Annotated in this window: 100 protein-coding genes and 1 pseudogene (2 of these 101 only partly in view); 46 read left to right on the forward strand and 55 right to left on the reverse strand. The window is 73.3% G+C overall.

What is annotated here, in order from left to right; all coding sequences use genetic code 11:
* From AC5WAM_RS02815 to AC5WAM_RS02840, 6 genes are all read right to left on the reverse strand, one after another.
* On the reverse strand, positions 1-7,126 hold the 5' portion of the coding sequence (locus AC5WAM_RS02815) for an amino acid adenylation domain-containing protein (RefSeq protein ID WP_495521420.1). It extends 3,839 nt beyond the left edge of the window; the window shows 7,126 of its 10,965 coding nt (coding positions 1-7,126); it begins with the start codon at positions 7,124-7,126; its stop codon lies beyond the left edge, outside the window.
* A 59-nt stretch (positions 7,127-7,185) separates the two neighbouring features.
* The gene (locus AC5WAM_RS02820) at positions 7,186-8,973 is read right to left on the reverse strand and encodes an ABC transporter ATP-binding protein (RefSeq protein ID WP_366789984.1); all 1,788 of its coding nucleotides are present in this window, start codon (positions 8,971-8,973) and stop codon (positions 7,186-7,188) included.
* 2 nt (positions 8,974-8,975) lie between these two features.
* On the reverse strand, positions 8,976-10,025 hold the full coding sequence (locus AC5WAM_RS02825; RefSeq protein ID WP_366789983.1) for an iron-siderophore ABC transporter substrate-binding protein: 1,050 nt from the start codon (positions 10,023-10,025) through the stop codon (positions 8,976-8,978).
* A 334-nt stretch (positions 10,026-10,359) separates the two neighbouring features.
* A complete protein-coding gene (locus tag AC5WAM_RS02830; RefSeq protein WP_366789982.1) occupies positions 10,360-11,199 on the reverse strand; it encodes an ABC transporter ATP-binding protein in 840 nt (279 codons plus the stop codon).
* Between the two features lie 45 nt (positions 11,200-11,244).
* Positions 11,245-12,306 (reverse strand): FecCD family ABC transporter permease, encoded by a 1,062-nt coding sequence (locus AC5WAM_RS02835; RefSeq protein WP_366789981.1) that lies wholly within the window; start codon positions 12,304-12,306, stop codon positions 11,245-11,247.
* Between the two features lie 14 nt (positions 12,307-12,320).
* Positions 12,321-13,379 (reverse strand): FecCD family ABC transporter permease, encoded by a 1,059-nt coding sequence (locus tag AC5WAM_RS02840; protein ID WP_495521421.1) that lies wholly within the window; start codon positions 13,377-13,379, stop codon positions 12,321-12,323.
* A 347-nt stretch (positions 13,380-13,726) separates the two neighbouring features.
* On the opposite strand from AC5WAM_RS02840, the gene AC5WAM_RS02845 reads away from it, so the two are divergent.
* Entirely contained in the window at positions 13,727-14,674 is a 948-nt protein-coding gene (locus tag AC5WAM_RS02845) for a methionyl-tRNA formyltransferase (protein WP_366789979.1), read from the forward strand.
* A 175-nt stretch (positions 14,675-14,849) separates the two neighbouring features.
* Here the strand turns inward: AC5WAM_RS02845 and AC5WAM_RS02850 are convergent, their stop codons facing one another.
* Positions 14,850-15,527 carry a hypothetical protein gene (locus AC5WAM_RS02850; RefSeq protein ID WP_495521422.1) on the reverse strand — a complete coding sequence of 226 codons (678 nt, stop codon included), beginning with the start codon at positions 15,525-15,527 and terminating at the stop codon, positions 14,850-14,852.
* A gap of 88 nt (positions 15,528-15,615) precedes the next feature.
* Here AC5WAM_RS02850 and AC5WAM_RS02855 point away from each other — a divergent pair, with 88 nt between their 5' ends.
* Positions 15,616-17,190 carry an amidohydrolase gene (locus tag AC5WAM_RS02855; protein WP_495521423.1) on the forward strand — a complete coding sequence of 525 codons (1,575 nt, stop codon included), beginning with the start codon at positions 15,616-15,618 and terminating at the stop codon, positions 17,188-17,190.
* 157 nt (positions 17,191-17,347) lie between these two features.
* The gene (locus tag AC5WAM_RS02860; RefSeq protein WP_495521424.1) at positions 17,348-18,460 is read left to right on the forward strand and encodes a M4 family metallopeptidase; all 1,113 of its coding nucleotides are present in this window, start codon (positions 17,348-17,350) and stop codon (positions 18,458-18,460) included.
* On the opposite strand, the gene AC5WAM_RS02865 is transcribed toward AC5WAM_RS02860, so the two are convergent.
* The gene (locus tag AC5WAM_RS02865) at positions 18,453-19,202 is read right to left on the reverse strand and encodes a TetR/AcrR family transcriptional regulator (RefSeq protein WP_495521425.1); all 750 of its coding nucleotides are present in this window, start codon (positions 19,200-19,202) and stop codon (positions 18,453-18,455) included. The genes AC5WAM_RS02860 and AC5WAM_RS02865 overlap by 8 nt on opposite strands.
* A 161-nt stretch (positions 19,203-19,363) precedes the next feature.
* On the opposite strand from AC5WAM_RS02865, the gene AC5WAM_RS02870 reads away from it, so the two are divergent.
* Complete coding sequence (locus AC5WAM_RS02870) at positions 19,364-21,622, forward strand: MMPL family transporter (protein ID WP_495521426.1); 2,259 nt, start codon at positions 19,364-19,366, stop codon at positions 21,620-21,622.
* On the opposite strand, the gene AC5WAM_RS02875 is transcribed toward AC5WAM_RS02870, so the two are convergent.
* The 4 genes from AC5WAM_RS02875 to AC5WAM_RS02890 are packed head-to-tail and all read right to left on the reverse strand — an operon-like array spanning position 21,571 to position 28,642.
* Positions 21,571-25,038, reverse strand: coding sequence for an SAV_2336 N-terminal domain-related protein (locus tag AC5WAM_RS02875; protein WP_495521427.1), 3,468 nt, complete (start codon positions 25,036-25,038; stop codon positions 21,571-21,573). The genes AC5WAM_RS02870 and AC5WAM_RS02875 overlap by 52 nt on opposite strands.
* Positions 25,039-25,989, reverse strand: a complete 951-nt coding sequence (locus AC5WAM_RS02880; protein ID WP_366789972.1) for an AAA family ATPase — start codon at positions 25,987-25,989, stop codon at positions 25,039-25,041.
* On the reverse strand, positions 25,986-28,253 hold the full coding sequence (locus tag AC5WAM_RS02885) for a VMAP-C domain-containing protein (RefSeq protein WP_495521428.1): 2,268 nt from the start codon (positions 28,251-28,253) through the stop codon (positions 25,986-25,988). The genes AC5WAM_RS02880 and AC5WAM_RS02885 overlap by 4 nt, the downstream gene beginning before the upstream one ends.
* Positions 28,250-28,642: a CU044_2847 family protein gene (locus AC5WAM_RS02890; protein ID WP_366789970.1), complete on the reverse strand. Its 393-nt coding sequence runs from the start codon at positions 28,640-28,642 to the stop codon at positions 28,250-28,252. Before AC5WAM_RS02890 ends, AC5WAM_RS02885 begins: the two co-directional genes overlap by 4 nt.
* Positions 28,643-28,878: 236 nt before the next feature.
* Here AC5WAM_RS02890 and AC5WAM_RS02895 point away from each other — a divergent pair, with 236 nt between their 5' ends.
* Positions 28,879-30,177 (forward strand): aminotransferase class V-fold PLP-dependent enzyme, encoded by a 1,299-nt coding sequence (locus AC5WAM_RS02895; protein ID WP_495521429.1) that lies wholly within the window; start codon positions 28,879-28,881, stop codon positions 30,175-30,177.
* A 113-nt stretch (positions 30,178-30,290) separates the two neighbouring features.
* Here the strand turns inward: AC5WAM_RS02895 and AC5WAM_RS02900 are convergent, their stop codons facing one another.
* The 5 genes from AC5WAM_RS02900 to AC5WAM_RS02920 all read right to left on the reverse strand — a co-directional run bounded on the left by AC5WAM_RS02900 (position 30,291) and on the right by AC5WAM_RS02920 (position 34,664).
* Complete coding sequence (locus tag AC5WAM_RS02900; RefSeq protein WP_138965071.1) at positions 30,291-30,539, reverse strand: DUF397 domain-containing protein; 249 nt, start codon at positions 30,537-30,539, stop codon at positions 30,291-30,293.
* A gap of 103 nt (positions 30,540-30,642) precedes the next feature.
* The gene (locus AC5WAM_RS02905) at positions 30,643-31,824 is read right to left on the reverse strand and encodes a thiolase family protein (RefSeq protein ID WP_366789968.1); all 1,182 of its coding nucleotides are present in this window, start codon (positions 31,822-31,824) and stop codon (positions 30,643-30,645) included.
* A complete protein-coding gene (locus AC5WAM_RS02910) occupies positions 31,817-32,890 on the reverse strand; it encodes a thiolase family protein (RefSeq protein ID WP_495521430.1) in 1,074 nt (357 codons plus the stop codon). The genes AC5WAM_RS02905 and AC5WAM_RS02910 overlap by 8 nt, the downstream gene beginning before the upstream one ends.
* Positions 32,887-33,837, reverse strand: a complete 951-nt coding sequence (locus tag AC5WAM_RS02915; protein ID WP_495521431.1) for a Zn-ribbon domain-containing OB-fold protein — start codon at positions 33,835-33,837, stop codon at positions 32,887-32,889. The genes AC5WAM_RS02910 and AC5WAM_RS02915 overlap by 4 nt, the downstream gene beginning before the upstream one ends.
* A gap of 17 nt (positions 33,838-33,854) precedes the next feature.
* On the reverse strand, positions 33,855-34,664 hold the full coding sequence (locus tag AC5WAM_RS02920; protein WP_495521432.1) for a crotonase/enoyl-CoA hydratase family protein: 810 nt from the start codon (positions 34,662-34,664) through the stop codon (positions 33,855-33,857).
* Positions 34,665-34,836: 172 nt separating this feature from the next.
* Between AC5WAM_RS02920 and AC5WAM_RS02925 the strand changes: the two genes are divergently transcribed.
* The 3 genes from AC5WAM_RS02925 to AC5WAM_RS02935 all read left to right on the forward strand — a co-directional run bounded on the left by AC5WAM_RS02925 (position 34,837) and on the right by AC5WAM_RS02935 (position 37,965).
* The gene (locus AC5WAM_RS02925; RefSeq protein WP_495521433.1) at positions 34,837-36,444 is read left to right on the forward strand and encodes an acyl-CoA synthetase; all 1,608 of its coding nucleotides are present in this window, start codon (positions 34,837-34,839) and stop codon (positions 36,442-36,444) included.
* Positions 36,445-36,523: 79 nt separating this feature from the next.
* A complete protein-coding gene (locus AC5WAM_RS02930) occupies positions 36,524-37,102 on the forward strand; it encodes a carboxymuconolactone decarboxylase family protein (protein ID WP_495521434.1) in 579 nt (192 codons plus the stop codon).
* The gene (locus AC5WAM_RS02935) at positions 37,099-37,965 is read left to right on the forward strand and encodes an RNA polymerase sigma-70 factor (protein ID WP_495521435.1); all 867 of its coding nucleotides are present in this window, start codon (positions 37,099-37,101) and stop codon (positions 37,963-37,965) included. Before AC5WAM_RS02930 ends, AC5WAM_RS02935 begins: the two co-directional genes overlap by 4 nt.
* A 37-nt stretch (positions 37,966-38,002) precedes the next feature.
* Here AC5WAM_RS02935 and AC5WAM_RS02940 read toward each other — a convergent pair whose 3' ends face one another.
* Positions 38,003-39,004: a MerR family transcriptional regulator gene (locus AC5WAM_RS02940; RefSeq protein ID WP_495521436.1), complete on the reverse strand. Its 1,002-nt coding sequence runs from the start codon at positions 39,002-39,004 to the stop codon at positions 38,003-38,005.
* A gap of 3 nt (positions 39,005-39,007) precedes the next feature.
* Entirely contained in the window at positions 39,008-39,679 is a 672-nt protein-coding gene (locus AC5WAM_RS02945) for a HEAT repeat domain-containing protein (RefSeq protein WP_366790034.1), read from the reverse strand.
* Positions 39,680-39,972: 293 nt separating this feature from the next.
* On the opposite strand from AC5WAM_RS02945, the gene AC5WAM_RS02950 reads away from it, so the two are divergent.
* Entirely contained in the window at positions 39,973-41,019 is a 1,047-nt protein-coding gene (locus tag AC5WAM_RS02950) for an LLM class flavin-dependent oxidoreductase (RefSeq protein ID WP_495521437.1), read from the forward strand.
* A gap of 124 nt (positions 41,020-41,143) precedes the next feature.
* Here the strand turns inward: AC5WAM_RS02950 and AC5WAM_RS02955 are convergent, their stop codons facing one another.
* Positions 41,144-41,596 (reverse strand): MarR family winged helix-turn-helix transcriptional regulator, encoded by a 453-nt coding sequence (locus tag AC5WAM_RS02955; RefSeq protein WP_366789959.1) that lies wholly within the window; start codon positions 41,594-41,596, stop codon positions 41,144-41,146.
* A gap of 63 nt (positions 41,597-41,659) precedes the next feature.
* On the opposite strand from AC5WAM_RS02955, the gene AC5WAM_RS02960 reads away from it, so the two are divergent.
* On the forward strand, positions 41,660-42,028 hold the full coding sequence (locus AC5WAM_RS02960) for a VOC family protein (RefSeq protein ID WP_495521438.1): 369 nt from the start codon (positions 41,660-41,662) through the stop codon (positions 42,026-42,028).
* A gap of 41 nt (positions 42,029-42,069) precedes the next feature.
* Here AC5WAM_RS02960 and AC5WAM_RS02965 read toward each other — a convergent pair whose 3' ends face one another.
* The 6 genes from AC5WAM_RS02965 to AC5WAM_RS02990 all read right to left on the reverse strand — a co-directional run bounded on the left by AC5WAM_RS02965 (position 42,070) and on the right by AC5WAM_RS02990 (position 48,472).
* Entirely contained in the window at positions 42,070-43,281 is a 1,212-nt protein-coding gene (locus AC5WAM_RS02965; protein WP_495521439.1) for an epoxide hydrolase family protein, read from the reverse strand.
* A 58-nt stretch (positions 43,282-43,339) separates the two neighbouring features.
* Positions 43,340-43,861, reverse strand: a complete 522-nt coding sequence (locus tag AC5WAM_RS02970; protein ID WP_495521440.1) for an HAD domain-containing protein — start codon at positions 43,859-43,861, stop codon at positions 43,340-43,342.
* 31 nt (positions 43,862-43,892) lie between these two features.
* A complete protein-coding gene (locus AC5WAM_RS02975) occupies positions 43,893-44,498 on the reverse strand; it encodes a cysteine hydrolase family protein (protein WP_495521441.1) in 606 nt (201 codons plus the stop codon).
* Between the two features lie 183 nt (positions 44,499-44,681).
* Positions 44,682-47,342, reverse strand: a complete 2,661-nt coding sequence (locus AC5WAM_RS02980; protein ID WP_495521442.1) for a caspase, EACC1-associated type — start codon at positions 47,340-47,342, stop codon at positions 44,682-44,684.
* A complete protein-coding gene (locus AC5WAM_RS02985; RefSeq protein WP_366789954.1) occupies positions 47,339-47,701 on the reverse strand; it encodes an effector-associated constant component EACC1 in 363 nt (120 codons plus the stop codon). The genes AC5WAM_RS02980 and AC5WAM_RS02985 overlap by 4 nt, the downstream gene beginning before the upstream one ends.
* A gap of 132 nt (positions 47,702-47,833) precedes the next feature.
* The gene (locus AC5WAM_RS02990) at positions 47,834-48,472 is read right to left on the reverse strand and encodes a chorismate mutase (protein ID WP_495521443.1); all 639 of its coding nucleotides are present in this window, start codon (positions 48,470-48,472) and stop codon (positions 47,834-47,836) included.
* 284 nt (positions 48,473-48,756) lie between these two features.
* Between AC5WAM_RS02990 and AC5WAM_RS02995 the strand changes: the two genes are divergently transcribed.
* Positions 48,757-50,562: a B12-binding domain-containing radical SAM protein gene (locus AC5WAM_RS02995; RefSeq protein ID WP_495521444.1), complete on the forward strand. Its 1,806-nt coding sequence runs from the start codon at positions 48,757-48,759 to the stop codon at positions 50,560-50,562.
* 15 nt (positions 50,563-50,577) lie between these two features.
* Here the strand turns inward: AC5WAM_RS02995 and yddG are convergent, their stop codons facing one another.
* The gene (gene yddG, locus AC5WAM_RS03000; protein WP_366789951.1) at positions 50,578-51,552 is read right to left on the reverse strand and encodes an aromatic amino acid exporter YddG; all 975 of its coding nucleotides are present in this window, start codon (positions 51,550-51,552) and stop codon (positions 50,578-50,580) included.
* A 323-nt stretch (positions 51,553-51,875) separates the two neighbouring features.
* Between yddG and AC5WAM_RS03005 the strand changes: the two genes are divergently transcribed.
* The 8 genes from AC5WAM_RS03005 to AC5WAM_RS03040 all read left to right on the forward strand — a co-directional run bounded on the left by AC5WAM_RS03005 (position 51,876) and on the right by AC5WAM_RS03040 (position 58,596).
* Positions 51,876-52,238 carry a DUF6086 family protein gene (locus AC5WAM_RS03005; protein ID WP_366789950.1) on the forward strand — a complete coding sequence of 121 codons (363 nt, stop codon included), beginning with the start codon at positions 51,876-51,878 and terminating at the stop codon, positions 52,236-52,238.
* A gap of 142 nt (positions 52,239-52,380) precedes the next feature.
* Positions 52,381-52,854 carry a carboxymuconolactone decarboxylase family protein gene (locus AC5WAM_RS03010; RefSeq protein WP_495521445.1) on the forward strand — a complete coding sequence of 158 codons (474 nt, stop codon included), beginning with the start codon at positions 52,381-52,383 and terminating at the stop codon, positions 52,852-52,854.
* Positions 52,855-53,058: 204 nt separating this feature from the next.
* A complete protein-coding gene (locus tag AC5WAM_RS03015) occupies positions 53,059-53,493 on the forward strand; it encodes a cupin domain-containing protein (RefSeq protein WP_495521446.1) in 435 nt (144 codons plus the stop codon).
* A 395-nt stretch (positions 53,494-53,888) separates the two neighbouring features.
* Positions 53,889-53,999, forward strand: a complete 111-nt coding sequence (locus AC5WAM_RS03020; protein ID WP_138965032.1) for a keywimysin-related RiPP — start codon at positions 53,889-53,891, stop codon at positions 53,997-53,999.
* A gap of 140 nt (positions 54,000-54,139) precedes the next feature.
* Positions 54,140-56,038 carry a lasso peptide isopeptide bond-forming cyclase gene (locus AC5WAM_RS03025; protein WP_495521447.1) on the forward strand — a complete coding sequence of 633 codons (1,899 nt, stop codon included), beginning with the start codon at positions 54,140-54,142 and terminating at the stop codon, positions 56,036-56,038.
* A gap of 67 nt (positions 56,039-56,105) precedes the next feature.
* Positions 56,106-56,378: a lasso peptide biosynthesis PqqD family chaperone gene (locus AC5WAM_RS03030; protein ID WP_366789947.1), complete on the forward strand. Its 273-nt coding sequence runs from the start codon at positions 56,106-56,108 to the stop codon at positions 56,376-56,378.
* Positions 56,375-56,791, forward strand: a complete 417-nt coding sequence (locus tag AC5WAM_RS03035; protein ID WP_495521448.1) for a lasso peptide biosynthesis B2 protein — start codon at positions 56,375-56,377, stop codon at positions 56,789-56,791. Before AC5WAM_RS03030 ends, AC5WAM_RS03035 begins: the two co-directional genes overlap by 4 nt.
* Positions 56,792-56,796: 5 nt before the next feature.
* Positions 56,797-58,596: an ABC transporter ATP-binding protein gene (locus AC5WAM_RS03040; protein ID WP_495521449.1), complete on the forward strand. Its 1,800-nt coding sequence runs from the start codon at positions 56,797-56,799 to the stop codon at positions 58,594-58,596.
* On the opposite strand, the gene gap is transcribed toward AC5WAM_RS03040, so the two are convergent.
* Positions 58,553-59,563, reverse strand: coding sequence for a type I glyceraldehyde-3-phosphate dehydrogenase (gap, locus tag AC5WAM_RS03045; protein WP_366789944.1), 1,011 nt, complete (start codon positions 59,561-59,563; stop codon positions 58,553-58,555). The genes AC5WAM_RS03040 and gap overlap by 44 nt on opposite strands.
* A 195-nt stretch (positions 59,564-59,758) precedes the next feature.
* Between gap and AC5WAM_RS03050 the strand changes: the two genes are divergently transcribed.
* Positions 59,759-60,256 carry a MarR family winged helix-turn-helix transcriptional regulator gene (locus tag AC5WAM_RS03050; RefSeq protein WP_366789943.1) on the forward strand — a complete coding sequence of 166 codons (498 nt, stop codon included), beginning with the start codon at positions 59,759-59,761 and terminating at the stop codon, positions 60,254-60,256.
* A gap of 54 nt (positions 60,257-60,310) precedes the next feature.
* Here the strand turns inward: AC5WAM_RS03050 and AC5WAM_RS03055 are convergent, their stop codons facing one another.
* Positions 60,311-61,447 carry a PQQ-dependent sugar dehydrogenase gene (locus tag AC5WAM_RS03055; protein WP_495521450.1) on the reverse strand — a complete coding sequence of 379 codons (1,137 nt, stop codon included), beginning with the start codon at positions 61,445-61,447 and terminating at the stop codon, positions 60,311-60,313.
* Positions 61,448-61,753: 306 nt separating this feature from the next.
* Positions 61,754-62,515, reverse strand: coding sequence for a maleylpyruvate isomerase family mycothiol-dependent enzyme (locus AC5WAM_RS03060; protein ID WP_495521451.1), 762 nt, complete (start codon positions 62,513-62,515; stop codon positions 61,754-61,756).
* A gap of 64 nt (positions 62,516-62,579) precedes the next feature.
* On the opposite strand from AC5WAM_RS03060, the gene AC5WAM_RS03065 reads away from it, so the two are divergent.
* Positions 62,580-63,500 (forward strand): MerR family transcriptional regulator, encoded by a 921-nt coding sequence (locus tag AC5WAM_RS03065; protein WP_366789939.1) that lies wholly within the window; start codon positions 62,580-62,582, stop codon positions 63,498-63,500.
* A 203-nt stretch (positions 63,501-63,703) separates the two neighbouring features.
* A complete protein-coding gene (locus AC5WAM_RS03070; RefSeq protein ID WP_495521452.1) occupies positions 63,704-66,331 on the forward strand; it encodes an AfsR/SARP family transcriptional regulator in 2,628 nt (875 codons plus the stop codon).
* Here the strand turns inward: AC5WAM_RS03070 and AC5WAM_RS03075 are convergent.
* Positions 66,328-66,531 (reverse strand): hypothetical protein, encoded by a 204-nt coding sequence (locus AC5WAM_RS03075; RefSeq protein WP_495521453.1) that lies wholly within the window; start codon positions 66,529-66,531, stop codon positions 66,328-66,330. The genes AC5WAM_RS03070 and AC5WAM_RS03075 overlap by 4 nt on opposite strands.
* 113 nt (positions 66,532-66,644) lie before the next feature.
* Positions 66,645-68,099 carry a DUF4334 domain-containing protein gene (locus AC5WAM_RS03080; protein WP_495521454.1) on the reverse strand — a complete coding sequence of 485 codons (1,455 nt, stop codon included), beginning with the start codon at positions 68,097-68,099 and terminating at the stop codon, positions 66,645-66,647.
* 340 nt (positions 68,100-68,439) lie between these two features.
* Between AC5WAM_RS03080 and AC5WAM_RS03085 the strand changes: the two genes are divergently transcribed.
* From AC5WAM_RS03085 to AC5WAM_RS03105, 5 genes are all read left to right on the forward strand, one after another.
* Positions 68,440-69,957 (forward strand): prenyltransferase/squalene oxidase repeat-containing protein, encoded by a 1,518-nt coding sequence (locus AC5WAM_RS03085; protein WP_495521455.1) that lies wholly within the window; start codon positions 68,440-68,442, stop codon positions 69,955-69,957.
* A gap of 1 nt (position 69,958) precedes the next feature.
* Positions 69,959-71,317 carry a cytochrome P450 gene (locus AC5WAM_RS03090; RefSeq protein ID WP_495521456.1) on the forward strand — a complete coding sequence of 453 codons (1,359 nt, stop codon included), beginning with the start codon at positions 69,959-69,961 and terminating at the stop codon, positions 71,315-71,317.
* 34 nt (positions 71,318-71,351) lie between these two features.
* Positions 71,352-72,137, forward strand: coding sequence for an SDR family NAD(P)-dependent oxidoreductase (locus AC5WAM_RS03095; protein WP_495521457.1), 786 nt, complete (start codon positions 71,352-71,354; stop codon positions 72,135-72,137).
* Positions 72,138-72,350: 213 nt separating this feature from the next.
* Complete coding sequence (locus AC5WAM_RS03100) at positions 72,351-72,644, forward strand: hypothetical protein (RefSeq protein WP_495521458.1); 294 nt, start codon at positions 72,351-72,353, stop codon at positions 72,642-72,644.
* A 42-nt stretch (positions 72,645-72,686) separates the two neighbouring features.
* Positions 72,687-73,331, forward strand: a complete 645-nt coding sequence (locus AC5WAM_RS03105) for a hypothetical protein (RefSeq protein ID WP_495521459.1) — start codon at positions 72,687-72,689, stop codon at positions 73,329-73,331.
* Between the two features lie 106 nt (positions 73,332-73,437).
* Here the strand turns inward: AC5WAM_RS03105 and AC5WAM_RS03110 are convergent, their stop codons facing one another.
* From AC5WAM_RS03110 to AC5WAM_RS03130, 5 genes and pseudogenes are all read right to left on the reverse strand, one after another.
* Positions 73,438-74,289, reverse strand: a complete 852-nt coding sequence (locus AC5WAM_RS03110; RefSeq protein WP_495521460.1) for an aminoglycoside phosphotransferase — start codon at positions 74,287-74,289, stop codon at positions 73,438-73,440.
* Between the two features lie 197 nt (positions 74,290-74,486).
* Positions 74,487-75,404, reverse strand: a complete 918-nt coding sequence (locus tag AC5WAM_RS03115; RefSeq protein ID WP_495521461.1) for a hypothetical protein — start codon at positions 75,402-75,404, stop codon at positions 74,487-74,489.
* Positions 75,405-75,498: 94 nt separating this feature from the next.
* Positions 75,499-75,984, reverse strand: coding sequence for a hypothetical protein (locus AC5WAM_RS03120; protein WP_495521462.1), 486 nt, complete (start codon positions 75,982-75,984; stop codon positions 75,499-75,501).
* 194 nt (positions 75,985-76,178) lie between these two features.
* Positions 76,179-76,709 (reverse strand): GtrA domain-containing protein, encoded by a 531-nt coding sequence (locus AC5WAM_RS03125; RefSeq protein ID WP_366789928.1) that lies wholly within the window; start codon positions 76,707-76,709, stop codon positions 76,179-76,181.
* Between the two features lie 298 nt (positions 76,710-77,007).
* Positions 77,008-77,140: pseudogene (locus AC5WAM_RS03130) on the reverse strand (MFS transporter); the annotation flags it as partial.
* Positions 77,141-77,404: 264 nt separating this feature from the next.
* Between AC5WAM_RS03130 and AC5WAM_RS03135 the strand changes: the two are divergent.
* From AC5WAM_RS03135 to AC5WAM_RS03160, 6 genes are all read left to right on the forward strand, one after another.
* Complete coding sequence (locus AC5WAM_RS03135) at positions 77,405-77,599, forward strand: hypothetical protein (RefSeq protein ID WP_366789927.1); 195 nt, start codon at positions 77,405-77,407, stop codon at positions 77,597-77,599.
* A 14-nt stretch (positions 77,600-77,613) separates the two neighbouring features.
* The gene (locus tag AC5WAM_RS03140) at positions 77,614-78,408 is read left to right on the forward strand and encodes a UdgX family uracil-DNA binding protein (protein ID WP_495521463.1); all 795 of its coding nucleotides are present in this window, start codon (positions 77,614-77,616) and stop codon (positions 78,406-78,408) included.
* Positions 78,409-78,640: 232 nt separating this feature from the next.
* Complete coding sequence (locus tag AC5WAM_RS03145; RefSeq protein WP_366789925.1) at positions 78,641-79,000, forward strand: DUF6479 family protein; 360 nt, start codon at positions 78,641-78,643, stop codon at positions 78,998-79,000.
* A 427-nt stretch (positions 79,001-79,427) separates the two neighbouring features.
* On the forward strand, positions 79,428-79,754 hold the full coding sequence (locus AC5WAM_RS03150; RefSeq protein ID WP_242728139.1) for a plasmid stabilization protein: 327 nt from the start codon (positions 79,428-79,430) through the stop codon (positions 79,752-79,754).
* Positions 79,755-79,833: 79 nt separating this feature from the next.
* On the forward strand, positions 79,834-80,247 hold the full coding sequence (locus AC5WAM_RS03155) for an SRPBCC family protein (protein WP_495521464.1): 414 nt from the start codon (positions 79,834-79,836) through the stop codon (positions 80,245-80,247).
* Between the two features lie 42 nt (positions 80,248-80,289).
* Complete coding sequence (locus AC5WAM_RS03160) at positions 80,290-81,324, forward strand: DNA topoisomerase IB (RefSeq protein WP_495521465.1); 1,035 nt, start codon at positions 80,290-80,292, stop codon at positions 81,322-81,324.
* A 4-nt stretch (positions 81,325-81,328) separates the two neighbouring features.
* Here the strand turns inward: AC5WAM_RS03160 and AC5WAM_RS03165 are convergent, their stop codons facing one another.
* The 5 genes from AC5WAM_RS03165 to AC5WAM_RS03185 form a co-directional block, all read right to left on the reverse strand.
* On the reverse strand, positions 81,329-81,748 hold the full coding sequence (locus AC5WAM_RS03165; protein WP_495521466.1) for a 2'-5' RNA ligase family protein: 420 nt from the start codon (positions 81,746-81,748) through the stop codon (positions 81,329-81,331).
* 193 nt (positions 81,749-81,941) lie between these two features.
* Complete coding sequence (locus tag AC5WAM_RS03170; RefSeq protein WP_495521467.1) at positions 81,942-84,227, reverse strand: FGLLP motif-containing membrane protein; 2,286 nt, start codon at positions 84,225-84,227, stop codon at positions 81,942-81,944.
* A 264-nt stretch (positions 84,228-84,491) separates the two neighbouring features.
* Complete coding sequence (locus AC5WAM_RS03175) at positions 84,492-85,334, reverse strand: endonuclease/exonuclease/phosphatase family protein (protein ID WP_366789920.1); 843 nt, start codon at positions 85,332-85,334, stop codon at positions 84,492-84,494.
* Positions 85,335-85,525: 191 nt separating this feature from the next.
* Positions 85,526-87,574: a restriction endonuclease gene (locus AC5WAM_RS03180; protein ID WP_495521468.1), complete on the reverse strand. Its 2,049-nt coding sequence runs from the start codon at positions 87,572-87,574 to the stop codon at positions 85,526-85,528.
* Between the two features lie 216 nt (positions 87,575-87,790).
* Positions 87,791-88,324: a hypothetical protein gene (locus AC5WAM_RS03185; protein WP_495521469.1), complete on the reverse strand. Its 534-nt coding sequence runs from the start codon at positions 88,322-88,324 to the stop codon at positions 87,791-87,793.
* Between the two features lie 356 nt (positions 88,325-88,680).
* Between AC5WAM_RS03185 and AC5WAM_RS03190 the strand changes: the two genes are divergently transcribed.
* Together AC5WAM_RS03190 and AC5WAM_RS03195 are read left to right on the forward strand one after the other, a co-directional pair.
* A complete protein-coding gene (locus AC5WAM_RS03190; protein ID WP_366789917.1) occupies positions 88,681-89,202 on the forward strand; it encodes a hypothetical protein in 522 nt (173 codons plus the stop codon).
* Between the two features lie 206 nt (positions 89,203-89,408).
* Positions 89,409-90,275, forward strand: a complete 867-nt coding sequence (locus AC5WAM_RS03195; RefSeq protein WP_495521470.1) for a universal stress protein — start codon at positions 89,409-89,411, stop codon at positions 90,273-90,275.
* A gap of 13 nt (positions 90,276-90,288) precedes the next feature.
* Here AC5WAM_RS03195 and AC5WAM_RS03200 read toward each other — a convergent pair whose 3' ends face one another.
* Positions 90,289-91,182 carry an ion transporter gene (locus AC5WAM_RS03200; protein ID WP_495523492.1) on the reverse strand — a complete coding sequence of 298 codons (894 nt, stop codon included), beginning with the start codon at positions 91,180-91,182 and terminating at the stop codon, positions 90,289-90,291.
* A gap of 235 nt (positions 91,183-91,417) precedes the next feature.
* Between AC5WAM_RS03200 and AC5WAM_RS03205 the strand changes: the two genes are divergently transcribed.
* On the forward strand, positions 91,418-92,452 hold the full coding sequence (locus AC5WAM_RS03205; protein ID WP_495521471.1) for a PucR family transcriptional regulator: 1,035 nt from the start codon (positions 91,418-91,420) through the stop codon (positions 92,450-92,452).
* Between the two features lie 47 nt (positions 92,453-92,499).
* Complete coding sequence (locus AC5WAM_RS03210) at positions 92,500-92,970, forward strand: GNAT family N-acetyltransferase (protein ID WP_495521472.1); 471 nt, start codon at positions 92,500-92,502, stop codon at positions 92,968-92,970.
* Positions 92,971-92,975: 5 nt separating this feature from the next.
* On the opposite strand, the gene AC5WAM_RS03215 is transcribed toward AC5WAM_RS03210, so the two are convergent.
* Positions 92,976-93,719 carry a hypothetical protein gene (locus AC5WAM_RS03215; RefSeq protein WP_495521473.1) on the reverse strand — a complete coding sequence of 248 codons (744 nt, stop codon included), beginning with the start codon at positions 93,717-93,719 and terminating at the stop codon, positions 92,976-92,978.
* A gap of 81 nt (positions 93,720-93,800) precedes the next feature.
* The gene (locus AC5WAM_RS03220; RefSeq protein ID WP_495521474.1) at positions 93,801-94,274 is read right to left on the reverse strand and encodes an ATP-binding protein; all 474 of its coding nucleotides are present in this window, start codon (positions 94,272-94,274) and stop codon (positions 93,801-93,803) included.
* A gap of 396 nt (positions 94,275-94,670) precedes the next feature.
* Here AC5WAM_RS03220 and AC5WAM_RS03225 point away from each other — a divergent pair, with 396 nt between their 5' ends.
* The 4 genes from AC5WAM_RS03225 (at position 94,671) to paaK (ending at position 98,216) form a co-directional block, all read left to right on the forward strand.
* Entirely contained in the window at positions 94,671-95,546 is an 876-nt protein-coding gene (locus AC5WAM_RS03225; protein WP_366789910.1) for a Sco1979 family transcriptional regulator, read from the forward strand.
* Positions 95,547-95,567: 21 nt separating this feature from the next.
* The gene (locus AC5WAM_RS03230; protein ID WP_138967539.1) at positions 95,568-95,780 is read left to right on the forward strand and encodes a DUF397 domain-containing protein; all 213 of its coding nucleotides are present in this window, start codon (positions 95,568-95,570) and stop codon (positions 95,778-95,780) included.
* A gap of 168 nt (positions 95,781-95,948) precedes the next feature.
* A complete protein-coding gene (locus AC5WAM_RS03235; protein WP_366789909.1) occupies positions 95,949-96,767 on the forward strand; it encodes an SAM-dependent methyltransferase in 819 nt (272 codons plus the stop codon).
* A 147-nt stretch (positions 96,768-96,914) separates the two neighbouring features.
* The gene (paaK, locus tag AC5WAM_RS03240; protein ID WP_366789908.1) at positions 96,915-98,216 is read left to right on the forward strand and encodes a phenylacetate--CoA ligase PaaK; all 1,302 of its coding nucleotides are present in this window, start codon (positions 96,915-96,917) and stop codon (positions 98,214-98,216) included.
* A gap of 33 nt (positions 98,217-98,249) precedes the next feature.
* On the opposite strand, the gene AC5WAM_RS03245 is transcribed toward paaK, so the two are convergent.
* Positions 98,250-99,056, reverse strand: a complete 807-nt coding sequence (locus tag AC5WAM_RS03245; protein ID WP_495521475.1) for an alpha/beta fold hydrolase — start codon at positions 99,054-99,056, stop codon at positions 98,250-98,252.
* Positions 99,037-99,972, reverse strand: a complete 936-nt coding sequence (locus AC5WAM_RS03250) for a GlxA family transcriptional regulator (RefSeq protein ID WP_495521476.1) — start codon at positions 99,970-99,972, stop codon at positions 99,037-99,039. The genes AC5WAM_RS03245 and AC5WAM_RS03250 overlap by 20 nt, the downstream gene beginning before the upstream one ends.
* 71 nt (positions 99,973-100,043) lie before the next feature.
* Between AC5WAM_RS03250 and AC5WAM_RS03255 the strand changes: the two genes are divergently transcribed.
* Entirely contained in the window at positions 100,044-100,379 is a 336-nt protein-coding gene (locus AC5WAM_RS03255; protein WP_495521477.1) for a cupin domain-containing protein, read from the forward strand.
* Between the two features lie 28 nt (positions 100,380-100,407).
* On the opposite strand, the gene AC5WAM_RS03260 is transcribed toward AC5WAM_RS03255, so the two are convergent.
* From AC5WAM_RS03260 to AC5WAM_RS03280, 5 genes are all read right to left on the reverse strand, one after another.
* On the reverse strand, positions 100,408-100,746 hold the full coding sequence (locus tag AC5WAM_RS03260) for an SCO0607 family lipoprotein (protein WP_495521478.1): 339 nt from the start codon (positions 100,744-100,746) through the stop codon (positions 100,408-100,410).
* A gap of 179 nt (positions 100,747-100,925) precedes the next feature.
* Positions 100,926-102,434, reverse strand: a complete 1,509-nt coding sequence (locus AC5WAM_RS03265; protein WP_495521479.1) for an acyl-CoA synthetase — start codon at positions 102,432-102,434, stop codon at positions 100,926-100,928.
* Positions 102,435-102,609: 175 nt separating this feature from the next.
* The gene (locus AC5WAM_RS03270; RefSeq protein WP_495521480.1) at positions 102,610-103,275 is read right to left on the reverse strand and encodes a response regulator transcription factor; all 666 of its coding nucleotides are present in this window, start codon (positions 103,273-103,275) and stop codon (positions 102,610-102,612) included.
* Positions 103,272-104,483 carry a sensor histidine kinase gene (locus tag AC5WAM_RS03275; protein WP_495521481.1) on the reverse strand — a complete coding sequence of 404 codons (1,212 nt, stop codon included), beginning with the start codon at positions 104,481-104,483 and terminating at the stop codon, positions 103,272-103,274. The genes AC5WAM_RS03270 and AC5WAM_RS03275 overlap by 4 nt, the downstream gene beginning before the upstream one ends.
* A 2-nt stretch (positions 104,484-104,485) precedes the next feature.
* Positions 104,486-105,022 (reverse strand): hypothetical protein, encoded by a 537-nt coding sequence (locus tag AC5WAM_RS03280; protein ID WP_495521482.1) that lies wholly within the window; start codon positions 105,020-105,022, stop codon positions 104,486-104,488.
* On the opposite strand from AC5WAM_RS03280, the gene AC5WAM_RS03285 reads away from it, so the two are divergent.
* Together AC5WAM_RS03285 and AC5WAM_RS03290 are read left to right on the forward strand one after the other, a co-directional pair.
* The gene (locus tag AC5WAM_RS03285) at positions 105,021-105,323 is read left to right on the forward strand and encodes a hypothetical protein (RefSeq protein ID WP_495521483.1); all 303 of its coding nucleotides are present in this window, start codon (positions 105,021-105,023) and stop codon (positions 105,321-105,323) included. The two genes, AC5WAM_RS03280 and AC5WAM_RS03285, sit on opposite strands and share 2 nt — an antisense overlap.
* Positions 105,324-105,467: 144 nt before the next feature.
* Positions 105,468-107,165, forward strand: coding sequence for a chitinase (locus AC5WAM_RS03290; protein ID WP_495523493.1), 1,698 nt, complete (start codon positions 105,468-105,470; stop codon positions 107,163-107,165).
* Positions 107,166-107,255: 90 nt separating this feature from the next.
* Here AC5WAM_RS03290 and AC5WAM_RS03295 read toward each other — a convergent pair whose 3' ends face one another.
* Both AC5WAM_RS03295 and AC5WAM_RS03300 read right to left on the reverse strand, forming a co-directional pair.
* On the reverse strand, positions 107,256-107,990 hold the full coding sequence (locus AC5WAM_RS03295; RefSeq protein ID WP_495521484.1) for a VOC family protein: 735 nt from the start codon (positions 107,988-107,990) through the stop codon (positions 107,256-107,258).
* Positions 107,991-108,084: 94 nt separating this feature from the next.
* Positions 108,085-110,328, reverse strand: a complete 2,244-nt coding sequence (locus AC5WAM_RS03300) for a helix-turn-helix domain-containing protein (protein ID WP_495521485.1) — start codon at positions 110,326-110,328, stop codon at positions 108,085-108,087.
* A 144-nt stretch (positions 110,329-110,472) separates the two neighbouring features.
* Between AC5WAM_RS03300 and AC5WAM_RS03305 the strand changes: the two genes are divergently transcribed.
* Positions 110,473-110,880: a hypothetical protein gene (locus AC5WAM_RS03305; protein ID WP_138964940.1), complete on the forward strand. Its 408-nt coding sequence runs from the start codon at positions 110,473-110,475 to the stop codon at positions 110,878-110,880.
* Between the two features lie 224 nt (positions 110,881-111,104).
* Here the strand turns inward: AC5WAM_RS03305 and AC5WAM_RS03310 are convergent, their stop codons facing one another.
* On the reverse strand, positions 111,105-111,683 hold the full coding sequence (locus AC5WAM_RS03310) for a hypothetical protein (protein ID WP_495521486.1): 579 nt from the start codon (positions 111,681-111,683) through the stop codon (positions 111,105-111,107).
* 226 nt (positions 111,684-111,909) lie between these two features.
* Between AC5WAM_RS03310 and AC5WAM_RS03315 the strand changes: the two genes are divergently transcribed.
* Positions 111,910-113,163: the 5' portion of a hypothetical protein gene (locus AC5WAM_RS03315; protein WP_495521487.1), read on the forward strand. It continues 414 nt past the right edge of the window; only the first 1,254 of its 1,668 coding nucleotides appear in the window; it begins with the start codon at positions 111,910-111,912; its stop codon lies beyond the right edge, outside the window.

The following is a 113,163-nucleotide window of genomic DNA, read 5'->3' on the forward strand; positions in this document are numbered from 1 at the left end:
GGACGAGCCAGGACACCGAGTCGACGGCGATGTGGTGCACCGTGACGACCAGGGTCCTGCTGGCCTCCAGCCAGGCGAACGCGATGACGTCCCCGGTCTCGGGGTCGAGGCGTCCGGCGGCGTCGTTCGCCACGGCCGTCGCGTCGGTGTCATCGGGGCGTACGACGGTGACGTCGCGGGCCGGTTCGGTGCGCAGGGCCCAGGCGCCGTGCTCGGCGCGCAGCCGCAGGCGCAGGGCGGGGTGCGCGGCGACCACGGCGTTCGCGGCGCGCCGGGCGTCGGCGAAGCCGGTGCCCTCGGGCGCCACGAGGGTCCTGGCCTGGGCGAACCGGGCGAGGGAGCCGCCCAGTTCGCGCTGGCGCAGGATGATCGGCGTCGGGGTCAGCGGGCCGTCCTCGCGGCGGGTGGGCGTGGCCGTGGCGGCCGGGGCAGGCTGTGCGCGCGCGTCCAGGTGCTCGGCGAGCGCGCGCGGCGTCCGGAACAGGAACACGTCGCGGGGCGCGAAGTGCAGGCCGAGGGCCCGGCCCCGGTTGATCAAGGTGATGGCGACGATGCTGTCGCCCCCGGCCTTGAAGAAGTCGGTGTCGGCGTCCACGGCGGAGCCGGGCAGCGTCTGCGCGAAGAGGTCGACGAGGGTGGCGAGCACGGATGCGGTGTCGCGCCCCGCCAGGGGCGCGGCGAACTGCGCGCCCGGAGCCGACGGCGCGACGGAGACGGCGCCGTCCTGGGCCTGTTCGGCCCGCTCGGCCAGAGCCCGGCGGTCCAGCTTGCCGTTGACGGTCAGCGGCAGCGCGTCCGCCGTCAGGACCCGGCCCGGCACCATGTGCACGGGCAGCTTCGTGGCGAGGAGCGCGGCGAGGTCGCCGGGCACGCTGCCCACGACGTGGGCGACCAGGTGGTCGCCGGTGGCGGCCACGGTGACGGCCACGTCGACCACGCCGTCGAGTTCCCTGACGGCGGCCTCCACCTCGCCGAGTTCGATGCGGAAGCCCTTGAGCTGCACCTGGTCGTCGGCGCGGCCCGCGAACTCCAGCTCGCCGCCGAGCGTGCGGCGGGCGAGGTCGCCCGTGTGGTACATGCGGGAGCCGTCGGCGGCGAAGGGGTCCGCCACGAACCGGCCCGAGGTGAGCCCCGCCCGGCCCAGGTAGCCGAGCGACACCTGGTCACCGGCGACGTAGATGGCGCCCACGCGACCCGGGGGCACCGGCCGGAGCCGGTCGTCGAGCAGATAGGTCGCGAGGCCGGGGATCGGACCGCCGATGGGGCTGACGTCGTTGCCGGGGCCGAAGTCCTCGTCGGTGAGCACCCGGTGGGTGACGTGCACGGTGGTCTCGGTGATCCCGTACATGTTGACCAGCTCGGGCGCGGCGGTGCCGTGCCGCTCGACCCAGCCGCGCAGGCGTCCGAGGTCGAGGGCCTCGCCGCCGAAGATGATCCGGCGCAGCGCCGTGACCGGCCGCTCGGCGATCCGGTCGGCCTCGATGAACTGGTAGAAGGCCGACGGGGTCTGGTTGAGCACGGTCACCGCGCGCTCGCGGACGAGGCGGTGGAAGTCGACCGGGGAGCGGGTCAGGGCGTACTCGGGCACGAGGAGTTCGCCGCCGTGGACGAGGGCGCCCCACAGCTCCCAGACCGCGAAGTCGAAGGAGTAGGAGTGGAACTGCACCCATACGTCGTCGGGGCCGAAGTCCATGTCGGCGCGGGTGTTGGCGAGCAGCGTCACCACGCTGGAGTGCGGGACGACGACGCCCTTGGGCCGTCCTGTCGAACCGGACGTGTAGATCACGTACGCGGGGTCGTGCCAGTGGGCCGCGGGCGCGGGTCCGGCCGGGGCCTGCGGCGGCTCGTCGCCCTGGACGAGCACGCGGGCCGCCACTCCGGCGCGGGCGAGGAGGTCCGTGAAGCGGTCCCGCTGGTCGGCGTCCACGAGGACGACCTGCGGGGCGGCGTCGGCGAGGACGTACTCCAGGCGGTCGTCCGGGTAGGCCAGGTCCAGGGGGACGTAGGCGCCGCCCGCGCTGACGATCGCGACCAGGGCGACGACCTGTTCGACGGAGCGCGGCACGGCGACGGCGACCCGCTTGCCCGGTCCGACCCCGGCCGCGCGCAGGGTCGCGGCCAGGTCGTCCTTCGCGGCCGCGAGTTCGCCGTAGGTCAGCGACCTGGTGTCGCCGTCGAGGCCGCACTGGGTGACGGCGGTGGCGGCGGGGTCGCGGAGCGCGGCGGCGTCGAACAGGGCGCCCAGGGTGGTCTCGGCGACCGGGTCCTGGCGCCGGTCGCTCTCGGCGGCCAGGTCGTCGACCAGGGCGTCCGGGCGGGTGAGCAGGCCGGTGAGGGTCCGGGTGAAGGTGTGCAGGACGGCCTGCGCGGCCGTCTCGCCCAGGAGTTCGCCGTCGTAGATGAGGTTGAAGCGCGGTCGGCCGTCGAGGGCACGCTCCACCACCAGGGTCAGCGGGTAGTGCGGGGCGCCTTCGTTCACGATGTCGGCGATGACGAGCGTGTCGTCGGGGCGCCGCAGGGCCTCCACGTCGGTCGCGACGTCGAAGACGACCAGGGTGTCGAACAGGGAGCCGGAGCCGGTCCGGCGGCCGATCCGGGCGAGGGAGACGTGCTGGTGCGGAAGGACCGCGCTCTGGTGCTCGCGCACGGCGGTGAGCAGGTCGCGGGCCGTGGTGGCTCCGGACCAGCGGGCGCGCACGGGAATGGTGTTGATGAACAGGCCCACCATGTCCTCGATGCCGGGCACGTCCGCGTCGCGCCCGGAGACCGTGGAGCCGAACACCACGTCCTTGCCGTGCAGGATGCCGCCGAGGGTGATCGCCCAGGCGCTGTGCACGGCCACGCTCAGGGGCACGCCGGCCGAGCGGACGGCCGCGTCGATGTCCTCCGACGGCTCCACGACGGTGTCGGCGAACCGCTCGGAGGGGGTGTGTCCCTCGGCGACCAGGGAGGCGGCGGGCAGGTCGGCGAGTTCCTCGCGCCAGACCCGGTCGCTCTCGTCGTCGTCGCGTGCGCCGAGCCAGCGCACGTAGTCGGCGAAGCCGCCGAGCGGGTACACGGTGCCGGGCGCGTGGTACTCGGCGAGGAGCGCGCGCAGCATCGGGGGCACCGACCAGCCGTCGGCGATGATGTGGTGCACGGTCTGCACGAGGACGGTGCGGCCGGAGCCCGCGCGGACCAGCGTGTAGCGCATCAGGGGGCCGGTGGCCAGGTCGAAGCCCGCGCGGCGGTCCCGCTCCGCGTACTCCCGCAGCTCGGCGTCGGTGATGCCGGGGCGGTCCAGGATGGTGAAGGGCGCCTGGACGCCGCCGTCGAGGACGGAGACGACGCGGCCGTCGGCGAGGGCGACGAAGCGCGCGGCGAGGTTCGGGTACAGCGTGAGCAGCCGGGTGGCCGCGGCCGCGAGCCGGTCGGCGTCCACCTCGCCGTCCAGGGTGAGGAGCTGCTGCTCGACGTAGGCGCCCGCGGACTCGTCGTCGAAGACGGAGTGGAAGTAGAGGCCTTCCTGGAGAGGGGTCAGCGGCAGGACGTCCCGCAGCGCCGGTCCTTCCAGGGCGTCGACGTCGGCCTGGGTGAGGGGCACGAGGGGGAAGTCGCTGGGCGTGTGGCCGCCCTCGTCGAGCGCGGCGAGCCCGGCCAGGGCCTCCTGGAAGTAGCCGACGATGGTGGTGATGTCCTGGTCCGTGAACATCCCCTCGGGCCAGGAGATGGTGGTGACCAGCTCGTACTCGCCGCTCGCGGCGGGTTCGGCGATCGCGTTGAACTCCAGGGCCCGCGGCAGGCGCATCGCGGGGTCGCGCTTCTCGCCCAGCTGTCCGGTGGTGTGCGCGAGCTGCCAGTCCCCGGCGGCGCCCGCGTCGAAGCGGCCCAGGTAGTTGAAGAGGACCTGCGGTGCGGGCGCGTCGAAGGCGGTGTCGGCGAGGTAGCGCAGGGCGCCGTAGGAGACGCCGTTGCTCGGTACCCGGGCGAGGTCCTCCTTGACCGCCTTGAGCGCGGCGGCGAGGTAGCCGGGCGCGGTCGGGTCGGTCGTGGCGCCGGGGTCCACGGTCACCGGGAACAGGGTGGTGAACCAGCCCACGGTGCGCGACAGGTCCGGCTCGAAGCCGACGGCGTCGGCGACGAACTGGCCCTCGCGGCCGTGGCCCTCCAGCTCGATGTGGGCGAACGTCTGGTCCTGCCCGAGGTCGCGGCGCCACCGGGCGAGGGTGACGGCGAGCGCGGTGAGCAGGACGTCGTTGACGCCCGCGTGGAACTTCGCGGGTATCTCGCCGAGCAGTGCGGCCGTGGCCTCGGCGCCGACGGAGACGGTGCGTATCCGCTCCCGTGCCACGGTGTCGGTGGCGGACAGGGCGCGCCTGCCCACCGGCTCGTCGGCGCCCGGCAGGGGCCGCTGGAAGTAGGCGCGGTCCGCGTCGAACCCGGTACGGCCGAGGAGCTGCGTCCAGCGCCTGAACGAGGTGCCCACCGGGGGCAGTTCGATCGGCGCGCCCTCGGCGCACTGCCGCCAGGCGGTGGCCAGGTCCTCCATGAGGACCCGCCAGGACACGCCGTCGATCACGACGTGGTGGGCGACCAGGACCAGCTGGCGTTCCGCGCGGCGCCAGACGGCGCGCAGCATCACGCCGTCCGCCGGGTCCAGGGCCTCGGTGGCGAGGGCGACGCACTCCTCCAGGGGCCGGTCGCTCTCCTGCCAGCCGACGGCGGCCCGGTCCGCCTCGGGGATGTCGAAGCTCCAGCGCTCCGCGCGCACCAGCTTGGCGCGCAGCATGTCGTGGTGGCCCGCCACGGCGGCGAGGACCGCGTCGAGGGTGTCGGCGGTCAGGTCCGCCGGGGTGTTGAGGACGACCGACTGCACGAAGCCGTCGACGGCGCCGGTGGTCTCGCCGAGCCACTGCACGATGGGCGAGCCCACGACGGTGCCGGTGGCGGTGTCACCGTGGTCCACGGTGGCGACGTCCTCGCGGCTCGCCACCGCGGCGAGGGCGCCGAGGACGCTGTTGTTGAAGATCTGCCGTGCCGTGACGAACAGGCCCGCGTCGCGCAGCGCGCTCAGCAGCGAGATCGCCAGGATGCTGTCGCCGCCGAGCTGGAAGAAGTCCTGGTCGGCACCGACCTCGTCGAGCTGGAGCAGGGCCGCGACCGCCGTGCACACCACGCGTTCGTTCTCGGTGGCGGGCGCGACGAGGGAGCCGGTGGTGAGCACGGGCTCCGGCAGCGCCTTGCGGTCGAGCTTGCCGTTCGCGGTGAGGGGGAACTCCGTCATCACGACGGCGTGGGCGGGCACCATGTACTCGACCATGTGCTCGGCGGCCCACGCCTTGACGTCGTCGGCACTCAGGTCCTCGCTCCCGGCGGCCGGGATCACGTAGCCCACGAGGTAGGTGCCGCCCGCCGCGTTCTTCTTCGCGACGACGCAGGCGTGCCGCACGCGGGGGTGCTCGGCGAGGCCCGCCTCGACGTCCTCGATCTCCAGGCGCATGCCGCGGATCTTGATCTGGTTGTCGGCCCGGCCGAGGAAGTCCAGGGAGCCGTCGGGGGCGAACCGGGCGAGGTCACCGGTCCGGTAGAGCCGGGAGCCGTCGGCGGCGAAGGGGTTCGCCACGAACCGGGACGCCGTCAGGCCCGGCGCGTTGACGTAGCCGCGGCCGAGGAGGAACCCGCCCACGTAGAGCTCGCCGCCGACGCCGACCGGCACCGGGCGCAGCTCGTCGTCGAGGACGTACAGCTGGGTGTTGGGGTTGGCCTTGCCGATGGACGTCGACAGGCGCTCGGCCGCGCCCCGGTAGATGACGTGGGAGACGCCGATCGTCGTCTCGGCCGGGCCGTAGCCGTGGTACATGGGGATGTCGAGCCGGGTGCGGAACCGTTCGTACAGCTCCGGGGTGAGGACCTCGCCGCCGCACCACACGTGGCGCAGGCTGTCCAGGCGCCCGGAGTCGCCCGCCATTTCGAGCAGGACGTCCAGCATGGACGACACCAGGTACGTGAAGGTGACGCGCTGTTCGGCGATCACGCTCAGCAGGTGGTGCGGGTCGCGTTCGCCGCCGGGCCGCAGGACCACGAGGCGGCCGCCGCACACCAGCGGCAGGAAGATCTCGTTGATGGAGATGTCGAAGGACAGCGGCGCCTTGAAGAGGGAGGCGTCGTCGTGGCCGAAGCCGAGGATCTCGCCGACCTGCCACAGCAGGCGCTCGCTGATCGCCTCGTGGCGGATCATGGCGCCCTTGGGGCGTCCTGTCGAACCGGACGTGAAGATGACGTACGCCAGGGCGTCGCCGCGGACGGTGACGCCGGTGCCCCCGGTCGGGTAGGAGCCGTAACTCCAGTCGCCGAGGTCGACGGCGACGGCTTCCGGTTCGCTCGCCCCGTGGGCGCCGGAGTCGTTGAGCTGGAGCACGACCCGGGCGTCGGCGATGACGACGGACCGGCGCGCGGCGGGCCACTGCGGGTCGAGCGGCACGAAGGCGCAGCCGGCCTGGAGCACGCCGAGCAGCCCGATGACCATCTCGGCGGAGCGGCCCAGCGAGATGCCGACGACCTGTTCGTGGTCGAGGCCGCGCTCGATGAGGTGGTGGGCGAGCTGGCTGGACAGCGCGGCCGCCTCGCCGTAGGTCAGCGAGCGGTGCTCGTCGACGATGGCGACGGCGTCCGGCCGGGTCCGCGCCTGTTCGAGGAACATCTCCACGATGGTGGGGCGGACCCGGTCGGCGTGGGTGTCGTTCCACTCGGCCAGGGCGGCGAGGCGGGCCGTGGCACCGGACGGGCTGATGGTGCCCAGCGGCCGGTCCGGGAAGTCGGCCAGGTCGTCGAGCGCGAACTGTGCCTCGGCGAGCGCGACGCCCTCGGGGACGGCGATGCCGCGGCCGTCCGCGTCGGCCTCCCAGCCGGTGGGCGCGACCCCGCCGTTGTCGACCCAGGCGAGGACGTCGGTGAAGAGCGTGCCCTCGGTCAGGTCGATGCCGTCGGGGCCCTGGCCCGTCGCCCAGTACGCGAGACCGATGGCGCACGCTGCGGCGATGGTCCGGTCGGAGTGGTCACCCGTTCGACGGCGTACGTCGGCCAGGGCCGCGGGAGAAAGCCGTACGCGACGAGCGCCCGGTTCCATCGTCGAAGACTCAGCGTTCATCGAAGACTCAGCGTTTCCTTCCAAGGAACGAACGTTGACCTGACCGTGGGTCAGATGTGCTAACTACCTTCTCGCCACGCCTGCCACAGCCGTGCGTAGCGGCCGCCCAGGGCCACGAGTTCGTCGTGGGTGCCCAGTTCCACGACGCGGCCCGCGTCCAGGACGGCGATGCGGTCCGCCGCCATGGCCTGGGTGAGCCGGTGCGCCACGAACAGCGTGGTGCGGCCCGCGCACGCGGCGCGCACCGCCCGCTCCAGCTCGGCGGCGCCCTCGCTGCCCGCCTCGGCGGTGGACTCGTCGAGCACGACCACCGGGGAGCGGCTCAGGACGAGGCGGGCCAGGGCGATGTGGGTGACCTTGGTGACGTCCAGGCGCTCGCCGCCCTCGCCGACCAGGGTGTCGAGCCCTTCGGGCAGCGCCTCGACCCAGCCGTCGGCGCCGACCGTGCGCAGCGCGTCGGTCAGTTCGGCGTCGGTGGCCTCCGGCGCGGCCAGGCGCAGGTCGTCGGCGAGCGAGCCGGAGAACACATGGGTCTCCTGCGTCAGGATGCTCACCAGGGCGCGCGCCCCGGCCTCGTCCAGACCGGCGAGGTCGGTGGTGCCGATGCGCACCGATCCGGCCTGCGGGGTCCCGATGCCCGCGATGAGCGCGGCCAGGGTCGACTTGCCCGCTCCCGTCGCGCCCACGAGGGCGAGCGAACCACCGGCCGGGATCGTCAGGTCGACGTCCTTCAGGACCGGCTGCTCGGTGTCGGGATAGCGATACGTCAGCCCCTGCACCGTCACCGGGTAGGGCGTGGCGTCCGCCGGGGTGGCGTCCGCGTCGCCGACGAGGCGCTCCTCGGCGGGCTCCCCGAGCACCCCGACGAGCCGGGTCAGGCTGGCGCCCGACTTCTGTGCCTCGTCGAAGGTGAACATGATGGCGCCCAGCGGGGTGAAGAGCCGGTGGAACATCAGCGGGGCCGCCGACACCTCACCCAGGGTCGCGGCGTCGGCCTCCAGGAGCGCGTACCCCACGACGAGGATGAGGACGAGGCCGATGAACTCGGCGCGGTTCTCCCTGCCGACGAATCGGCCGAAGAACCGGAACACCTCGATGCCGTAGTTGCGCACGCGCCACGACTCGTTGGTGACCTGCTCGCGCACGGAGTCCTCCAGGCGGTACGCCCGGACCGTGTCGATGCCGTCCAAGCCGCTGATCAGCGCCTGCGCGCGGTCGGCCTGGGCCATCCGCTGCTTCTTGTAGAGCGGGGCGGACCGGGGCAGGTACCAGCGCAGGGCGAGGGCGTAGGCGGGCAGCGCGCCCGCGCCCGCCAGGCCGAGCCGCCAGTCGAGGCCGAACATGCCGACCGTGGCGATGAAGACGAGGACGCCCGCGGAGAACACCGTGGGGATGGCCATCCGGATGCCCTTGGACAGGACGGCCACGTCGTCACCGACCCGGGACAGGACGTCTCCGCGGCCGACCTGCTCGATCCGCGCGCTCGGCATTCCGAGCACCGAGCGGACGGCGCCTTCGCGCAGCCGCGCGAGCAGGTCGGCGCCGAGCCGTCCGATCAGATACGTCGACGCCGCGGTGGCCACCGCGCCGAGCAGCGCGGCGGCCCCCATCAGGACGCCGACCGTGAGCAGGACCGAGCGCGACTCGCCCTCGACGACTCCGTCGACGACGCGGCCGAGCAGCAGCACCGGGAGCACCTGGAGCGCCGCGCCGACCACCGTGGTGAGCACGGTGGCCGTCGTCAGCCAGGGGACCTCGCGGCAGTGCGTGGTGACCCATCGGGTGGCCTCGCGGCCGGTCGCCGTGCGCAGGGTCGCCGGGGCGACCTTCGTAGCGGTAGTGCTCACACCTAGCCGACCGACTTGACGAGTTCGTCGATCGCGTAGGGCATGGAGAGCAGGGTGCCCTGGGAGATGGCCGCGCCGACCGCGGGGCCCTCGCTGTCCAGCAGGTAGGAGACGTTGCCCTTCTTCACGGCGTCCAGGTTGCTGAAGAGCTCGGACTTCTTGAGCGCCTTCTGGTCCGCCTTGTCGTTGATGACGAAGATGCGGTCGGTGTTGACCAGGTCGATGCGCTCGGGCGACAGGACGGTGAAGAACTTGCCGCCCGCGACCTTGTCGATCTTGGTCTGGTACTGGAAGCCGATGCCCGTCACCAGGCGGCCGCGCACGTCGGTGGAGGTGAACGGCGCGACGGAGTCCTTGTACCAGGACAGCGCGACGGCGTTCTTCTTGGCGAACTCGGGGTGTGCCTTCTTGGCGGCGTCGAGCTTGCCCTGGATGTCCTTGACGAGCTTCTCGCCCTTCTCGGCCTGGCCGAGCGCCTTGGCGATGTGCAGGGCGTTGTCCTGCCAGGGAGCGCTGAACGGCTCCTTCTCGCCCTTGGTGCGGCCCACCGTGGGGGCGATCTTGGAGAGCTTGTCGTAGGCGGCCTTGTCGATCTCGGAGTACACCGCGATGATCAGGTCCGGCCGCAGGGCGGCGATCTTCTCGTAGTTGGGGCCGGAGTCACCGTTCTTCATGATGACGTCGGGCTTGGCGTCGCCCCACTTGTCCTTCACCCAGGGCCACTGGGTGTTGATGTCGGGGGACTTGCCCGCCGGGTTCGGGTACTGGTCGGTCATGCCGACCGGCTTGGTGCCGAACGCGAGGACGGTCTGGTCGTCGGTGTAGCCGACGGTGACGACCCGCTTGGGGGCCTTCTCGACCTTCGTGGATCCGAACGCGTGCTCCACGGTCACGGGGAACTTGCCGCCGGCGGCAGCCGGAGCGGCGTCGTCGCCCTTGTCCGACTTCTCCGAGCCGCATCCCGCGAGGAGTCCGACGCCGAGGGCCGCGGCGGACACCACGGCCGCCATCCGCCGCCAGGGCCTCATGGTCGTCGTTCGATGGAGATGCATCCGAGATCCCTTGCTTTCACGCTGTCCGGTGCGCCCCTGTCTCAGGGCAGCCAAACCTTACCTTGCGGTTGTGAGGTAAGCCTAGCCTAACTTTCAACTTGTCTGTGCGCGGGGTCAGTCGGTTCGCCCGGGCGCGGACACGGTCGCGCCGCAGGTGGGGGCCGGTCGGACGGCACCGAGGCGCGCCAGCGGGCGCGGGAGCGCGGAGGCGTGCCGCGCGGGAGCGGGCTCAACCACACCGCGCGCGAGGGGCAGTCGCACGCCGGGGCACGCCCGCGCGGAGCAGCCCCGGCGTTCGCGTGGAGACGGACCGGCGGGCCCGCACGGGCGGGGCTCAGCCCAGCTGCACGTGCGTGCGGCCGATGGGGACGATGAGCGGCCGGTCGCCCACCGGGTCGTCAATCACCATGGCGCGCAGCCCGAACGCCTCGTCAAGCAGCTCGGAGGTGATGACGTCGCGCGGGTGCCCCTGCGCCAGGATCGTCCCCTCCTTCATCACGATGAGGTTGTCGCTGTAGCGCGTGGCCAGGTTGAGGTCGTGCAGGACCATGACCACGGCGCACCCCGACTCGTGCAGGTCGTCCACGAGGTCGAGCACGTCGACCGCGTGGGCCAGGTCGAGATAGGTGGTCGGCTCGTCGAGGAGGAGCAGATCGGTGCCCTGGGCCAGGGTCATGGAGATCCAGACGCGCTGGCGCTGCCCGCCGGAGAGCGAGTCGACCGGCCGGTCGGCCAGGTCGGACACGCCGGTCATGGCCAGGGCGCGCGCCACGACGTCGGCGTCGTCCGACGACCACTGCCGCAGCCAACTCTGGTGCGGATGGCGGCCCCTGGCGACCAGGTCGGACACCGTCAGGCCCTCGGGCGCGACGGGCGCCTGCGGCAGCAGGCCCATCTTCTTCGCCACGTCCTTGGTCTTGAGCCGGACGATGTCCTCGCCGTCGAGGACGACGGACCCCTTGGTCGGCTTGAGCAGCCGCGACAGGGTCCGCAACAGCGTCGACTTGCCGCAGCCGTTGGGGCCGATGATCGTGGTGATCACCCCGGGCGGTATCGCCACGTCGAGATCGTCGATGACGGTCCGCGCGCCGTAGCCGACGCTGACGCCCCTGGCCGTGAGCCGTGCGGCGTCGTCGACGTCGGACTCGATCTCGGTGATGTACTGAGTGACCACAAGCCCCCCTCTGCGCATTTAGGTATGCCTCACCTTTGTATCAGGCTATTTGAGGTTCGCCCGCACCAGGAGGTAGATCAGGAAGGGGCCGCCCACCGCGGCGGTGACCACGCCGACCGGGAGCGTGACCGGCAGGGCCGTGCGCGCGAGGAGGTCCGCGCCGATCAGGAGCAGCGCCCCCACCATGCCGGAGGCCACCATCGGCGGCGTGGGGCAGCGCGCGAGGCGCATCGCCACCTGGGGCGCGACCAGGGCGACGAAGGGGACGGGGCCGGCCGCGCTCACCGCGACGGCGGCCAGCAGGACCGCACACAGGAGCAGGATCGCCCGCACCGCCTGGAAGCGGACGCCGAGGCCCGCGGCGACCTCGTCGCCGAAGTGCAGGGGCTTGAACTGGAAGGCGACGCACGCGACGACGGCGAGCAGCGCCAGCGAGCACCAGAGCGCCACCCAGACCTCGTCCCACGACCGGTTGTCCAGGGAGCCGACGAGCCAGGACTGCGCCCGGGCCACGTCCTTGATGTCGGCCGTGGTCAGGAGCCAGGTCGTGAGCGCCTCCATCACGGCGCTCACGGAGATGCCGATGAGGATGAGCCGGAAGCCGTCGATCCCCCGCCGCCACGCCAGGAAGTACACGAGCAGGCCGGTGAGGAGGCCGCCGCCGAGCGCGGCCACGGACAGACCCACGGAGCCGACGACCGCCGCCGACGCCCCGCCGGAGACCGTGAGCAGGAACACCGAGACCGCGCTCGCGCCCTGGGTGACGCCGAGGACGTCCGGACTGGCCAGCGGATTGCGGGCGATGGACTGGGTGATCGCGCCGGAGACTCCGAGCGCGACGCCCACGACGAGCCCGGCGAGGGCGCGCGGCATCCGCAGGTCCATGATCACGAACTCGTCGACCTGCTCGCCCCGGCCGAAGAGGGTGGCGATCACCCGCGACAGCTCCAGGGGGAAGTCCCCGATGCTGATGGACAGGCAGAACACCACGAAGGTCGCCGCCGTGAGCACGAGCGTGACGAACGCGACCCACGGCCGCCACACGAACGACACCTGGCCGATCCGGATGCCCGGTGTCACCGACGACTTCACATCTGTCCCGTTCACGACGTCCGCCCCGTTCACGCGCTCTTGAACTTTCCACGCCACACCAGCACCGCGAAGAACGGGGCGCCGAGCAGGGAGACGACGACTCCCGCGTCCAGCTCGCCCGGCCGCACCACCAGGCGCCCCACGATGTCGCAGACCAGCAGGACGACCGCGCCGAGCAGACCCGCGTACGGCACCAGCCAGCGGTAGTCGGGGCCGGCCACGAAGCGGGCGATGTGGGCCACCATGAGCCCGAGGAAGGCGATGGGCCCGCACGCCGCGGTCGCCGCGCCCGCGAGCAGGGTGATGGCGCCGATGCCGAGGGTCCGGCTCAGGGCGATGTTCACACCGAGGCCGCGCGCCACGTCCTCGCCCAGGTTGAGCAGGTTGAGCGAGGGCAGGGTGATCGCCGCGAGGACGAGGCCGACGGCGACGAACCCGGCGATCGGCCAGATGACGCCGAACTTCACACCGGCGACGGAGCCCGAGTTCCAGAACCGCAGCGCGTTCAGCGACTTCTGGTCCGACAGCGCGATCGCGGTGGTCATCGCCGTGAGGAACACCGTGATGCCCTGCCCGGCGAGGGCGAGGGTCAGCGGGTTGCCCGCCCCTCTGCCGATGCTCGCGAGCGAGAACACGACGACACCGGCGACGGCCGCGCCCAGGAAGGCGAACCACACGTACTGGAAGGGGTTGGTGAACCCGAACACGGCGATCACCGACACCACGGAGAAGGAGGCGCCCGCGTTCACGCCGAGGAGGCCCGTGTCCGCGATCGGGTTGCGCGTGTACCCCTGGATCAACGCCCCGCCGACACCGAGGGCGATGCCCGCGACGATCGCGAGGACCGTCCGGGGCACCCGCACGGTCTGCACGATGAGCCTGATCTCATTGAGCCGCTGGTCGGCCTCCCGCGAGGCGAAGAGGCCGTGCCACACCTCGGCGGGGCTCAACGCGCGCGCACCGACGGCCAAGGACGCGATCGCCGCGACGACGAGGACCGCCACCAACACGCCCAGACCGACAACCCGCCGTCGGCGGAGCCCTGATGAACCGGTGGGCGCAAGGCGCTCAACTGCAGTTATGCCCATGCGACGTACGTTATCCCTTTGCTCGGGCGGGGACGCGCGGCCAGCGGGGCACCTCACGCCCGGCAAGGAACGCGCCCACGGCTCCACCCCCGCCCTGGTCCCCTGGCAGAGCGCTGCGGAGCGCCCGCCACCCTAGCTGGCGGCGGCCCGGGGCCGGTCGGCACCCGTGCCCCCCTCCCCATTTCACTTAGGCCAGCCTAAGCTAAACTCGCACCGGGGTCGAGAGGCCCGTCACGGTGCGCGCATGCCGGCGGCCATCAACTTCGGCACCCCGTGCGACCATTGCACACCAAGGTAAGCCTTGCTTTACTTACCGCCGGTCAATCCCTGCTCTGAGGAGGAACCCCATGCGGGTCGTCATGTTCGGTTACCAGACCTGGGGGCACCGCACCCTGCAAGCCCTCCTGGACTCCGAGCACGACGTGGTCCTCGTCGTGACGCACCCCAAGAGCGAGCACGCGTACGAGAAGATCTGGAGCGACTCCGTCGCCGACCTCGCCGAGGCGCACGACGTGCCGGTCCTCATCCGCAACCGTCCCGACGACGACGAGCTGTTCGAGCGCCTGAAGGAGGCCGACCCGGACATCATCGTCGCCAACAACTGGCGGACCTGGATCCCCCCGCGCATCTTCGGCCTGCCGCGCCACGGCACGCTGAACGTCCACGACTCGCTGCTGCCGAAGTACGCGGGCTTCTCGCCGCTGATCTGGGCCCTGATCAACGGCGAGACCGAGGTGGGCGTCACCGCGCACATGATGAACGACGAGCTCGACGCCGGTGACATCGTCCGGCAGGAGGCCGTGCCGGTCGGCCCGAAGGACACCGCGACCGACCTCTTCCACAAGACGGTCGACCTCATCGCCCCGGTCACCACCGGCGCGCTCGACCTGATCGCCTCCGGCGAGACGGAGTTCACCCCGCAGGACCGGTCCCAGGCGACCTTCTTCCACAAGCGCTCCACCGAGGACATCCGCATCGACTGGACCTGGCCCGCCGAGGACCTGGAGCGGCTCGTGCGCGCCCAGTCGGAGCCGTACCCCAGCGCCTTCACCTACCACAAGGGCAAGCGCCTGGAGGTCGTGGCCGCGGTCGTCTCCGAGGGGCGCTACGGCGGCACGCCCGGCCGCATCTTCTACCGCGAGGGCGAGGGCGTGGTGATCGTCGCCGGGGCCGACGCCCGCACCGGCCGCAACCACGGCCTGGCCATCACGCGCGTGCGGACCGAGGACGGCCGCGAGCTGTCCGCGGCCGAGTACTTCACCTCCATGGGCGGCTACCTGACCCAGCGCGCCTGACACGCCCTCCCGCCTCCCCGGTCCCTGGGACCGGCCGTCGGCGCCCGCCGCACGGACTCCGGTCCGCGCGGCGGGCGCCGACGCATATCCCCAAAATCTCTCCCAACGGGTCGAGACCTCTTATGCAGGGGCAAAATTCACATAGGGGGAAAACGGGCGAGCCGCCCCCGAAGGGCTACGCCCCGGAGACGGCGGCCGCACTGCCACTGTCGGCGCCGCCACCGTCCGCGCGGTCGGCGCCCACCTCGCCGCCCATGTCGCCGTCATCCACGCGAACCAGCCGATATCGCCGCTCGAAGCGCGGACGGCCGCGCCGGTCCGCCTTCTTGGCGCGCGCCCGGCGCGCGGCGGCGAGCAGGGCGGCGACCTCCGGGCTCCTGCGGCGCAGCCGGAGGAAGGACTGCTCGGACCAGCCGCCGATGACGGCTGCCGAGGACTGGACGGAGCCCTCCCTGATGGCCTTGAGGACCACGCGCAGCGCGGCGGGGCCGAGCCCGGGGGCGTCGGCCGCGACCGGGGCGGCGCGTTCGCGCTCCTGCTCCGCGAGCTCCGCCGCGGCCGTCATGGCGGCCGCGAACGCGGGGTCCTGCTCCTGCCAGTTGCGGAGCATCCGCACGGAGACGCCCGCCGCCACGGCGCACCCGGCCGGGCCGAGTCCGAGCGCCGCGGCGCGCAGCGCGTCGGCGCGGCGCACGGCGGTCTCCTCGCGCAGGCTCGGGTCGCCCCGCAGGGCCTGGAGTAAGGACCGTTCGACGTCTTCTTGCGCGTCGAGGCCCGCGACCACACCATCGGCCCAGGCGTCGAGCCGGTGCGCACAGGCCGCGCGCCGACGTTCCACCCGTCTCTCGTCCACCCCACCCACCACCATCACAACTTAGGCCAGCCTCACCTAACAATAGCTCGCGCGGGACGAAGATTCACTCCTCTGAAGGGATCTGTTCGTGCTTTGCTCCAGGATCACCAACGCCACCATCCTCACGATGGATCCGGCCCGCCCCACCGCCCGGGAACTCGGCATCTGGCGCGGCCGGATCGTGGGACTCGACTCCGACGTGGCGGGGCTCCCGGCGCGGCGCGTCCTCGACCTCGGCGGCGCGACGGTCCTCCCCGGATTCATCGACAGCCACGTCCACCTCATCTGGGCCGGCCTCAAGGCCGGGGCTCCGAGCGTCGCGCCCAGCAGGCGGGTCGACGACATCCTCACGGCCGTGGCCGAGGCAGTGGCCGCCGCGCCCGCGGACGGCTGGGTGAGCCTCGGGGGCTACGACCAGCGCACGCTCGACCGGCCGCTGACCGCCGTCGAACTCGACGCGGTGAGCGCGGGCCGCAAGGTGTGCCTGGGCCACATCTCCGGGCACGCGTGCCTGGTGAATACCGCCGTCCTCAAGCAGCTGCCGCCCCACGTCGCGAGCCCGGACGGCTTCCTCGCGGAGGACGCCATGGGCGCCGCCCTCGCCCTGCGCCCGCCGCACACGCTGGCCGAACTGGCCGACGCCGTCGCCCGGTCCGGCCGCACGTGCCGGTCCCAGGGCGTCACGGCCTGCGCCGAGGCGGGCATCGGTAGCGAGCTGTTCGCGCACAGCCCCATCGAGGGCGCGGCCTTCCAGCTCGCCCACGAGACGGGACGGCTGCCGCTGCGGGTCCAGCTCATGGTGGCGGCGGACGCCCTGCGCCCGGTCGAGGCAGCGCGCGAGGACACCACGACGCGGTCCTTCGGCCTCGGCCTGCGCACGGGCTTCGGCGACGGGCGCCTCTCGCTCGGCGCCCTGAAGGTGTTCACCGACGGCGGCATGATGGCGCGCACGGCCGCGCTCACCGAGCCCTATGCGGGCGGCGCGTCCAGCGGGCAGCTCCAGGCCGACCCCGAGGTGCTCACCGAGACCATCATCGAGGGCCACCGGGCGGGCTGGCAGCTCGCGGTGCACGCCATCGGTGACCGCGCCGTCGACCTGGCCCTGGACGCCCTGGCCGCGGCACACCGCGCGAAGCCGCGCACGGACACCCGTCACCGCGTCGAGCACGCGGGCCTCGTCCGCCCGGACCAGCTCGGCCGCTTCGCCGAGCTCGGGGCGATCGCCGTCGTACAGCCCAGCTTCCTGCGGTACTTCGGGGACGACTACGCCACGGTCATGGGGCCCGAACGCGCGCCGTGGCTGTACCGGGGGCGGGGCTTCCTCGACCACGGGGTGCGCCTCGTCGGCAGCTCGGACCGGCCCGTCGCCGACGGCGCGCCGCTGCGGGCCGTCCAGTTCATGGTCGAGCGGGCCTCCGCCTCCGGCCGGCTCATCGGCCCCAAGGAGGCCGTGAGCGTCGAGGAGGCCCTGCGCGCGTACACCGTCGACGCGGCGTACGCCTGCCGCTGGGAGGACAGCGCGGGCAGCCTCTCCCCCGGCAAGCGCGCCGACCTCGTGGTCCTGGGCGACGACCCACGGCGGGTGGACCCCGGGCGCATCGGCGACATCGAGGTGGTGCGGACGTTCGTCGAGGGCGAGGAACTCGACGGCGCCGCTGCCTGACCGGGCGGTGGCGCGGCGGTGGGTGGCGGCCCGCCGCGACGGGTGTCAGCACACCGCGATGGCTTGTCGCGGTCCTGACAATCCACCGTCGCCCTGGCAGGCTCGTCCCGGCGCACTCCCCCACCCGCCCCGCGCACAGCCGCCGGAAGGAGCCGACATGGCCCGGCCCCGTACGCCCCGCCGTCGCACCCGCCGCCCCGGAGCCCGACTCCTGCTCACCGCCGCCGTCGTCGTGACCTCGGCCCTCCAGGGCGGCCTCGCCCACGCGGGCCCCGCCGGGCCGCGCCCGGTGGCCGGGGTCGGCTGCGGCACGAACGTGGGCCGCGTCCCGCTCGACACCACGTACAACCCGGCCACCGGCCGCTACGAGCTCAACGACCCCCGGCGCGGCAACCACAAGACGTACGACATGCAGAACGGCACCGGCGGGTCCGGCACCGTGGTGACCGACGACGACAACACCTGGTGCGAGGGCGGCCGCCAGTCCGACGCCGTGGCGGCGCACTACATCCACGCGGTGTTCTGGGACTACCTGCTGGAGGTCCACGGCCGCAAGGGCGTGCGCGGCGACGGCAAGGGCGGATGCAGCCGCGTCCACTACGGCCGCAACTACGTCAACGCCTTCTACGAGTCCACCTCCAACTGCGTGACCTACGGCGACGGCACGTCGAACCCCGCCAGGCCCCTGATCCGCATCGAGGTCGGCGCGCACGAGCTGACCCACGGCGTCACGGCGGCCACGGCGGGGCTCGGCTCCTCCGGGGAGCCGGGCGGCCTCAACGAGGCGACGAGCGACCTCGTCGCGGCCGCCGTGGAGTTCCGCGCGGCCAACCCGGCCGACCCCGGCGACTACCTCTTCGGGGAGCGCATCGACGCGGGCGGCCAGACCGCCCTGCGCTCCATGGACCGTCCCTCCCGGGACGGCCAGTCCAAGGACTACTGGTACGCGGGCATCGGCCAGCTCCCGCCCGCCCACTCCGCCGGGCCCGCCGACCACTTCTTCTATCTGCTCGCCGAGGGCAGCGGCCCCAAGGTCGTGGGCGGCGTCAGCTACGACAGCCCGACGTACGACGGCAAGCCCGTCACCGGCGTCGGCAGGGCCGCGGCGGAGCGGATCTGGTTCCGCGCGCTCACCCAGTACCTGACGTCCTCCAGCACCTACCGCTCCGTGCGCACCGCGACGCTCGCGGCGGCCGCGGCCCTGTACGGCACGGACAGCGACGAACACCGCGCGGTGGGCGCCGCCTGGGCGGCCGTCAACGTCACGTGACGTCCGCGCCCGCGGGCGGGATCCGGCGGTGCAGGTCCTCGACCAGGGTCCGCACCGCCAGGCGGAAGACCTCGGCCTGGTGGTCCCCGATGAAGGAGGTGTGCCCGAACACCTCCAGGACGACCAGGCCGTGCAGATGCCCCCACGCGCTCATGAGCAGGGCGATCGCGGGCGGCGGCAGCGACCCCATGCCGTCCGCGGGCAGCTCTTCCAAGTGCTCCCGGAGCGCGGGCGAGAGCTCCGGCACGTCGGCCGCGGCGAGTTGCTCCGTGGTGAACCCGCCGAACAGCTCGCTCTCGAACATCGCGCCCATGCGGCGCACGGCCCGGGTGGTGGGGCCCTCGGGCGGCGCCGCGTAGTACCGCAGGGGCGTGCCGTACAGGAGCTGGAACCGCTCGGGGTGGTCGATGGCCCACTGGCGGTAGGCCTCGGACACGGCCACCACACCCTGGGTTCCGGGCTCGACGGCCGCCGCGTCGAGGCCCGTTCGCATGACTGCGGCCAGATCGTCGTACGTCTTGGCGATGAGCGCGGTGACCAGGTCGTCGCGGCTCGGGAAGTAGTGGTAGAGCGCCTGCACCGTCATGCCGAGGCTCCGGGCGACGGCACGCAGGGACAGGGCCGCGGGTCCGTGCTCGGTGATCTGTGACTCGGCGGCCTCCAGGATCTCCCGGGTGGCCGCGGCGCGGCGCCGCTCGCGCAAGGAGGGCCGGGCCGTGGCGAGTTCGTCCGTTGCGGTCATGCGAGGACCGTACGCCGAAGAGCCTGGCGGCGTACCGGGGTTCTGTGAACTGCTAGGAAAATCTAACACTGCCAAATCTTCTTGCGTCTCCCTACCGTCGTCCTGCGGCACCCGAAGAGTGCGAGACCGCACCCCCTGCCCAGGAACGTTAAGGAGAGAGTGTGTTCGAACGCATAGCCGAGCTGGCGATCCGTCGGTCCCGGCTGGTCCTCATCGTCGCCACCGTGGTGGTGGCCCTCATGGGCGCGCTGGGCGCCGGTGCGTTCGGAAAGCTGCTGGGCGGCGGCTTCGACGACCCGGCCTCCCAGTCGTCCCGGGCCAGGGACGTCATCGACGAGAAGTTCGGCGGAGAGACCAACCTCGTGCTGTTGGTCCGTGCCCCCCGGGGCCGCGTCGACGCCCCGGCCGCCAGGCGCGGCGGCCAGGCCCTGGTGGCCGACCTCAAGAAGGAGCGGGACCTCACCAACGTGGTCTCGTACTGGGACACCAACAGCCCCGACCTGCGGTCCGAGGACGGCGGCGAGGCCCTCGTGCTCGCCCGCGTGAAGGGCCACGACGCCGAGCAGCAGGAGAACGCCAAGGCCGTCATCGACACCTACGCGGGCACCTACAAGGGCGGCCTCACGGTCAAGGCCGGAGGCAGCGCCGGAGTGAGCTACGAGATGGGGCCGCAGACCGAGGAGGACCTCGTCCTCGCGGAGACCATCGCGGTGCCGCTGATCCTGCTGCTGCTCCTGGTCGTCTTCGGCACGGTGGTCTCCGCGCTGCTTCCGCTGGCCATCGCGCTCATCGCCATCGTGGGGGTGTTCGCCGAACTCTCCGTCGTCGGCGGCGTCACCGACGTCTCCGTCTTCGCGATCAATCTGACCACCGCCCTCGGGCTCGGACTGGGCGTGGACTACGCCCTGTTGATGATCAGCCGGTTCCGCGAGCAGCTCGCGGCGGGGGCGAGCGTGGAGGACGCCGTCCGGTGGACCATGAGCACCGCGGGCCGCACGGTCGCCTTCTCCGCCGCTACCGTGGCGGCCGCTCTCGCGGCGCTGATGGTGTTCCCGCAGTACTTCCTCCGCTCGTTCGGCTACTCCGGGGTCGGGGTCGTCGTCATCGCGGCCCTCGCCACCCTGTTCGTGATGCCCGCGCTCCTCAACGTCCTGGGGCACCGGGTCAACAGCGGGCGCATGCCGTGGGCGAAGCCGGGGCGGTCCGGATCCGGGGCCTCGGTGTGGGGGCGCCTGGCCCGCACCGTGATGCGCCGGCCCGCCCGCACCGCCCTGCCCGTGCTCGTGGTGCTGCTCGCGGCGGCGAGCCCGCTGCTCGGCATCACCTTCGGCACGGCGGACGAGCGCGTGCTGCCCGAGGACGCCCGCAGCCGCGAGGTCGCCACCGCGCTGCGGGAGAACTTCCACGGCAACGACGCGGCCGCCCTGCACGTCGTCATCGACGCGTCGGTGGACAGGGGCCCGTTGGAGTCGTACGCAGTCGGTCTGTCCGCCCTGGAGGGCGTGGCCCGCGTCGAGGCCAGCACCGGGGTCTACGCCGACGGGAAGTCCACGGCGACCGGCCCCGGCAACCCGGCGCTCGGCCGCCCCGGCGCACAGCAGCTCACCGTGGTGAGCTCCCTGACGCCCAAGTCCGACGCGGCCAAGGACCTGGTCGAAGGGGTCAGGACGGCCGCCGCGCCCCCCGGGACGCGTCCGCTGGTGGGCGGGGTCGACGCCGAGCTGGTCGACTCCAACGACTCCATCGGCGGCAGGCTCCCGCTCGCCATCGGCCTCATCGCCGCCACCACGTTCCTGCTGCTCTTCCTGTTCACCGGCAGTGTCGTGCAGCCGCTGCGCGCGCTGGTCCTCAACATGGTCAGCCTGGGAGCGACCATCGGCGTCATGACCTGGATCTTCCAGGACGGCCACCTCTCCGGCCTGCTCGGCTTCACCCCGCAGCCGATGGAGACGTCGATGACCGTGCTGATGTTCTGCGTCGCCTTCGGCCTCTCCATGGACTACGAGGTGTTCGTCACCAGCCGCATCAAGGAGCTCCACGACCTCGGCGCGGACAACGAGTCCGCCGTGGCCGACGGCCTCGGGCACACGGGCCGCATCGTCAGCGCGGCGGCCGTCCTGCTCGCGGTGAGCTTCTTCGCCTTCGGCACCGCCGAGATCAGCTTCATGCAGCTGTTCGGCCTGGGCAGCGGTCTGGCCATCCTCATCGACGCCCTCGCCGTCCGCGGCGTCCTCGTCCCCGCCGCGATGCGCCTGCTCGGCCGCTCGGCCTGGTACGCCCCCCGCTTCCTGCGCGCGTTCCACGCCCGCTTCGGCCTCAGCGAGGGCGGACCGGCCCCGGCGCCCGCGCTCCCGGCCCCGGCGGCGCGTCAGGGGAACATCGCCCGCCGCCCGAGCAGCAGCGCCGCCAGACGCAGGTAGGCCTTGTACGCGGCCGGGGTCAGCCAGGACAGTTCGATGGTGCTGGCCATGGCGAGGTGGCCGTCGCGCGGGACGGTGACGAGGCCCCGGCAGCGTGAGCGCAGGGCGCGCACGCTGCCCGGGTCGAGGGTCCAACCGGCCGCAGGGCGGCTGTGGTTGAGGACGACGACGGCCTCCTCCACGAGGTCGGGGCGGTTCAGGGTGACGAGGCGGTCCATGGTCTGCTGGGCCTGGGTGAGTCCGGCGGGGTCGGCGCGGGAGACGATGACGACGCGGTCGGCGTGCTCCAGGACCAGGGACACGGGCTTGTCGGAGTCGATCAGGGTGAGGCGGAAGTACTGCCGCGTCGCCCACACCACCTCGCGGAAGTCCTGGTCGGTGTACTGACCGCCCGCCGAGGGCCGCGACACCGAGTCGTTGGCGAGGACCATCAGGCCCGAGCGGTGCGGTGACAGGAACAGGCTGAGGTCCTCGAAGCGGCGCACCTCGGGCAGGGAGGCCGCCAGATCCGTCAGGCCCGCGAACGTGCCGCGGAAGACGCGGCCGCCGATGCGCACGTGCCGCCCCGCGTGCTTGTCGGCGTCGATCGCGAGGACCCGCTCCTGGCGCTGGTCGGCGAGGACGGCGCCCAGCATCATCGCCGTCGTGGTGCAGCCCGCGCCGTCCTTGACGCCGACGAGCGCGATCCGCAGCGGCTGCGCCAGCGGCGCGCGGACGGTGCGGGTCCAGGTCTCGCTGTCGTCGTCCTCGGACTCCTCGGCGCGCTGCCGCTCCCGCGGCGTCTCGGGGGCGAGCGCGTCGTCGTCGGTCTCCTCCCACGGCTGCGCGCCGGGCAGCCGGGCGCTGAGGGCGTCCGCCACCTCACGGACCGTGGGCCTGCTCTCCGGCTCGGCCGTGACGCAGCGCAGGAGCAGGTCGGCGAGTTCCCCGTCGAGTTCCCCGAACCAGGGGTCGCGCCGCAGGGCGTCGTGCTCGTAGCCCTGCCAGGCACGGCCGGTCGCGGCGCGCAGCAGCACGGCTCCCAGGGAGTACACGTCCCCGGCCGTGATCCGCGACTCGCCCCAGTACGTCACCTCCGGCGCCCGGTAGGGCGAGGCGGGGGGCATCGCCGAGACCGAGGCGCTCCAGGCCCCGTCGATGCGCGCGGACGTCCAGCTGATGATGTGCAGGGTCGACTCGGTCACCAGGACCGCGCCCGGGGTCAGGGAGCCGTGCACGATGCCCCGGCGGTGGCAGCGGCTCACGGCCCGCGTCAGATGCCAGCCGAGCCACAGGAACAGCGGAGTTCCCGCCAGCGGCCCGGCCGCGTCGAGGACCGCGCGCAGCGTCGGCGCGGGCCTGCCGTCGCCGAGGGTGTCCAGGCGCAGCGCGAGCCAGGGCACGGGCACGTCGCGCAGGTCGCTGGCCACGACGGCCGGGGCGTACACGCCGTCCATGCGGCGCAGCGCGCCGCGCTCGTTGTCCAGCAGTTCCCGCGCCACGGGTGAGGCGGACGAGGAGGACACGCGCAGCAGGACCTGGAGGCCGTCCTCGTCCTCGGCGATGTACGCGGTGGGCGTGCCGCCGGCGCCGTCCCTGCGCAGCAGCGTGTACGGGCCGAGCGCGTGCAGGTCCTGAAGGCGCAGCGGCAGCCAGGACGGGGCGGCCTCCAGGCCGGAGGGCAGCAGGACCTCCTCCTCGGCCGCGGCCCTCTCGGGGGCGGGTGCCGCCATGGGGCGGGCGCCCAGGTGGGTCAGGAGGCGGTCCTCCAGCCAGGCGAACGGCCGGGTGCCGGGCAGGAGTTCGCTGGTGCCGGAGGGGTGGGCGAGCCAGGCGGGGAAGTCCGGCGAGCGGCCCACGAGCGCGCGCAGGCGTTCGGTGACGGTCCTGGTGGTGCGGAGCAGGTCGATCGGGGACGCCGTGTCGAGCAGGATGTCCTGGGCGTCGCGGGCGAACCCGAACCTGCGGTGCTGCGCGGGCAGCCGCGCGTCGGCCGGTTCGACCTGCTGCATGAGGCCGCCGAGGAACACCTCGGCGAGGTGCGCGGTGTCCGCCCGCCAGTCCACCGCGGCCTGCACGAGGCGCATCACGGGCACGGTCAGCGGCGACACGGCGGCGAGGTGCGCGGCCAGCCGGAAGGCCTCCGGTGACGCGGCGTCCCGGAACCGGAGCACGGCGGTGGCCGCGTCGGCGCCCCGGGTGTCGGCCCGGCCGCGCGGGGTCGGGGCGTGCGGCGGGACGAGCAGGGGCAGTTCGGTGCTCGCGCCGGGCGAGGCCACGAGCCGGGCCCAGGCCGCGACGGCCGGGGGGTACGGTTCGAGCACCGGCACGGGGACGTCCGCGAAGTCCTCGCCGAGCCCGGAGGGCAGCAGCGGGTCGGACACGTACCAGGTGTCGTTGGCGGCGCCCCGGCGCCGCGTGGTCACCAGCCAGGGCTCGGAGCGGATGCCCGAGCCGCCCCACAGATGGGCGGGCAGGGCGTGCAGGATGGCGGTCGGCCCTTGGCGCGCCCAGCGGCCGAGGGCCTTGCGCATGCGCCCGTCGCGCCAGCAGGCGCCGACGCCGTCGCTGATGACCAGGACCAGGGTGCCCCCGGAGGGGTCCACGGCCGACGCCGGGGACAGCAGCGGGGAGCGGGCGTCGAAGGGGCGGGCGCGCAGCAGCGGTGCCCGCCGGGTGCGGGTGTCCAGGCCGAGGACGCGGATGCCGCGGAACGCGCCGAGGCGCTCCAGGAGGGCGCGCAGCTCGGTCGCCAGGCGCCGCCACAGGAGCATCGAGACGCCGTCGTCGATGAGCAGCACCAGGTCGAGCCAGCGCTGCCGGGCGGGCCGGGTCACCACGTCGGGAAGGCCGGTCTCGGCGAGGGCCGCCGCCGTGGCCACCTCGTCGAACTCGCGCCGGTGCGGATGCGGCTGGGGCTGTTTCAGGAGCCGCAGCGCCCGCCCGAAGCGCAGCTCCTCGTCGCCGAGGGCCTTCTCCTCGGGCACCCGTACCGGCAGCGCTCCGTCGTCCGAGGGGGGCCGGTCGGCCGTGCCGAGGCGGGCGAACTCGGGGGCGCTGCGGGCCGCCGCGGCCGCGTGCAGGGCGCCGAGCAGCTGGGCCGGGGGCGGGGGCGGCGCCGGGGTGCCGGGCGCCGGGGTGCCGTCGGCGGACCCGTCGTCGGTGGCGCGGGAATCGGCGTCGGGCACGGGTTCCTGCGCCGGGCCGGGCGGCGGGGCGGGCAGGGCGGTGCCGGCGAGCGCCCGGGCGAGGGGCGCGTCCCCGTCGGGGGGCAGGCGCGCCGCGAGCCAGACGGCGTCGAGCAGTTCGTGGATGGACAGTTCGTGCCCGGTCAGGCGGCCGAGTACGCCGAGGACCACGGGGGACGGCGCACCGGCGCGGGGCGGCGGGTCGCCGTGGGTCCCCCCGGCCGCGGGGTCCCCGCCTCCGGGGGGCATCTACAGCGCTCCGCCGAGCCGGTGCAGCACCGCGTCCAGGAGCCCTTCGGCGTCCAGGTCGATGCCGCCCTTGCGCAGGAACACGGCGTTGAGCAGCTGGTCGGTGGCCAGTTCGCCGGGGGCGCGGCGGTTGAGGAAGGCGTGCAGGAGGTCGTCCACTCCGGCCAGCGCCTCCTCGCCGAGGTGGGCCGACACGATCTCCCGCAGCCGGGCCTCGTCGGGGTCCGGCAGGGCCAGGCGCACGCAGCGGCGCATGAAGGCGGGCGGGAAGTCGCGCTCGCCGTTGCTGGTGATCACGACGACGGGGAACTCGTGGCAGCGCACCCGGCCGCGCGTGACCGTGACCCAGTCGCCGTCCGCTCCGTGGGTGAGGACCGACACCTCGGACTGGTCGTCCGGAAGCCGGGACAGCTCGGGGATCTCGAACTCGCCCTCCTCGAACACGGTCAGGAGGTCGTTGGGCAGGTCCACGTCGCCCTTGTCGAGCTCGTCGACGAGCAGGACGCGGGGCCGGTCGCGGGGCACCAGGGCCGTGCCCAGCGGGCCGAGCCGGACGAAGGTGCCGATGCCCGGCTCCCCCGCGTCGCGCTCCCGGCGCAGATGCGTCTCGCGCAGGCGGCCGATGGCGTCGTACCCGTACAGGGCGTCCTTGAGGGCCGAGCGGCTGTTGACGGCCCACTGGAGCACCGGGCCGAGGGTGAGTTCGTGGGCGACGGCGTGCGCGAGCGACGACTTGCCGGTGCCGGGGTGGCCGGTGACGAGCAGGGGGCGGCGCAGGTGCAGCGCCGCGCTCACCACGTCGGCCTCGGCGCGGCCGATGAGGTACGGACGGGGCCTCGGGCGGGCGCCGGAGCCGTCGGGGAACCGGCGCCAGGGCGGGGCCTCGGGCAGCTCCACCCGCCGGGCGACGCGGTCGCCGCGGAACAGCCGCCAGTCGTCGTGCCCGCTCATGTCGCCCGCTCCGTTCCCTCACCGCCGTCCGCGGGGCCCGCGAGGCCCTCGACGGGGTCGGCTAGCTGCAGTTCGTCGGGCAGCGGCATCTCGATGTCCTCCCACACCAGCGCGGGGCGGGTGCTGGTCCGCGGATCGGCGTACGCACGCACCCGGAAGTGCCGGACGCGCTCGGGCAGCTGGTCGACGGGCCCGTCGGGGGGCAGCCCGTCGAGGTCCGGGTCCGCCCCGGGGGCCTGGGGGCCGCGGTCCCACAGCACGATGGGCACGCCCATCACCAGGCAGACGGGGAGCAGTTCGACGCGCTGGGCGGCCGTGCCCTGGACCAGGACGCGGGCGGTGTCCCGGTGGACCGTCTTGAGCAGGCCGATGAGGCCCGCCCGGCCGCCGACGGTGCGGTCGGCGCGCAGCGGGTCGCCGCGGTGGCGCGCGTTCCAGCGCCGGGTGAGGTCGGCGGCTCCGGTGCGGGAGCGCCGCCGCAGCCGCGGGCAGCGCAGGATGAGGTGGAAGTCCTCGCCCAGCGGCGCGGGGATGTACTCGTCGACGCCCGCCCCGTCCCACTCGTCCACCGGCAGCTCCAGCGCGTCCGGGGGGACGGAGACGGCAACCAGGGCCACGCCGCGCTCGGCGCCCTCGGTGCCGCCCGCGACCTCGCGGATGAGCCGGGCGATCTCGCGTCCCGCGCGGGGGTGTTCGGTGCCGGTGACCGCGCGGGCCGCGGTGCCGTCGGCGCGCAGCCGCCACACCGCGCAGCGGTAGTGGTCGGCGGGGTCCTTGGCGTGCCGGTCGAGCTCCACCAGGATCCGGGCCCCGGCGGGGGCGGACCGCTGCGACCAGCGTTCGGCGTCGGCACGGCGCTCGCGCAGGGCGGAGGCGTGGATGCCGAGGCGGGCGGCGACTTGGCCGCTCCACTCCTGCAGGGCCCGGCAGGCCAGGCCGCCGGTCTCGGCCGCCACGTACTCGACGACGCGCAGCAGCGCGGGCAGCCGGGGCGTCTCGTCGGGCACCGGGGAGCTGTCGCCGGGCCAGGTCTCCAGCTCGCGCAGCACTCCGTCGACGGCCGTCGGCGCGAGCCGGGCCGCGTGCAGGGAGTGCGGCAGGTCCAGATAGGGCAGGGCGGCGGTCGCGGCGCGGTGGAGCAGGCCCGGGTCGTGTCGGCACAGGTGCTCGAACTTGGCGCGCAGGAGCCGGTGTTCGGCGACCGAGAGCAGTCGCGCGGCGCCCGTCAGACGCCCCAGGGCGAGCAGCCGGTCGAGCTCGCCGCGGCCGCGCGGGTCGTCGGCCACGGTGGGGGCGAGGGACTCGGCGAGGGTGGGCAGTGCCCGCTCGGTGTGGGTGAGGAGCTGGGCCAGTTCGGCCACGGAGGGCGCGGTGCCGTCGGCGGGGGCGCGCAGGCCGAGTTCACCGGCGAGTACGGTGGCGTGGGCGGCGCGGGCCGTGGGGTCGCCGAGCAGCAGGTGCAGGGGGCCGACCATCATGTCCCGCACGGTCTCGTAGGAGTCGGACGCGCCCTCCTGCCCCGCGAGCGGTTCCGGGGGCCGCGCGAGACCGGCCAGATGCGGCTCGGGCAGGGCTCCGGCGCGGCGCAGTTCGAGCAGCACGGACTGCCAGCCGAGGCCCCAGCTGCGCCGGACCGTGTGCTGGGCGGACAGCGCGGTGTCGGGGGCGGTGATGCGGCCCATGACGAGGCCCACGGCGGCGCCGTCGGCGACGCACCACAGGGGGCCGCCGCTGTAGCCCTCGTCGACGGCGGCGCCCGACATCTGTCCGTCCAGGTAGCCGATGCCGTCGTCGTAGGAGGCCACGCGCGCGTCGGCGTAGGAGAAGGGCTGGCCGCCGCCGTACCAGGCCCTGACCTCCTGCCCCCGTGTCATCTCCAGCCAGCGGACGGGGCCGACCGGGGGCGGGGGCTCCTCCCTCAGCTCCAGGACGGCCAGGTCGCCCTCCCACTTCAGGGAGCCGTCGGGGACGGGGCCGAGGTGCTGCGCGCGGGGCGGTATCCACGCCACCAGGCGGGCGGGGCGCGTGGCGGCGGCGGAGAGCACGGGGAAGGACACGTCCAGCGTGACGCCGCCGGGGTCCCGCGCGCTGAGCATCCGCTGCCCCAGGGCCGCGTTGACCACGTGGGCGCAGGTCAGAAGGGTGCGGCCACAGAGGTAGACGCCCGCGCCCGCGGTGCGCGTCCGGTCCGCGCTCAGGACGCGCACCAGGGCCCCGCGCGCGTCCCCGTGCCGCTCGTCGCCGGTCGGCGTGAACCAGCTCATCTCTCGGTCCGCGGGGACAGCTCCCAGGTCGCCGAGACGGTCATGCTCGCCTGGCCGCCCGCGCCGACGATGCCGAGCCTCAGGTCCTGGCCGATCTGGATGCCGAAGTCCACGGAGAGCTCACGGGGCGGGTCGGGGATGCCGCGCACGGCGTCGTGCACCTGTTGCAGAACGGGGCCCAGCGGGCTCAGTACGGAGCGCAGCGCGTCCGTGGCGAGGGTGCCCACGCGCACGCCGCTCCCCACGGGGGTCACTCCGGAGATGCCGCTCGGCAGGTCGGCCTCCACTTCGTCGGGCGCGGCGGCGGGGGCTTCCCCCGCGGCCGCCAGTTCGAGACGGACGTGGGCTCCGTCGTCGAGGGTGAACTCCAGGTAGTCGTATGGCGGCACAGGAAGCATTGTGCAGTTCAAGTCTCCCGTCAGATAGGGGAGTTGACGATTCCGCAGGGAGCCCTGATGACTGGTTCGTCGGCTTGACGCCCTCCCGGCGTTCCGTTCGAGTGCTTACCGTCGGTCGGGTGGCCGGGGGTGCCCAGGCGGGTGTTCGACGCCGCACGGGACATCACGGCCGCCCGCTCTACGAGATCCTCGTCCATGGCCGGGTTCCGATGCCGGGAGGTACCAGGGTGGACAGGCGCAGTGTGCTGGCGGGTGCGGTCGGATCCGCGGCGGTGGCGGCGTGGGGCGGCGGGGTCGCGGAGGCGGTCGACACCGCCGGAGCGAGCGGCCGGCGGCTGCTCGGGCCCGACGGGCGGCCGGACTGGGGGGCGGTGCGGGCGCAGTTCCGCCTCGACCCGGCCTGGGTCCATCTGGCGACGTTCTATCTGGCCTCGCAGCCGCGGGCGGTGCGGGCGGCCGTGGACCATCTGGCCCGGCAGCTCGACGCCGACCCGATGCTGGTGCCGACGAAGCTGTCCCTGCCCGACGGGCCGACGGACTGGGACCGCGTGCGGAAGGCCCTCGCCGGATACCTGGGCGGCGAGGCCGAGCACATCGCCCTCGCCGCGAGCACCACCATCGGCCTCGGCCTCGTGTACAACGGCGTGCGCGTCCGCCCCGGCCAGGAGTTCCTGCTCAGCGAGGACGACCACTCGGTACACCAGGGCGCCGCGCGCCTCGCCGCGGAGAAGCACGGGGCCCGGGTGCGCCTCGTCCCGTGGTTCGCCGACTCCGGCGAGGCCACCGCCGAGGAGGTGGTGAGCGCGGTCCGTGCGCAGCTGCGCCCCACGACCCGTGTCCTCGGCGTCACCTGGGTGCAGTCAAGGACCGGGGTGCGGATGCCGGTCGAGGCCATCGCCGAGGTGGTCCGGGAGGCCAACCGGGGCCGCGAGGAGGCCGATCGCTGCCTCCTGGTGGTCGACGGGGTGCACGGGCTCGCCGCGGTGGACGCCGACGCCGCTCGCCTGGGTGCCGACGTGGTGGTCGCGGGCACGCACAAGTGGCTGCTCGGACCGCGCGGCACCGCCCTGGTGTGGCTGGCTCCGCACGCGCTGGCGCAGGTGCGCCCGACGTTCGCGAGCTTCATGGGGGACGCGGGCGCCGCCGCGCTGTCACCGGGGGGTTTCCTCGCCTACGAGCACGCCTTCGCGCTGCCGGTGTCCGTCGCGTTCCACCAGGCTCTGGGCCGCTCCCGGGTCGCCGGGCGGATCGCGGACCTGTCGACACGGGCCAAGGAGGGTCTCGCCCGCATCCCGGGCGTACGGCTGCACACGCCCGTGGCGCCGGGGATGTCCGCGGGCATCACCTGCTTCAGCGTGCGGGACCTCCCCGGGTCCGCCGTGGTCGAGCGGGCGGCCGAACGCAAGGTGCGGCTGTCCTCGCTGTACCACGACAGTCTGGGGTACGCACGGATCGGCACCGGCGTCATGAACTCACCGCGGGACGTGGACGTCGCGCTGCGGGTGGTACGCGACATCGCGGGCTGACCCGGCGACGGACGCCCGCCCCGGGCCGGGGTGCCGGGCCGGTCCCCTCCGGTCCGCGCCCGCCCGGGAGCGGCGCGGGCGACACGTGCCGCCGGTGGCCGACGCCCCGGAAGTCACGTCAGATCGAAGCGCCCCTCCCGGGCCCCGTGCACGAACGCCCCCCACTCCGCGGGCGTGAAGATCAGCGAAGGGCTCTCAGGACGCCCGCTGTTGCGCATCGCGATGAAGCCCTCGACGAAGGCGATCTGCACGTCTCCGCGGCCCTCGCTGCTCGACCGCCATTCGGCGGCGCTGAGGTCCAGATCCGGCTTCTCCCAGCCCGCTAGCGGATGCTGCTGAGTGGTGGTGGTGCTGTCGGCCACGTCCGTGCTCCTCCCAGTGCGTCGTCCGCCGCCAGCCTAGCTTTCCGCCCCGGTGCCGCACAGGCCGCGACGTGAGGACGGCGGCGGGGCGGAAGCACCCGCGTCAGGTCGTGGGAGGTGCGGAGCCGACGAGCCACATCGAGAAGAACTGCGAGCCGCCGCCGTAGGCGTGCCCAAGTGCCCTGCGAGCGCCGTCGACTTGGTGCTCCCCGGCCTGGCCGCGCACCTGGAGCGCGGCCTCCGCGAAGCGGATCATGCCGGACGCGCCGATGGGGTTGGTCGACAGGACACCGCCCGACATATTCACCGGAAGGTCACCGTCCAGTTCTGTCACGCCGGACTCGGTGAGCTTCCAGCCCTCGCCCTCGGCGGCGAAGCCGAGGTTCTCCAGCCACATCGGTTCGTACCAGGAGAAGGGCACGTACATCTCGACGGCGTCGATCTGGCGGCGCGGGTCGCCGATGCCCGCCTGCCGGTAGACGTCGGCGGCGCAGTCCCGCCCGGCGCGCGGCGACACGTAGTCCTTGCCCGCGAACATCGTGGGTTCGCTGCGCATCGCGCCGCCGTGGACCCAGGCGGGCGGGCGGGGCGCGCGGGCGGCCCCGGCGCGGTCGGTGAGCACCATGGCGCAGGCGCCGTCGGACGACGGGCAGGTCTCGGAGTAGCGGATGGGGTCCCACAGCATGGGCGAGGACCGGACCTTCTCCAGGGTGATGTCGTGTTCGTGCAGATGCGCGTAGGGGTTCTTCAGCGCGTTGCGGCGGTCCTTGTACGCGACCAGGGAGCCGACGGCGTCGGGGGCGCCGCTGCGCCGCATGTACGCGCGTACGTGCGGGGCGAAGAAGCCGCCCGCGCCCGCGAGCAGCGGCTGCTGGAAGGGGATGGGCAGGGAGAGCCCCCACATGGCGTTGGACTCCGACTGCTTCTCGAAGGCCAGGGTGAGCACGGTGCGCTGGACGCGGCTCGCGACGAGGTTGGCGGCGACGAGCGCGGTGGAGCCGCCGACGGAGCCCGCGGTGTGCACGCGCAGCAGGGGCTTGCCGACCGCGCCGAGCGCATCGGCGAGGTACAGCTCGGGCATCATGACGCCCTCGAAGAAGTCGGGTGCCTTGCCGATGACGACGGCGTCGACGTCGGCCCAGTCCAGCTCGGCGTCGTCGAGGGCGCGGCGGGCGGCCTCGCGGACGAGCCCGGCCAGGGACACGTCGCGCCGGGCGGCGACGTGCTTGGTCTGGCCGATCCCGACGACCGCGACGTACTCCTTCGCTGTGGCGGCTTCAGGCACGGGCCTCCCCTTCCAGGACGGCGACCAGGTTCTGCTGGAGGCAGGGGCCGGAGGTGGCGTGGGCGAGCGCGCGGTCGGACGCGCCGCGGTGGATCCGCCCGGCGGCCTCGGCGACGCGGACGAGCCCGGCGGCCATGACGGGGTTGGCGGCGAGCGCGCCGCCCGAGGGGTTGACGAGGACGCCGTCGTCGAGCCGGAGCGCCCTGCGCAGCACGACCTCCTGGGAGGTGAAGGGCGCGTGCAGCTCGGCGGTGTCGACGGGCCGCGCGAAGGCTCCGGCGCGCTCGGCGGCCAGGCGCGTGGAGGGCGAGTCGGTGAGGTCGCGGACGCCGAGGGAGTGGGCCTCGACGCGGTGGTCCATGCCGCGGATCCAGGCGGGGCGCGCGCACAGCGCCCGGGCCCGGTCCCCGGCGGCCAGGACCACGGCGACGGCTCCGTCGCCGATCGGCGGGCAGTCGCCGGTGCGCAGCGGGCGGACGACGTACTCCCCCTGCGGGCGCGCGCCGGGCAGCTGCGCGTGGGCGTTGCCGTCGGCCGCGTCCCTGCTGCGGGCGGCGACGGCGGCGAGCGCGGGCTCGTCGGTGTGGCCCGCGTCGATGAGGGCCTGGGCCTGGAGGGCGGCGAGGGCGACGGAGTCGGGCCACAGCGGGGCCACGTAGTAGGGGTCGAGCTGGCGGGTGAGGACGTCCCGTACGGATCCGGGCGAGGACTTGCCGTAGGCGTAGACGAGCGCGGTGTCCGCCTCGCCGGTCAGGAGCTTCACCCAGGCCTCGTACAGCGCCCAGGCGCCGTCCATCTCCACGTGCGACTCGGAGATCGGCGGCCAGGCGCCGACCCCGTCGAGCGCCATGGTGAAGGAGAAGGCCCGGCCCGCGAGGTAGTCGCTGGATCCGGAGCAGGTGAAGCCGACGTCGGCGGTGGTCAGGCCGGTCTGCTCCAGGACCTCGTGCAGGACCGGCATGAGCATCTCCACCTCGGAGAGCTCGTCGGTACGGCGCCGGTGGTCGCTCTGGGCGCACGCGACGACCGCCACGTTTCTGGGCGCTCCGGTGAACTCCCCTGTCACAGCAGCTCCTTGTACGTGTCGTAGTCGGCGTCGGGCTCGCCGGTCGGCCGGTAGTGGTCGGGGTGACGCCCGTCCTCGGACCACACCGGTTCGACGCGCAGCCCCATGCGGACCTGGTCGTACGGGATGCCGCCGATGCGCCCGTGCAGGGCGAGGTCGGCGCCGTCCAGGGCGATGTGCGCGTACACGTAGGGCACTTCGATCTCGAGGTTCTTGGCCTTGATGTTGACCACGCAGAAGGTGGTGACGGTGCCGCGCGGCCCGACCTCCACCTGCTCGGTGGTGGCGACCCCGCAGGTGGGGCAGGCGCCGCGCGGCGGCACGTACACCTTGCGGCAGCGCGGGCAGCGTTCGCCGACGGCACGGCGCTCGGCCAGGGCGGCCAGATAGCCGGTCTGGGCGCGGCCCGGGGTGTAGGTGTAGTCGAGGCGGGCGGGGGCGACGATCCCGGTCACGGCGTCGCCGGTGAACGCGCCGCTGTGCGGGGTGGCCTGATGAGCCGTCGGATCGCTGTCGCAGGGTTCGAAGCAGGCGATGTCCGTGATGGCGCCGGTGCGTTCGGCGGCCCAGCGGACGCGGACGCGCAGACCGGTGCGGACGGCGTCGGGCCCTGGCGCGTCCAGGGCGTGCAGGAGCGCGGTGTCGGCCCCGTCGAGGCGGACGAGGACCCAGGCGAAGGGGGTGTCAAGGGGCTGGCCGCGCCGGGGCGCGGGGTTCCAGGCCCAGGTGGTGACGGTGCCGGTGGCGGCGACCTCGACCAGGTCCCTGACCTCCGCGGCGGTCTCGGGGTCGTACTCGACGGGCGGGACGAGTACCCGGCCCGCGGCGGTGCGCACGCCGAGCACGACGCGTTCGCGCAGGCCGGTGAGGAAGGCGGACTGGACGGGGCCGAGGGAGCGGGTGAAGGGGAACTCCACGACCATGGGGGCGCTGAGCGCGTCGGGCATGTCGCCGACTCCTCGGGTCAGGCCCGCCGGTAGACGGGCGGGCGCTTCTCGGCGAAGGCGCGGGCGCCTTCCTTGGCGTCGGCGGTGTCGAAGACGGGCCAGCCGCGCTTGAGTTCGGCGGCCAGCCCGTCGGCCTCGCTCAGGTCGGCGGTCTCGTACACGGAGGCCTTGACCGCCTCGACGGCGAGGGGACCGCAGGCGTTGATCCGCTCGGCGATGGCGAGGGCCCGCTCCAGGGCGGTGCCGTCCGGCACGACGTGGCCGATGAGGCCCACGTCGGCGGCCTCCCGGGCGGTGTACGGGCGGCCGGTGAGCAGCATCTCCAGGGCGTGGGTGCGCGGGATCTGCCGCTGGAGGCGCACCGTGGAGCCGCCGATGGGGAAGAGCCCGCGCCTGACCTCGAAGAGCCCGAAGGTCGCGGACTCGCCCGCCACGCGGATGTCGGTGCCCTGGAGGATCTCGGTGCCGCCCGCCACGCAGGGCCCTTCGACGGCGGCCAGGACGGGTTTGCGCGGCCGGTGGTGGCGCAGCATCGCCTTCCAGTGCAGATCGGGGTCCGCCGCGAGCCGCGCGCGGCACTCGCGGTCCTCGGCGCCCTCCATTCCCTTGCCCGCCAGGGCCTTCAGGTCCATGCCCGCGCAGAACGCGCCGCCCGCGCCGGTGAGGACGACGGACCGCACGCCGTCCTCCGCGTCGGCGGCCAGCCAGCCGTCGTACAGGCCCACGAGCATCGGCAGTGAGAGCGCGTTCCTGGCTTCGGGCCGGTTCAGCGTGAGCACCAGTGTGGCGCCTTCGCGCCGCACGGAGAGATGTTCCGTGCCACCCATGGCCGTCCTCCCGTCATTCAGACCTGGAACAGGTTGCAGGAGGCGAGGTGGCAGTTCAATAGCATTCTGACACTCAGTCAGATTTCTTCCGCACGGCCCCTTCCGCCTTCCGGGCCCCTCTGCTGTGATGACCGCCACACGGCACGTCACGGCGTCGGGGTCAGGAGGAGCGGTGGAGTACAACCTTGCCGACCTGTTCGAGTCAGTCGTCGACGCGGTGCCGGACCGCGAGGCGCTCGTGTATCTGGACCACCCCGGCACCGGGGCCGAGCGCCGCCTGACGTACGCGGAGCTCGACGCGGCCGCCAACCGCGTCGCCCACCACCTGATCGACAGCGGCCTCACCCCCGGCGAGCACCTCGGCCTGCATCTGTACAACGGCGTGGAGTACCTCCAGACGGTCCTCGGCTGCCTCAAGGCCCGCCTCGTCCCGGTGAACGTCAACTACCGCTACGTCGAGGAGGAGTTGGCCTACCTCTACCGGGACGCGGACCTGGCGGCGCTCGTCTTCGACGCCGAGTTCGCCGGGCGGGTGGCGGCGGCGCTCCCCCGCGCGCCCGGGCTGCGGCATCTGATCCGGGTCGGCGAGGCCGCCGAGGCCGGGCCGCGGGCGGTGCCCTTCGCCGCCGCGGAGGCGTCCGGCTCGCCCGCGCGCGGCTTCGCGCCGCGCTCCGCGGACGACCTGTTCATCATCTACACCGGCGGCACGACCGGCATGCCCAAGGGCGTGATGTGGCGCCAGGAGGACCTGTTCTTCTCCGGGCTCGGCGGCGGAGCGCCGACGGGCGAGCCGGTCACCCGGCCCGAGGAGCTGGCCGAGCGGGTGGCGGCCGGCGGCGACGGCATCACGTTCTTCCCGACGCCCCCGCTCATGCACGGCACCTCGACGCTGACCGCCTTCATCTGCTTCCACTTCGGCCAACGCCTGGTCATCCACCGCAGGTTCGCCCCCGAGGAGGTGCTGCGCACCATCGAGCGCGAGCGGGTCACCAGCGTCTCCCTGGTGGGCGACGCGATGCTGCGCCCCCTGATCGACGCGCTGACCGGGCCCTGCGCGGGCACGGACCTCTCCTCCCTCTTCAGCGTCTCCTCCTCCGGCGCGATCATGTCGGAGACGGTCCGCGCCCAGTTCGCGCGGCTCGCCCCGAACGTCATGCTCCTCAACAACTTCGGCTCGTCCGAGTCCGGCTTCAACGGCACCGCCACGGACGACTCGGGGCCCGAGCGCGGCTTCCGCATCCAGGTCAACTCCCGTACGCAGGTGGTGGACCTGGTGACCCACGAGCCGGTCGCCGTCGGCGAGCCCGGCCGCATCGCCCAGCGCGGCCACGTCCCGCTCGGCTACTACAACGACCCCGTGAAGACCGCCGAGACCTTCTTCCAGCGCGGCGACGAGCGCTGGGTCCTGCTCGGCGACATGGCCACGGTCGACACCGAGGGCATCGTCACGGTCCTCGGCCGCGGCTCGCAGTGCATCAACACCGGCGGCGAGAAGGTGTACCCCGAAGAGGTCGAGCAGGCCCTGAAGTCCCACCCCGACGTGTACGACGCGCTGGTCGCCGGGGTGCCGGACGAGCGCTGGGGCACCCGCGTCGCGGCCGTCGTCCAGCTCCGCCCCGAGGCCGCGCCGCTGGACCTGGCGGCCCTTCAGACCCACTGCCGCGCCCGTCTCGCCGGCTACAAGATCCCGCGCTCCGCGGTGTTCACCGACCACATCCAGCGCTCGCCCAGCGGCAAGGCGGACTACCGGTGGGCCCGGAAGGTGGCGGCGCGGTCCTGAGCCCGGGTGTCACATCCGCGGGCCCGGCGGTGTCTTCATGGCGAACAGCCGATCAGGCACTCGTCCAAGGAGAACCGCCATGGCCCTGCGCATCCCGAAGGCCGAGCTCCCCGCCGAGCTCACCCGCACCATGATCGACCAACTCGGGGGCGTGCCCGAGAACGTCGAAGTCGTCTGGCACAGCCCGCAGGTCGCCCAGGACAACCTGGAGTTCGGCAGCAAGGTGGCCGCCTGGGACGCGGTCGACGCGAGCCTCAAGTCGTTCGCGCACATGGCCGTCGCGGCCCTCGTCGGGTGCGGCTGGTGCCTGGACGTCGGCTACTTCCAGGCGCACGACGCCCGGCTTGACCTGGCCAAGGCGAGCCAGGTGCCGCGCTGGCGCGACGCGGAGGTCTTCACCCCGCTGGAGCGGGACGTCATGGCGTACGCCGAGGCCATGAGCAGCACGCCGCTGACCGTCACCGACGAGCTGTACGCGGGACTGCTCGGGCGGCTCGGCCCGGCTGCGATGGTCGAACTCACGGCGTTCATCGCCTTCGTCAACCTGGCGACCCGGGCCAACGTGGCGAACGGCGTCGAGTCGCAGGGCTTCTCGTCCGCCTGCGAGATCCCCCTGGCGGCCCGTCCGCAGCGGTCCGGCGCAGCCTCCGCGTCATGACCGACGACCCCTTCGTCACCCACCGCAGCCTGCTGTTCACCGTCGTCTACGAGATGCTCGGCTCGGCGGCCGACGCCGAGGACGTGCTCCAGGAGTCCTGGCTGCGGTGGGCCCGCGTCGACCGCCCGGGGGTGCGCGACCCCCGCGCCTATCTCGTCCGGCTCGTCACGCGCCAGGCCCTCAACCGGCTGCGCACGCTGGCGCGCAACCGCGAGGACTACGTCGGCCAGTGGCTGCCGGAGCCGCTGCTCACCAGCCCCGACGTCGCCGAGGACGTCGAACTCGCCGACAGCGTCTCCGTCGCGATGCTGACCGTCCTGGAGACGCTCGCGCCCACGGAGCGGGCGGTGTTCGTCCTGCGCGAGGTCTTCGAGATGCCGTACGGCGAGATCGCCGGGGCCGTCGGGAAGTCCCCCGCCGCGGTACGGCAGATCGCGAGGCGGGCCCGCGAGCACGTGGCGGCCCGGCGCCCCCGGGTGCGGGTGAGCCCGTCGGAGCAGCAGGCCGTGGTGGACCGGTTCCTGGCCGCGCTGCGCACCGGGCACCTCCAGGAGCTGATGGAGGTCATGGCCCCGGACGTGGTCATGATCGCCGACGGCGGAGGCCTCGTCGCCGCCGCGCTGACCCCGATCCACGGAGCGGACGCGGTGGCGCCCCTGCTGGCCCGCGCCCACCGGGTGGTCACCGTGCTCGACGCGCGGCCGGTCTGGCTCAACGGCGCCCCCGCGGGCCGCGTCGCCTTCGACGGCGAACCCGCCGCGGTGAGCCTCACGGTGGAACACGGCCGGGTCACGCGGATCTACGTGGTCCGCAACCCGCGGAAGCTGACGCGCCTGGACGCGCCGGCCGCGCTGGCGCGGTAGGCGGGTGCCTTCCGCGCCGGTGCCGCGGCCCGCGCCCTCACCGGGCGTCGCGCAGCTGGAGCAGATACGCCGCCGTCACGGCCACGGCACGGTCCGCGTCGTGCGCCAGCTCCCCGAGGGCGTGGGCGGCCGTCTCGCCCGGGATGCCCGCCAGTGCCTGGGTCAGCCGTCCGCGTGCGGGCGCTCGGCTCGCGTCGTGCGCGAGGCGGTCGACGAGCGCGCTCGCGATCCGGTCCGCCGTCGCGGTATCGCTCGCCAGCACGCTCAGCGCGTCGGCCGCGTCCGTGTCGCGCCGTCCCTCCACGATCATGTCGATGAGCGTGGGGGCGGCGTCGGCCACACCGGACGCCCCGAGTGCCAGTGCCGCGTATCCGCGCACCACGGCGTCGGAACTCCCGAGGGCGTCCCGCAGCCGCGCCGCTGCCTCCTCGCCGGGCATCTCGGCGAGGCACTGGACGGCGCGTTCGCGCACCGCGGCCTCCGGTGCGGCGAGGGCCTCGGCCAGCAGGGCCGTGCCCTCGCCCGCCGAGCGCGCCAGGGCCCACTGAAGGGCCCCGGCGACGTTCGGGTCGGCCTCGCTCAGAGCCGCCTCGACCAGGGCCTCCACCGGCACCGGAACCTCGTCGCAGGAGAGGGCCGCCCGCTGGCGCACGTCGGCCCGCTTCGACCCCAGCGCCTGGAGCAGCGCGACGGCCTGGAGGACGCCCTCCCAGTCGGCGGGGTCGGCCGCGTCGATCCGGCGCAGCCGCGTGAGCAGCTCGGTCTGGGCGGCGATGCGCTCACGCGTCTGACGGATGAGGTCGTCGACGAGCGCTGCGGGCGTGAAGCTGGGGTCGTCGAGCGCGCGTCCGATCTCGCGCAGCGAAAGCCCCAGCGACCGCAGGCTCTCGACGTGGAAGATCCGCTGGACGTCCGCCCCGGAGTACTCCCGGTAGCCGGAGCCCGTACGGACCGAAGGGCGCACCAGGCCGAGCGACTCGTAGTGCCGGAGCATGCGGGCACTGACCCCGGAGCGGCGCGCCACCTCACCGATCAACACGTCCTACCGTCCCTCCTGGCCGGGCCCGCTGAGGGCCACGACGCGCTTCGCCTCCTCGACCGCGAGCTCGAATCCGGCGTCGGGGTCGCGCAGCAGGCGTTCCGTGGCGAGCGCGTGCGTGCGCACGCGCGGGTCGGGGGCCATCGTCGCAGCCCGCAGCACCGGAACGATTCCCTCCCCCAGCGCGGCGAGGGCCTGGCTGAGGCTCAGCTGCGTCTCGCGTCCACCCCGCCCGAGCTGCGTCGCCAGCACCGTGGCCAGCGCGGACTCCGCACCTTCCGGAACGAGCACGACCGCGGCCCGCCAGGCGCTCCGCGCCACCTCGTCGTCGCTGTCGCACAACAGCGTCCGCGTGAGCGCGGGCCACCCCCGCCGGTCCCCGATCTTGGACAGCGTGTGCAGCGCCTGGCTGCGCGCCTGCGCGCGCTCGGAGCGGGTCTCGCGCAGCAGCGCGGGCAGCGTCACCTCCACCGGGTGACGGGTGAGCGCCCAGGTCAGCATGTCCCGGACGAAGAACTCGGGCTCGACCGCGCACCGCTCGACGACCTGGTCCACGTAGCGCGGGTCGGGCGCCGTCCCCACCTCCAGCGCGGCCCGCAGCCGCACGGACGCCCGACCGTCCTCCAGCCCCTGAACCGCCCGCGTGCCGTCCGCGTCCTGCCTCGTGACCGTCATCGAGACCACCTCCTGGACGAGCAGTGAAGACCTTGCCACGGTGTCAAGGTCAAACAGCACCGCGCGGAGGTGTCTCTCAGGCCGACGGGTGCGGGATCCCGCGGGCGCCCGATGTGTGGGAGCGGGCCGGGGTGGGAAGGCCACGTTCGTCGTCCACCCCCGGACTCGGTCGGCAGCCCGTCGCACGGCGTGCCGGTGATGGATCGGACGATTCGACGCCTCCTCACCGGTGGCCGAGCGAACCGCAACCAAGAGTGGTTCAGCCACCTCACTCGACGGCGAGGAGAGTCGCCATGCGCACCGGCATCGTCACGACAGCAGGGCCGGGTGTGGAACACCTGGCCGCCCGCGCGGAGGAACTCGGCTTCGACAGTTTCTGGGTGTACGACTCACCGATGGTCCACGGCGACCCGTTCGTGAGCCTCGCCCTCTGCGCCAAGGCCACCCGCCGGATCAGGCTCGGCATCGGTGTCACCTCACCGGCGCTGCGTTCCGCACCCGCCGCGGCGGCGGCCGTCAGCAGCCTCAACGCCCTCGCCCCCGGCCGCGTCGTCTGCGGGGTCGGCACCGGCAACACGGCTCGCCGTACGCTCGGCATGCGGCCTGTGAAGACGGCGGAGCTGGAGTCGTTCACCGCCGCCCTGAAGGATCTCACCGCGGGCCGTGAGACGGACTACCGCGAGGGGCCCCGGGCCAGCAAGGTGCGGTTCCTGCACGTCGGTCCCTACGTCGACACCCGGGCGCCCGTCGAGTTCGTCGTCGCCGCCTTCGGCCCGAAGGCCGCCGCGGTCGCCGGACGGCTCGGCGCGGGACTGATCTCCTTCGGACTCCACGACCCCGCGGCCTGGACCGCCCTCGGCCAGGCCCGGCAGGCGGCGGCCCAGGAAGCGGACAGCGCCGCCGAGACCCGTTCGTATCTCATGTCCTCCCTGTACGTCCTCGCCGACGGCGAGGACCGCTACGGTGATGCGGTCAAGGACGCGGTGGGGCACATCGCGCTGAGCGCACTGATCCTCGGCGCGGAGAACCCCGCCTTCCAGGCGGCCCTCCCTCCGCAGGAGGCCGCGGCTGTCGACCGCCTGCTCCAGCTGCGCGGCACCACACCCACCGATCCCGGGCGTCACCAGGCCCTCTACCGCAACTACCTGGGCCGGCTCGCCCCCGAGGACCGCGAGCTCATCGTGCCCTCCCTGGTGGACAGGTTCGGCCTGGTCGGCACCAGGGACGAGGTCACCGAGCGGATCGACGCGCTGGAGAAGGCGGGGGTCGACGAGCTCGTGATCCAGCCCGTCGTGGACCCGGAGACCGAAATGGCCGCGCTCGCACGGCTGCTGGCCTGACCCTCGACGACGACACGGCCGCCGGATCGCCCGGCGGACCGCTGGGGACGTGCGGCAGACCGCTGGGAATGTCCGGCGCCCGCACCCCTGTCCGGGCGCGACGAGACCGGCGCCGGGGAAGGGGCTAGCGACCGCCGTCGCCCTCGCGCAGGGAGTGGATCATGCCCTTCAAGGCCCGGAACGCGTCCGACTGCTCGGTCTCGGTCATGCCGGACAGCATTCTGACCTCGACGGACCGGACCGCCGCGGTCGCCTTCTCCAGGCTCTGCCGACCGCGCGGCGTGAGCCGCGCGGGAAGCGCCTTCCCGACGGGCGCCTGGGCGGGCCTGGTCACGTAGCCCTCTCGTTCCAGGTTCTGGAGCAGCACGTTCATCGACTGCCGCGTCACGAACGCGCCCCGCGCCAGCTCGGAGTTCGACAAGCCCGGCCGCTGGGCGAGCAGTTCGAGGCAGGAGTAGTGCGTCACGCTCATCCCGAGCGGCCGCAGCACCTCCTCCATGGCCGAGCGGAGAACGCTCGACGCCTCTTTCAGCAGGTAGCCCAGTGACGTCTCCAGGTCGACACCGTCTTGATGCATGTCAGCATTCTGACATAGGTTGACCCGTGTCAGGATCCTGACACGGAGAGAAGGAGCATCACCATGCCCGTCACCGGCCCCGACTTCATCTCGCTCCAAGCCCGCGACCTCGACGCCTCGCAGGCGTTCTACGAGCAGTACCTCGGCCTGGTCCGCTCCCCGACCGGGCCGCCGCACGCCGTCGTCTTCGAGACGAAGCCGATCGCGTTCGCACTCCGCGACGTCCTTCCCGGCACCGACCTCGCCTCCGTCGCCCGGCCCGGCATCGGTGCCGCGATCTGGCTCCACGCCACCGACGTCCAGGCCGTCCACGACGCTCTCGTCGCCGACTGCCACACCATCGTCTCCGCGCCGATCGACGGCCCCTTCGGCCGGACCTTCACCTTCGCCGACCCCGACGGCTACCACATCACCCTCCACGACCGCACCTGAGGGTCGGCCGACTGCCGGCATCCGGTCCGGGGCGGCAGCCCTTAGGCCTTGAGGCTCCGGAAGAACCTCCGGATGTCGTCGACGAGGAGCGCGGGCTGTTCCAGTGCGGGGAAGTGGCCGCCCCGGTCGTACTCCGTCCACTGCACGACGTTGTTGGTGCGGTCCGCGATGTGCCGCAGGGGGATGAAGTTGTCGTGCGGGAAGACCGCGAGCGCGGTCGGGGTTTCCGACGGCTCGGGCGGGGTGCCCCAGTAGTCCGCGTGGGCACGCTCGTAATAGATGCGGGCGGACGAACCGGCCGTGCCCGTGAGCCAGTACACCATCACGTTGGTGAGCATCCGGTCGCGGTCCACCGCGTCCTCGGGCCGGTGCTCGGATTCGGTCCACTCCTTGAACTTCTCCACGATCCAGGCCAGTTGTCCCACCGGGGAGTCGGTCAGGCCGTACGCGAGCGTCTGCGGCCGGGTGGCCTGGATGTCGGCGTACCCCTGGCGGTCGCGGCTCCACGCCTGGAAGCGGGCCCAGGAGGCCGAAGCGCGCTCCCGCTGCCCCGGGTCGAGCGGGGCGAGCTCCTCCGGGGTGGGTTCCGCGGCCTGGAACGCGTTCGGCAGCAGATTCAGATGGACGCCCCTCACCCGCTCCGGCCGGGTGCGGCCGAGCTCCCTGGAGATGCCCGCTCCCCAGTCGCCGCCCTGGACGCCGTAGCGCGCGTACCCGAGCCGCTCCATGAGCACGGCGAACGCGGCCGCGACACGCTTGAGCTCCCAGCCGGTCTGCACCGTGGGCCCGGAGAAGCCGAAGCCCGGGATGCTGGGCAGCACCAGGTGAAAGGCCTCAGCGTCCGGCGCGCCGTGGGCGCGGGGCCGGGTCAGCGGGCCGACCACGTCGGCGAACTCGACGATCGAGCCGGGCCAGCCGTGCGTCATGAGCAGCGGGGTCGCGTCCGGCTCGGGCGACCGGATGTGCGCGAAGTGGACGTTCGCGCCGTCGATCGTGGTGGTGAACTGCGGCCACTCGTTCAGCTCCGCCTCGGCCGCCCGCCAGTCGTACGCGTGCCGCCAGTAGTGCGCCAGCTCCTGGAGGTAGCCGCGCGGAGCGCCGTAGGCCCAGCCCACCCCCGGCAGCTCGTCCGGCCACCGGGTGCGATCGAGCCGCCCGTACAGATCGTCGAGGTCGCTCTGGGGTACGTCGATGCGGAACGGCCGCAACGCCTCACCGCCCGAGCCCGAAGCCGATGCCGGAGTCGTCGTCATTCGGGGCATGCTACGTCGGCCCACGCCGTTCCCACGGAGCCGCGTGCACCGGGGCCCGCTAACCGCCGGACCGCAGCCACCCGTCGAGCGTTCTGAAGTCGGCGTCGGTCAGGCCGATCCGGGAGTCGACGCGGTGGAGCAGGGACGGTCCTGGGTGGCAGGCCGCCACCCAGGACCGGTCCATGGCGGAGACCTCGTCGTCGACCCAGACGAAGGCGCGCCCCTCCGCCCACTCCACGAGAGCCCGGGTCTTCCAGTGGAGACCGTTCGGCCCGCCCTCGTCGGAAGGCTCCGGCCACTCCACCACGGGCAGCCGTGGCAGCCCCAGCCAGGGCGCGACGCAGTCGTTCGCGTCGGACATCCACGTCGTCGCCCACACCAGTTCGCAGGGCAGGGCAAGCAGTCGTGGCCCTTGTGCCGGGTCGATCCGGGTGATCAGGGGGTTCTCCGCGGCTCCGCACGGTTCGCGCCCCGTCTCGAAGATCGGGTACCCGTTCGGCAGTTGTGCGCGCGTCGCACCGAAGGGGAGAAGGGGACCGTCGACGTCGAGAAAGAGCAGGGGCAGCGGGGAACCTGTCATGGGAGCACGGTAGACAACCGCCTCACGGGCCTCACGGTGCGATCTTCGTGACCCATTCCTCTGCCGTGAGGACGTCGAACCACTGCGGGAACAGTTTCTCCGTGAGGAATCGGTGTACTTCGGGGTCGAGGTCGAGGCAGGCGTCGGCGAGGACCGTGAGGTCGAGGTCCAGGTCGTTGGCTCCGCAGACGGTGTGGAGGACGACGCCGCTGGTGGCGATGCCGGTGAGGACGAGGCTGTCGATGTCGCGGGCCCGCAGGACCAGGTCGAGGTCGCTGCCCGAGAAGGCGCTGCCGCGCCGCTTCGTGACGACGACGTCGCCCTCCTGGGGGGCGACGTCCGGGTGGATCTCGTTGCCGGGGTTGCCTTCCGCGAAGAGGCCGGCCTGCGCGACCGTGGTGACTATCTTGTTGCGCGGGCTCACCTCCGCCTTGTCCGCGCGCAGGCCCATCACGACGTAGATGACGGGGATGCCCGCGGCTCGGGCGCCGTCGATCGCCTTGCCCAGGCGGGAGAGGTACTCCGAGCTGTCGCCCGCCCCTCCGTCGTACGCGCCTACGGCGAACGCGCCTCTGCCATGCGCGATGTCCACCACGTCTCGCTGAACGTCCATCACCAGAAGGGCTCTGTTGGCCATGCGGGCCGTCCTTAGGTCACTGAGGAAAGGGAAGCCTCGGCTTTCCCTACGGGCGTTGCGTGCACACAAGTGCCGTGTGCGGCACAGGTGTCAGGTGTCAGGTGTGAGATGCCAGGTGCCAGGTGTATTACATGCGGTACTGCGCCGCATGCGCCACCCGCGTTACGGGGCTCTCGCCGTGGGTCACCCCGTCCGGCAACGGTCGCTCCGACCGGGCTCCGGGTCCGGGGCAGAGCGGCAGGGGGAGGCCGCTCCGCCCTCCCCCTGCCGCTCTGCCCGCGCGGCCCGCGAGGGGTGGGCGATGGCCTGGGTGGACGGGCCCTCCTCGGCGGCGCCGGGGTAGCGGGGCAGCTCGCGGGCCTTGTCCAGGAGGTCCCGGGCCAGCGCGTGGTTCTGCCGCGCCCATTCGATCTTCGCGGCCAGGCGGTAGGCGTAGTTGAGGCTGGCGGGGTCACCGGCCGTCTCGAACCGGGTGAGCGCGCGCTGGGCGTGCTGGGCGGCCGCCGGGAGGTCGCCCGCCTTGCGCAGGGCCTCCGCCGCCGAGGCGTGGGCGTGGGCGGCGCCCTCCGTGTCGCTGTGGGCGGCGAGGAGCTCGGCGGCCCGGTCGGCCAGGCCCGCCGCGGCCGGGAACCGCCCGGCGAACGTGTGCAGCGCCGCCTGCCCGACGAGGCACTCGGCCAGGAGCCTGTCGTCGCCCGCCTCCTCGAAGCAGGCGTGGGCCTCGGCCTGGAACCGCATGGCGTCGTCGACGAGCCCGGAGACCAGGGCCCGCTCGGCGAGGCTCATCAACTGATGGCCGAGATCGGCCGGGTCGGCCGTGCCGCCCGGCCGCTGCCGCACGGTGGCGGCCGCCCGGCGCAGCTCGGCCGTCACCTCCTGCCGTACGGCGGCCACTTCGCGGGCGCGCTGCCGCTGGTCACCGGGGCCGTGCTCACCGCCCAGGAGGGCCAGACAGCCACGGGCCCGGGCGATGCCCCGGCCGTCGGCGCGGCCCGCCGCGTAGCGGTAGGCGGCCTCGGCCTCCTCCCTGGCCTCGTCGAGGCACCGCTCCTCGCGCAGGGCGTCGGCCACCTCGCAGGTCAGCTCGGTCGCCACGGTCCACCGGTCCCGGCGCGCCGCCCGCGCGGCGGCCCGCAGTTCGGGCAGGGCCGCGACCCGCCAGCCCCGGTCGGCGCCGCCCTCGCGCGTGACCTTGAGGCGCCGCCGCAGGTGCAGGTACAGCCAGGTGCGGCACAGGGCCTGCTCCTCGGTACTGGTCTGCGAGTAGCTGCGGTAGAGGGCGTGGAACGCATAGCGCCCGTCGTTGCGCTGGAGCAGCCCCGCGTCGACGAGTTCCTCCAGCATCAGTCCGCAGATGCCGGGCGGCATCCGGCTCAGGGCCGCCGCCGAGTGCCGGTCGAAGTCCGGTCCGGGGTGGCTGACGCAGGCGTGCAGGACGTGCCGCTGCCGCTCGTCGAGCGCCTCGTACGACATGGTGTACGCGGCGCGGACGCGGTCGTCGTCCCAGCGCAGGTGCTGCAGCGGCCGGTCCGACTCGCGCATGGCGTCCAGCATGAGGTCGGGCGGCGTGCGGCGCAGCCGGGCGGCGACGGAGTACAGGGCGAGCGGGAAGCAGCTCAGCATCCGGGCCATCTCGGCGAGTTCGGTGTCGTGCCCGGTCAGCCCGCACAGGTGCCGCATCATCTCGACCGCGTCCCGCAGGGCGAGCGGAGCGAGCGGATAGCGGCGGGTGCCGGGCCGCGCCTCGGTGAGCGAGGCCCGGCTCGTGACCACGACGAGCGCGTCGGGAGAGGACTCGACCGTCCGGGCCACCTCGGCGGCGTCCGTGACGTCGTCCAGGAGGACGACGGGGAACTCGGCCTCGGCGTGCCCCGGGCGGCGGCCGGTGAGCCGCTGGTGGAGCTCGGCGGCCAGGGCCGACTTGCCCACGCCCGGCGGCCCGTGGATGACGAGGAGCCCGGGCCCCTTCGCGGCGTCCTCGGCGAGCTCCCGCAGCTCGCGGTCGCGGCCGAACAGGCGCTCCGCCGGGGGCGGCTGCGGCGCCGCCGCGTTCCGGTGCTCCTCGGCCGGTGCCTGTTCGACGTAGGCCCGATTGCGGAAGACGGCGATCCGCTCGCCGGAGTTGTGGGTGCCGAGCTGGGGGTGCTGGGGGTGCTGCCGCGCGCTCAGACGCTGGTGCAGGCGCGCGTGGAGCGTGCCGAAGTCGAGCACGGGCCCGGCCTCGGGCACCCCCGTCCGGACCAGGTCGACCAGGGCGCCGGTGAAGGCGGACAGCTCGTCGCCGGGCGGCGCGTAGGCCAGTTCGGTGGCGGCGCTGGAGGTGAGCACGCAGACGCCGTCGATGTCGGCGGCCTGCTTCAGGAGCGCTTCGGGGTGGCTCATGCCTCCTTCGACGGCGGCGCCGCTGAAGCAGCAGTCGAGCACGACGGCGCACTTCAGCCGGCGCTGCCGGTGGGCCGCGCGCACCTCGTCGCGGATGTAGGCGTACGGCAGCGACCGCCACATCTGCCGCTCGTTGGAGTCGTGCAGGGCCAGGTGGAGTTCGGTGGGCCGGTCGGGGTGGAGCAGGCCGTGCCCCGCGTAGTAGACGAAGAGGGTGTCGCTCGCCTCGCGCACCGCCTCGTCGATGGCCCGCATCACGTCACTGCCGGTGGCCTCGGGCCCGAGGACGCGGCAGCTGGCGGACGACAGGCCCCAGCCGACCTCGTCGCACAGGACCTCCCGCAGCGCGCTGACGTTGCGCTGCACCGCGGGTAAAGGGGACAGTCCGGCTTCCTCGGCGTAGGCGTGCACCCCGATCAGGACCGCCCGGGAGGACGTGTGGGCCGACAGGCGCACGGTCATGCTTCGGACTGCTGGCGCTCGCGGCGTGCCCGTACGGTGTCGAGCACTTCCTGGGCGGTTCCCTCCACCACCGTTCCGTCGTCCTCGATGACCCGCACCAGGGGTGGTCGGGCGCCGCGCGGGCGGCGCCAGGCGGCGACGGCCACGAGCAGCGACAGCACGCCCACCGTGCTGTCGAAGACGGCGGTGACCACCTCCACGGCGCCCATCGCGCCGTCCGTGCCGGACGGTTCGGAAGGGGCGGATGCCGCGGACTCGATCTCGATGCCCGACCGCGCGATTCCGGGGTCGCGCCGCAACCATCCGGCGAGCGCACCCGCCCCTGCCGCGTCTCCCGCGTCAACCCAGACTTCGCCCATGCACACTCCCTCACGCTCGGCTCACACCGGCCTCACAACGGCTGATCCCTCAGGGTCGCATTTTCCGTACGTGCTGGGGGAGGTGTATGCCGACGTGCATCCATTCAGGGGTGACTTCTCGCCATCGCTTGCTTATCCGCACACGGACGGCAAGGCTCTCCGCAACGCTGTCGTGTGCAGGGGGTCCAGGACCTTCTCGTGCCGTACGTGCAGGGCGGCTGCCGTCAGCAGCCCGGCGCAGTACGGGGCGGTGCGGGCGGGCGTCGACACGGCGAGGGCGCGCACGAGTTCCCCGTTGACGCGGTTGATCTTTTCGCGGACCGTGCCGAGATCGGGCCGCTCGCCGGGTGCGGTCGAGGGGTCGGCGTCCCACTTCCGGTGCAGGGCGCGCTGGACGAGCTTGTTCGCCTCGATCTGATCGCGGAAGACGCGCACGGTCGCCTCCGGGTCCCCGCCCACCGCCACCGCCTGGCGCGCCACGGCGTCCAGTACCTGCTGCTCGCGGGCGGGGTCGTCGATGGGGCTGCCCGTGCCGTACTTGGCCGCGGCGACGAGGTCGGCGGTGGCGAGGCGGTCGGCGGAGAGTGCGGCGACGGTACGGAGTTGACCGTACGGACCGGAGTGCGCCGCGGCGCCGGCGGCGGGTGCCGTCCGCCCGGCGGCCGCGGGCGCGGCGCCGACGGCGCTCCCCGCGAGGACCAGCACGGCGGCGGTGCCGCCGACGGCGAGCAGACGGCCGAGGCGGGAGACAGCGGGAGTGGCGAGGGGCACGGGGATCTCCCTGGGTCGTTTCTTGCGGGGCAAGAGATCCTCGCAGATCGCTGGAACAAAGCCACAGGTGCTGATTCACGCCATTCACCGCGGAACCCTGTCCTCACGGTGAGGAGACGGTCACGATCTGAACAAATTCTCCGTTCGCATCGGACAGGCCAAGCGGACAGGTCAAGCGGAAAGATCCAGCGGCCAGGCTAAGAAAGTGGATCAAGCGAACACATCGATCGGACGGATCAAGCGAACTCACCGGTGACATCATCCTGCGAACAGATGGAGCGCTCATGACGCGAACCGATGCCCATGCGCCCGTGCTCATAGAGAAACCGTCCATCAAGTTCTCCAGCGCCCCCGAACGCGCTGCCCTGCGGCACCTGGGCAGACCCTCGCTGCGTACGTCCAAGTCCGGCGCCCGGCGGCGCGCCCGCGGGGAATCGCCCCGCGTGCTGCTCCTCGTTCCCTCGTACACCCGCGTCGTGGAGCCCTCCCCGCAAAGGAGCAGCTTCCGGGCGCTCGGCCTGGACACGTTCGAGGTCATGAAGCGGGCGGGCACGCCGATCGGCCTGCTGCGCATCGCGGCGAACGCCCGGCTCTCCGGCTTCGACGTCCGCATCGTCGACTCCCCCTTCGCCGGGTGGGAGCAGGAGCGCCGGCTCGTGGACATCGGGGGCGGCAGCACCTTGGTGCGCTACGGCCTCGACGACACGCAACTGCGGGCCCTCATCGATGAGTTCGACCCCGATGTCGTCGGTGTCCAGTGCATCTACACCGTCCAGTGGGGCAACGCGCGCGCCCTCGCCGACCTGATCAAGGACATCTCCCCGGACATCGTGACCGTCACCGGCGGCGCGCACCCCAGCGGCGACTGGCAGTACGCCGTGCCGGACTCCCCCTTCGACTACGTGGTCATCAACGAGGCGGACCAGACCTTCACCGCGCTCCTCCAGGCGCTGACCGAGCCGGACGGCGACGTCGACGCCGTGCCGAGCGTCGCCTACCGGCGCGCCGACGGGGCCGTGGTGCGCACGACCGCCATGTCGCCGTACATGCGCATCCTGCCCAAGCGCCAGGGCCTCGACCAGCGGCTCGGCATGATGCCGCTGCCCGACTTCGGCATGCTCGACATGCGCCAGTACGAACAGGCCTACCACTCCTCGGGCAAGCGGGTGCGCGACCGGGGCTCCTGGGCACAGATCTTCTCGACCATCGGCTGCAACGTGGGCTGCGACTTCTGCTACATCCCGATGGTGAACGGGCCGTGGCGGGCGCTCGGGACCGACTGGTTCGATCTGCACCTGGCCGAGATACGCAAGCACGGCGTGACCGAAGTCCTCATCGAGGACGACCACTTGCTGCACGACCCGCTGTACGCGATGGAGACCTTCAAGCTGTTGCGCAAGCACGACCTGCCGTGGGTCGAGGAGGGCGGCCTGAGCCTGTTCAACCTGGTGCTGCTGCACCTGGGCGCCGAGTTCGCGGACGGCATGGACGAGGCCGAGCGGCGCAACCCCAACTTCCGCAACGTCCTCGCGGCGATGCGGGCCGGGCTCAGCTGCCGGGACCTGATCAAGGCCATGGCCGACGGCGGCTGCTACAGCGTCTACCTCGCGGTGGAGAGCGCCAACGAGGACAGCCTCGTGGAGTCGGGCAAGCCCCGGCTCAACGCCTTCCAGAAGGCGACCGGCGAGATCGTGGAGATGTTCACCGAGTACGGCATCCAGGTCACCGGCGGCTTCATGCTCGGGTTCGTCAATCCGCCCGAGCGGCCCGGGGACGAGCCGTACATCGAGTCCCTCGAGCAGATCGAGAAGACCATCGACTACGCGGTCACCCTCATGGGCCACGGCATGGCGTACGCCAACCCCTTCATCGTCACGCCGCTGCCGGGCACGAAGATGTGGGACTTCCAGAAGAACTACGTCGTACGCCACTACGACAACGGCTGGTCGCACGAGAAGGGGACCATGGCCACCGACCGGTGGAGCGCGGAGGACATCGAGCGCGCGCGGCTGGAGCTGCTCGTCCGGGCCAACGGCGCCGACAAGGTGGTGGAGATGGTCCGCCGAGGCACCTGGCCGGTGGACGCCTGACCCGGCCGGCCGGGCTCAGCCCCCTCGCGGGCGGCTGGGCCCGGCACGGCCCCGCTCGCGCGCCGCGCGCAGGGCGTCCGCCGAGGCCAGGGTCGCGCCACCGGCGATCAGCACGCTGGCGGCGGCGACGGGCCAGCTCGCGTCCGCACGGCCGGTGGCGACGAGGAGGGCGGTGGACAGCAGCGGAGCGAAGTAGGAGAAGGTGCCGAGGAGTTGGATGTCGCCGTGCTTGGTGCCGTGGTCCCAGACGTAGAAGGCGCCGCCGACCGGCCCGAGTCCCAGGGCGAGCACGGCGAGCCACTGCCAGCCGTCGGGCCGGACCGTGTCCTCGAAGACCAGGTGACAGACGGCCGCGAGTGCCGCCGTGGCCAGGCAGAAGAAGGCGACCATGTCCGTGGGGACCTGCGGGTACCGGCGGTTGGCGACCGAGTACGCCGACCACACCACCGCGCAGACGGCGGCCGCGGCGTACCCGAGCAGGTACTCGCCCCGAAGGTGCACTCCCTCACCGCCGGTGACCAGCAGGAAGGTGCCGCCGAGCCCGAGCACCGCGCCCGCCGTGTGCCACCAGCGGAGCCGCTCGCCGGGCAGGGCCGCGGAGAACACGACGATGAGCAGCGGCCACAGATAGGCGATGAGTCCCGCGTCGACCGCCGGGGCGTTGCGCAGGGCCAGGAAGTAGAAGAAGTGGTAGCCGAACAGGCCGCCGATGCCGAGGGCCCAGGCGCCGCCGGGCAGCCCGCGGGCGAGCGCCGCGCCGCCGCGGACGGCCCGGGGCAGCCCGAGGAGCCCGCCGACCAGGAACGCCATGGCGGTGAGCTGGAACGGCGGGATCCGCCCGGTCAGCGTGGTGACCAGGGCCAGCGACGCCCACAGCAGGACGGCCACCGCCCCGATCCCCGTGGCCCGCAGCTGACGCGTCGACTGTGACGCGGTGGCGTGCCCGTGTCCCGACGCGATGACGTCGGCTCGTGTGTTCCGCGCGTCCACCAGTCCTCCAGTCCCCCGTGCCCGGTAACGGCGCGTCCTCGTACAGCTACCGGGAAATGCTACTGACGCGGCGAACGCCACCCGCACATTCCGGACAGCCGCGAGGAGACCGCGAGGAGTTCCGGCGCGGGGCGCGCATCCCTGCGATCACCGAACGACTCCTCGCGACGCGTACGACCACAAACTACTGACAGTGACGACTTGGTCGTGAGAAGTTGGCTTTCCGGGGCGAAGTTCCGAGGTTTGATCACGCTGGGTCGCGGTACGCCGTACGATCTTGGCCGTTGATCCCGCTGCCTGCCACCCGATCCGAAAGGCCCCAGGTGAGCCAGTACTTCGAGATGGGCGACGAGACGCTGTGGAACCCCTCCGGCGGAGCGGCGCGGCTGTTCCTGCGCCAAGTGGAGGTCTTCGAGGCGGAGCTCGGCGTGCCCTCCGGTGTCGGCCCGATGGAGAACGACGAGTCACACATCGACCCCGACGCGTTCGGCGACTTCGTCAAGGCCTTGGTGGCCCACCACCGCAGAACCCATCACGCCGTCGTCCTCGCCCTGACGGACGGGTTCCTCGCCACGGTGCTCGCCCTGGCCGAACGGGCGGGTGTCGCGGCGGAGTTGGAGGACGAGGAGTGGTCGGCCCGGCTGCGGGAGCGGGCGCGCGAACTCGACCGGTACATGGCGCGCTGAGCCCACCGCGGGACGGCGTCCCGCGCGCCCTTCGGCGGACCGCGCCGCATGTGGCGCAGGTCACCCGCCTCGCCCTGTCACAACCGACCGGGTCAGTCCGGTCAGTACGGGTGAACCACCACTACGGCGAGGAGAGCACACCATGGACGCGCGTCTGGACTACTTCGGCAACGCACTCGGGGCCAAGGTCCTCAAGCACATCAACTCGGCGAGCAAGGTGGTGTCGGACTCCGCGCTCCCGCTCGCGACGCAGGAGCTGGTGAAGATCCGCGCGAGCCAGATCAACGGCTGCGGGTTCTGCACCGACATGCACACCAAAGAGGCGGCGCACGCGGGCGAGACCGCCCAGCGCCTCCACCTGGTGGCCACCTGGCGGGAGGCGACGGTCTTCACCGAGGCCGAGCGCGCCGCGCTCGCGCTCGCGGAGCAGGGCACCCGTACCGCGGACGCCGCGGGCGGGGTCGGCGACGAGGCCTGGGCCGACGCGGCCAAGCACTACGACGAGGACCAGCTGGCCGCGCTGATCTCCCTGATCGCCCTCATCAACGCGTACAACCGCATCAACGTCATCAACCAGCAGCCCGCCGGGAGCTACCAGCCCGGCCAGTTCGGCTGAGACGCCCGCCTCCGCGGAGCCGCCCTCCCCTCGGGCGGCTCCGCTCGTGCGACGCGGCGTGCGGGCACGGCGTCGCGACGGGCTCATCCGGTGCCCGATTCGGCGGACTCACCTGCCGCAGGAGCACCACACTGTTGACCACCGTCCCGCCCGGTGACCACCGGACGGGACGCCTGTCCGTCACACCACCCTGAAGGGACCGTCATGCACCATCTGTCACGGCTCGGAGCGATCGGGGCCGCCCTCGTCGCTCTTTCGTTTCCCGCAGGCGCCGCCCACGCGACCCCCGGCGGACCCGGCGTCGTCGGCAAGGTCATCGCCCGGACCACCGTCGGCGACCGGGACTACATCCTGCGCGAGGTCACCATCCCGCCCGGTCAGGCCACGGGATGGCACTACCACGACGGCACCCTGTACGCCCGCATCAAGCAGGGGACCCTCAGCCACTTCGACGCCACCTGCGCCTCGAGCGGGGTGCATCCCGAAGGCAGCACCCTCCAGGAACCCCCGGGCGCCGACCACGTGCACATCGGCCGGAACCTCGGCACCACCGACCTCGTGATCCAGGTCCTCTACGTCCTGCCGCACGGGGCACCCTTCTCGCAGGACGCGCCCAACCCGGGCTGCGACTTCGAGTAACACCAGGGCCCTGCCGCTGCTTTTCGCACCTGTGCCACCGGCAGTGCGCACGCGGGAGCGCACTCCGGCCGCCCAGGGCGCACGCCCGGCGGAGTGCAACGCGGCACCCTGCGCAACCCATTGTGATGATGTGGCCCTCTCCCTAACGTAGGGCACCGGAAATTCGGAACAGGAATTCACGGGGCACCAAGCACTTCTCCGGCGAAACACATCCGCGCGGAACGGACGAAGTGGCTCCGGAATTTCAACGTCTCTGCATTTCCCCGACATTCAGGAAGACATGCAGTGCGTCGGCGAAATGCACAGGCACCGCTCAATTTCATTCCGGATTTCCATGGCAGGTGACCTGCAGCACGTCCGTCCCCGAACACGAGCGAGCAGGAGGGAAGATTCTCATGCGCACCTACGAACGCCCCACACTGGCCAAGGCCGGTGGCTTCCGCAAGGTGACCGGCGCGGGAATCAGGGGTCCGAAGGACCTTCTCGGTCTCAAGCAACTCCTCTGATCGATCCGGTCGACGCTGCGGTCGACCCGACGCCGGGCGGTGGCTCCAGGCCGCCGCCCGGCCCTTCCGCCCCCGCCCTTCCGCCCCCGCCCATCCGCCCCCGCCCATCCGTCGCCCGGGCCGCCGCTCACCGTCGGTCCGTGCGACCCGCGAAGGGGTATGCCGTGGACTCCCTGTTCTCCCTCCGGGCGGCGCCCGCCTGGATCCTCGTCCTGCCCGACACCGACGCCGCGGCCCCCGCCGCACGCGCCGCCCTCCCCCACGCCACGCGCCGACTGCACCACCCCTCCGGACGGCCGTGGCTGATCGGCCGCTGGGCGCCGGGCGCCGCGACGTGCGGGGGCCGGGGCCGGGCGCGGATCGCGGTCATCGGCGAGCACGCCGTATCGCCCGGGGAGGCCGACCGGGCGGCGGCCGTCGCCGACTCCCCCGCCGCGCTCGACCGCCGCGCCGCCGCCTGGCCGGGCAGCTTCCACCTGGTGAGCTCCGTCACCGGACAGGTGCGCGTGCGGTGCGGCGCCATCGGCGTACGACGCGTCCACCACGCCAGGACCGGCGCCGCGGGCGACGCGGTGACGCTCGCCTGCGATCGCGCCGACGTCCTGGCGGACCTGATCGGCGCCCCGCTCGACGAGCGGCGCCTCGCGGTGGAGCTGCTCACCCTCGACATGCTGCACCCGCTGTCCGGACAGCCCCTGTGGCGCGGCGTGCACACGGTCGCGGGCGGCCACAGTCTGACGCTGACCCCCGACGGAGCGGCACGCGAGACCCGTTGGTGGTCCCCGCCCGAGGGCGAGGTGCCCCTCGCTGTGGGAGCCGCCGCCCTCCGGGACGCGCTCGGTGCCGCCGTGCGCGTCCGTACGCGGGGCCGCGACCTGGTGACGGCCGACCTGGGCGGTCTCGACTCCACCGCCGTGTGCTGCACCGCCGTCCGCTCCGGGACGCCCGTCGTCGCCTACACCGTGGCCCAGCACGACGCACTCGGCGACGACGTGCACTGGGCCCGGCGCACCATCGCCGCCCTCGGCGCCGTCGCGGCCGTCGACGGGGGCGGCCCCGTCGAGCACCACGTCGTACCCGCCGACGCGGTGCCGATGACGTACGACGGCCTGGACGCGCTCGACGACGTCCTGGACGGCCCCAGTCCGATCACCGTGGACCGCAACCGCCGCATGTCCCTGCTGGAGCTGGCCGCCGCGCGCGGGTCCCGGCTGCATCTGAGCGGCCTCGGCGGGGACGAACTCCTCGCCGGGACCCCCGCCCGGCTGCACGCCCTGCTGCCCGGGCATCCGGCCGCCGCGCTCCGCCAGCTGCGCGGCTACACCGCGAAGTACCGCTGGCCCCGGCGGCGGGTGCTGCGCGCCCTGTGCGACCGGCGCGGCTACGGCTCCTGGCTGCGCCGGGTCGCCGACCACCTCACCGACCCGCCGCCCGCCGTCGACGAACCGCTGCTCGACTGGGCCGTGCCACCGCGCATGCCGCCCTGGGCGACGCCCGACGCGGTCGCGGCCGTGCGCGAACTCCTGCACGCCCAGGCTCCGTCGGCCCGGCCGCTCGGCCGCGGGCACGGCGAGCACCGCGAACTGGCCGCGATGGCCTCCCTGTCCCGGACCGCCCGCTTCATCGACCAGATCTCCGCGGCCCGCGGCGTGACCTTCGCCGCGCCCTACTACGACGACCAGGTCGTCGAGGCCTGCCTGGCGGTGGCGCCACAGGAGCGCATCACGCCCTGGCGCTACAAACCGCTGATCGTGGAGGCGATGCGCGGCACCGTGCCCGAAGCCGTGCGCACCCGCGCCACCAAGGCCAACGCCACCTTCGAGGAGGAGGCCGGGCTGCGGGCGCACCGGGCCGGTCTCCTCGCGCTGTGCGACCAGTCCCGGCTGGCCCGGCTCGGCCTGATCGACGCGCGGGTCCTGCGCGCCTGGTGCGCCCGGCCGCTCTCGGCGGAGCTGGAGAGCGACCTGCTGCACCCGACCGTGGCCTGCGAGGTGTGGCTGCGCTCCCGCCGGACGGCGCCCGCCCCTGCCGGTCCGTGACCGTCCGGCGCACCACCCGTACGACCACCACCGCTCGCGGTTCACCCGCACGCCCGAGGAGTGAGACATGGCGCTCGCACTGCGGCCCACCATCCTGCTGACCGAGACCGAGTACGGCGCCGCGCTGCTCGACCAGCGCAGCGGCGAGTACTGGACCCTCAACCCCACCGCCGCCTGCGTGCTGCGCTGCCTCGTGCGCGGCCGCGGCACCGACGACGCGGTCCGGGCCCTGACCGGGGAGTACGACGTGAGCGCCGAGACCGCCGCACAGGACGTCGCCCGCATCGTCGACGAGCTGCGTTCGGCACGACTGGTGAGCCTGGAGGGCGAGGACGCATGACCCTGTCCGAAGCGGTTCCCCACGACCCGCGCTCCGTCCCGCTTCCGGGCCGGCTGGCCACCCGCTGCGCGGTGGCGCTGGCCCATCTGCTGGCCACCCAGCCGCCGGGCCGCATCCGCTCGCTGCTGACCCGGCTGCGCCGCGGCGCCCGGCCCGCGACGGCTCCCGAGGCCGAGGCGGCACGCACCACGGTGGTCACCGTCAGCCTCTCCTGCGCGGGCCAGAAGGGCTGTCTGGCCCGGTCGTTGGCCACGGTCCTGCTGTGCCGCATGCGTGGCCAGTGGCCCACGTGGTGCGTGGGGGTGCGCACCCGCCCGCCGTTCGCGGCGCACGCCTGGGTGGAGGCCGAGGGCGTCCTCGTGGGCGAGGGCTGCCCCCGCGACTACTTCCAGCGCTTCTTCACCGTGGAGTAGACGGCGTGCCCCCGCACCCCGGAGCGCCGGCGGCGCCCGCGCGCACCGGCCGCCGGGCCCTGCTGCGCACGCTGCGCCCCCAGCGGGCCGCCCTCGCCACCGGCACCGCGCTCAACCTCGTGGGCGGCGGGCTCGCGCTGCTCCAGCCGCTGGCGGCCAAGTGGCTGGTGGACGGGCTCGCGCAGGGCCGCTCCACGGCCGGGCCGCTGGCGCTGCTCGGGGTGCTCGTGCTGTGCGGCGCGCTCGTCGTCGGCGTGGGCTACTACGTCCTCGAACGCGGCGCCGAGGCCGTCCTGTGCGGCACGCGGCAACGCCTGACGGACCGTCTGCTGCGGCTGCGCGTACCCGAGTGGGAGCGTCACGAGCCGGGCGATCTGATCGCCCGGGCCACGTCCGACACGACGCTGCTGCGCCAGATCGCCGTTGAGGGGACGGCCGCGGCCGTCACCGGAACCGTCATCACCTTCGCCACCCTCGTCCTGATGGGTCTGCTGGACCTCGTGTTGCTCGGCGTCACGATGCTGGTGATCGCCCTGGTCGGGCTGGCGGTCGGCGCGGTGGCCCCCCGCATCGGCCGCGCCACCCGCCGGACCCAGGAGGCCGTCGGCGCCCTGGGGTCCGGCCTCGAACGCACCCTGGGGGCCTTCCGTACGGTGAAGGCCGCGGGCACCGAGCAGCAGGAGAGCCGCCGCCTGCACGCGGTAGCGGAGCGCGCGCGGCGCACCGGGGTCAGCGCAGCGGTCTGGCAGTCCACGGCGGCCACCGCCTCCGCCCTGGCCGTCCAGCTGTCGTTCCTGGTGGTGCTGGGGGTCGGTGGCGCCCGGGTGGCCTCCGGCGCCGTCTCGGTCGCGACGCTGGTCGCGTTCCTGCTCTACCTCTTCTCGCTGGCCCCACGCGTCGGTCAACTGGCCGAGGCCGTGGGCCAGTTCCAGATGGGCGCGGCGGCGGCCGCGCGCATCCACGAGGTCGAGACGATGGCCACCGAGGCCGTGGACGCCCGCCCCGGCGCCACCGCGATTGACGGGGCGGGCGCGGGGCCCGCGACCGTGGCCTTCGACCGGGTGTGCTTCGCCTACCGCGACGGCGGAGCCGCCGCCCACCACCACGTGTCGTTCACCGTGCCCGCCGGGGGCACGACGGCCTTCGTCGGGCCGTCCGGAGCAGGCAAGACCACCGTCTTCTCCCTGATCGAGCGCTTCCACGACCCCGACAGCGGGCAGGTCCTCGTCGACGGCGTCGACGTCCGCCACTGGCGCCTTGCGCGGCTGCGCACGGCCATCGGATACGTCGAGCAGGACTCCCCCGTCCTGGCCGGAACCCTGCGCGACAACCTGGTCTACGGCGCCCCGTGCCCCACCGACGCCCAGGTGGACGACGTGGTGCGCCGCACCCGCCTCGACGCCCTGGTCCAGCGGCTCCCCCACGGCCTCGACACCCCCGTCGGGCACCGCGGGGGCCGGCTCTCCGGCGGTGAGCGGCAGCGGGTCGCCATCGCGCGCGCCCTGCTGCGCCGGCCCCGGCTGCTGCTCCTGGACGAGGCCACCTCCCAGCTCGACGCCGCCAACGAGGCCGCGCTGCGCGAGACCGTGGCCGAGGCGGCCCGCACCACGACCGTCCTGGTGGTCGCCCACCGGCTGTCCACCGTCGCCGCCGCGGACCGGATCGTCGTCATGGAGGAGGGCCGGGTCCGCGCGGTGGGCACCCACCCCGAACTCCTGGCGGGCGACGCCCTCTACCGGCGGCTCGCCGCCACGCAGTTCCTCACGCGGGAAGGGAGCCGCCCACCAGCAGCGCCAGGTCGATGAGGCGGTGGGAGTACCCCCACTCGTTGTCGTACCAGCCGACGACCTTGACCTGCGGGCCGACGACACGGGTGAGCTCGGCGTCGAAGACGCACGAGGCGGGGTCGCCGACGATGTCGGTGCTGACGAGCGGGGCCTCGGTGTAGCTCAGCAGCCCCTTGTACGCGCCCGCCGCGGCCTCCGCGTACGCCGCCTTGACCTCCTCCACCGTGGTGCGGCGTGTGGTGGTGACCGTCAGGTCGGTGACCGAGCCGTCGGGGACGGGCACGCGGAGCGCGAACGCGTCGAGGCGGCCCCGGAGTTCGGGCAGGACGAGGCCGATGGCCCGGGCGGCGCCGCTGGAGGTCGGCACGACGTTGAGGGCGGCGGCGCGGGCGCGGCGCAGGTCCTTGTGCGGGGCGTCCTGGAGGTTCTGGTCCTGGGTGTAGGCGTGGACGGTGGTCATCATGCCGGACTCGATGCCGACGGCGTCGTGCAGCACCTTGGCGAGGACGCCGAGGCAGTTGGTGGTGCACGAGGCGTTGGAGATGATCGTGTGGCGCAGCGGGTCGTACGCGTCGTCGTTCACGCCGAGCACGACCGTGATGTCCTCGCCGCTGGCCGGGGCCGCGACGATGACCTTCTTGGCACCGCCGTCGACGTGTGCGCGGGCCCTGGCGGCGTCGGTGAAGACGCCGGTGGACTCGATGACGACGTCCACGCCGAGGTCGCCCCAGGGCAGCGCGGCCGGGTCGCGTTCGGCCAGCACCCGGACGGTGGCGTCCCCGGCGCGGATCACGCCGGGCTCCGCCACGACCTCGCCGGGGAAGCGGCCGAGCAGCGAGTCGTGGGCGAGCAGATGGGCCATGGTGGCCACGTCGCCGAGGTCGTTGACCGCGACGACCTCCAGGTCATCGCCGCGGGCCGCCGCCGCGCGGAAGACGTTGCGGCCGATCCGGCCGAAGCCGTTGATGCCGATGCGGACAGTCATGGTCTCTCCTTGGTCGTCCCTGCGCGGGGCGCTCCTGCGCGACGGCGTCCCCGTCCGGTGCGCCGGGACGTCCCGGCGCACCGGACGTGACGCGACGTGCCGAAGCGGCGGGCACGCTCCGCCCCACGCCGCGGCGCGAGGCACCCGCCACAACAGCATAAGCAGCTTATATAAGAGACCCGATATATTTTGGCCGTGGACGACAACTCGCACGCCGACGACGCGCAGGGCAGCGCCGCCCCGCACACCCCCGACCTGGACGTGGACGCCTTCACCGCGGCCCTCGAGGACTTCAACCGCTTCTACATCCGGCTGCCCACGCTGGAGAAGCACCCCTTCACGACCCTGTCGGTGCTCGACACCCTGGCCTTCGGCGGCAGCCCCCGGCGGCTGACCGAGCTGACGAGGACCGAGCAGATCACCCAGCCCGCCATCACCCAGCTGATCACCCGCCTGGAGCGCGACGGCCTGGTCGAGCGCCGCCCCGACCCGAGCGACGGGCGGGCCGTCCTCGTCCACATCACCGAGGCGGGCCGGCGCATCGGCCGGTCCCGCCACGACGACCGCACCCGGCACCTGGCCCCGCTCGTCGAGCGGCTCGCCCCGGAGGACCGCCGGGCGCTGGCCGCGGCGCTGCCCGCGCTGACCCGCCTGGCGGCACTCGGGAGGGCCGAGGAGCACCGGCCCGGCTGACCGCGCCGGCCGCGGGGGCGTTCGCCTACGCGCCGCGTCCGCCCGGGGCGGGCATCACGCCGGGTCGACGCGGTGGATGCTGCCGCCGAGGTCGAGCACGTACAGCTCGCCCCTGTGGCTCTGCACGAACGAGACGACCTCGCCGCCGTTGACGCCGAGGTCGCCCGTGCCGGTCACCTTGCCGTTCTCGATCTTCAGGGTGCGCAGGGTGCCGTCGCAGTAGTCGCTGTAGACGTACTGCCCCCGCAGGGCCGGGATCGCCCTGCCCCGGTAGACGAAGCCGCCGGTCACCGAGCAGCCGAGGCCGTTGCGGTCGTACTCGTGGACCGGCGGCACGTGGTTCGCGGGCTCCGTGCCGCCGCGGAACGGGTGGGTGCCCTCCATCTGCGACCAGCCGTAGTTCTCGCCGCCCTTGCTCCTGGCCGGGGCCCAGTCGATCTCCTCCCAGGCGCTCTGGCCGACGTCGCCGATCAGCAGGTCGCCCGTGCCCGCGTCGAAGGAGAACCGCCACGGGTTGCGCAGCCCGTACGACCAGATCTCGTCCCTCGCCTTCGGGTCGTCGACGAAGGGGTTGTCCCGCGGGATCGCGTACGGCTTGCCGCCCCTCGGGTCGATCCGCAGCAGCTTGCCGAGCAGCGTGTCGAGGTTCTGCCCGTTGCCGTGCGGGTCGCCGCCCGCGCCGCCGTCACCGAACGCGATGTAGAGGTAGCCGTCCGGGCCGAACTTGATGTCGCCGCCGTTGTGGTTCGCGTACGGCTGCGTCTGGGTGAGGACGGTGCGCCGCGTGTCCGGCCGGATCTTGCCGTGCCGCACGGCGAACTCGTCTATGACACTGGCGCCTTCGAGGTTCGTGAACGAGATGTAGAAGTGCGCGAACCTCTTGTCGAACGCGATGCCCAGCAGGCCGCGCTCACCGTCCGTGGTGGTCTCCTTCGAGATGTCCAGGACGGGCTTCCCCAGGCCCTTGGCGTCCAAGGGCCTGACGGTGCCCGCGCGTTCGGCTATCCAGAGCGTGCCGCCGGGGCCCGGGGTTCCGGCGACGGGGTTCTGGGCCGTGGCCACCTTCGTGAGCGCGACCTTCGCCGCCCGCGGCGGGGCGGCGCGCTCGTCGGCGGAGGCCGTGGTCAGGGCGAGGGAAGCGACGAGGCAGAGGGCGCCGACGAGCGCCGAGCTTCTGGTGCGTACGTTCACCGTGATCCTCCTGGAGGCGGCGAAGGGGGAGGTCACCCGGCTGCTGGGGGCAGATCTAGGGGGTGTCGCCTGTGCCAGCACGCAACCTGGGTGGGGGGATGGTGTGCTACTGGCCACGGATGAGGGTACTGGGATCGAGGTGATTGGTGTAGACCAAGACCCCCTCCTTCTCTCCCCGTTCAACGAAATCTCTCCCCCGTTCGAGGAACTTCCGCCCCCGGGCCGCCCGCCCGCGAGGGCCGCACGACCGTCAGGCACGCCGTCGCCCAGTGGGCGAGGCGGGCAGGGCTCCCCCGTAGCCCCGGGTCACAGCGCCGAGTGGGTCAGCCAGTGGTCCAGCAGTGCGCGGTCGCCCGTCACCGTCACGCGACCGTCCTCCGGCGGGATGCGGCGGTTCACCACCAGCAGGAGGTCCGCAACGGCGGCCGAGACCACCGTGTCGGCGTCGACGGGGCCGCGCCGCCAGCGCACGCCGTCGGGCGTGCGGGTGATCACCCAGCTCGCTCCGGAGGAGGGCCGGAAGCCGATGCGTTCGCCGTGGCCGCGCAGTTCGGCGACAGCGGGCCTGAGCGTCTCCCAGGCCGGAGCGGCAAGGAGCTCCAGATGCTCGCTGAGCACCTCGGCCGCGAGGTCGTCGGCGACCTCGAACGCGGTGTCCGTCGCGTGCGCGGCGTCGTAGTGGTGGACGCAGGTGTCGCTGAGCATCCTGCGCAGCCAGGAGACCGCGGGCCGGGGCCCCAGGAACGTCTGCACCACGGTGTCCGCGCCGGTCTCCCCGAGCGCCCGGATCACGTCGTCCGCGCCCTCCAGCAGCCACCCGGCCCAGTCGTCCGGGGTGCCGGGATCGGCCTCCCACGGATCGGGGACCGGCAGCTGTTCACCCTTGCGCACCAGTTCGGCCGCCCACCGGTGCTCCTGGCCGACATGCCCGACGAGGGTGCGCAGCGGCCACTCCGGGCAGGTCGGCACCCGGGTGTCCTGGGGCTTTCCCGCGACCGCGCGGACGAACCCTCCGGTCTGCTCCCGCAGGCCCTCCACGAGCCGTGCGGTGTGCAGCGTCGACGACATCACGAAATCTCCTCTCATGCGGCTACGCCGGTACGGTAGGAACTCCAGTCCAGTGGAGGTTCAAGTGCCTTTACGCGATGGCACGCTCGGCATCGGCGACCTGGCACGACTGACCGGCGTGCCGGTGCGGACCGTTCGCTTCTACTGCGACGAGGGCATCGTCGACTCGCTGCGCAGCACGGGCGGTCACCGCAGGTTCGACCCGTCGGCGGTCGAGCGGCTCTGTCTGGTCAGAAGGCTGCGCGGGCTCGGCCTCGGCCTGCCGTCCATCAGGAACGTGCTCGCCGGCGAGCGCTCCGTGGCGGAGGTCGTCGCTGCCGAGCGGGCCGCGCTCGACGTGCAGCTCGCCGACATGGCCTGGCGGCGGGCCTCGCTGCGCGCGGTCGAGGAGGCCGAACCGGCCGACCGGGCCGCACGCCTCGAACTGCTCGCCGCCGTGGCGGGCGGGGGCGCGGCCCGCGACGCGCTGATCGACTTCTGGAAGCGCACGAGGGTCGCCCCGGCGTCCGAGGCGACGCTCTCCGCCTTCGTGACCATGGCGGTGCCGGAGCCGCCCGCGGACCCGACGCCGCCGCAGGTCGTCGCGTTCGCCGAGCTGGTCGCCCTGACCGGTGACCGGGTGCTCACCCGCGGCCTGCTGGCCATGGCCCGGGCCAACGCCGAAGTCATCGCCGACGAGGACGCGTTGATCCACGGCATCCGCGAGGCGTGCGCCCTCGCCAGGCCCCGGGTGCGGGCGGGCGAGGCACCCCGCGTGGGCCCCGAGCTCGACCGCTTCGTCGCCGTGCACGCGGCGGTGCGCGGCACCACCGACACACCGCGGTTCCGGCGCCGCCTCCTGGCCGACGTGGCCGCCGACCACGACCGCGGCATGCGCCGCTACTGGCACCTGGTCGCCGAGGCCAGCGGGGACCCCGTCACCTTCGGCGCGTCACATCTGTGGCTGACGGACTCCCTCGACCTGTGCGTGAAGGCCCGGGGCTGAACTCCGCGGAGGCTCTTCGGAGCCGGAGCCGGAGCCGGAGCGGGAGCCAAAGCCGGAGCCGGAGCCGGAGCCGGAGGCGCGTGCTGCCACGGCCGCCCGAGCAGGCCGTCTCCTGCCTTGAAGTCGACATGACTTAGAGTCAACGAAGGGAGCCCAACTCATCACCGAGCGGGGCGCGGGAACAGCTCGGCGAGGAACATCAGGTGCGCGACCGGCAGAGCAGACTCTCCTTTCGGCTGCTCGGGCCCGTGGACGGCCGGGCCGGTGACGAGCCGATCGGCGTGGGGTCGCCGCAGCAGCAGGCCGTCCTCGCCCTGTTGCTGCTGGCCGAGGGCCGGGCCGTCTCGATGGCGGAGCTGATCGACGGCATCTGGGGCGAGGAGCCGCCGCGTACCGGGCACCGCACGGTCCTCACCTACGTCTCGCGACTGCGGGCCGCGCTCGAACCCGGTCGGCACGCCGGTGGGAGCAGTCAGGTCCTCCTGTCCGTACCCGGCGGATACGCGCTGCGGGCCGAGGACGTCGAGGTGGACTCCGTCCGGTTCGAGCGGGAGGCGGCCGACCGGAGCGGCAGCGTCCACGCCCGCCACGAGCGGCTGGCCGGGGCCTTGGGCCGGTGGCGCGGAACCGCGCTCGCGGGTGTGCCCGGCCCCTGGGCGCAGCGCGAGCGGGACCGTCTGGAGGAGCTGCGGTCCACGGCCCGCGAGGCACAGTTCGGCCACGCCCTCGACCTGGGCATGCACGCGCGGGCCGTGCCGGAACTCCAGGCCATGGTCGCCGAGTTCCCGCTGCGGGAGCGCCTGAGCGAGCTGCTCATGCTCGCCCTCTACCGCTGCGGGCGCCAGGCCGAGGCCCTGGCCGTCCACCGCGCCGTGCGCCAAGCCCTGCGCACCGAACTGGGAGTCGCGCCCTCCGCCTCGCTCACGGACCTACAGGAGCGGATCCTCACGGCCGACCCGGGCCTGATGGGGGCCGCGGAGCAGGGCCGGGCCGCAGCCCAGCTGATCTCCGCCGGGCCGCCGGCCGCCGCGGCGGTCAGGCCGCTCCCCCAGCAGCTCCCTGCGGGCATCGCCGACTTCACCGGCCGCGGCGCCACGGTTGACGCGATCCGCGCCGTCCTGGCGGGCGGCGGCACGGGCCAGGACCACGCGGTCACGGTGTGCACGCTCAGCGGCACGGCGGGCGTGGGCAAGACCACCGTCGCCGTCCACGTCGCGCACGCCCTGGGCGAGGCGTTCCCCGACGGACGGCTCCACGTGGATCTGGGAGCGGGCAGCACCCCCGCCGACCCCGCCAGCGTCCTCGCGGACTTCCTGGCGGCCCTGGGCACCCCGTCCGACCGGATCCCGCTGGGCCTCGAACAGCGGGCCGCGCTCTACCGCACCCTCCTCGCGGACCGGCGCGTCCTGCTCGTCCTCGACAACGCCCTGGACGCCGAGCAGATCCGCCCCCTGCTGCCGGGCACGGCGGGTTGCGCCGTCCTGGTGACCAGCCGCTCCCGCGATCTGGCGCTCCCGGGCGCGCACCGCTTCGAGCTCGACGTACCGCCCGCGTCCGAGGCGTTGGCGCTGCTCGCCGCGATCGTCGGCCCGGCGCGGGTGGCCGCCGAGCCGGAGGCAGCGCGGGCGCTCGTGGAGGCCTGCGGGCGGCTGCCGCTCGCCGTGCGGATCGCGGCATCCCGGCTCGACGGCCGCCCGGGCCGCAGCATCGCCTCGCTCGAACGACGCCTCGAGGACGAGCGTGCCCGGCTCGACGAACTGCGCGTCGGAGGCCTGGCCGTGACGTCGACGTTCCACCTCGGCTACGGGGCGCTGTCCCCCGCCGCCGCCCGCGCCTTCCGCCTGCTCGCCCTGTCCGACGCACCGGACCTCCCGCTGGCCGTGGCGGCCGCGCTCCTGGACACGGACGAACGCGCCGCGGAGCACCTGGCCGAGACGCTCGTGGACGCGGGCATGCTCGAGTCGCACGCCCCGGACCGCTACCGCTTCCACGACCTGCTGCGGCTGTACGCCCGCCACGGCACCGGGCACACGGACCGTCCCGAGGAGCACGAGGCGGCGCTCGTGCGCGTGGCGGAGCTGCTGATCGCCACCGCACTGCGGGCCGCGCGGGCCGTCGTGCCCGCGCAGACCCCGCGCGCCTGGCTGCGGCCCGTGCGGCACTCGGGCGTGGCCTTCGCGGGGGCGGAGGAGGTGCGGGAGTGGTTCGGTGCCGAACACGCGCTGCTCACCGCCACGGTCAACCAGCTGCTCCCCTGGGGTCCGCAGGCCCTGCGCACGGCCGTGGAGCTGCTCGGGGTCGTCGGGGTCAGCGGGCACTTCATGGGCCGCGCCCACTACCTGGAGATCAGCAGGATCGCGGGGGCCGCCGCCGAGCGGGCCCGCGCGCACGGGGATCCGGAGTACCGGGCCCGCGCCCTGCACACCCGCGCCTGGCTCTCCTTCCTCGCGGCGCGGCACGAGGCGGCGGAGGCCGATCTGCGCACGGCCCTCGCCTGCGCCGCCGAGACGGACGACGCTCTGCGCCACCACATGTCGGGCATCCTGCTGGCCCTGGTGCTCTGGGCGACGGACCGGCCCGAGGAGGCGGAGCGCACCCTGCACGAGGCGGCGCGGTTCGCGGGCGACCTCCAGGACCCGGACAGTCCCGCGGCCGTCGCCCAGTACGTGGCCCGTCTGTACACGGCGCTCGGCTCCCGGCAGCCCGACGTCACGGTCATGACGCCGCTGATGCGCACCGCGGACTCCACGGGCGAGTCCCTCACCACCACTGAGGGCCTGCAACGCCTGGGCACCCTGCTGCGACGCCCGGCGCCGGACCCCGCGCCCTAGCGGCGTGCCCGCGCCTTGCCGAACTCTCCGTAGACCGCGAGCACGGCCCCGACCACGAACAGCGCGGCGTACCCGGCCGTGGGCACGTCCCACCACTTCTGGATGAGGCCCCAGGAGTCCCCTCCGAAGACCCGGCCCAGGAACCCCAGGGCGCCCTGGATGCCGACGACCCAACCCACGATGGCGATGATGTCCTTCATGCCTTCAGCGTCGCCCGCGCCCGGGGTCGGGGCATCGTCCGCCGGTCGGACCTGCCGGTAGGCCGAAGGATGCACACCGGCGCCGCCGCGGGCAGGACCGTCGGTCCCGGTGGCTATTCGGCGTCGCCCGGCGGCTTCGACGGCGGCGTCGCCACGCGGGTGAGGTGGAAGTAGAAGTCCTCGGGCGCCCCCTTCTTGTCCATGAGGCCGAGGAGCACGTCGTCGGTGAGCCGCCGGAAGTGGTCGACGATGGGCAGCTGGTCATAAACCATCGCCGTGGACTGCTTGCCGCGGTGGACGACCTCATGGAGCCTCGCGAGGCCCAGTTCCTCGTACGAGTAGACGGTTCCGTCCTCGTCGCGGCAGAGCAGCGGCTCGACGTGATCGGCGTCGACGAACCGCTTGCCGTACCACCGCATCCTGGCGAGCAGCACGGCGTTCTCGCTGGTGTGCTCGAAGCCTCCGCCCTGCCAGGTGCCGACGAGGAGCTCGGGGCAGACCGGTTCGAGCTGGTCGAAGAACTCCGCGAGGCGTGCGCTGCCGCACTCTTCACCGGACGCGATGACGTCCAGAAGTTCCTGTTCCGGGCGCTGGACGCTCATGGGCTGGACCTCCCTCGGCCGGGGGCCGGACGGTGTGGGGCGGATGTCCGTGGCGCGGTCCGGCAGCGGGGCGCCGGGCCGTACGGGGTCGAAGTGGTGGTACATCCGCGCGTGCCAGAGCACGGCCCTCTCCAGGGCCACCGCGGAACCGTACCCGGCCGAGCTGAGGGGGGCCAGGGTGCGCCGACAGTTCTCCAGCGCCTCCCCTGCGCGGTCGTACGCCTCCTGCTCGCTCATGCCGAGGGCGAGGGCGTCGATCTTTCCCTCGGACTGTTCCCGCTGGTGGCCCCGGAGGTCGTTGAGCAGGCGGATCGCGAGGGCGCCCTCGCGCAGCGCGCTCCGCAGGACCGGGAGCCGCCGGGGCAGCTCCGGCTCGTCCAGGAGGGTCCACACGGCGGTGACCTGCTGCTCGACGCCGATGGTCCGGGTGCCGTGCCGCAGGTAGTCGGCCAGCCGGGGCGCGGGGCCGCCCTCGGCCCGCGCGGTCCGGGCCGCCGTGCTCTCGTGCCGCATGCCGATGAGTGTCTGATGCATGCTTTCCCGCCAGAGAGCGAGGAGTTCGGGGCGCCCGTCGCGGTGCAGATCCGCGGCGATCTCCGCCAGAGCACGCGCCAGCGGGTCGTCGTCACGACCGCCGTTGCCGCGCTCCTCCACGACGCCGTGCCAGGACAGGACGCGGTCGGCGGTCTCGCCCGGTCCCCCGTGGTCCGGCGCGTCCAGGACGTTGTCGATCGCCATCAGCCAGACCATGAGCCGGGAGATCCGGTAGCTCGATTCCGAAGGCAGCCAGGGCATCATGAACGCCGTCTGAAGGCACATCAGCGGAACGAGCGCGGGGTCCACGGGCAGCCCGCGCCCTTTGAGCCAGATCTCCAGGCGCGGCATGTTCCGCAACGCGGTGGAGCATGTGTCCGCTATGGAGACGATCTCCGAGGGAGGGTGGCCGGTCGGTAAGGAGGTGTCCACGTCGTTCAGGCTACGTACGCGCCGAGCGCGAGGGCCACGTCGACGAGCCGAGCCGCTGAACCTTGCCGCTGACCGTACGTCCCGCCGCCTCGGATCCGGCGCAGTCGGCGGAACCGCGAGAGATTGGGACCCGATGTCGACAGGATGTCCGTTACAGCCCTTACCGGACGCGGAGTTGTCGCGCTTGTCGCCCGGGGCGGACCCGTCGTCCGCGCCGGGCGGGTCGCCGACGTCGGAGCCACCGCCACCGTCGGACGCGGTACGCACGCCGGATGCCCCGCTCCCACCCCGGACATCGCCCACCCGCACCGGGCCTCTGCCGCCCGCCCTCGCCACCGCCGTGGACCGCGCGCTCGGCCTCGCCACCCGGCATGCCCTCGCCACCCAGTGGCCCGACGGCTCGTGGTCGTCCCTGCCGGGGCCGCGCATCACCGAGACCGCGCTGTGCACGCTGGTCCTGGCCCGCTCGCCGCACCCCGGCGCCGACCGGGCGGCCGCGCGGGGCCGGGTCTGGCTCGCGGGTGGGGCCGTTCCGCAGGATCACCATCCGGTGGCCCACGCGGTGGAGGCGGCACTGCTGTCGCTGGCCCTGGGCACCGGCGGTCCCCTGGACGTGAGCCACCCCTCCTTCGCGGACCGGGCGCTGTCGGCCCGTGCGCGGCTGGTCCAGGCCATCGCCCTGCACACGGGCCGGGCCACGCGCGGCGGCACCAGTCCCGCTGCGCTGCGTGCCCTGCTGGCCTCCGCCCTCGCCACCCCGGGGCGTCTCAAGCGCTGGACCCGGGTGGAACTCTGGGCCGCCCACGCCCTGGTGGAGGCGGCCCACGGCAACCGGCCTGCGGCCCGGCGCGCCGCCCGTGTGATCGCCGGCGAGCAGTCCCCCGCGGGCGACTTCTTCGGCAACCCGGTCACCACCGCTCTCGCGGCGCTCGCGCTCCAGGCCGCCGCGCCCGCCGCGGCCGCCGCCCGCGGTGCCGCCCGGTATCTGCTCACCAGCCAGCACCCCGACGGGACCTGGCGCTTCGCCACCAGCGACGTCTGGGACACCGCGCTGACCGTGCGGGCCTTTCGGGGCGCGGCGGCCTTCGACCGCCAGGGCCTTCCGGCCGCCGTCGCGTTCCTGGTCCAGGCGCAGAATCCGGACGGCGGCTGGCCGTACCGCTCGGGCGTCGAGTCCGACAACGACACCACCGCGGCCGCCCTGATCGCGCTGGGCGGCGCGAGCGGCGTGCCCGGCGCGACGGTCGGGGCCGCGCTGCGGCACGTGGCCGGGCAGCAGACGCCCGACGGGCTGTGGCGGACCTGGCAGTCCGCCGGGGATCCGCCCGTGGACGACGTGATCGCCCATGTCGTCACCGCGATCGACCGCCACCGGGGCCGCCACCGGACGCGGTCGGCCACGGCACGCCGCTGGCTCGCCGAGCGCCTCCACACCCAGGGGCGCTGGCACGCCGGGTGGTACCGGGGCCTGCCGTACGCGACCGCCGAGGTCCTGTCCGCCGTCGGCGCCGCGGCTCCCGGGGTCGTTCACCCCGCGGCCCGGGCGCTGGCCGAGACCCGCAATCCCGACGGCGGCTGGCCCGTCGAGGCTGGCGGCCCCAGCGCCCCGGCGGCCACCGGCCTGGCGCTCGCCGCCCTGGAACGCGGCGGCTTCCTGGAGGCGGGTCACTGGGCCGAGGGGCTCGCCTACCTCCTGGACACCCAGCGCGCCGACGGCACCTGGCCGGGCGTACCGCTCATGTACGGGCCCAGGCCGCTGCTCACCCACTTCCCGACGCACACCCACGCGTTCGTCGCGGAAGGCCTGTTCGCCGGGGAGCGGCGCCTGGGCGCCGCCCACGCTCCGGAGGAGGGCTGACGTGCGGCCCGACCCACTGCCCGGGAGCGTCCGAGCCCCCGTCGTGCCCGGCAGGCGGCCGCTGACCGGGCACGCCGGACGGTTCCGCGGTGACGCGCTGCGGTTCGTGTGCGAGCTGCGGCGGTACGGACCGGTGTCGCAGATCTCCATCGGCCCCCGCCCGGTCCACGTCGTCTCCTCGCCGGACCTGGTCCGGGAGTTGCTGACGTCGCAGGCCCGCTCCTTCGACAAGGGCGCGATGTTCGACGCGCTGCGCGTGCCGCTGGGCGACGGTCTGATCACCGCCTCGGGCGACCGCCACCTGTGCCACCGCCGTCTGCTCCAACCGGCCTTCCACCACGCCCGGATCGCCCGCTATGCCGACGTCATGGCCGAGCGTTCCCTGGCCCGGGCCGCGGCCTGGGATCCCGGGACCACGCTCGACCTGGTGCCGGAGATCCACCGCCTCACCCTCGACATCCTGCTGCGCACCCTCTTCGCGGCGCCGCAGGACCCCGACCTGCACACCGCCGTCAAGGACTGGCTGTCCGTCAAGTACCACGCGATGCGCCTGGCCCTGTCCCCGCTGCACGCCTGGGCCGAGCGCCTCCCGCTCCTTCCGGCGTGGCGGCCCCCGGACGACGGCCCGCTGCGGCGCCTCGTCGCCGTCCAGCACCGGATCGTCGACGCCTACCGCGCCACCGGCCACGACCGCGGCGACCTGCTGTCGATGCTGCTGCTCACCGGCGGCCCGGACGGCGCCCTGACCGACGCCGAGGTGACCGACGAACTCATCACCCTCTTCCTCGCCGGTACCGGCACCGTCAGCGCGTCCCTGGCCTGGACGCTGTACGAGGTGTCCCGCCGCCCCGACGTCCAGCGGCGCCTCCACGACGAGCTGGACACCGTGCTCGCCGGACGCCCCTGCGCCTTCGACGACCTGCCCGCCCTGGTCTACACCCGGCAGGTGCTGGCCGAAGCGCTGCGGCTGCATCCGCCGTCGTGGCTGCTGATGCGGCGCGCGGTGCGGCCGGTCACCCTCGGCGGCGTACGGCTCCCGCCGGGCGCCGAGGTGTTCTTCAGCCCGTACGCCCTGCACCGCGACCCCCGGTCGTACGAGGAGCCCGACCGCTTCGCCCCCGACCGCTGGTCGGGCCGGGCCGCGGCGAAGGCGGCACGCCACACCTACCTTCCCTTCGGCGCGGGCGCTCGGCTGTGCCTCGGCGAGGACTTCGCATGGACCGAACTGACCCTGGCCCTGGCCGCGTTCACGGCCCGCCGAAGTCTGGCCCCGGCCGGTTCCGCCCCCGTACGCCCCCTGGCCGGAACGGTCCTGCGCCCCGACCGCCTGCTGCTCAGTGCCCACGCCCGCCCGTCCTGACCCACACCCCGTACGCCCTGGCGAGGAGCCACACATGACAGCGCACGCACAGCCGTCGGCCGACTCGGACCCGGGGCCCGCCCGGCTGCGCGACCGGGTCGCCCTGGTGACCGGTGGCGCCTCGGGGATCGGCGCCGCGTGCGCGACGCGGCTCGCCTCGGAGGGCGCCGTCGTGGTGGTCGCGGACCTCGACGAGGAGGGCGCGCGGCGGGTGGCCGAGCAGATCACGGCGGCCGGTGGCACCGCCCTGCCCCGCCGCGTCGACGTCACCGACCCCGACAGCGTCGGCCTCGTCGTCACGGAAGCCGCCGCCTTGCGCGGGGGCCTGCGCGTCGCGGTCAACAGCGCGGGGGTCATGGGCCCGCTCGACCCGCTGGCCGACCTCTCGCCCGCCGACTTCGACACCGTGATGAAGGTGAACCTCTACGGCGTCTTCCACGCGCTGCGCTGCCAGCTCCCCGCGATGGCGCCGGGTGGTGTCATCGTCAACCTCGCCTCCATCGCGGCGCATTCGGGCTTCCGTGGCCACGCCGCCTATGCCGCCGCCAAGCAGGGCGTCCTCGCCCTCACCCGGACCGCGGCCCGCGAGTACGCCGATCGGGGGCTGCGCGTCCTTTCCGTGTCACCGGGCGTGGTCGACACGCCCCTGCTGGCGAAGCTGCCGCCCCATACCGTGGACGGCCTCGTCGGCTCCCTCCCCCTGCGCCGCACCGCCCACCCGGCCGAGGTCGCCGCCCTCGTGTCGTTCCTGGTGTCCGACGACGCCTCGTACGTCACGGGCAGCGACCACGTCGTCGACGGCGGCTATCTGGCCAAATAGACAGACCTGGCTGATCCGCGACCGATGCTGACCAGGGCCGCCTCACCACCCGTTCCGCTGAGCCGGACGGGGGCTGGTCGTCCGCCGGGCCCCTCGGCATAGTCGGTGTGCCCGCGACCACGGAGAGGCGGGTTGACGCAGTTCACAAGTCCAGGGGGAACGTTGAAGGACGCAGAGACACACGCATTACCCAGTCGCCGCCAGGCGCTGCGCGTGGGCGCGGCAGCCGCGGTGGCGGCCGGAGTGCCGACGATCGCCGCACCGGGCGCCCACGCGTCGGAGCGCTCCGCACGCGGGAGGAACGGCGTGCCCGACGGCACGACGTTCATGGCGTGGAAGGGCGTCACGGGCGACGAGCGGGTCTGGTGGAACCGCTGGGACAACGGCAGTTGGTCCGTACCGCAGCCCGTGCCCGGCGCCCTGTCGAGCGCGGGAGTCGCCTTGGCCGGGCCGCCTGGCGGACCGCTGTACCTGACCTGGAGGGGCTCGGGCGAGGAACAGATGTAGACGGCCCGGTTCGACGGCTCCTCCTGGACCTGGCCGGAGCGGGTGCCCGACGCCAACGGCTCGGTCGGCCCGGCGCTCGCCTCGTACGCGGGCGTGCTCCAGGCCTGGAAGGGCGTCTCAGGCGACCAGCGGATCTGGTGGAACCGCTGGAACGGAGGGTGGTCGGGCAACCAGGTCGTTCCTGGCGCCCTCTCCAGCTTCGGTCCCGCCCTGGCCTTCGACCGCTACGGCACCGGCGTACCGCACATGGCGTGGAAGGGCGCCGAGGGCGACGAGCGGATCTGGTGGAACAGGTACCTGGGCGGAGGCTCGGGCAGCAACAACTGGACCAACCCGGAGCAGGTGCCGCTGTCGGGCGCCACGACCCGGGCCGGGGTCGCCCTGGCCAGTCCTCCCGAGGGGGGCCTGTACATGGCGTGGAAGTCCACCGACGCCGAGGAGAACATCCTGTACAGCCGCCTTTCCGGCAGCACGTGGCTGAGCCCGCGAGGGGTGCCGGGAGCGCGCAGCAGCGTCGGCCCCGCCCTCACCGTGAACTCCGGATACCTTTACATGACCTGGAAGGGCGTCACGGGCGACGAGCAGGTCTGGTGGAGCAGGCTCGTCGGCAACACGTGGTCGGTTCCGCAGCACGTGAGTGGCGCCCGTTCCTCCTTCCGTCCGGCGCTGGCCACGATCGGCAGCTGACGGCCGTGCGCGGTCGACAGCGGTCGGCAGCGGTCGGCAGCGGTCGGCAGCGGTCGGCAGCGGTCGGCAGCGGTCGGCAGCGGTCGGCAGCGGTCGGCCGACGGTGTCAGCCGCCGGGGCGCGGGGCGATGGCGGCGAGGAGCCGTGCCGTGTCCTCGTAGCGGCGGATCTCGGCGATCGCGGCGCGGGACCGCTCGGTTGGATTCTCGCGGAGGCGTTCGTTGGTCGTGACGAGACGGAAGACGAGGGCGCGGGCGACGTACGCGACCGCGTCGGGTCCGTTCGCGGAGACGGCCTCGTGGAGCAGGCCGGGGCCCGCGCCGTGCCAGATCAGGGCGTCAGCCACCACGACGGCCTCGCCGAAGGCCGGTGGGCGCCAGTAGGGCGAGAAGTCGATGACGGCCGGGGCCAGACCCGGCGCGACCAGGACGTTGCCGGTGAGGTCGCCGTGCACGAGCTGGGGTCTGGCCTGCGGCTTCGGGCCGAACAGTGAGGTCAGCGCCTCGTACGGCGCACGCACCGCGGGGAGCAGGTCGGGGTCCTGCTCCTGCCAGGCGACCCGGTCGCCGGTCGCCCACCAGTCGCTGCGGCGGTCCAGGAAGCCGGGCCGGGGCACGTGGGCCAGCGCGCGGTGGAAGGCGCGCCCCGCGGCGATGATCTCGCCCCAGCGGGGTGCGGCGGCGTGGTCGGGTTCGACCCCGGTGACGACGTGGGACGCGGTCCAGCCGTCGTGGCTCCAGGCCCCCGTCGTGGCACGCAGGGGCCGCGCGACACGGAAGCCGTCCGCCACCACCGAGGCCATGATGTCGCCCAGCCATTCGGCGAACTCGGGGTCCGGGCCGGTCGGCTTGAGCACCACGTCCCCCACGCGCACGCTCCGGCCCTCCCCGCCGGGCAGACGAACGGACCGGCCGACCAGACGGAAGGCGGCGCGTACGTCTCGTCCGGGGATGGTCATGGGCACGCTTCGCTGTCGGGGAGCAGGGTGGAGGGGGCAGGGTCGAGAGGGCGGGCAGATCGCACGGTAGTGGCCCCGGCGCTCCCCCGGCCAACGGATTTCCGTCGGTCCCGACCGGCTGTTTGCCGGTCGGCCCACGCCGACTGGAAGCCTGCGGCAGCCCTGGCACGCCCGGCTGACGCGGTACCGGCGGCCGGTCAGCCCCGCCTGGTTGCCCCGTCGACGCGGGCGCCGGGCCGCAGTTCGATGCGGACCGTGTCGTCGTCCTCGATGACGAAGGTGGCGTCCCTGTCCTCCCGCCAGCCCAGGGGAAGGGCGTAGTACCGGTGGTCGCGCTCGACCAGGAGCCGCAGGCCGCTGTACCGGTAGCGGTAGCGCAGGCCCTTGCCGAGGTCCTCGGCGACGACGCCGGGGCCGGTCAGGCTGAGGCGTTCGGTGCTGAGGACGACGACGGCCACGCGGTTCACCAGGCGGTGCGAGGTGCGCCGCGCGTCGTGGCGGCCCAGGTCACTGGCCGCCAGGGCCACGACCCACATCAGGAACACCCCGGCGACCACGAGGGACGCGGCTCGCTCCCACGCGCGTCGTCGCCGGGGCGAGCGGGCGGTGGCCGCCGAGGTCTGTCCGAGCAGCAGCCCCATGGCGACGCAGAGGGGTGCGAGCCAGTTCAGGCCGCCGAGCGGGCGCCACAGGGGCATCAGGGCGACCCCGGCGACGATGAGGAAGGGGTGCAGCCGCGCGAGGGTGTGGCCGTACTCCCGCACGGCCCGCACCTGGCGCTCGGGGACCCCGAGCAGGGCCATCAGCTCCGGCGTGTACGGGATGAGGACGAGCACCGCGAGGGTGGCGAAGACCGGAAGCGTGACGAGCCGCAGGCTCCGCAGGGCGAACTCCAGCGAGTCGAACCCGACGGCGAACGTGCCGAGGTGGAAGTAGCTGTAGAACGCCTCGACGTAGAGGTAGCCCGCGTAGAGCATCAGCGCCACGACGAAGGAGCCCGCGCCGAGCAGGGAGTTGGCGTACTCCAGGGGACCGCCGGTCTCGGCGTCGGGTGGTGTGTCCGGTGGCCGACGCGCCCGTGGCGGGCGCGGGGCCGGGCGGACCGGGCCGCGCACGCGGGGCCGGGGGCGGCGGCGCGGGCCCGCTCCCCTCGGTGGTGTCGTACGGTCCGGTCTGCGCGGGGGTGGGTCCGGTGCGGCCATCGGCGCCTCAGGAGCCGTCGTCCGTCGTGGGCGGGACGTCCTCGGAGGCTTCGGGCGTGGTGGACGGCGGACAGGTGGCGGCCGCGCTGCCCGGGTCGCCGCACGGGGGCGGCGGAGGGTCGGTGGTGGCGCCACCGGAGAGACCTCCGGACGCGGTCGGTTCCCCACCGCCGTTGCCGCCGGTGTCCCCGCTGGGGTACACGCCGATGCCTCCGACGGAGCCGCCCGTGCCTCCCGGCTCGACGGGGGGTGCGGAGACCGGCGGGATGTCGTCCCCGCCTTCGCCCGCGCCGCCGTCGCGGTCTGCGCCGCCGTGGCCGCTGGGCTCGTTCGCGCCGGAGTCTCCGGACGGCGCGGAGGCGGACCGGTCGGACCCGTCGCGCGGGTCCGATGGGGTGCCTCCCCCGCCCCCGCAGCCTGACGCCCCGCACAGCAGGAGAGCCACCACGAGGCCCACCGCGCTCGCGTCCCTGACACGTCGCCCTGTCCGCATCGCATCCCCCTGGACAGCCCGTACGTACGCTGCGCTGCCTGCCGAAAGGATCCCACCGGGCCGCGCGGTCCGCAGCACCGTGCGCGCTCGGCGTAGGGAATCTGAGTCCGTTGGCGGACGGGCGGGGCTCTCGACGCCGTACGTCTTCCCGGCGTGACCGTACCGGCCCGAACGTGCCGGTATCGGCGGAGCGCTCAGGCCGCGCGGCAGAGCACCGCGGGACGGGCCGGGACCGCGGCGCGGGCCACGGTGGCGTGCACGGGAGAGGCGGGGGTGGCGGCGGGGGCCGCGGCCCGCGAGCGGTTCCGGGCGAAGACGACGAGGCGCAGGACCACGAACCGCGCGACACCGGCGAGCGCGGAGGCCGACAGATAGACGACCTGCTCGAGCACCGCGCCGGGCGCCGCCACCAGCTGCTGCAGGACGACCATCGCCACGCAGGTCACGACGTACGCGGCCGCCGCGGACCCGGCCGACTGCACGTGCTGGCTCCAGGTGGCCCGACCGCCCTTGCCGAAGGTGAAGCGGGCGTGCAGCTCGGTGGCGAGGAGCGTGGAGACCACGGTGATCAGCGCGTTGGCCAGGGCCCAGGGCAGCCAGGAGGCGAGGCCCGCCACGGCGAAGCTGGAGGCGAGGCCCACGCCGCCGCCGCAGAGCACGAAGCGGGCGAAGGCGGTGACGGCGCCCGGTGCTGCCACCTGCTGCTGGCTCTGCGCTGTCTCCATGGTCCGACCCCTTCGATGGTTCTCCGCGAAACGCGCGCCCCTCGGCCGGTGAGACCGAGGGGCGCCCCCTCATGTCGCCATCATGGCACATCCATGGCGCCATCGCGAGCCATTTATGGCGCCACGTGCATCACTGGTGGCGCCACCTTGCGGCGGGATGGTAAAGACGCAGGTCAGGACGTTGGGTCAGCTACGCCTCGCCTCGGGAGTGCGGCACATGCCACAGCTGTCACAGACAGACTCGGGTCCACCGTGGCACCGGCCTGGCACCAGCCCACGCGCCGACGGCATCGGTGGCGCCCCCGGGCCGGGGCGAGATGGGTGACGAAGGCGGTGGCGCTGCCCGCGTAGACGATCTCGCCGAGGGTGCAGACCACGGAGACCGCGGCGACGGCCGGGGCTCCCCCGCCGCGCCCCCGGGAGGTGGCCGCGCGGCCGGGCCGGGCCCGGCGGAGCCCGGGTCGCTGGAAACGGGCACCCTGCGCCTCGACGCCCTCGCCCACCCGCTGGCGCCTGCGGCTGCTGCGCACCCGGGCCCGTGGCCCCCACACCACCGGCGAGCCGGCCCACGCCTGGGCACTCTCCCGCCTTGCCGGCGGCCGTGCTGCGCCGAGCCGGAGCGGCCCGCCGTGGCCGCGGCGGGCTCCCCCGCGCCCGGGTCGCGCAGCGCGGACGCCCGACGTAGACCTGGAGTCATGAGCGAGGAGAAGACGACATGGCATCCCGGTGAGATCGTGCCCTCCAGCGGGATCTACGAATGCGACTGCGGCGGCGGGCACCACTGGAGCACCGATGTGAAGGGCCACCGGTTCCCGCCGTTCCCCGCGGGCTGCTCGGGCGAGTACTGGCGGCTCCAGACGCAGGCCCACCCCGAGGAATCACTCGGCTGACCCAAGGGGGTACCGTGCCGGGCCCGACCGACCAGGCTGCCGACAGCGCTCTTCCGTATGTGCCCGCGCGGGGCGGGATCCCGGCGCTGCGACGCGCCGCCGCCGACTGCCGCGGCTGCCCGCTGTACGCGAAGGCCACGCAGACCGTGTTCGGCGCGGGTCCTGCCCGCGCCCGCCTCATGCTGGTCGGAGAGCAGCCCGGCGACCAGGAGGACCGGGCCGGCGAGCCGTTCGTGGGTCCGGCCGGGCGGCTGCTCCGCTCGGCGCTCGACGAGGCCGGAATCGACGCCGAGCAGGCCTACTTCACCAACGCGGTCAAGCATTTCAAGTTCGCACCCGTCACTGAGGGCCGAAAGCGCCGCATCCACAAGGCGCCGAGTCTCGGCGAAATGGCCGCGTGCCGCCCCTGGCTCGCGGCCGAGATCAAACGGGTGGACCCGGAACTGGTCGTCGCACTCGGCGCGACCGCGGGGAAATCGCTGCTGGGCAATTCCTTCAAGGTGACCGCGTCGCGAGGCGCCCTGCTCTCCTTGGCACCAGGAACCGAGCTGCCGCTCGCCGAGGAGCGGAGCGGCAGCGGCAGCGGCAGCGGCAGCGGCAGCGGCAGCGGCAGCGGCAGCGGCAGCGGCAGCGGCAGCGGCAGCGGCAGCGGCAGCGGCAGCGGCAGCGGCAGCGGCAGCGGCGAGAACGCCGATCGCCGACTGCTGGCCACCGTGCATCCCTCAGCGGTACTGCGCGCCAAGGACCGGAACGAGGCCTTCGCGGGGCTCGTGTCCGACCTGCGCGTGGCATCCCGCTTTCTCAGCTGACGCGCCTCGGGCGGCACCGGACGCCCGCAACTTCATACCGCCCGGCACATGCGGGCCGCCCCGGAATCCGGCAGGCCCAGGCACCTGCCCCCTGAAAAGTGAATACCTATTCCGAAGTCACATAGTACGTAACTCCGAAGCCACATAGTACGTAACAGCGGATCGCCACCCGGACCGATAGGAGGCATAAATGACTGGCTATTTTTCGGACAGGGGCGGGTACAACACTCATATGAAGACCATGGAGTGGGAACTCGCTGCTTCCTCCGGCACGGCGTTGCTGATGTGGATTGCCGGTCTTGCCGTGGTCGGCGTTCTCATCGCCGCCTTCATCTTGGGCCGCCGCGTACAGGCGAGGGAGGCCAGGCGGCCGCGTCCGGACGAACAGCCGCACCTCCCCGAGGACGGCCCCGTCAGGGAAGTCCGGGAGTACCGGGACCCGGACGAAGTACCGCACGACGGCGGCTGGCTCACCCCGCACGAGCTGAAAGAGGGCTACGGCCAGTCGAGCACGCACCCCAGCCCCTCCCAGGACCCCAAGGACCACAGGAAGGGGCGCGGCAGCAGCTTCGGAGGCGGCGGCCTCGGATAGCGGTCCGCACCACGTGTCACCGGTGTCCCACGGGGCCGCCTCCGGACGTCTCGGGAGGCGGCCCCGTCCGTTTGCCCCGAGAGTGGAAGGGCAGACGATCAGCGTGCTTCGGACAGGAGGCGCGTTCGCGAAGCGGTACCGCCCATGTCGTGTGCGGCCTCTGCGAGGGCCGCACAGTGGCCACGCCGCGACGTCCCCCGCACGCACGCGCAGGCCGAGGAGCGAGTCCCACGTCCAGGGACGCGTCCGTCGACAGCAGCCCGCACCGCATGCCGCACCACCGCGGGCGCCGCGTCCGCGCGTTCGACGGGGCCCGGCCGAGGCCGTCGACCGCCACGAACCCGAGCGGGGCACCGCACGCGGACCCGAGCGAGTGACCCGACACGAGAGCCACCGCACAGGAAACAGAACCGAGAGAGGTCGTCCCATGCCTGCTGGATCCAGCAAGAAGCGTGAGCGCCAGTACGAGCACATCAAGGAGAGCGCGGAGAAGCGCGGGGAGTCCACGAAGCGCGCGAAGGAAATCGCCGCCCGGACGGTCAACAAGGAGCGGGCGCGCTCCGGCGAGTCCAAAACCGCGAGCAAGACCTCGACGCAGGACAAGAAGTCCGCGTCCCAGCGCGGCGGCGAGCGCTCGCACAGCGGCTCCCAGGGCCCCACCCGCGACCAGCTGTACGAGGAGGCCAAGAAGAAGAACATCGAGGGCCGCTCGTCGATGAACAAGAAGGAGCTCAAGCGGGCCCTCGGCCACTGAGGATCCCTCGCGGGCTCATGTTCGCGTACGGCGGGTACCCGTGCCCGCCGTACGGCCGCTACCCCAGGACGGGACCGCCATGACCGAGTACGAGCGTTCGCGCACGATGCCCGCGCCGCCCGAGCACGTCTTCGACCAGGCCGCCAACGTCGACGCGCTCGACAGCTGGCTGCCGGGCGCCCTCCACGTGCGGGCCGGGCACCTCCCCGACGTGACCGTGCACGAGGACCGCACGGACGAGGACACCGCCGCCGAACTGCGCGTCCGGCGCGAGCAGATGCGGCTCGAATGGGGCACCCGCGACCAGGACGGCTACACCGGCTGGCTCCAGGTCACCGGGGGCGAAGGCGGCTCCGGCGAGGCGACGGTGCACCTCACCTTCCGCGACGAGAGCCACGACCCGGGCAAGGAGGCCGTCGACGCCGCGCTGGACGACAGCCTCCGGCGTCTGGAGGAGCAGGTGCGCCTGCGCGTCGACAACGCGGCGGGCTGAAGCGCGCCGACGGCCACCCGCCGCGAAGTCCTGGAGGTACGTGTGCGCCTCTCCCACAGCCGTCCCACCGACCCGGGTTACGCCCGCAAACGGCACGGGCGCGGCTTCCGGTACCTCGATCCGCACGGCCGTCCCGTACGCGACCGCGCCGAGCTGGAGCGCATCAAGGCACTGGTGATCCCCCCGGCGTGGCAGGACGTCTGGATCTGCGCCAAGGCGAACGGCCACCTCCAGGCCGTCGGCACCGACGACGCCGGGCGCCGCCAGTACCTTTACCACCCGCGGTTCCGCGCCGAGCAGGAGCGGGCCAAGCACGAGCACGTCCTCGACGTCGCGGCCCGCCTGCCGAGAGTGCGCCAGGCCGTGGAAGCGCACCTGGGTGACCGCGGGCTCACCCGGCAGAGAGTCCTCGCCACCGCCGTACGCCTTCTCGACCTGGGGTTCTTCCGGATCGGCAGCGACCGCTACGCCGATCTCAACGACACCTACGGCCTCACCACCCTGCTGCGCGAGCACACGCGCTGCGCACGCGGCGAGGTGGTGTTCACCTACCCCTCCAAGCAGGGCAAGGAGCAGGTGCAGGCGGTCGCCGACCCGCCCGCGTGCCGCAGTCTCAGCGCCCTCGCGCACCGCCGCAGCGGCGGCGACCGGCTGTTCGTCTACTGGGAGCGCCCCGACTGGCACGAGCTCAGCAGCGCGGAAGTCAACGCCTACCTCAAGGAGTTGGCCGGTCTGGAGATCACCGCCAAGGACTTCAGGACCTGGCACGCCACCGTCATGGCGGCCGTGGCCCTCGCCGTGTCCCAGGGCGCCGCGCACAGCGAGCGGGCGCGCAAGCGCGCCATCAGCCGGTCGGTCCAGGAGGTCGCCGCCTACCTCGGCAACACTCCGGCCGTCTGCCGTGCCTCGTACATCAATCCCCGGGTCATCGAGTTGTACGAGGAGGGCGTCACCGTGGCCGCCGTCCTGCCGCGCCTGGGCGCCACCGGTACGTACGGGATCCCGGCGACGCAGGGGCCCGCCGAGCGAGCCGTCCTGCGCATGCTCCGCACCGGGCGCGCGCCCAAGGGGCGGTGAGCCGTCACCCCAGCCGGTACTGGGCCCGGCGCTGCCAGCGCGCGCCGTCCCACGCGATCAGCTCGACCGCGCGTACGGGACAGACCAGTGGCAGCGAGGGCGCGAGTTCGCGCTCCAACTCGTCGTACGCGGTCTCTGGCGCGGCGGGCGCCTCGCTGGTGGCGATCGTCAGGTGCGGGTCGAGTCCGGCACCGAAGATCCCCCGGTACGGGACCGCTTCCGGCCACCGCTGGGTGAGCTCCTTGGTGAGTGCCTGGACCGGGTCGCGCGGCCACGGCTCCAGGTAGAGCACCCCCGGATAGCGGCCGAACTCGGCGAACGTCAGGGTGAAGGCGTCGTGCCCGGCGAAGAGCGCGGAGAGTTCCCGCTGCAGCGGCGCGTCGATGCGGCTCTCGTGCAGGAACGGGTAGAGCACGGTCAACATGGGCGGGGAAGGCGGTCCGGACCAGCGGATCGGCCTGGGGAACCTTGATGGTCAGTGCCGTGTCACCGGCCGTGTCGGGCCATCCGCCCGTCTCGTGCTCGCCTTCGGTGAGGTCCCCGTCTGTGGTCATGACACGCCATGGTCGCACGGGTGCCCGGCGGACCGCGGTCCCGCCCGCCGGGCGCCATCGGCGTCAGGCCGTCTGGGGCCGCCGCTCGACCCGCCCCACGTACCACCGCAAGGCCATGGAGACGGCTCCGAAGGCCAGGAACAGGGCGGTGGCTATGCCGAGCGTCCACCAGCGCAGGTCCCCGTCGACCGCCAGCTCGCTGCCCACCCCCGGGTGCAGGCTGTGCAGCAGCACGTGGAAGAAGAAGGTCAGGCCGACCAGATAGAGGGCGTACCAGGCGGGCTTGCTCCATTCCTTCAGGGTCCGCCCGTCCATGCCGGACAGCGGGAGCAGACCGAACACCACGACCTCTATGCCGGCGACGACCGCGAGCCCCACGGCGTAGGCGAGCACGTACCGGATGCTTCCGGGCCCGGCGTGCTCCTTCTGCGCGGCTTCCAGCAAGGGGGCGCCGAGGACCCAGATGAGGACCACGGCGGCCAGTACGCAGATCCCGCCGATCAGGATCGCCTGCCCCTTGGGCAGACCGTCGTCGGGGTCGTCGGGCCTTCGGCGGGGCGACCTGAGGGCCATATAGACCGCGACCAGGCCGTAGACGTACGGGACCGGGAACTCCAGGAACCGGGACATCGCCGTCATCAGGCCCGCGAGCAGCAGGCCCGCGGGGACCACGCGCAGCTCGGAGCGGATGCCGTCCCGGCGCGGGTGCTGGAGGGAGTCCTTGGTCTTCTCGTAGGCGACCAGGATGACCAGCATTCCTACGGCCGCACCGGCGACCTTGATCGCGGTCGACGGACTCAGCGTGGTGTCCGTGTCGGCCCAGACGGCCAGAGAGCCGCCGAGGAGCGCGAAGCCGCACGCCCTGAGCCACCCGGGCAGTCGCGGCGGCCGGGCCCGACTCCGCTCCTGGCGGCGGAGCCACCAGCGGCCCAGCGCGTTGTCGGCCAGCTGGGAGGGGAAGGCCCTCTCCAGCAGAAGGACCACCACCAGGAACCAGGCGGCCATGCCGACCGATCCGGCCAGGTCCTTCAGGGCCCAGGAGACGTCGGCCGGGGTGCGCAGGGCGCCGACGAGCCCGAGGTCCGGATCCTTGCTGGTCGAGCCGTGCCCGTCATCGTCCTTCGGGTCCTTCTTGTCGTCGTCGTGCGGGGAACCCGAGCCACCGTGGTGGTGATGGCCTTTGCCTCCGTGCCGCGTGCCCGAGCCGCCGCCCTGCTTCTGCGTGGGGCTGTTCGACGGCGTCGGCGTGATCGGTCCTGTCTTCCGCTCCGGGAAGCGGGTGGATCCTATGGGCAGTGGGAACAGCGTCAGCGGGTCCCGTGCGGGAAGGGTGATCTCTCCGGCCTTCTCCCGCTCCCGTCCCGGGCAGTCGAGGCTCACGTCCCGGCGGCCCGTCATGGCGGCGGGGATCCGGGCGTGGAGGTCGATCAGCTCCCAACGCCCCCGCTCGGCCGTGCCCTCGGTCGAGTCGGAGTCCAGCCAGGTGTCCAGCCGGCGGCCGCCGATGACGATCGCGCCGTTGACGCAGGCGGCCGGGTAGTCGGACATGTGGATCGTGACCTCGCGCGGGTCCTCCGTGGGTGTGGTGGCCGGTCGGTTCACCCGGTAGGGCGCCGAGTCCCGGACGTCTTGCGGGGTGCGACAGGTCGCGGTCACCTCGTGGCCTCCTTCCGCGGCGGAGGCCGGGACGTGGAACGCGACGGTGAAGCCTCCGCTCTCGGAGGGCGTGCCGCCCGTGACGGACTGCCCGTCCCACAGGATGTCCACCCCGGCTCCCGCGTCACACAAGAAGCCCGTGCCCCCGACGGTCAGACGGTCGCCCGGTTCTCCGGCGTCGGATGACAGGGAGACCTGCGGGTCGGGCCGGGCCGCCGCCACGACGCTGAACACGGCTTCGGCGGTCGGTGCGTCGGCCACGGCCGAGCAGGACGCCGTCATCTCGTACTGTCCCGGGGCGGCGTCCGTCGGCACGAAGACCCGCTGGGCGAATCCTCCGCCGGCGTCGACCGTCACGCTCACCGGCGTCTGTCCCTGCACGGTGAACGTCAGCGGGCCCGCCAGGCCGTCCCCGTCGGAGCAGTCGAAGTCGCTGCCCGTCGCCGTGAACGTCCCGCCCTGCGATACCTGTTCGCCCGGCGGGCCCAGGGTCGGGTCCACGGGATCGGGCAGTGGGTCCGGGTCGCCGGTCTCGGTGGGCGTGGGCTGCGGATCGGGCTGCGGCCCCGAGGGGGACGCGGCCGTGCCCGACGGCCCCGGCGTGGGATCCGTCCCGGTCGCGGCAACGGCCCCGTCCGCATCGCCGCCCACCAGGGCCACGCAGGGCATCGCCGCTGTGACGACGAGGAGCACCGCTCCCAGGAACGCCCCCCATAGTCGCCAGTTCCGTACTCGTCCCGTCCGCTTCATGGCCGTGTCCCCCCACGCCCGCGCGGCCCCCCGGCCGCGCCCCCTCGGCTCCCACTCTTGAGACGAACGACCGGCCCCCAGCCGTTTCCGGCCAAGGGGGCGCAGCGTGGTGCGACCGCACACTCAGCAGGGCAGCACAGCCCCGGCGCACGCTCCGCTCACGCCATCCTCTGCCGCGCGCCCCCGACGCACGGCCGCGGCGGCGCGCTAGGTCAGGTCCAGGTCGCTCTGCACCAGGTGGTGGTCGGAGTACGCGCTGGGGTGCACACGGTGGTCGAGAGAGGCGATGCCGCGGAGGAAGACGTAGTCGAACTTCAGGTTCCAGTCCGTGGTCGGCTTGCAGGCGCCGACCGGCGAGGGGTGGCACTGGGGGTCCGTGTCCGTGGCCAGGGCCCACATCCGGCGGAGCTCGGGTGCGCCCGGCACGGCGTTGAAGTCACCGAGGACGATCGCGCGGTCGTGCCGGGCCACCTGCGTGGCGAGCACACCGGCCTGGTCCGCCCGGACCGCTTCCTGGCTGCGCTGGGCGAGGTGCGTGTTGAAGACCCGGACGGACTTGCCGCCCACCTGGGTGGTGACGGCCATGTATCCGCGGTCCTCGGAGCCGCCGTCGGGGTACTCCACGTTCACGCGGTCCGTCATCGGTGCCGCGGAGAGGATCGCCTGGCCGAAGGCCCCAGGGCTCCACGGCCATCCCCCGCAGCGGCCGCGCTTGCGGAGAACCGAACCGTACTCCACGTGGTAGACGAGTCCGTGGAGGTCCTCCAGATAGTCGCGGATCCTCTCGACGTCCCGCACGCAGGCCTCTTGCATGCCGATGACCTGGGGCGCGTGGGCGGCGATCTCCGCTGCCCGGCCGACGTTGTTGTTCTCGCCGCAGGGATTGCAGATGTTCCAGGTCATGACCCGGTTCGGTACGACGTCCCGGACGGCTTCGACGGGCTGGGACCTGCCGAAGACGGCACCGCTCGGTCCGCTGGGGCCGATGAGCACCAGGCAGGCCACGACCAGGGCGCCCACGAGCAACCGCATGCCCCTTCCGAGCACCATCGCCTCCTCCAAGGGGTGACACGTGGGAGCTGACGTCGCCCCGCACGAGCGTCTCCCCGCACGAGGTTATGGGACGGACCTGTCGGTACCGCATGAGGCCCGGCGGATCTCGTGGTGCGCGGCCGGAAGCCGCCGCCGCGCTCAGGCCCGGCGCGGCGGCTTCCGGAGGCGGGCGGGCCGTCGCCGGAGCCCTACTCCACGGCGATGCCGTAGTCCGGCAGCAGCTGTTCCAGGCCGCCCGGGTATCCCTTGCCTCCCACGACGAAGTCCCAGTCGCCGCTCGCCCGGCGGCGGAAGGACCCGAGGACCAGGGCCGTCTCGCCCGCGCGGCCGTCGGAGACCTCGAGCTGCCCCAGTTCGGTCAGGGCGGGATCCAGCAGGCGGATGCGGGCGTCGGTGAAGTCCGAGAGGTCCGCGTCGGGGTTGGCCTCGGGGTCGATCGCGGCCACCAGGGCGAGCCGGTCCGCCGCTGCGGGCAGCGCTTCGAAGGAGACGCGGAGGGCGGCCTTGTCGGGCGGCGTGGCGGGGTGGGCGCGGACCGCCCCGTCCGGCGTCCGGGGGTTGTTGAAGAACACGAAGTGGTCGTCGCTGAGGACGCGGTGGCCCGAGCAGACGAGCGCGCACACGTCGAGGGCCACGGTGCCGGACCAGGACATCCCCAGGACGTTGTGGTCCTCCGTCTGCGGCGCGGGGGCCGGAGGCGGTGCGGGCGCGGTGCGCTCGCCCAGGCGGCCGTGCAGTCCGTGCCGGTGCAGCAGGTCGACGAGCTCGCTGCCCGATATCAGCTCCAGGGGCTTGCCGTTGGCGAAGGTGTGGGAGCCGGGCCCGAATCCCGACGTGGTGACCAGCACGCCCTTGTTGGCGCCCTGGTCCTGGACCGTGCCGTACAGGTCGCGCACCGCCGTGGGCGGCACGGTGTTGCGGTAGCGCTTCACCTGCACGACGATCTTGCCGCCGCGGATCGGGGTGGGGTCCAAGGCGTCGACGTCCACCCCGCCGTCGTTCGAGCGCTGCGTCATGACGGCCTGCATGCCCATGGCGCGGAAGAGGTCCGCGACGAGCGACTCGAACACGATCGGATCCATGTCGTACAGATCCGGTTCGTCACCGGCACCGCCGTGGGTCACGACGTGGTTGCCCACGTCGTCGGGCCTGCGCCCGAGGCGCACGGGCACCAGCTGGTCCGGCCGTGCCGTCAGCTGGCCCCTGAGCCCGTCGGCCAGGCAGCTCACCGCGTCCACCTGCTCCAGATGCATCTGCGTGAACGTGGAGCGCGGCGCCATGACGGTGGCCAGGAAGATCTGGGTCTGCCTGCCCGTCGCCGGGTCGTGGTCGTCCACGAATCCGTTCAGGGCCACCGATTCGAGGACTCCGTGCTCGTCGGCGGCGAAGAGGTCGTGCAGGACGAGCAGCAAGCACTGGGCGAGGACGTCGCGGTACAGGGACCGGCGCTGGCTCACCGGGCGCGGTGTCTCCTTCTCCTCGTCGGCGGTGACCATGTACCGCACGGACTTCGTCTCGGGGACGACGTCGAAGCCCGGAAGCTCCCAGTCGAGGACCAGCTGTCGTGCCGCCGGGTCGTAGGCCGCGGAGATCCGGCGCGGGAAGCTCTCGGGCCAGGCGGTGGAGGCGTAGAGGGCGGCGGAGAAGTACTCCACGACGGATTCGGGGTCGCCGCGCCGCACTCCCGCGGACACCTCGGCGATGCTCGCGTTGTAGCCGCGCACCTCCGAGAGCTGGCTCTCGGCCCACTGTGCGTACTGCTGGTGGAGTGCGGCCAGTTGTTGCTGCCGCCGGGTCTCCGCCGCCTGCGCGGCCTGCCAGTCGTGTTCGAACCTGGCCCGTGCCTCGGCCTGTGCCTGGGCGCGCCGGCTCGCCGTCCAACCGCCCTGGGCCTGGTACTGGTTCGGGTCCGGCATGGTGACCGGCACGGCCAGGTGTCCCGGCGCGAACGGCTCGACCTCCTCGGGCCGCAGGAGCATGGCCGCCCGGAAGGCGGGGCCGCGACACCCCGACGCCAACAGCGCCTGGAGCGCCTCGACTTGGGAGTCCAGTTCCTCGGTCCGCCGCCTGGCCTCCGCCTGGCGGTATTCCCGGTAGTCACGGGCCTGCTGGCGCTGCTGGGCACGAGCCTCCCGCTCCCGCTCCCTCCGCAGCCTGGCTTCGGCTTCCCTCTGGCGCTGTTGCTGGCGCTGCGCCTCGGCCCAGACACCGACCAGACCACTAGAGCGACGACTCATGCGCGGTAAGCCCTCCCCAGGACGTCAGTCGTCCACCGACCGCCGATCGCCCCCTCGACCAGCGGTGATGAATCAAGAGGGAACAACTCTATCCAGCAATCGACGTCCATCTCCAAACGTGCCGGAGGCAAAGTCCCCCCGGCCGACCGCCTCCGCGGCCCCCCTTCACGACGAGGGCGGGCCCGGCGCCTCAAGACCCGGCGCCAGGAAGCCCCTTCAGGATCCGTCGCCCGCCGTGGGTGGCGCTATCGCGGAAGATCCGGGCGCGGCCGACGGGGCGCACGAACCGCCCCCGCCGCCGGAGTCGCCGCACGGCTGCGGGGGCGAGCTGGAGGTGCTGCCCGTCGTCCCGTCGACGGAGGGGCTGCTGCTGTCGACGCCGCCGATGTCTCCGCCGGGGTACACCCCGATGCCGCTGATCTCGCCTTCGCCGGGCGCGACGGGTGGTGCGGAGGCCGGCGGGATGTCGTCCCCGCCTTCGCGGCCGCCGTCGCGCCCTTCGCCGCCGCCCGCTCCCCCGGCGTCCCCGACGCCGCCGTGATCGGCGGTGCCGCCTCCTCGGTCGCCGGGCGCCTCCGCGCTGGAGCCGCCGGACTGCGCCGAGGCGAGCGGGGACGCCGGTCCGTCGGTGCCGCCCCGCTGATCCGACGGAGTCCGGCCGCCACCGCCGCAGCCCGCCGCGCCGCAGACCACGAGAACCACCACGAGGCCCACCGCGCCCGCACCCCTGAGGCGTCGCATCATCCGCATCGCATCCCCTTGGACAGCTGTGGGTACGCTGCCTGCCGAAAGCGTCCCACCGCGCCGCGCGGGCCGCAGCACCGTGCGTGACCGGCGTAAGGAATCTGAGCATCTTGGTGGAGCGGCGTGACTCGTGACACCGTATGTCTCCCCCGGCCCGCCCCCGGCGACCCACGCGTTCGCCGATGGTCCGCAGCGCGGGGAGGCCGCACCGCGGTCGTCCCGGCCGTCTCGCCCCGGGATGGCCGGAACGCGCCCATAAAACCGTAAAGCGGCTCTCAAGGATCGTCGGGATCTATCGTGCGCATGCGGCCACGCCAGGTGGCCGCCCTTCTGTCGGCGCCGTACCCGAGCCAGAGGTCCTGATGCTGCGCAACGCCCTCTCACTGGCCGCCCTTTCCCTCGCTGTCCTGGTGGGTGCTCCCGCGCTCACCGCCGTCCCCGCGTCCGCCTCCGCCACCACGAACCGAACCGCTCAGGCCGATCCTCCGCCGCCGCCCACCTCCTGGGAGAGCGCGGGAGTCTTCGACACGGAGGCCGAGTGCGCCGACGCGGGCCGGAGCCAGCGGTTCTTCTTCACCTGCCGCCACGAGTGGTGGGAGGTCGGGTACCGCTGGCGGCTGTGGATCTACAAGGGCGACCCCGTCACCAGGAGCACCGCCGGACCGGCGGGCGCGCGGCAGCGGCCGGACTGGGAGTTCGAGGCCAGCTACTACCGGTACGCCTGGTGCGGTCACGCGGGAGCCGACGGCGTGCCCCGGTACTGGACGGCCTATCAGTGCCGGACGGTGCACCTCGGCGGCGATGTGTTCCGCTACGACCTGTGGGTGTGCCACAAGGACGAGTGCCGGACCCGCGCCCGTTCCGACGGCGCTTCACGGCGCTAGACGGCGCCAGACGGCTCTTGACGACGGCGTCCGCGCGTCGCCTCCCGCCGCGAGCTGTGCCCCCTGTCCCGACGGCGCATGGCACGCGACACTGACACGAGAAGGGGCCAGTGGGACGTCGTCCCGTCAGCGCCCCGGAGCCCGTTCCGCACCGCTCGATGCCCACAGGAACGCACCACCGAGCGTCCTTGGAAGAGGTGAGGTGCATGGAACTCCCCCTCGTCGTAGGCATCGACGGGTCCGAGCACAGTCTGCGCGCCGTCGACTGGGCCGCTGACGAGGCCGCCGTGCGCGGGGTGCCGCTGCGCCTGGTGCACGCCGCGTCGCGGAAGGGCGACGGCCTCCCGCTCTCGGACGTACCGGGCGAGCCGTCGGCCGGGGAACTGGCCGACACCGTCGTCGACATCGCCGCACGGCGGGCGCACCGGCGCGACGAGAACCTCAAGCTCTCCGTCCGCATCAGCGACGAGGATCCGGTCCCCGCGCTGCTGCGCGAGGGCCGCGGCGCCGTCGCGCTGGTGATCGCCTCGCGCGGGCGCGGCCGCCTCGTGGAACTGCTGCTCGGTTCGGTCAGCCTCGGCGTCGCCGCTCGGGCCGACTGCCCGGTGATCGTGCTCCGCGGCAGCCACGACAACCAGGCCAGGGCCGGGACGCGGCAGCGCGTCGTGGTCGGCGTGCCCGAGCAGCGGCTCTCGGCGGCCGTCCGGTTCGCCGTCGACGAGGCCGAGCGGCGCCACGTCGCCCTGGAGGCCGTACGGGTGTGGCGCCGTCCGCTGCACGGGACCGGCGCCGCCGGTCACGGGCCTGGGGAGCACGCCGACGGCCACGAGCGGCGCGCGGCGGACGGCCTCGCCTCGGCCGTGCGCGAGGCCGTGGCCGGCCACCCAGCCGTCAAGGTGCTCAAGCAAGTCGTCGAAGGCGCCGCGCACCTGGTGCTCCTCGACGCCTCGGCCCGCGCCGACCTGCTCGTCATCGGCGCTCGGCGAGGACCCGGGCCGCACCTCGGCCGGGTCGCCCACGCGCTCCTGCACCGCTCCGCCTGTCCGGTCGCCGTCGTGCCGCAACCGGCGTGAGCCCCGTACGGGCTCAGCGGCGTGCCCCCGGCAGGCGTTCCAGGCTCTCCTCCAGTTCGTCCAGTGCCCGGCGCGCGGTGGCGATGCGGGAGCGCAGCTCGTGCTCGGCGTCCGCCGCTTCGTCCGGCGGCGCCTGTGGGTTCCGCCGCTGCCGTGCCTCGTGCTGCTCCTCCATCGTGCGTGCCTCGTCGAGGGAGGTGATCACCACGCCGATGAGGACGTTGACCAGGACGAAGGAAGCGATCAGGACGTACGTCGCGTAGTAGACGATGCTCCAGCGGGAGATCTCCAGGCCCGCGCGGACCGCGTCGCCGAGGCCGTCGAGGGTCATCAGGAGGAACAGGGTGAGCACGGCACGGCCGATGGAGCCGAAGTGCTCGGGGTCGGCGTCGGCGAAGAAGACCCAGCCGACCATCGCGTACACGTAGAGCACGAGCGTGCCGACGAGCAGGAAGCTCACCGTGCCGGGCAGGCTGCGGCCCACCGCGACCAGCACGATGCGCAGTTGCGGCAGGAAGCGTGCGGTGCGCAGCACCCGGGCCAGGCGCAGCAGCCGCAGCACCGTGGTGTTCTCGCGCGCGAACGGCAGGAAGGCGCAGAGGACGACGGCGAGGTCGAAGAGGTTCCACGGGTCGCGGAAGAAGGCGCGCGGCCGGTCGGCGTGCGCGCCGAGCCGCAGGAGGACCTCCGCGGTGAAGAGCACGAGGAAGCCGTGCTCGACGAGCTTCAGCTCCTCGTGCCAGCGGTGCACGACCCCGGTGTACGTCTCCACGCCCAGGACGGCGGCGTTGGCGAGGATGAGGACGAAGACCGCCAGGCCGAACCAGCGGGACTCGGTCAGACTTCGGCAGCGCTCAGCGAGCGCTCGTCTGCCGCGTGTTGAGCGCGTGCGCCCGTCGTAGATCATCGGGTATCGCACTGCCCCTCGCCGGAATCCCGTATGCCACTTGCCGGAAGTTGATCTTACGATCTCCGGCCGTGCCGGGCGTCCCTCCAGGGCGAGAATGGCCTGGTCGCGCTGTCCGTGCCGCGATCCTTGCCCGCAGCGGGCCGTACGGCCGCCGAACTCCGGGCCGCCGCCCCCGGATGCGGTCCGCGCTCCGCCAGGGGCCGCGCTCCGACCGGCGCTTATTCTCCTGTTCATGGAGGCACTGGCCGCACGTCTTTCACAGTTGGATTCGCATGTCGAGGGCGCGATCCGCGTCGTCATGTACTACGACACGCTGATGCGGCGGCGGGTCGACCTCCCGGCGCTCGCCCGGGCGTCGGCGGGCCTCGCCGAGTGCGCGGCCGGGATCCGGCTGCACGGCGCGGGGCGGCCGATCCGCTTCTCGCCCGACGGCACCGAGGCGAGGGCCCCGGCGCCGACCGCGTCCTCCACGGTGTCGATCACGCTCGACGAGGAGGAGATCGGCGCGGTGTGGCTGGAGCGCACCGGCCCGGCAGGGCCGCTCGACGAGGTCCTCCTCGACCGGCTCGCCATCGCCGCAGCGGCGGTGGTCGAGCGGTACGGTCCGGCCCGTACCACCATGGCCGACCCCGCCCTCGTGGAGCTCGCCATCAGCGGCGACAGCGACGCGGCGGCCAGGGCCCGCGCACTGCGCCTGTTGGGGTTCGCCACCGGTGTGCCGCTGCGCGTCGTCGCCGTGCGCTCGTCCGTTCCGCTCGACCGGATCAGCGCCGCGCTCTGCCCGGACCGCCCGGTGAAGGCGGCCCCGGTCGGTGACGTGGGCGTGGTCCTGGCCAGTGCCGTGGCCGTGGACCGCTTCCCGGCGGGCGTGCGCGCGGGCATCGGCACCTCCGACAGTCCCGAACGGTCCTGGGGCGAGGCCCGGACGGCACTGCGCTTCGCCACCGAGCGGAGGCCGGTCGTCCGTTTCGACGGCCTGGGCGCGCTCGCGCTCCTCGCGCAGGTGCCGCGGGAGGCCGCGCGCGGCAACGCCGACGTGGCCGCGATCGGCCTCGTCGCCGGCGCCCCCGAGGACTTGGAGACGCTGGAGGCCTACTGCGCCACGGGCTCGCTGCGCCGCGCCGCCGACCGGCTCCATCTGCACCACAGCAGCGTCGCCCGGCGGCTCGATCTGATCGGCAAGGTCCTGGGCTTCGAACTCACCACGCCCGCGGGCCTGGTCCGCGCCGCCCTCGCCCTCACGGCGTGGCGGCTGCTCGACAGCTGAGGCCCCCTCGGGACACAGGCCGCCGGTGCGCCTGTGACACTGTCCCGATGATCGTCAGACTCGCGACTGAGAGCGACTTCCCCGGCTTCCTGAGCCTGGCGGGCCAGGTGGAGCACTGGTTCGGCCCGATGGTGGAGGAGCCCGGCTTCCACCGTGCCGTGCGGGAACACATCGGCGGCTCCTCGGCCCTGGTCGCCCCCGCGCCCTCGGGGACGGGGCTGCTGGGCGGGCTCCTGTTCGGCGGGAGCGCCCCGACGTACCACGTCCACTGGCTCGTCGTCTCCGCACAGGCCCGCGGCCAGGGCGTGGGGCAGGCCCTGATGGCGGAGGCCGGGCGCAGGTTCGGCCCGGGGCCGGGCACCATCGAGGTGATCACTTTCGGGGCCGACCACCCGGGCGCCGTCACCAGCGGCGCCCGCGACTTCTACGCCCGCCTCGGCTTCACCCCGGCCGAGGCCGCGGAGCCGGGGCCGGAGGGCGGTTCGCGGCAGGTCTTCCGGTGCGCCATGCCGGTGTGAGCCGGTCACCAGGTGTCCGCAGGGGCCTCGCCCTCCTCGCCGTCTCCGAACCTCTGGAGGTGGAACTGCGGAAACCGCACGGCGTCCGGGTCGAGCAGGTCGACGAGTTCGACCAGCTGGCGCTGTAAGGCCCGCAGGCGCGGCGCGGAGGGCGCGCCGTCCGCGGCGATCGTGTCCACGTCGGCCAGGGCCGTGGCGAACCACGCCCTGAAGCGCTCGTCGGCGTCGAGTCGTTCGCAGAACTCCGCGTAGTCGAGGCAGCGCCTGCGGCCCGGCTCGCTGTCGGGGTGGATCATGACACTGCCGATGGCTCGCTGCTGGATGCGGAACAGGCGCAGCTCGTCGTGGTGGGAGGTGGACCTGTTGAGGGTCTCGGCGATCCGGGACAGCTGGTTCATGACGCCGCGGTTGGGGCCGCTGCCGCCGAGGTCGAGGAACTGGACGTCCCGCCGGAGGATTTCGACCCAGCCCAGGTATTCGGCGATGACGTAGACGGTGCTGCGCCGGGCCAGTTCCGCGTCCTGCTCGGTGCCCTGGAGCAGGAAGAAGGCGAGGTATCTGCCGCGCAGGATGTTGTACAGGCGGCTCTGGAGGTCGAAGGCCGCCCAGGCGAGGGACGCCCCGTACTGGTTCATGTAGTTGAGCCGCTCGGCCGCGGCTGTCCGGCGCTGCTGCCAGTAGCCGAGGAACGCCGTCGTCGCGGCACTGGCCAACGCCACGGCCGCCGAGATCCACGTGAGCGCGTCCACGGGGAAAACCTAGGGGCACCGGCACGCGCCTGTCAGGCACGTGCCGGTGCCGAGAGTACCGCCCAGGCTTCCGCAGGCCCCTCAGGCGTCCGCGCCGCCGAAGTCCGGCGCCACCGGCGACAGCTCGGCCCACACGATCTGGCCGGTGCCGCCCCCGCTCGGCGTGACGCCCCAGTCCCGCGCCAGCGCGTCCACCAGGGCGAGGCCGCGGCCGCTCTCCCTGTCGAGGTCCGGTGGGCGCTGCGCGGGCACCGTGTCCCCTCGGGCCTGGTCCTCGACCTCGATGCGCAGCCGCTGGCCGGTCACGCACAACCGGCACACCACGTGGTCGCCGAAGGCGTGCGCGATCGCGTTGGTGACGAGCTCGGAGACCAACAGGACCGCGTCGTCGCCGACTTCCGGGGCGAGGTTCCACTCGGTCATCCGCTCGCGCACGTGCAGGCGTGCCGCCCGTACGGAGGCAGCGACGGCCGGTAAACGGAACACGGTCGACCGGTGCGCGGGCAGGGGCCCGGGCACGAGATCCGAAGGCGTGGGGTGGGTGGGGGAAACCACGTGGGTCGCCTTTCGTTCGCCGTCGCCTCACCGACGGTGTCGGCCACGCACCACGGCGTGACGACGCGTACGTGCTCGCCCTCCGCCCGTCGTCGGGCCGCCGAGGCGATGGCACCGGACCGGCACCGCCGCGGGCGAGTCATGGGCTGGGCCCGTCCTGGCCCGCCCTGTCATGACGGGCCGTCAACTCCGTGATCATCACGGGCTCTTGGCCTTCCTGACAGGACGTCCACTGTGACATCTGTGAAGAGCGGACTGCAACCGCTGAGTTGAAATTTTCAATTCGTCACGCGCAAGCTGCTCACATCAGCCGATGATCGTGACAGACTGCGACCGAGGCACCGGTGAGTTGCCCTGGGCGGGCGCTACCGCGGTACGGGTGCGGGGAGGTGGGGCATGACAGCGCAAACGGCGTGGGGCGGCGCCCCCTCGGTCCTGCGCATGATCCTCGGCAAGCGGCTCGAGGACCTGCGGACGCGCGCCGGCCTGACGTACGAGCAGGCGGGCGAGGCCATCGGCGTCAGCCACTCGACGATCCGACGGCTCGAAGCCGCCAAGGTGGCGCGACTGCGCCTCTCCGACGTCGAGAAGCTCCTGCGGACGTACGGCGTCGCGGACCAGCGCGAGATCGACACCTTCCTGCAGTCGGTCCGCGAGGCCAACCAGCGCGGCTGGTGGCACTCGTACCGCGACGTGATGCCCGACTGGTTCGCCGCCTACCTCAGCCTGGAGCAGGCCGCCCACCACATCCGCGCCTACGAGTCGCAGTTCGTCCACGGCCTGCTCCAGACGGAGGACTACGCCCGCGCGCTGCTGAGCGCGGGCAATCCGCACGCCGCGGCCGAGGTCACGGAGCGCCAGGTCGCCCTGCGCATGGAGCGTCAGGAACTGCTGACCCGCGCCGCTCCCCCGCACCTGTGGGTCGTGATGGACGAGACCGTGCTGCGCTGGCCGGTCGGCGGCAGCGCCGTGATGCGCGCGCAGATCGACCATCTGATCGCGGTGACGGCGCAGCCCCACGTGACCTTGCAGGTCATGCCCTTCAAGAACGGCCCCCACCCGGCCATGCGGGCGGGAGCGTTCCACATCTTCCGGTTCAAGGCCCCGGAGCTACCGGACATCGTCTACGTCAACGGCCTGGTCGGGGCCGTCTACCTCGACAAGGGCGACGACGTGGTGGTCTACCGCGAGGCCCTGGACCGGCTCGGCGCCCAGGCGGCGCCCGCCCGGAAGACCGAAGCCCTGCTCGGCGCGATCCGTAAGGAGCTGTGAGTGCACCCCATACGCAACGGCATGCCTTCCCGGGAGCTCGGCGCCCACGGTTGGCGCAAGCCCTGGAGCGACGACGCCGGAGGCGCCTGCCTCGAGGCGAAGAAGCTCGTCGACGGGCGGGTGGCCTTCCGCCAGTCGACCGACCCCGGCGGGCCCGCGCTGATCCTCACGCCTCGTGAAGTGGCCCGCTTCCTCGCGAGCGTGAAGGCCGGCGACGCCGACTTCCTCTGCTAGCACGGCGGCCCCTCGGGGCCTGGCTCTTCCCCCGTTCCGCGCACGGCCCGGGCCGCTCCCGCGAAACGGTTCACCACACAGGCACGCCGCGCATGTCACGGCGCAACTCATCGCACCGCTCACCGCACCGCTCACCGCACAGCGAGATCACGACTGACAGGAGGGGCCGTGTCGCACGACGACGGATGGCCGGCCGACCGGATCGACACCGCCAGCGCGCACTCGGCGCGCATCTACGACTACATCCTCGGCGGCAAGGACTACTACCCCGCCGACAAGGAGGCAGGGGACGTGATGGCCCAGGAGTGGCCCGCCCTGCCCATCCACATGCGGGCCAACCGCGACTTCATGGACCGCGCCGTGACGTATCTGGCGCGGGAGGCGGGCATCCGGCAGTTCCTCGACATCGGGACCGGCATCCCGACCTCGCCGAACCTCCACGAGATCGCCCAGTCGGTCGCCCCGGCGTCCCGGGTCGTGTACGTCGACAACGACCCCATCGTGCTCACGCTGTCCCAGGGGCTGCTCGCCAGCAGCACCGAGGGCATGACCTCGTACATCGAGGCCGACATGCTCGACCCCGACACGATCCTGAACGCCCCCGAGCTGCGCGAGACCCTGGATCTCGACCGGCCCGTCGCGCTCACGATCATCGCGATCGTGCACTTCCTCCTCGACGAGCACGACGCCACCGGCATCGTCAAGCGCCTCCTGGAACCACTGCCGTCGGGCAGCTATCTGGCGATGTCCGTCGGCACCGCCGACTTCGCGCCGGAAGACGTGGCGCGGGTGGCCCGCGAATACGCGGCACGGGGCCTGCCCATGCGGCTGCGCACCCGGGCCGAGGCCGAGCGGTTCTTCGAGGGCCTGGACCTGGTGGAGCCCGGGATGGTCCAGGTCCACAAGTGGCGCCCGGACGGTACGGAGGGTGAAATGATCAAGGACGAGGACATCGCCATGTACGGCGCTGTCGCCCGCAAACCCTAGTTTCCCGCCGGGCGCGGTGCGCCCGCTGCTGCGGCTTCGGCACGGGGTACGAGACCCTTGCCACAAGCCATGAAAGCTTGAATTACTGACCCCGAAACAAGATCGGCCGATAGCTCGGCCGCCCGGCTCGGACGGGGGTATCCGCCCATGGCGCGTACACCGGCACTCCTGGACGCCGCGGAGCGGCTCGGTCGTGAGGAGCTCGAAGCGCTGCAGCTCGAGCGCCTTCAGGACACCTTGCTGCACGCGTACGAGAACGTTCCCTTCTACCGGGCCGCGTTCGACGCGGCGGGGCTCAGCCCCGACGACTGCCATACGCTGCCCGACCTGGCCCGCTTCCCCTTCACGACGAAGGCGGACCTGCGGGCCAACTATCCCTTCGGGATGTTCGCCGTGGAGCAGTCGGAGCTGCGGCGCCTGCACGCGTCGAGCGGCACCACGGGCCGTCCCACGCTCGTCGGCTACACCGAGCAGGACCTGTCGATGTGGGCGGACGTCGTGGCCCGCTCCATCCGTGCCGCGGGCGGCAGGCCCGGCCACAAGGTCCATGTGGCCTACGGCTACGGCCTGTTCACCGGCGGGCTCGGCGCGCACTACGGCGCGGAGCGGCTCGGCTGCACGGTGATCCCCGCGTCCGGCGGCATGACCGCCCGCCAGGTGCAGCTCATCCTGGACCTGCGCCCCGAGATCATCATGGTGACGCCCTCGTACATGCTGACGCTCCTGGAGGAGTTCGAGCGGCAGGGCATCGATCCGCGCAACACGTCCCTCCAGGTCGGCATCTTCGGCGCGGAGCCGTGGACGGAGGAGATGCGGCAGGAGATCGAGGAGCGGTTCGCCATCGACGCGGTGGACATATACGGGCTCTCGGAGGTGATCGGCCCCGGGGTCGCGCAGGAGTGCGTCGAGACGAAGGACGGCCTGCACATCTGGGAGGACCACTTCTATCCGGAAGTGGTCGACCCGATCACCGGGGAGGTGCTGCCCGACGGTGAGCTCGGCGAGCTGGTCTTCACCTCGCTCACCAAGGAGGCCATGCCCGTCATCCGTTACCGCACCCGGGATCTCACGCGGCTGCTGCCGGGCACGGCCCGGGTCTTCCGCCGCATGGAGAAGGTCACGGGCCGCTGCGACGACATGGTCATCCTGCGCGGTGTGAACCTCTTCCCCACGCAGATCGAGGAGATCATCCTGCGCACGCCGGGCCTCGCCCCGCACTTCCAGCTCTGTCTCACCAGGGAGGGCCGCATGGACGCCCTCACGGTGCGCGTGGAGTCCCGCGTGGACACGCCGCGCGGGCGCCGCGTCACCGCCGCGCGCGAGGTCGAGTCGGCGGTCAAGGACTCCATCGGCGTCTCCATCTCCGCGGAGGTCGTCGACCCCGAGTCGATCGAGCGGTCGGTGGGCAAGGTGAAGCGGATCGTGGACATGCGCCACCTCAAGCCCTGACGGCGGGCCGGCCCGCGGGGCCCGCGCGCCCCGTCACAGCCCTGCCAGGAAGGCGTCCACGGCCCTCGCGAACGCCTCCGGGCCGGTCTCGTGCACGGTGTGCCCGGTGTCCAGCTCCACCAGCCGGACCCGCGCCCGCCGCCGGGCCATCTCCCGCGCCTGCCCGGCGCCGAGGACCCGGCTGCGGCGCCCCCGGACCAGCAGCGCCGGACAGTCACTGCCGAGCCAGTCGGCCCAGTGGTCACCGTTCAGCGCCTGCTGTGAGGCGATCATGTCCGCCGGGTGGAAGGCGAGCCCCCAGCCGTCCGCGTACGCGCGTACGGCACCGGACACGTACGGGGCCGACGCGCCGAGTTCCCTCAGCAGGGCGGCCCTGGTGGGCGCCCGGCGTGGCCAGTCCAGGCAGAAGGAGAGATCTCCGTCGGGCGCGGCCCCGATGTCCACGACGACGAGGGCGCGCACGAGGCGCGGCTGTCGGGCGGCCAGCTGGTAGGCGTTGACGCCGCCGAGCGAGTGCCCGAGGACGACGACGTCCGTCAGGCCCAGATGGCGCAGGACCGCCGCGGCGTCGTCGACGTATCCGCGCCGGGAGTAGTCGTCGGCCCGGTCCGAGCGGCCGTGCCCGCGCTGGTCGGGCGCGATGACGCGCCACCGGCCCGCCAGGGCCCGGGCCAGGGGCGCGAAGGTGCGGCCGTCGCTGAAGTGGCCGTGCAGGGCGAGGAGTACCGGGCCGGGGCCGCCGTGGTCGCGGTAGCACAGGCGGTGCCCTCCGGGGCCGTCGACGTACGCGACGGCCGCGGTGGCGGGAAGCCCCGGCGGCTCACGGGACGCGGAACGCACGCCGGTAGGCGCCCGGGGTCGTGCCGGTCCGGGCGCGGAAGCGACGGCGCAGATTGACCGCGGAGGAGAGGCCGACGCGGGCCGCGATCGCCTCGACGGGCAGGTCCGTCTCCTCGAGGAGGGTGCGGGCCGCGGCCACCCGCCGGGAGAGCAGCCACGCGCCCGGGCTCATGCCCAGCTGGTCGGTGAAGCGGCGGGCCAGGGTGCGGGGCGAGACGCCGAGGTGCGCGGCCAGGTCGGATACCGACAGCGGCGTCCCGAGGCGGTCGTCGGCCCATGCCAGCAGGCCGTCGAGCGCGTCCCCGGGCGGAGGCGGCGGCGCGTACTGCGCCTGGCCGCCCTCGCGGTGCGGCGGCAGCACCATGTGCCGCGCGAGCAGGGCGGCGTACGCGGCCCCGTGGTCGTTCCGCACGAGGTGCAGGCACAGGTCGAACCCGGCGCCCGCGCCGGCGCTGGTGGCGATGTCGCCGTGGTCCACGTAGAGCCTGTCCGGCTCCACGCGCACCTGGGGGAACTCACGCCGCAGCTGTTCGGCGCGGGCCCAGTGCGTGGTGGCCGTGCGCCCGTCAAGGAGCCCGGTGCGGGCCAGGGCGAACACGCCGGAGCAGATCGTGACCAGCCGCGCCCCGCGCGCGTGCGCCCGCAGCAGCGCCTCGCGTACGGGCTCGGAGAGCGGCTCCTCCACCGGCAGCCAGCCGGGGATGACCACGGTGTCCGCCGCGTCGATCGCCGACAGGTCCCGCGTCACGGACATCGCGTACCCGCCGGTGGTCGGCACCGGGCCGGGCACCTCCGCGCACGTCTCGAACGCGTAGTGCCGGGGCACGCCCGGCCGCTGGGTGCCGAAGACCTCGACGGCGCAGCCGAGTTCGAAGACCGACTGCACCGGCCGCACCAGAGCCACCACGCGATGCATGGCACAAAAGTACCCCATGGTGTCACGGCGGACTCTGCCCCGCCCGGCCGCGACAGGGCACTGTTGCGGGCATGCACCCCGAGATACTCATGCAGGAGGGCTACACCTCCGTCCCTGCCGCCACGTCCCCGGCCCGCGAGCTGTTCCCCGGGATCCGCGTACGCCCCCTGTGGCGGGGGCCGACCGGCGCGCACGCCACCATGCTGGAGATGGACGCGGGTACGTCCTGGCCGCACCGCGACGTCCACGAGCCCGGCCCCGAGGAGGTCTACGTCGTCGCGGGCACCTTCAACGACGGGGCGCGCGACTACCCGCCCGGTACGTTCCTGCACGCCCCGGCCGGTTCGTGGCACGTGCCCTCGACGCGCACCGGCTGCACGCTGTTCGTCTTCTATCCGGAGGGCTAGCGCACTCTTCCGCCGTGGCCGGGCCGGGTCACTCCCCCTCCGGTGCGTCGACGATGTCGCCCTTCTTGTCGACGGTGTGCGTGCGCCAGTACACGTCCCACTTGTCGTCGACCTTCTGCGGCACCTTCCCCTCGGGATAACGCGTGTATCCCTTCGGCTCCTTCGTGCCGTCCTTGACGCACGCGGAGCCGGTCCCCCCGATGGTCATGACGGGGTACTCGCCGTCGCTGCAGATGTCGTCCCGGAAGGAGAGTCCGGAGCAGCCGCTGAGCGTGACGACCGCGGCGGCTCCCGTGAGCGCGGCGACCGCGGCGGTGCGGGTCCGTCGGCGGGAGGCGGTGCGCGGGCGGGTGGCGTTGGGGGGCATGGTCGTCTCCTGTTGCTCGTCCGGTCCGCCCCCCACTGTGGTCGACGGTGACCGCCCGGACCTGAGTACGCGTACTCAGGTCCGGTGCCGCGATCTGCCCCTCCCCCCATCCACCCGGCCGGCACGGTCCTGGCGAGAGGCCCTGGAGGCCGGCCCGGTCGCGCGCCGGGCCGAGGCGTTCAGTCGTCCGAGAACCGGTCCCGCAGCTCCCGCTTCAGGATCTTGCCGCTGGCGTTGCGGGGCAGTTCGGCCACGAACAGGACCCGCTTCGGGGCCTTGAACGCGGCGAGCTTCTCGCGGACGTGGGCGATGAGTTCGGCCTCGGTGACCTGCGCCTTGTCGTGGGCCGGGACGACGACGGCCGTCACGGCCTCGATCCAGCGCGCGTCCGGCAGGCCGATCACCGCCGCCTCCGCGACGGCGGGGTGGGTGTAGAGGGCCTCCTCCACCTGGCGTGAAGCGACCAGCACCCCGCCGGAGTTGATGACGTCCTTCACGCGGTCGACGACGGTGAAGTAGCCTTCCGCGTCGCGCACGGCCAGGTCGCCGGAGTGGAACCAGCCGCCGCGGAAGGCCTCCTCGGTCTCCTCCGGCTTGCCCCAGTAGCCGTCGCACAGCTGCGGGGAGCGGTAGACGACTTCGCCCTGCGTCCCGTCGGGCACCTCCTTGCCGCTGACGTCGACGACCTTGGCCTCCACGAAGAGCACCGGCCGCCCGCAGGAGGCCAGCCGCCCCTCGTGCTCGTCGGGCCCGAGGACCGTGGCGAGCGGGCCGATCTCGCTCTGTCCGAAGCAGTTGTAGAAGGCGAGCCCCGGCAGCCGTTCCCGCAGCCTCTCCAGGACCGGCACCGGCATGATCGAGGCGCCGTAGTACGCCTTGCGCAGCGCGCTCAGGTCGCGGGTGGCGAAGTCGGGGTGCTGGGAGAGGCCGATCCACACCGTGGGCGGCGCGAAGAGGCTGTCGGCGCGGCCCGCCGCGACGAGCTCCAGGATCCGCGTGGCGTCGGGCCCGTCGAGGATCGTGTTCTCGGCCCCCACCGCCAGGTACGGCAGCAGGAACACGTGCGTCTGCGCGGAGTGGTACAGCGGCAGCGAGTGCAGCGGCCGGTCCGAGGCCTTCAGATCCAGCGCGTGCACTGCGCTGACGTACGCGTGGACCAGGGCGCGATGGCTCATCATGGCGCCCTTGGGGTGGGCAGTCGTGCCCGAGGTGTACAGGAGCTGCACGAGGTCGCCGCTGTCCGGCTCCTCCCCGTCGTACGGCGCCGCGGTGGCGAGCCGCGTGAGCAGCGAGTCGGCCGCGTCGCGCAGGGGCAGCACCCGCACGGTGTCCGGGAGCCGGGGTCCGAGGTCCGGGTCGGCGAGCACCAGCGCGCTCCCGGACTGCCCGATGAGGTACGCCAGGTCGTCGCCGGTGAGGTTCTGATTGATCGGCACGTGGACGAGGCCCGCCCGCGAGCACGCCAGGAAACCGATCAGGTAGACGTCGGAGTTGTGCGCGTACGCCCCGACCCGGTCCCCCCGCCCGAGGCCGCTCTCCGCGAGAATCCGCGCCGCCCGGGAAACGGCGTCGTCCAACTCGGCATACGTCCACACCCGCTCGCCGTACCGCAGGGCGATGCCCTCCGGCGTGCGGCGCGCACTGCGCCGCAGGACTCCGTCGACCGTGCTGCTGCGGACATCCGTCATGGCGTGATCCTGTGGGTCGCCGGGGCGGGGGTCAAGAGGTGGGCCGTGTCCGTACGGCAGCGGCGCGCGGTGTGCTGACCAGGCCGCTCATCAGGGGGAGTTGTCAGGGCCCGATCGTGGCGCGACTGAAGATCGAGCCGTACGGGAGCAGACCCCCGTACAGGAGCAGCCCCCGTCAGGTCAGCCCCGCCTCGATGGCGCGGCGGACGGCGTCGGCCCGGTCGCGGATGCCTGCCTTGGCGAACAGGTTGTTGATGTGGGTCTTGACCGTGGCCTCGCTGATGAAGAGCTTCTCGGCGATGGCCCGGTTGGGCAGGCCCTGGCCGATCAGGGTGAGGACCTCGCGTTCGCGGGGTGTGAGGTCCTCGGGCAGGGCCTGTCCCCGTGTCGGCGCCTTGGTCCTGACGGTGGCGAGCAGCCGGTCCTGGACCTCGCGGTCGAGCACGGACTGACCTGCGGCAGCGGCCCGGATCGCGCGGGTGATGTCCTGGCGTCCCGCGTTCTTGGTGAGGTAGCCGCGGGCTCCCGCGCCGAGCGCGCCCAGGATCGAGTCGTCGTCGGCGAAGGTGGTGAGGACGACCACCGCCACATCCGGGTGGTCCTCGGCCAGCCGGGCCGTTGTCTCGATGCCGTCCATCACGGGCATTCTCAGGTCCATCAGGACGACGTCCACCGGCCCGGACGCGACAGCGGTCAGCACCTCGCTGCCGTTCGCGGCGGACGCGACGACGTCGATGTCCTCGGTCAGCCCGAGCACCGCGGCGAGCGGTTCCCGGACGGCGGCCTGGTCGTCGGCGACGACCACCCTCAGCCGCTGCGGCTCCTGCGTCGGTTCACTCATCCCGGGATCACTGCCTCCACTTGCCAGCCGCCTTGGTGCGGCCCCTCGGTGACCGGGCCCGCGGTGACCGTCCCGCCCAGCACGGCGACGCGTTCGCGCATGCCGATCAGCCCCATCCCGCTCCCGATCTCCACGCTCACCTTACGGGTGGCGGGGCGGTTGCGGACTCTCAGCGTGATCGATGAGGCGGTGAACTCCAGCTCCACGCCGACCTCTCCCCCGGGCGCGTGCCGAGCGGCGTTGGTCAGCGCCTCCTGGGCGATGCGCAGCAGGTTCTGGGTCACCTGGGCCGGCACGGCGCGGACGGTCCCGGTGACGGTGAGGACATCGCGATGGCCCGTCGACGCGAGCATCGCGGTGAGGCTCTCCAGGAGCGGCAGCGCGTCCTCGCGCAGCGCGTGCACGGTCCACTGCGCCTGTTTCAGGCTCTCCTTGACCAGGTGGTGGGCCTTGTCGTTGGCCTCACGGACCCGGTCCAGGTCGCCGGTGTCGAGCAGCGCGTCGGCCAGTTCCAGCTGCATGTTGATCCCGGCCAACGAGTGCGCGAGGACGTCGTGCACGTCCCGGGCGATGCGGCTGCGCTCGGTCAGCACGGCGGTCCGGGCCTCGGCCCGGGCGGCGCGCTCGGCGGACTCCGCCGCTTCGATCGCCGCCCGTACGGCCCGGCGCTGGCTGCGGTTGATGATGCCGATCAGGACCGGGGTGCCGGTGGTGAGACCGAGCGTCCAGGGCAACTGGTCGTGCCCCGGGCCGAGGTGGAAGTACAGGACGCCGCCGCAGAGCAGGCTGCACGCCCCGGCGAGCACGAGGGCCTGCTTGGTCTCCAGGCGGTATCCGATGTGACCGGCGAGGAAGAAGGCGAAGAGATAACTCGTGCCGCTGCTGCTGACGCCGATCAGGGCGGCCGCCGCGACGATGCCCAGGGACAGCCAGAGCAGGGCCAGAAGCTGGGGGACCTTGTGCTCGGGCAGGCGCCTGGCCAGCAGCGCCGCCGCGTTGATCGCGAAGAGGACGGCGACGGCCAGGCCCCGGCCGCTGAAGCCCATGGGCCGGACGGTCAGGATGCCGACGGCGATGACGGCGAGGGTCACGGCCCACTGCACCCGCGGGTCCTGCCCGGGAACCGGCCGCGGGACCGCCTCCTCATCCGCGGCCTGCTGGGGAGTCGGAGCACTCGGTGTAGCGGACACGGGCAGAACATACTGCATGGTCAGGCCGTACGGTCGGCGGCGGGCACCGGGTGGGACACGGTCCGGGTCAGGCCGGGCCTCCGGCTCCGTATGAAGATCGTGGCCACGCGCGTCACCACTTCGGTGAGCGCCATCAGCACGAACGCCGTCACCCAGGCCTGCTCGCTGGTGATGTGGTGCGCGAGGCTGAACCGGGCCACGTCGTCGGCGCCGCCGCCGTGCTCGACCCACATCTGGAACCCCATCCGCGCACCCATGCCGACGACCCACAGGATCGCCGACACCGCCCCCGCCTTGATCAGGACGTGCCCACCGGGGGTCCGGATCCGGGTGTAGAGGCCGCCCGTGACGCCGAGCGCGGCGCCCACGCCCATCAGCGCCGCGATCAGCACGAGGTCATGGCCCGCGGTGGGGATGGAGTCCAGGTACGAGTAGGCCACGAAGGCCACGATTCCCAGCGGGACCAGGAAGGTCTTGAGGTCGAGCCGGTCTTCCCGCAGCTGCCGGAAGACGACCAGGATGAGGGCGATGTCGGTGATCCACTCGGTTGTCGTCATGCCCTCAAGGCTCCTGCGACGAGGCCCGGAACACCTGGACCCCTGGGTGGAACCGGGGGTGGAGATCAGCTGGGCCCCGGTGGACCTGACGCCCATGGACCAGACGCCCATGGACCAGACGCCGGTGGACCTGACGCCCGTGGGCCTGACGCCCGTGGCCGAGCGTCGGCGTGGGCACGGCGCCATGCAGGACGTCGCCGCCGCCCAGGTCCGCCGAGTGGTCCCGGTCGAGGTGTCGTGCACGACGGCGGCCACGGCCGTCGCGTGCTCCGCCGCGGGTTCTCCTGTCCTGAGGTCTTGACAACTTGATTGGTCTGGACCAACTTTGCGCAACAGCGGTGGCCGCCGTCGTCGCTCGCGCACTTCACCTCTCTCCCCCCAGGAGGCACCCGTGGACCGTGTACGTCAGAACAGATCCGGCGTCCGCCGGAGAATCAGCGCGGCGATGGCCGTCGGTGCGGCCGCCGCGCTCGCCGTCACCGCGCTCGCCGCACCCGCGCAGTCGGCGGACACCGACGCGGCGAGCACGAGGGCGGCAGGCGTCGAGGCGGCGGACGTCAACGTCGCCAAGAACGCCGGGTTCGAGGCGGACCTGAGCAACTGGACCTGCGCCGCGAACAGCGGCGCCGCCGTCACCTCCCCCGTGCACGGCGGCGCGAAGGCACTCAAGGCCACCCCGTCCGGCCAGGGCACCGCCGAGTGTTCCCAGATCGTCGCGGTGAAGCCGAACTCGACGTACAAGCTGAGCAGTTGGGTGCAGGGGAGCTACGCCTACCTCGGCGCCCGCGGCACCGGCACCACCGACGTGTCGACCTGGACGCCGGCCGCCTCGTCCTGGCAGCAGCTCTCCACCAGCTTCACCACCGGCGCCAACACCACCTCGGTCACCGTGTACACGCACGGCTGGTACGGGCAGAGCGCGTACTACGTGGACGACGTGAGCGTCTTCGGGCCCGACGGGGGCGGCGGTCCCGACCCGGTCGAGATACCGCCCGTACCGGCCGGCCTCACGGCGGGCACGACGACGCCCACGTCGGTGGACCTGTCCTGGACGCCGTCGTCCACGGCGACGGGGTACACCGTCTACCGCGACGGCACGAAGGTCGCCTCGGCCAGCGGCGCCTCCACGACCGTCACCGGTCTCACGCCGGAGACCACGTACAGCTTCCAGGTGAGCGCCTCCAACGCGGCGGGCGAGTCGGCGAAGTCGACGGCGGTGTCCGTACGGACCCCCAAGGGCGACGGTGGCGGCGACGGCACCGTGCCCCGGCACGCGGTGACCGGCTACTGGCAGAACTTCAACAACGGCGCGACCGTGCAGAAGCTGCGGGACGTGTCGTCGCAGTACGACATCATCGCGGTCTCCTTCGCCGACGCGACCACCACGCCCGGCCAGATCACCTTCAACCTGGACCCGGCCGTCGGTTACGCCTCCACCGCCGACTTCAAGGCGGACATCGCCGCGAAGAAGGCCGCGGGCAAGTCCGTGATCCTCTCGGTCGGCGGCGAGAAGGGCACCATCTCCGTCAACAGCGACGCCTCCGCGACGGCGTTCGCCAACAGCGCCTACGCGCTGATGCAGGAGTACGGGTTCAACGGCGTCGACATCGACCTGGAGAACGGCCTCAACCCCACCTACATGTCGAAGGCGCTGCGCCAGCTCTCGGCGAAGGCGGGCCCGAAGCTGGTGCTCACGATGGCACCGCAGACCATCGACATGCAGTCCACGTCCGGTGGGTACTTCCAGACGGCACTGAACGTGAAGGACATCCTCACGGTCGTCAACATGCAGTACTACAACAGCGGTTCGATGCTCGGCTGCGACGGCAAGGTCTACAGCCAGGGCAGCGTGGACTTCCTGACCGCGCTCGCCTGCATCCAGCTGGAGGGCGGCCTCGACCCGTCGCAGGTCGGCATCGGCGTCCCGGCGTCGACGCGCGGCGCGGGCAGCGGCTACGTGGCCCCGTCGGTCGTGAACAACGCCCTCGACTGCCTGACCCGCGGCACCGGCTGCGGCTCCTTCAAGCCGTCGAAGACGTACCCGTCGCTGCGCGGCGCCATGACGTGGTCGACGAACTGGGACGCGACAGCGGGCCACGCGTGGTCCAACGCCGTCGGCCCGAAGGTGCACAGCCTTCCGTAACGGAAGAACGCTCCGGAGGGGCGGGCCGGACCCGGTCCGCCCCTGCGGGCAGGTGCGGACCGGTCCGCACCTCAGCCCGCGAGGTCGGGCTCAGAGCGGTGTGAGGACGCAGAACTCGTTGCCCTCCGGGTCGGCGAGGACCGTCCACGCCATGTCGCCGCCCACGTCGACGCGCGTCGCGCCGAGGGCCTGGAGCCGGGCCACCTCCGCTGCCTGGTCGTCCCCGGCGTACGGGCGGAGGTCGAGGTGGACGCGGTTCCACACCGTCTTCGGGTCGGACGAGCGGAGGAATTCCAGGTACGGGCCGACGCCCTCGGCGGAGCGCAGGGCCGCACGGTCGTCGGTCACCTCGTGCACGGTCCAGTCCATCGCCTCGCCCCAGAAGCGGGCCATGGCGCGGGGGTCCGCGCAGTCGACCACGACCGCGGCCATCGGCCCGGTGTCCCGGTAGGTCTCCCGAGGCTCCAGGACGCAGAACTCGTTGCCCTCCGGATCGGCGAGGACCGTCCACGGGACGTCGCCCTGGCCCACGTCGGCGGGCGTGGCGCCGAGGTCCTTCAGGCGTGCGACCAGTTCCGCCTGGTGGGCCGCCGACGTGGTGGCGAGGTCGACGTGCACGCGGTTCTTCACCGTCTTGGACTCCGGGACCCCGATGACGTCGACGCAGACGGCGGCCGCGCCGGGGTAGGAGAAGCCCTCGGGTTCGACGTTGGTCTCGGCGCCCTTGTCGCCGGTGACCTTCCAGCCGAGCGCCTCGGCCCAGAACCGCCCGACCGCGGAGTTGTCCCGAGCCTGCATCGAAATCTGAACGAGTCGTGTCGCCATGCGGGTGATCATATGCCTGTGCTGATCAGGCGCCACCAGGTGACGCGGGGTGCTGCTTTCTGCGCCCGCCAGCAGCCGTCATGCCGCCGTGCGCTCAGTCGCCGGACTCGAGAGAGGGAGGCGTGATCGTGCCGTCGGCTTCCAGTCCGTCAGGCCATCGCGCCGGGAAGTTGAACAGCCAGGCGTGACCGGCGTCGGCGGCCTTCAGGGCCACGTGCTCGGCGCCCTCGGGGTCACCGTCCCGCTCGCGCATCCGGAAGAGGCGGAAGAGGGCGTGGGGGTCGCCGGTCTCGGCGGCTCGGCGGTACGGGTCCTCGGCGCCCTCCCCGGCGCGAAGGCCCGGGTCCGCGAGGGGGAGGAATCCCTCGGCGTCCGCCGCGCTTCGGGCCAGGCGTTCCAGGCCGTCCGCGTCGCCCGCCCGTTGGTACGCCTGGGCCAGTCGGAACAGGGCCAGCGGGTCCCCGGCTTCGGCGGCCCGCTGGTACAGCTGCTCGGCCCCGTCATGGTCGCCCGACCGCTCTGTCGAGGCGGCCTTCGAGTAGAGGACAGCCGTGCCGTCCACCACAGGGCCACCCAAGTCGGCGGCACGGCGGATCAGTTGGTTGGCCCACGTCAGCCGGGCGCTCCTGAAGGCCGCCGTGGACAGGGCGAAGAGATCCCGGGCGGGCAGGTGTGCGTAAGCCGCGTACCAGAAGGAGGAGGGCGGGAACCGCGTCCGGCGCGAGGTGCGGCCGAACTGGGCGAGGTAGTCGGCGAGACGGAACACCCGGGCGGTCGGCGGGTCATCCGCGTCTCTCCGCCCCCGCGCAGGGCCGGGCCGCCACGGCCGCAGGGGCGCCATGCGGCCGTGGACCGGCGCGGTGGCTTCGGCGAGCGCATCCACGGCCCAGTCGCCGGTGAGGCCGTCGTACTCGGAGTCGGTGAGGTAACCGGTCGCCGCTTCGGTGAGGAAGGAAGGGGGCAGCGCGGCCCCCGCGCCGTAGCGGCGGGCGTCGATCGCGGCGTCCAGGACGGCTCGCGCGGCCGGGGTGGACGCGGTGTAGCGGCGCAGGAGTTCCGGGCCGCCCGCGAGGAACTGGGGCACGCGGCCGCCGCTGCTCCAGGCGAGGGCCTCCGCGAGGGGCGCGTCGCCGTGCCGCGCCAGGGCGCCGGCGGACCTCAGGGCGTCCTGGTCGAAGGCGTCGGGGACGGGGATGAGCCGTCCGGCGAGCAGGTCGCGCGCCCGGGAGTGCGGATCGGGTGCTCCGGGCGCGGGCGGGACGGTGTACTGGTGCGCGTGGTCGGGCCACAGGGTGCCGAGGACGAGGACCGGACCGCGCTCGGGCCGTACGAGCAGGTCGTGCAGCGCGGCCGCGAGCCGCTCGCCGTGGCGGGGCTGGCCGAGGTAGTGCTGGGTCTCGTTCAGCCACACCACCGTCCGGGGCCGCACGTCGTCGAGGCCGCGCAGTGCCGCGTCGGCGCGGGTGGGGTCGACCGGGTGCCACAGGCGCCAGCCCTTCGGCGCGAGCGGCCTCACCGCTTCCCAACAGGCGCGGGTCTTGCCGGTGGAGGAGGAGCCGACGAGGACCGCCATGCCGCTGGTGCCCTCGGCGGCGGCCGACACCAGGCGGGCCAGGGCCCGGTCGTGGGCGCGCAGGACGTATCCCGGCAGTGCCTGTCCGACGGCCGTGGACGCCGGGCGCACCGCCCGGTGCACTTCCAGGTCGAGCGGGTCCCACTGGCTGATCGACCGTGCGGCGTGCGGGGCTTCGCCCTGTACGGCGGGTGGGGTCGCGGCGGCGTGGGCGGCCTGGAGCACTCCTTGGGTGGCGGCCTCGCGTGCGGCGTCCGGCAGCGCGCCGATCAGGGCACCGGCCAGCTGAAGGGCCTGCGGCAGCGCGGGGGCGGGGTCGCGGAGCGCACGCTCGATCGTGGACTTCCCCAGGGGCGCTCCGGCGGCCTCCAGGCGCTGGGCGATCTCGCGCAGGCTGAGTCCGGACTCCTCCTGCAACTCCCGGAGACGGCCGTGCAGATCGCTCCCTGCGGTCCCCCGGCCGCCTGTCTCCGCCTCACCCTCCGCGCGCGCCTGGCGCAGCCGCAGCTCAAGAGCCCTCGCATCGTCCTCGGCCAGGCCGAGCGAGGAGGCAAGGCGCCGCAGATCGGCTTCGCTCATGAGGCGCTCGCCGTTGAACACCCGGGACAGCGAGGCGGGGCTCAGTCCGATGACGCGAGCGAGTTCGCGCAGGGTCAGCCCCGACTCCGCACGGCGGCGCCGCAGTTCGACGGCGAAGGAGCGGAGCGCGGGCGGCAGATCCTGTCGCAGCGCGGCCATGGGACGTCCGGCGCGTCGCGCCGTCATGCTGGATCACCACCCCCGGCATAGCTGTTCAACTGCGTTGTTTCCATTGTCTCAGAAACTCTGGGACAGTGGCAGGAGGGGATGCCGCAGTCAGCCCTGTCCCCTCGTCGTGCCCGCAAGGCACTTCGCCCCGAGGGGGTCTCCGTGTCCGTCGTCGTCGCCGTGCTCCTTGGGTGCACCGCCCTGGCCGCCGCGGTCTGCGCGCGCGTGGGCTTCCGGCTCGCGCTGGCGGACGGCGCCGGTCGTGCCAGGGCCTGGGGTGCGGCTGGCGCGTCCGCCATGGCCGTGATCACCGACGTGTGCACGGTCGCCGCCACGCTTGAGCTCGGGGACGGGCATCCCAGGGCCTCCCGCGTCGCGGTCACGGTGGTCACGGTCGCCCTCGCGCTCTTCCTGGGGTTCGTCGCGTACGACGTCACGGGCCCGACCCCCGCGCCTGCCGCGGGGCCGCCCGCCGCCGCCCTGAGCAGGCCGAAGCGACTCGCCTCCGCGGCCACCGCGTTCACCAGTACGTTCATCGTGCTCGCCCTTGTCCTGCCGCTGCTGAACTGACACCCGATGGAAGGGCTCTTGGCGAAGGGACGCCCGGTCAGTGAAGGGACGCCCGATCGAAGGACGCCCCATGGAGGGGTGCCCGCTGGAGAGGCACCCGGCGGAGAGGCGCCCGCCGCCCGGCAACCGCCCCAGGCGTGGCGTCGGCAGTGAAGACGGGGGCGCGTGCGGGGAAGGGACCTTACAGCACCGCCACTTGAGCCGCCCCTCCCCGTGGCCGCGCCCTACGGCAGGTCCGCGCGGAACTTCTTCGTCAGGTCCGCTCCCCGGATCACCCCGCCCGCGTGGTACTTCAGCGCCCAGGCGTCGATCACCGAGCCGTCGCCGAACATGCAGCCGGGGATCGCCTTCTCCGGGTTCGTCTCACCCTTCTTGGCCCAGCCGCCGCCGTCCGTCGCCCTGGGGCCGTACATCGCCGTGCCGTTGAGGGCCTTGCAGTAGCCGATGGACGGGTTGCCGGGGTGGCCGCCGGGGTCGGCGGGCTTGTGGACGTAGGCGAGGGCGGCGAGCGTCGGCTTCGTCGCGGCGAGCGTGTCCGCCCCGATGGTCAGCTTCGAGCCGTCGTCCGCCGTGAACACGCACATCTCCCGCTCACCGCCGAGGCGCACGATCTGGATGCCGGTCTTGGTGTAGTACGGGACCTGGACCTGCGCCTTGCCGCCCTGTTTCACGCACCACGCCGCGGCCGGGGACCGGTGGTGGCCGGACGACCCGGCGGCGGAGCCGTCGGCGGCGCCGGCCGCCACAGCGCTGCCCGACAGCAACAACAGGACACTCACGGCGATGGCTTGGGGACGCTTCATGTTTCCTCCAGTAGGACTCAAGGGGCTCCTGGGGCTCGCACGACATCTTCGGGAGGAGATTTCCCGCAGGTCAACGCGGAAGCGACCGGTAATCGGCTCCCCTCGCGACAACGACGTGATCACGCAGTCGACCCGCCCATGACGTGCCGAGACGACCGGCGAGTTCCGGCCAGTAATGCGCCTGTAACAGGCGTGACCGTGGGCCCCGTTGGAGAAACTGCACCTCATGAGCGCGTCAGCACACACGGACGACAGGGGGAGCGGGGCCCGCGAGGACGACGGCGCGAGCGGTGCGGGCGCCGGGCCGCTGCATCTGTATCTGCTCGGCGGCTTCCGCGCCGAACGGCCCCACGGCGTGCCGCCCGCCGCGCGCTGGCCGCGTCCCGGCGCCCGCACCCTGGTGAAGCTCCTGGCCCTCGCGCCAGGTCACCAGCTGCACCGCGAGCACGTCATGGCCGACTGCTGGCCGCACGCCGAGCTGGGCGCCGCGCTGCGGAACCTGCGCGTCGCCCTGCACGCCGCCCGCCACGCCCTGGAGCCCGAGCTCAGGCCCCGGGCCGCTTCCTCCTATCTCACCACCGACGGGGCGCTGCTGCGCCTGGTGCCGGGGGCGGTGGTCATCGACGCGGACCACGTCGAGGCCCTGGCCGAAAACGCCTTGTCGCACGGTGGTGTGCCCGAGCTGACCGCCGCGTTCGAGGCGTTCACCGGCGAGCTGCTCCCCGAGGACCGCTACGCCGCCTGGGCCGACGCCCGGCGCGTACGCCTGGCCGACCTGCGCGCCACGACGGGCCTCGCCCTCGCCGAGCGTCACCTCCACGAGGGCGATCCGGTGCGCGCGGCGGCGGCCGCCCGGCGCGTCCTCGACCGGGCCCCCGCCGACGAGCGGGCCCGCCGGGTCCTCAGGGACGCCGCCCGGCACCGGGGCGCACGCCGGGAGCGCGCGGCACCGCGCGAGCACATCGACCTCGAAGCCGCGCGCGTCCGCCTCGACTGGGCACTCACCCTTGACCGTTCGGGCCGCTACGACGAGGCCATCGGCGTCCTGCGGCAGGCCCTGGCCGCGTACGCGCTGCGCGGCCACGCCGACGCCTGCGCCCTCGCCGCCGCCCGCCTCGCGGAGGTGCTCGCCCGCCGCCACCGCCCGGCCGAGGCGCACGCGACCCTGCGCGCCCACGCGCCGGGCCCGGAGGCTCCGGCCGAGGTCAGGGCCGCGCATCACATGGCGCGGTCCCTGGTCCTCTTCTACGAAGGCGCGTACGAGGCGGGGCTCGACGCGGCGCGCACCGCCCAGGCCGCGCTGGGCGGTCCCCCGCCGACGGCGACCGCGAGCCGCACGCCGCCCCCTCCCCCGTCCGCCCGGTCCGCGCTCCTGGCCCGCTCCCTCGCCCAGCAGGCCGCCTGCAACGGCCTGCTCGGCCGCTTCGACCAGGCGGCCGCCCCGGCCGAGCAGGCCCTCGACGCCGCCGAGGCGTCCGGC

Source organism: Streptomyces sp. JLYT201 (assembly GCF_059448825.1).

What these genes read in the sequence shown, in the direction of transcription:
- AC5WAM_RS03205 (WP_495521471.1), top strand. Translation starts at nt 91,418, where the DNA reads ATGGAGGCACTGGCCGCACGTCTTTCACAGTTGGATTCGCATGTCGAG.
- AC5WAM_RS02955 (WP_366789959.1), bottom strand. Translation starts at nt 41,596, where the DNA reads ATGCATCAAGACGGTGTCGACCTGGAGACGTCACTGGGCTACCTGCTG.
- AC5WAM_RS03110 (WP_495521460.1), bottom strand. Translation starts at nt 74,289, where the DNA reads ATGACCATCCCCGGACGAGACGTACGCGCCGCCTTCCGTCTGGTCGGC.
- AC5WAM_RS03015 (WP_495521446.1), top strand. Translation starts at nt 53,059, where the DNA reads ATGCACCATCTGTCACGGCTCGGAGCGATCGGGGCCGCCCTCGTCGCT.
- AC5WAM_RS03275 (WP_495521481.1), bottom strand. Translation starts at nt 104,483, where the DNA reads ATGCAGTATGTTCTGCCCGTGTCCGCTACACCGAGTGCTCCGACTCCC.
- AC5WAM_RS03020 (WP_138965032.1), top strand. Translation starts at nt 53,889, where the DNA reads ATGCGCACCTACGAACGCCCCACACTGGCCAAGGCCGGTGGCTTCCGC.
- AC5WAM_RS02970 (WP_495521440.1), bottom strand. Translation starts at nt 43,861, where the DNA reads ATGACAGGTTCCCCGCTGCCCCTGCTCTTTCTCGACGTCGACGGTCCC.
- AC5WAM_RS02880 (WP_366789972.1), bottom strand. Translation starts at nt 25,989, where the DNA reads ATGAGCGGGCACGACGACTGGCGGCTGTTCCGCGGCGACCGCGTCGCC.
- AC5WAM_RS03295 (WP_495521484.1), bottom strand. Translation starts at nt 107,990, where the DNA reads ATGGCGACACGACTCGTTCAGATTTCGATGCAGGCTCGGGACAACTCC.
- AC5WAM_RS03175 (WP_366789920.1), bottom strand. Translation starts at nt 85,334, where the DNA reads ATGGTGCTCGGAAGGGGCATGCGGTTGCTCGTGGGCGCCCTGGTCGTG.
- AC5WAM_RS02845 (WP_366789979.1), top strand. Translation starts at nt 13,727, where the DNA reads ATGCGGGTCGTCATGTTCGGTTACCAGACCTGGGGGCACCGCACCCTG.
- AC5WAM_RS03060 (WP_495521451.1), bottom strand. Translation starts at nt 62,515, where the DNA reads ATGTCGTCGACGCTGCACACCGCACGGCTCGTGGAGGGCCTGCGGGAG.
- AC5WAM_RS02915 (WP_495521431.1), bottom strand. Translation starts at nt 33,837, where the DNA reads ATGCCCGACGCGCTCAGCGCCCCCATGGTCGTGGAGTTCCCCTTCACC.
- AC5WAM_RS03185 (WP_495521469.1), bottom strand. Translation starts at nt 88,324, where the DNA reads ATGCGGATGATGCGACGCCTCAGGGGTGCGGGCGCGGTGGGCCTCGTG.
- AC5WAM_RS02995 (WP_495521444.1), top strand. Translation starts at nt 48,757, where the DNA reads ATGACGCGAACCGATGCCCATGCGCCCGTGCTCATAGAGAAACCGTCC.
- AC5WAM_RS02935 (WP_495521435.1), top strand. Translation starts at nt 37,099, where the DNA reads ATGACCGACGACCCCTTCGTCACCCACCGCAGCCTGCTGTTCACCGTC.
- AC5WAM_RS03095 (WP_495521457.1), top strand. Translation starts at nt 71,352, where the DNA reads ATGACAGCGCACGCACAGCCGTCGGCCGACTCGGACCCGGGGCCCGCC.
- AC5WAM_RS03120 (WP_495521462.1), bottom strand. Translation starts at nt 75,984, where the DNA reads ATGCGGACAGGGCGACGTGTCAGGGACGCGAGCGCGGTGGGCCTCGTG.
- AC5WAM_RS02860 (WP_495521424.1), top strand. Translation starts at nt 17,348, where the DNA reads ATGGCCCGGCCCCGTACGCCCCGCCGTCGCACCCGCCGCCCCGGAGCC.
- AC5WAM_RS03190 (WP_366789917.1), top strand. Translation starts at nt 88,681, where the DNA reads ATGCTGCGCAACGCCCTCTCACTGGCCGCCCTTTCCCTCGCTGTCCTG.
- AC5WAM_RS03195 (WP_495521470.1), top strand. Translation starts at nt 89,409, where the DNA reads ATGGAACTCCCCCTCGTCGTAGGCATCGACGGGTCCGAGCACAGTCTG.
- AC5WAM_RS02865 (WP_495521425.1), bottom strand. Translation starts at nt 19,202, where the DNA reads ATGACCGCAACGGACGAACTCGCCACGGCCCGGCCCTCCTTGCGCGAG.
- AC5WAM_RS03270 (WP_495521480.1), bottom strand. Translation starts at nt 103,275, where the DNA reads ATGAGTGAACCGACGCAGGAGCCGCAGCGGCTGAGGGTGGTCGTCGCC.
- AC5WAM_RS02825 (WP_366789983.1), bottom strand. Translation starts at nt 10,025, where the DNA reads ATGCATCTCCATCGAACGACGACCATGAGGCCCTGGCGGCGGATGGCG.
- AC5WAM_RS02965 (WP_495521439.1), bottom strand. Translation starts at nt 43,281, where the DNA reads ATGACGACGACTCCGGCATCGGCTTCGGGCTCGGGCGGTGAGGCGTTG.
- AC5WAM_RS03265 (WP_495521479.1), bottom strand. Translation starts at nt 102,434, where the DNA reads ATGACGGATGTCCGCAGCAGCACGGTCGACGGAGTCCTGCGGCGCAGT.
- gap (WP_366789944.1), bottom strand. Translation starts at nt 59,563, where the DNA reads ATGACTGTCCGCATCGGCATCAACGGCTTCGGCCGGATCGGCCGCAAC.
- AC5WAM_RS03225 (WP_366789910.1), top strand. Translation starts at nt 94,671, where the DNA reads ATGACAGCGCAAACGGCGTGGGGCGGCGCCCCCTCGGTCCTGCGCATG.
- AC5WAM_RS02975 (WP_495521441.1), bottom strand. Translation starts at nt 44,498, where the DNA reads ATGGCCAACAGAGCCCTTCTGGTGATGGACGTTCAGCGAGACGTGGTG.
- AC5WAM_RS02960 (WP_495521438.1), top strand. Translation starts at nt 41,660, where the DNA reads ATGCCCGTCACCGGCCCCGACTTCATCTCGCTCCAAGCCCGCGACCTC.
- AC5WAM_RS03285 (WP_495521483.1), top strand. Translation starts at nt 105,021, where the DNA reads ATGCCCTCAAGGCTCCTGCGACGAGGCCCGGAACACCTGGACCCCTGG.
- AC5WAM_RS03035 (WP_495521448.1), top strand. Translation starts at nt 56,375, where the DNA reads ATGACCCTGTCCGAAGCGGTTCCCCACGACCCGCGCTCCGTCCCGCTT.
- AC5WAM_RS03210 (WP_495521472.1), top strand. Translation starts at nt 92,500, where the DNA reads ATGATCGTCAGACTCGCGACTGAGAGCGACTTCCCCGGCTTCCTGAGC.
- AC5WAM_RS02875 (WP_495521427.1), bottom strand. Translation starts at nt 25,038, where the DNA reads ATGCCCCCCGGAGGCGGGGACCCCGCGGCCGGGGGGACCCACGGCGAC.
- AC5WAM_RS02985 (WP_366789954.1), bottom strand. Translation starts at nt 47,701, where the DNA reads ATGGGCGAAGTCTGGGTTGACGCGGGAGACGCGGCAGGGGCGGGTGCG.
- AC5WAM_RS02920 (WP_495521432.1), bottom strand. Translation starts at nt 34,664, where the DNA reads ATGGGTGGCACGGAACATCTCTCCGTGCGGCGCGAAGGCGCCACACTG.
- AC5WAM_RS03230 (WP_138967539.1), top strand. Translation starts at nt 95,568, where the DNA reads ATGCCTTCCCGGGAGCTCGGCGCCCACGGTTGGCGCAAGCCCTGGAGC.
- AC5WAM_RS03150 (WP_242728139.1), top strand. Translation starts at nt 79,428, where the DNA reads ATGCCTGCTGGATCCAGCAAGAAGCGTGAGCGCCAGTACGAGCACATC.
- AC5WAM_RS03155 (WP_495521464.1), top strand. Translation starts at nt 79,834, where the DNA reads ATGACCGAGTACGAGCGTTCGCGCACGATGCCCGCGCCGCCCGAGCAC.
- AC5WAM_RS03135 (WP_366789927.1), top strand. Translation starts at nt 77,405, where the DNA reads ATGAGCGAGGAGAAGACGACATGGCATCCCGGTGAGATCGTGCCCTCC.
- AC5WAM_RS03290 (WP_495523493.1), top strand. Translation starts at nt 105,468, where the DNA reads ATGGCCGTCGGTGCGGCCGCCGCGCTCGCCGTCACCGCGCTCGCCGCA.
- AC5WAM_RS03310 (WP_495521486.1), bottom strand. Translation starts at nt 111,683, where the DNA reads ATGAAGCGTCCCCAAGCCATCGCCGTGAGTGTCCTGTTGTTGCTGTCG.
- AC5WAM_RS03125 (WP_366789928.1), bottom strand. Translation starts at nt 76,709, where the DNA reads ATGGAGACAGCGCAGAGCCAGCAGCAGGTGGCAGCACCGGGCGCCGTC.
- AC5WAM_RS03280 (WP_495521482.1), bottom strand. Translation starts at nt 105,022, where the DNA reads ATGACGACAACCGAGTGGATCACCGACATCGCCCTCATCCTGGTCGTC.
- AC5WAM_RS02930 (WP_495521434.1), top strand. Translation starts at nt 36,524, where the DNA reads ATGGCCCTGCGCATCCCGAAGGCCGAGCTCCCCGCCGAGCTCACCCGC.
- AC5WAM_RS03145 (WP_366789925.1), top strand. Translation starts at nt 78,641, where the DNA reads ATGAAGACCATGGAGTGGGAACTCGCTGCTTCCTCCGGCACGGCGTTG.
- AC5WAM_RS03075 (WP_495521453.1), bottom strand. Translation starts at nt 66,531, where the DNA reads ATGAAGGACATCATCGCCATCGTGGGTTGGGTCGTCGGCATCCAGGGC.
- AC5WAM_RS02840 (WP_495521421.1), bottom strand. Translation starts at nt 13,379, where the DNA reads ATGGGCATAACTGCAGTTGAGCGCCTTGCGCCCACCGGTTCATCAGGG.
- AC5WAM_RS03260 (WP_495521478.1), bottom strand. Translation starts at nt 100,746, where the DNA reads ATGCCCCCCAACGCCACCCGCCCGCGCACCGCCTCCCGCCGACGGACC.
- AC5WAM_RS02950 (WP_495521437.1), top strand. Translation starts at nt 39,973, where the DNA reads ATGCGCACCGGCATCGTCACGACAGCAGGGCCGGGTGTGGAACACCTG.
- AC5WAM_RS03010 (WP_495521445.1), top strand. Translation starts at nt 52,381, where the DNA reads ATGGACGCGCGTCTGGACTACTTCGGCAACGCACTCGGGGCCAAGGTC.
- AC5WAM_RS02980 (WP_495521442.1), bottom strand. Translation starts at nt 47,342, where the DNA reads ATGACCGTGCGCCTGTCGGCCCACACGTCCTCCCGGGCGGTCCTGATC.
- AC5WAM_RS02885 (WP_495521428.1), bottom strand. Translation starts at nt 28,253, where the DNA reads ATGAGCTGGTTCACGCCGACCGGCGACGAGCGGCACGGGGACGCGCGC.
- AC5WAM_RS03300 (WP_495521485.1), bottom strand. Translation starts at nt 110,328, where the DNA reads ATGACGGCGCGACGCGCCGGACGTCCCATGGCCGCGCTGCGACAGGAT.
- AC5WAM_RS03180 (WP_495521468.1), bottom strand. Translation starts at nt 87,574, where the DNA reads ATGAGTCGTCGCTCTAGTGGTCTGGTCGGTGTCTGGGCCGAGGCGCAG.
- AC5WAM_RS02945 (WP_366790034.1), bottom strand. Translation starts at nt 39,679, where the DNA reads ATGACGGTCACGAGGCAGGACGCGGACGGCACGCGGGCGGTTCAGGGG.
- AC5WAM_RS03250 (WP_495521476.1), bottom strand. Translation starts at nt 99,972, where the DNA reads ATGCATCGCGTGGTGGCTCTGGTGCGGCCGGTGCAGTCGGTCTTCGAA.
- paaK (WP_366789908.1), top strand. Translation starts at nt 96,915, where the DNA reads ATGGCGCGTACACCGGCACTCCTGGACGCCGCGGAGCGGCTCGGTCGT.
- AC5WAM_RS03030 (WP_366789947.1), top strand. Translation starts at nt 56,106, where the DNA reads ATGGCGCTCGCACTGCGGCCCACCATCCTGCTGACCGAGACCGAGTAC.
- AC5WAM_RS03200 (WP_495523492.1), bottom strand. Translation starts at nt 91,182, where the DNA reads ATGATCTACGACGGGCGCACGCGCTCAACACGCGGCAGACGAGCGCTC.
- AC5WAM_RS03165 (WP_495521466.1), bottom strand. Translation starts at nt 81,748, where the DNA reads ATGTTGACCGTGCTCTACCCGTTCCTGCACGAGAGCCGCATCGACGCG.
- AC5WAM_RS03255 (WP_495521477.1), top strand. Translation starts at nt 100,044, where the DNA reads ATGCACCCCGAGATACTCATGCAGGAGGGCTACACCTCCGTCCCTGCC.